The following is a 115,343-nucleotide window of genomic DNA, read 5'->3' on the forward strand; positions in this document are numbered from 1 at the left end:
AAATTGGATGAATTATTGCACCCCATTTTCGACCCTGAAGCCCTGGAGGATGCCGAAGTGGTCGCTCAAGGTTTGCCCGCTTCTCCAGGAGCTGCGACCGGACAGATTGTTTTCTTTGCCGATGAGGCCGAAAAATACAAAAACAGCATTCTTGTCCGTATCGAGACCTCTCCTGAAGATGTAGAAGGTATGAACATTGCCAAGGGTATCGTAACCGCTCGTGGTGGTATGACCTCACACGCTGCCGTTGTTGCCAGAGGTATTGGTAAATGTTGTGTTTCTGGGGCTGGCGCGTTAAAAATCAACTATAAAAACAGAACGCTTACCGTAGGCGGCCATGAATACCATGAAGGGGATTGGATTTCCATCAACGGTTCCACCGGAAATATCTTGGAAGGCAAAGTTGCCACCAAAGAGCCTGAGTTGAGTGGTGAATTCGCTGAGTTGATGAAACTCTCCGACGCTTATGCACAAATGGAAGTACGCACCAATGCAGATACCCCAAAAGATGCTGAGATTGCCCGAAGCTTTGGCGCCACCGGTATTGGACTCACCCGTACCGAGCACATGTTCTTTGAAGTGGATAGAATCAAAGCCATGCGCGAAATGATTCTAGCCGACACCATCAAGGGTAGAAAACAAGCCTTGAAGGAATTGCTTCCCATGCAGCGCAGCGATTTTGAGGGCATCTTCAGAGCTATGAAGGGATATCCCGTAACCGTTAGATTGCTTGACCCTCCATTGCATGAGTTTGTGCCCCACCAATTGGCAACACAAAAAGAGTTGGCCGAAGATTTGCATATCTCACTGTCCTCCGTAAAAACAAAAGTGGCTGAATTGGAAGAATTCAACCCTATGTTGGGACACCGTGGATGCCGTTTGGGAAATACCTATCCCGAAATCACCGAAATGCAGACCCAAGCGATTTTGGAAGCTGCGCTGAACTTGAAAAAAGAAGGCATCAATACCAAACCAGAGATAATGGTTCCTTTAGTGGGTACGGTAGAAGAATTTATCCAACAAAAGGCCGTGATTGACCAAACTGCGGAAGAGGTCTTCAAACGACGCAAAGATACCGTTGAGTACTCCGTAGGCACCATGATGGAGACCCCAAGGGCTACCTTGGTAGCCGATGAAATTGCAAAATATGCGGATTTCTTCTCCTTCGGAACCAACGATTTAACCCAAATGACCTTCGGTTATTCACGGGATGATTCAGGTAAATTTTTGCCCATCTATCTTCAAAAAGGAATTTTAAAAGCCGACCCTTTTGAAATTTTGGACCAAGAAGGTGTAGGGCAACTCATTGAAATAGGCACCCAAAGGGGTAGGGAAAGCCATCCAGGCCTTAAAGTAGGCATATGTGGGGAACATGGTGGTGAACCCAGCTCTGTAGGCTTCTGTCAAAAAGTAGGAATGAACTACGTAAGCTGTTCACCCTTTAGGGTGCCCATTGCCCGAGTAGCCGCTGCTCAGGCTGCCTTGAATGAAAATTGACCAATCGACTTTTACTTGGTTGAATCCCCCGTATTTTTAAAAACTAAAAATCCGGGGATTTTTTATATCCCTAGTTTTAATTTGTATTCACGAACTTAGCGCAGTCTCAACAAAACCAAATGAGCAACGAAAAAACAGCGATACGAACCACCTATTTTAGCCTTCTTGGAAATATAAGTTTGGCTTTGATAAAAGGATTGGCCGGTTTTTTCGGAAATTCCTATGCGCTGATTGCGGATGCCATAGAATCCACCACGGATATTTTTTCTTCCTTTTTGGTCTTGTTGGGTTTTAAATACGCGGAAAAGCCACCAGATGAGAACCATCCGTATGGCCACGGAAAAATTGAACCGCTGATTACCTTCATTGTTGTAGCCTTTTTGGTAACATCGGCCACCATTATAGCTTACGAAAGCATTCAACATATACAAACGCCACATAAAGTTCCTGAATCATGGACCTTATTTGTGCTGGGTGGAATAATCCTTTGGAAAGAAATTTCATATCAAGTCGTCATCAGGAAAAGTAAGCAGACGCAAAGTTCCTCCCTTCGGGCAGATGCTTGGCATCACCGAAGTGATGCAATAACCTCGGTGATGGCATTTTTGGGGATTTCCATTGCCCTCATTTTTGGTGAAGGCTACGAAACCGCTGATGATTGGGCTGCCCTTTTAGCCTCGGTTTTTATTCTCTACAACAGCTATTTGATTTTTCGCCCTGCGCTGGGTGAAATCATGGACGAACACCTTTATGATGATTTGATTCTGGAAATCAGAAAAAAATCCTCCGAAGTGGAAGGAATCTTAGGTACTGAGAAGTGTTTTATCCGTAAATCTGGCATGAAATACCACGTTGACCTTCATGCCATTGTGGATGCCAAGATTACGGTGGAAAAGAGCCACTGGATTGCCCATCAACTCAAAGACCATTTAAGGGAAGAAATTCCTGAACTGGGGCATGTTCTCATTCATATAGAACCCAACGAGTATACGTATAAATAAGGCTTTTATGGTTTGGGTTAGTTGATAAAATGAACTATCTTTTTCGTCTAAACCCGCCAGCATGACCAAGATTCATTTTTTCCTCAGCAGTTGTATCCTTTTATTGATTTCCTGCAGTCCAACTGAAAAATCAAAATATAATATCGCCGTAAGTTTCAACGATACTGCAAGTACCGAAAATAAAGATGGTCGATTGCTGTTGATGCTCTCAACGGACGATAGCAAAGAACCCCGTTTTCAAATCAATGATGGATTAAACACGCAACTCATCTTCGGAATGAACGTGGATGGGATGGCTCCCGGTCAATCCATCGTTTTTGATGAATCCATTTTTGGCTACCCCTACCCTAGTTTGGAAGACGTTCCTCCCGGTGAATATAATGCCCAGGCCCTTTTACATGTGTATGAAACTTTCAACCTATCCACAGGGCATACGGTAAAACTGCCTATGGACAATGGTGAGGGACAACATTGGAACACATCCCCAGGTAATTTATACAGCAAACCCTTCAAGATAACAGTAGGTGAAAATGGAATCGAAAATGTTTCCTTGGTCATGGATCAGGAAATTCCACCGATTCCAGAACCAGAGGATACGGAATGGATAAAACACATCAAGGTAAAGTCCGAAAAACTATCGGAATTCTATGGAAGGGATATCTTTCTTGGTGCCCATGTTTTGCTTCCCAAAGGATTTGATGAACATCCCGAAGCGAAATATCCGCTGATGGTATTTCACGGACATTTTCCAAGTGATTTTAGTGGTTTCCGAACCACACCGCCCGACCCTAATTTAGAACCTGAATATTCGGCACGATTCGATTTGGAAGGCTACAACCTCATCCAACAACAAGAAGCCTACGACTTTTATCAGCGTTGGAACGAACCCGATTTCCCTCGCTTTCTTATTATCGAAATTCAACATCCCACTCCCTATTATGATGATTCCTATGCGGTAAATTCGGCCAGTCAAGGGCCTTATGGGGATGCCATTACCTACGAACTCATTCCAGAAATTGAAAAACAATTCCGCGGCATGGGCGAAGGTTGGTCCCGTTTCTTGTACGGTGGGTCAACCGGAGGTTGGGAAGCATTGGCGGTGCAAGTAAAATACCCTGAAGAATACAATGGATGCTTTGCCGCCTGCCCAGACCCCATCGATTTCAGAGCCTATTGCCTCACCAATATTTATGAGGATGAAAACGCCTATTATTACGATTCTGACCATAAAAAGTTGGAGGTTCCTGCCCATCGAAACTATCTGGGCGACATTCAATCCACCCTACGACAAGGGAATCATTTAGAATTGGTTTTGGGGGATAAATCCCGATCGGGACAACAATGGGATATTTGGGAGGCCACCTATTCACCTCAAGGTGATGATGGCTACCCTGTCCGCATCTGGGACAAAATGACGGGAGATATTGACCATGAGGTGGCGGAATATTGGAAGGAAAACTTCGATTTACGGCATATTCTGGAACGCGACTGGGACAAACTTGGTCCACAATTGAAAGGGAAAATCCATATTTATTGCGGTGATATGGACAACTACTACCTCAACAATGCCGTCTACTTGATGGAAGATTTTCTGGAAAGTACCACAGAGCCCTATTATGAAGGCGAAGTGTTGTATGGCGACCGCGCGGAGCATTGCTGGAATGGTGACCCGGAACAACCCAATGCCATTAGTCGTCTAGGGTACAACTCCATGTATGTTCCCAAAATCATGAAACGAATAGCCGAAAGTGCACCACAAGGCGCCGATTTGACCAGTTGGAGATACAAGTAAACTTCCATCTTGTTAGGACAAATTTCAACTTGAATCAATCTGATTTATCTCAGGGATCCCTTTATATAAGTAGGTTATCTTTGTTTAAGGAGATTTTGTTAGTGCTTTATGCTGCTCACCATACTCATAATTGCGTATATCATCATAGGGCTGGCCATCGTGGCGAGTCTTCTCATCAATGGTGTTCGTCCCAGTAAAACCTTGGCATGGCTTTTAGCCATATTCACCATTCCCGTAGGCGGTGTTTTGCTCTACCTGCTATTCGGAAGAAACCGAAGGAAGAACAAACTTTTTTCATTAAAAAATGAGTTCAGTGCGAGACATCAGCTTTCGATTGACTCAGAAAAAATTACGATTTCGGATAAGCACAAAAAGATTTCCAGCCTTATTTATAAAACGGTTGAATGTCCGGTTACCGAGCATAATGACCTTACCCTTCTGAAGGATGGTAAAAATACATTTGAAAGTATTTTTGAAGCCTTGGAAAGTGCCCAAGAGCATATTCATCTGCAATACTACATTTTTGAAGAAGGGAGTTTAGCGGATAAATTATTGGAAATTTTTGAACGAAAAGTGGCCCAAAATGTAAAGGTTCGGCTGTTGTATGATGGTATTGGCAGCTACTCGCTGAGTAGAAAATACCTGCAAAGACTCAAAAAGTGTGGTGTGGAGGTGGCCCAATTCCTACCCTTCCGGTTTGGACGGTTCCTTTCTTCCCTGAACTATAGAAATCATAGAAAAATCATTGTGGTGGACAATGCGATCGGTTTTACGGGAGGTATCAATATTTCGGATAAATACTACCGCGGCGATCCTCATTTGGGCAGGTGGCACGATACCCATTTAAAAATTGAAGGGGAAGCCGTTGATTTTTTAAATCGATTTTTCATCACCGATTGGTATTTGGCCAGCAAGAAAAAAGTAGATGTATCCCAATTTAATATTACAAAGACACCGAATGTGGGTACTCCCATTCAGATTGTGCCCAGCAGTCCAGATGATGATTTCGCTGTGATGGAGCAAGTGTATTTTTCCATCATGAACCATGCTAAAAAATACGTTTATATCATCAACCCTTACATCATTCCCAACCATGCCATCCTTCAAAGTTTGCAAACAGCAGCCTTGAGTGGGGTCGATGTACGACTGCTGATGTCTTCCAGTACAGATATTAAATGGGTGGATTGGTGTGTTCGATCGTATTTTGAGTCGTATCTAAAAGCGGGCATCAAGGTGTACCTCTATCCCGATGGATTCTTGCACAGCAAGGTAATGATTTCTGATGATGACATTGTGAGCATCGGTACTGCCAATCTAGACAACAGGAGCCTTCAACAGAACTATGAGGCGAATGCTATTGTTTACGACGCTCATTTGTGCCAGCAGATGAAGAAAGATTTTTTGGAGGATTGTTCCAAGTCCATCATGCTGAACGACTACCATACCTTTAGTAAACGCCCTTGGATCAATAAATTGATTGAAGGCATTGCTAAACTGCTCAGTCCTGTTTTATGAGACAAAGGTTTCGTATCCCAACTCGTTTTTGCAACTTTTACCCTCTGCCCAGCAATCTAAGTTATAAATAGTGGTGAGTGCAATACGGGTCAAGGCCTCCTTAGTGGCAAAGGCTTGGTGTGGGGTCAAAAGCACGTTGGGCAATGCAAGAAGCTCCAACAACTGCTCATCTTTGATGCCGGTTGTACTGTTGTCCCGAAAAAATATGCCTTCCTCCCCTTCGTACACATCTGTGGCATACCCGGCCAAATTGCCCTTCTTAAGGGCTTGAATAACGTCTTTGGTCTTTACAATGGCTCCTCGGGCAGTGTTGATAAGAATGGCATCCTTCTTCATGTTCTTGAGTAAGGAATTCCTAAAAATATGATGGGTATCGTAGGTAAGCGGCGCATTGATACTTATTACATCCGATTGTGCACACAATTCATCCAATGTAACATATTCCAAGTTGTAATGATTCTCCAAGTATTGATTCTTATTGATATCATTGGCCAGTAGCTTACAGCCAAATCCATGAAGAATCTTTACCACAATTGACCCAATATGACCTGTTCCAAATACTCCAACCGTTTTACCATTAAGGTCAAAACCAACCAAATTATCCAATAAAAAATTATGCTGATGAACCTGTGCATTTGCCAACACCAGTTTTCGGTTCAATGCCAGCAAAAGAGCAACGGTGTGCTCTGCAATGGCATGTGGCGAGTACTCAGGGGCGTAGGCCACCTTTAGCCCAATTCTTTTGGCGGATTTTACACTTACATTGTTGTAACCTGTTGCTCGCAAGGTGATGTACTTCACACCCAATTCCTTTAAAATTTCGAGAACCACCAGCGAGGCGTCATCATTGGAAAAGATGGAAACAGCCTCATATCCTGCCGCCATTACCGCTGTATTTGCATTTAATGGCTCTTTTTCAAAAGTCAATTTGTGCTTACCCTCATTGGCTTTTTTAAGGTTGTCAATCTCAAAATCTTTGGCACTGAATACAAGTACTTTCATTGTCTACGTGTTACAAAACATTCAATTGCATTTTATAAACTATAGCCTACTCCCATTTAGGAGAAGGCTATGATTTTTCCAATGGAAATTTGCTCAATTAAGAAGCCTTTTTTGCTTTTTTCTTTTGATGACCTTGGATACGATATCAAAAATCTTGGTCTTGGAGTCCTGATATTTGGAAAAATATCCTTCGACTTCCTTGGCCAATTCTGAATGCGTATCCAAATAGGCATTTTCCATCTTGTTTTGATCTACATCATCTACCATGATCTGCAATTGGTTTTCATGCAATTGAACTTTTTTGAAGATGTTGACCAACTCTGATTCGGACTTTTCCAATGATGCCACCACCGACTGAATGGTATTGAACATATCAGAATCCAATATATCCAAGGTATAGTCCTTGATCATATGGTTGAGAAATTTTTGCTCATCGCGGGCAAATTTGAGTTCAGAACACCATTTTTTGGATTCTTCATGCAACTCCTCCGCGCTGAACCACTCCCTGAATGTTCCTTTTTGGGTTTTGGATTTCATAGCTTTTGCTTTTGTTGCGGCAAATGGAGTTCCATTTGCCGCATGTGTTACCTAAACAACCTCAATGACCTTTTTATGATTCTGTTTGGCTTCCTCCATCTTAAGAAGGTTGAGCTTTAGAATTCCATCTTTGTAGGTTGCTTTTACTTCTTTTGAACGGTCCACCGAATTGGGCAACTGCATGGTTCTGGTGAACGCACTGTAGTTGAACTCCCTTCGGGTGTACTCCTCATCTTTTTTAGTTTCCTCATTGCTTTTTTTGGCGGAAACTTCCAAGATGTCATCCTTCATGGTGATTTCAAAATCTTTCTTGTTGAACCCTGGGGCCGCAATTTCAATTTCAAAATCATCATCATGCTCCTTTACGTTCATTGAGGGATGTGATTTTTCCAAATTGAAAAAATCATCATCGACAAACGTGTCTCGATTAAAGAAATCGACCAAGCTTTCATTCCATGGAAATCGTTTTCCATTAAATTTTACAAGTGACATAATTCTTGATTTTTAAGATTAATGAATCTAGTTTTTAAGGCAACTGAACCTTGATGATCATCGCTGGGTGAACATCATCACTCCGCGGGCTTCCTTCGCTTCAATACGGACCCTGCATAGTTGTATACCTTGGCTTTTAGCTTCACATATTCTTCCAAATACTGCAAAATCCTATTCTCTAGCTTGCTGTGTTTTTCGTAGTAGCTGATATCGCAAACCTCAGAAGTACATTCAAAAATGCCCCCTAAACGGCTTTCGTGACCGCGAATCAACTTTGTGAGTTTCTCCTTTTCCTTTTTGGATGCCATGAACTCCAGTTTAAACTGTTGCAACCGTTCAAACAAATTGGGAGTCCTTGGTTCAAAGAGGTAGGAATTCAATAACTTTTGAATGAAGGACATTTCATCTTCAATGAACTCTAGATGGGATTTCCACCGCTGTAGTTCATTGTGAATGGCGTCTATTTTCTTATCTGCTACCATGATGAAATGCCCTTCATTTGTTTTAGGCGAGCATGAAGTTAAAACTTGGTCACCTTCTACGAAATGATATAAATCAATTTGGTGAATTAGTTCTGGAGAAGCTATAATGACTCATCAATCTTAAAAAATTCCCGCACCATAGCCTTGAACTGATTTTGGGTCATACTGTCTGTTCTTTCCCTAATCTTTACCTTCTTTGCCAACCGTGTATGGTTCTCATGTAGTTCTTTCTCAAATTTTCCTGAAGCTTCCGCGGGGCCATAGAGTGCCAATTGATCGGCATCTTCAACGGCTTCCACAATCTTTTGAAAGTAACGCCTCATCTGGTGCTTTTCTGTTTCTAAATACTTACTGTCCTGCACCACATCTTGGGGGCCCCATTTTGTCTTGGATCGTGCGCCACCTTTGGGATTGAAAAAATCCATTTCTGAAAGAACACGAAAATCACTTTCCTTTCCATTTTCAAAGACCACTCCCAGGGCCTCTTGCTTGTCCATCCAAATTCCAATACGTTTCATGCTATCATTTTTTCAATTATCATTCAAATTACTCTGCAAGGACTGCAGGTTTCCTTTAAAACTAGATCAGCCCATTAACCTATGCCATGATTTAGGTCAATTTGTCTGGCCGGGTAAGATCAAAAATGGAACCGAAAGTTTGGTGTTCAACTCCTTGATAATCCCATTTCCGATGAACTCCAAGAAAAAATGATGGGGATAATAGACCATGCAGAGCATATCAATACTCCATAAATCAACAAATTCTAAAATGGTCTGTGTTTTGTCCTTAAAAACCGGGAGCACCACCTCTTTGAAAATACTTTCGGAGAACACCTTCAAAAATCGGTCTTTGTGCATTGTTATTGTGTTGTCTAGATTACCATCATCAATACTCATTGGTACCATGGCGCTATCTGTCATCGATTGGAAAAATTGTAGGGCTCTATAATTTTCATCGGATAATGGATGTGTATAATTGGAGATGAATCCAATTTTCTTGATGCTCCTAAAATCTATTTCCAAAGGAACAATGAGAATGGGACACATAGTGACCTCCCGAACCAATTGCATGGCATTAGTGCCAAAAAGGATGTGCTTTACCTCCTCTTTAGCCTTGTTCCCAATGACCACAAGGTCAGCCTTATGGTCTATTACGTATTCAGAAACACCCTTGGGCACATTGGAACATAATGAGACCTTTTTTAGCTTATGATTTTTGTTGGTTCCAGCATCCCGAATCAATCTGTGGCAAATGGCATCAAGACCCAATTCAGATTCTATTTGAACCTCTTTGCGAACTGAATCACTTCCGTTGCCACATACATTCACCACATGAAAAACGCATTTTTCATTTTTGAACAACTTAATGGCATAGAACAGCGCATTATATGAATTGTTGGAAAAGTCGGTGGGCACAACTATTTGTAACATGGCGCTCAATTTTATGGGTTATATGGGAGTACCAAAAAAGGGACTTTGCTATGCAATCCTATATTTTTGACAACGGGCTCAATAAACAGGCGTTCCAAAAATGAATGCTTGTTTTTTACCATGGCCAAAAGCTCTATGGGGACTTCTTCCTGAAATCCATTGATGGCCTCAATCAGTTCTTGGTCTGGAAGGTCGTGGATGGTGTGTGCAGAACCTTTCATCAGTTTTTCAAGAACCATTTTATTCTTTTTTTGTTGGGATGAAAGTCCAGCAGGAGGTGTAACATGCATCACATGAATTTTGGATTCCCATAGCTTCGACAACATCAATAAAAATTCAACCGCTGCCTTATTGAAATCCACCTCATAATCTGTTGGGAACAATATTTTTTTGGGAGGAATGAATCCAAAGTCGGACGGAATGGCCAAAACGGGAACAATGGCCTTATTAAAAACATGAACGGTATTGGAACCAAACAAAATTTCACGGGCACCGGTTGCTCCCTGCGTTCCCATGATGACCAAATCTATGTTTTCCTTATTGACAAAGCTCTTTAATTCATCCTCCAGCGTGTTGAAGGCCGCGTGGGACACATATTCATGCTTGGGAATATCAAACTTGGACCGAATTCTGGTAATGGTCTTGTCCAAAGCCTGCTCTGCTGCATATTTATGGTCATCCGGAAGGCCCAACTGCCCTGGACTTCCCAAGGCATAGTCCACCCGATAAATGGGCGGTGTATAGGCATGCAACACATAAAAAATACAGGTAGTATCCTTAAACAATCGAGCCGCATAGGCAATGGCATTAAAGGCATTTTCCGAAAAATCGGTAGGCAATACAATCCGTAACATGACGTGTTAATTTTATCAAATCTACAGCAGGGAAGCGTCTTAAACCATGATATCCATCAACTCCCATAAAAATCGGATTTCATAAATTGCATATACTAATTTTGGTGTGATGAAAGGAAATTTTAATGCCCTGATAGATTCTGACCAACTGGTCTTGATTGATTTTTCCGCTGAATGGTGTGGTCCCTGCAAAATGTTGGCACCCATCCTAAAGGATGTGAAACATGAACTCGGTGACTCCATCAAAATTGTAAAAATTGATGTGGATAAAAACCAACCCTTGGCCAATAGATTTCAAGTGAGGGGTGTACCCACCATGATGCTGTTCAAAAAGGGAGAACAGTTGTGGCGTCAATCTGGAGTATTGCAAAAATCCCAAATTGTGCAGGTTGTAAAGTCCTTTATGTAAGCTACTCAAACATGTGCAGTACCAGAAAAGGTACTTGTGTATTGAAGGATATTTTTTTGATAATGGCTTCATGGGTGAGCTTTTCAAAAAATCCATGACCATAATTGATCATGGCCACCATATCCACTTCTTTACTTTCTTCCACAATTTTTTGGATAGCCCCATGAATTGAGGTTTCTTTTGGCACCTCAATAAATTTATGTTTCGCGCCTTTTAATTTCTTGCCCATTGCCTTTTTGGAGGCCATTTGTTCGGGGGTCAGCTCATCGGTATTACCGGCATACGTCACCCAAATCTCAGCATCGAAAAGCGCAGCGAGTTTTAAAAGTGGATTGAGCTCATAGGTTTCCACCTCGTGTTCGTATCCTGTTGCCAGTACAATTGCATTGATGGAGTCCCGAACCTGGTATTCATCCGGGACAGCAATAATGGGACAAAAATCTATCTCATTGATGACCTTGTAGGTGTTGCTCCCCATAAAAACTTCTTTAAGACCTGATGCGCCCTTCGTGCCCATTACAACGTAATCAATTTCTTTGTTGTACACCGTTTTGCCAATGGCATTCACCAGATTGTCCACCACGGGAAGGGGCTTAAAACTATGCTTTGGATTTTTATCAAATTCTTGTATCTGTTCCAAGGTTCTTCCGAGATCTCTTTCGGACTGTTCCTTCATCAATCGAAACAAACGGGTGTCATTGGCCCTACCCATTTTTGTGGCCAGCCCCGAACTCCCTACTTGATACGCGTTAACAATGAAGAATTCGCATTCCACATCCTTAAATATGGTAAGTGCATAGCTAATGGCATTCCATGCATTCTTGGAAAAATCGGTGGGCAAAACTATTCGTCTCATTGCTTAGTGGTTAGTGGTCATCCTGAAAAATCTGGAAATACCATCAGCGGTACTTCGGTCCTAAAAGTTACGTTTTTTACGACCGGCTCTTGAGTCAATTTGTCAAAAAAATCGTGGGAATAATTGGTCATTACAATCATATCAGGCTTTTCTTCTTCCGCAAATTGGCGAATGGCAGCGGCTACGGTGGTTTTAATAGCTACTTTATGAAACGAGGTAGGATGACCTTCAAAACGCTTTTTCAATATTTCTTTGTTGGCCTTTTGAAATTCTGATAGGCCAAAGGTCTGTGCCACATGGAAAATCTTGATTTTGGAATTCCATTGAGCCATCAATTTCAATAATGGTCGAAGCACATTCTTTGGAAAAAAATGAGCATACTCGGTTGGAAACACAACCGCTTCCAATTTTTGGAAATCATACCACTCGGGAACTACCACTAAAGCACAGTTTTTAATTCTTTTCAGCACCTTTACGGCATTACTTCCCATAAAAACTGCCTTGGCCCCAGTTGCTCCTTTGGTCCCCAGGACAACGGTATCGATGTCGTATTTTGGTACAAGCTCTTGTATGGTTTCCACAAGCTCTCCCGCACTGGACAGTTTTTCAAAATGATGCTTTGGATTCTTATGGTTTTTCTCCAAATAGTTCAATACTTCCATCAGCTGTTTCTCAGATGCCTCAGATAATGATTGATATACTACTCCTGCCCTGGTGCTACTCTTAAAACCAGCTATATTCTCCTTTTTGGGTTCATAAGTGTTCAAAACATAGAAGTTGCATTCCATGTCTACATAAAGCTTTACAGCCATAAAAATGGCATTCCAAGCGTTCTTGGAAAAATCAGTGGGCAACAGAATATTTTTCATCTTTTCCAATTTTTGATATTTCCGCAGTGTCTGGCAACACCAAAAAGGGCACTGCACTATGATAGCCCACGGCATCAACGTTTTGTTTTAGTATCAACCGCTCCAAGAATGAATGTTTTCTGTTCATCATAGCAATGAGGCCAATAGCATTCTTTTCCATATAGGTATGGACCTCATTGGGCATGTATGCGTCCGTAATATCTTGGAATTCGGTTGGGACATCAGCCAATAGATGTACCAAATGTTCTTTGTTTTTTAACTGTGGTGGGGTTAAATCATGGTCTTCCCCTACGTGGACCACATGCAAAGTGGCGTTAAATTGTTTGACCAAATCAATTAGAGGCCCTATTTCATTGGGTTTATATTTGGACCAATAATCCGTTGGTAAGAGAATTTTGTTCACCTCCTTAAAACGATATTCCGTAGGAACCGCCAAAACCGGAATTGGTGCTTTTCGAAGCACATGAACCGTATTGGAACCAAGGAAAAATTCCTTGGCGCCTGAAGCACCCTGGGTTCCCATTACCACCATATCAATATTTTTATCCTTGCATACCTCGTGGACCTCATCGGTAAGGGTGTTGAAAGCAGAGATCATCTTAAACTGATGGTTGGGGTTTTTGTATTCTTTCTTGATACGTTTTAAGGCATATTCCAACCCCTCAATGGACAGATTGATACCATTATCAGGAATGGCACTTTGCGCAGGACCCCCGAACATGTAATCCACCCTGTAGAAAGATGGGGTGTACGCATTCAATAAGTAAAATGTACATTTTTCATTACTGAAAAAATGGAGTGCGTAATCAATGGCATTCCAAGCGTTCTTGGAAAAATCAGTGGGCAACAATATCTTTTTCATCATCGTATTCTTTATAATTCATCGATTGAGATTTTGCATGACCAAAAATGGAATTTTCACTTTCAATCCGAGCAAATCAACAGTGGAGCGGTACAGCATATCCTCAAAAAAGGAATGCCTGGAGTTCACCATGACCAACATTCCTACTTCGTTGGCCTCTATGTATTCCATAATTCCCTCGGACTTGTTCTTTACCGAGGTGGTCTCAAAAGACAGATAAGCCTTTGAAAGGGCATCTTCCAAAAATTGCTTGTTATCTGCCTGTCTGGGGCTCAGGTCCTCAAAATCGGTGAAGTACAGACAATGCACTTCCGATTTAAACTTTCCTGCCAAATCTCCCAAAAGTTTAAGTTCCCTACGTTTGAAGGGCAACATATAATCTGTTGGAAAGAGAATGGCTTTGGGTTGTCTATATTCAAAATCCTCGGGAATGGCCAACACCGGACATTTTACATATTTGAAGACCTCAATGGTATAACTACCAAAGGTAGACTGATGGTCACTGGTGCTTCCCTTGGTCCCCATGATCACCATGTCTATGTTCATCTCGTTGACAAAATCGTTGATGCCATCCACCAGACTATCAAAAGATGCGACCGTTTCAAAATTATGGAGCGGATTGGCAGGATTTCCCATGACAGACTGAATCAATTCATCCAACTTTTGCTCAGATTCCTTCCTCTTTTCCTCCTTTTGCACCTCAATGGCCTCTGCAGATGTTGTTTTGTATTTTCCATAGACCTCGTCCATATACGTATGGAGCACAAAAAAGCAAGTGCGCTCGCATTTATAGAGCTCTTGGGCATATTGCAGCGCATGAAGCGCATTCGTAGAAAAATCCGTGGGAATGAGAATAGTTCGCATGGTGACCTCTTTTCCCAAAGATAGCCGTGCTTGAAATGGTAAAAAATGATATTGGTCAATCCCCGAGAAAGTGGGAACTATTCGTGGACCACATAGAATGGAATTTTGGTGTGAAAGCTGATTTTCTCCACAATAGAATCAAACAAAATTTGCTGAATGAAGTTCAGGTTTTTGGCCACCATAATGATCATTTCAATATCCCGGCTCTCCACAAAACACTGAATGGCCGATTTCACATTTTTATTGGTAATTATATGAAAGCTATACTTGTTCGGAAAGGTCTCTTCCAAATAATCAAAAAGATACTCCCGGTTCTTTTTCTGCTCCACAGTGAGCCAATCCCCGTCTTTCACGGCATTCATCACCCTAAATTTGCTATCCCCCAACTGTAAGATTTCCGCCATGGAACTCAATATTCCGTGGGAATAAAAAATATTGAAATCGGTTGGAAAAGCAACCTCCTTAGGCTTTGAAAAAACCACTTCCTCTGGAATGACCAAGGTGTTGCACTGCACTTTTGTGATGACATCCCCCGCATTGCTCCCCACTACTTTTTCCTTAAGTCCCGATGCTCCTTTGGTGCCCATGACTATCAAATCAATGTGATGTTCCTCCAAGCTCTTTTTGATGCTCTGGATAAAAAACCCGTACTCTGGAACAGCAAAAAAATGGTGTTTTTTATTGATGCTTTGGCTTTTGAATTCATCAACCAAATCGAACAGTTGTTCCTTGGTATTTTCTTTGGATGAATCTTTATCCATGTCAGCCGAAACCCCAAAAGGTTCCACTTTAGTGTCCAAGAGCGTACCCACATTTAGGACAAAAAAGTTGCATTCCATCGAGCTAAAAAGTACTTGGGCATACTGCAGCGCATTCTTGGAATTTTCTGAAAAATCGGTTGGGATTAAAATGTTTTTCATAATCCACTAAAATGACCCTGCAAGTTTGTCATTCCCCATAAAAGATGGAATGATAAATGTCATTCCAGACTAGTGGACATGATGAAGGGCCTCTTGGTCGAGAACCCATATATCTCTGTTTTTTATAGCGATGAGACCTTCATTCTTAAAATCTGATAAGGTTCTGATCAAACTTTCGGTGGCAATGCCGGCCACTCCGGCCAAGTCACTTCTCGCTATTTTCAAAGGGGTTTCTTTTCCCTTATGCATCGCTTTGGAATATAATAACAGGGTTTGCGCAGTTTTTTTACGCACTGAACTGTATGCCATCTGTAGCAACTGCCTTTTAATGTGCACCAAATCTTCGGCCATAACATTGAGCAATTCCAAGGAAACCTGCTGGTTTTCTTCCAATATATGCTTGACCTGGGTCTTAGAAATTCCGGCGAGCTCCACATCTTCCAAGGCAATGGCATATTCGCGGTATGGGAGGTTTTCGGTCAAGGATGTAAATCCCAAAAAATCATCTTCCGCATATACCGAAGTAATGAGCTCCTTGCCTTCTTCGTCCAAACCACAGCATTTTACCACACCTTTTAGAATAAGGTACACCATGTTGGAATGCTCGCCAATGGTAAAGATGGTCTCGTCCTTTTTAAAGGATGACAGCTCTCCATGATCATCAAAAAAGTTCTTTAATTCGTGTAACGACCTAATGTCATGTTCTTTCTTGTGCTCATTGCGCTTCACGAAAATAGTTTCAAGCTGCTCGGCTTTCTCCAAACGGGTTTGGATGGCATTCAATAGCTCGTCTTCCTCAAAAGGTTTGGTCAAATAGTCATCGGCACCGAGGTCCATGCCTCTTCGCACATCTTGTCGCTCGGTTTTGGCAGAAACAAAAATAAATGGAATATGTTTGGTGCTTTCACAGGAAGAAAACTGCGCGAGCACTTCGTAGCCATCAACTTCGGGCATCATAATATCACACAGAACAATATCAGGGTTTTCCTTTTTCGCAATTTCAATCGCCATTCGTCCATCTGGGGTGGAAAACACCTGAAATCCGGACAAATCCAGTAGTTCCTCAATATTTTCCCGTAATGAGGTATCATCCTCAACCAATAGAATCTTTTTCATCTGCGCTGTTCTTTATTGGTATGGTCAATGTAAATGTTGAGCCTTTGCCCAACGTGCTTTTAAAACTGATATCTGCTCCTAGGTTGTGCATGTGCTGTTTTACAATGTTGAGCCCAATCCCCGTTCCTTGATTGGTCAAAACGTTGCTTGCCCTAAAATAACGTTCAAAAATAAAGGGCTGGTCTTCCTTCGGGATCCCGACTCCCTCATCAATAATAGCAATCTGAAGGTTTTTATTGCTCTCCTTGACCCGGAGTTCAATATTGGTATCCTCCAGAGAATATTTAATGGCATTGTGCAACAAATTGGAAAGGGCCAATGCCATGATTTTCTCATCAAAAGTTACAAATATGCCATCAATATTCTGTGGATACTGGATACGTTGCCCCTCTTTGAGCAGCGTGTTGGAATTATACACCACTTCATTGATGATCTTGCTCAACGGAAATGTGGTCTGGTTATACTTTACCTTGCCCGTATCCAGTCGCTCAATGGAAAGAAAATCGGTAAGGATGTTATCCAAATACTTCACTTTCTCCTTGATGGTATTGATATGTTTATCTCGCTTTTCCTGCTGTTCCGTTTCCGTATATTTTGATAGCAGGGAGGTAGACGTTAATATACTGGTCAGAGGGGTTTTAAACTCGTGGGAAACCAAGGAAAGGAACTTGGTTTTCAACTCGTTCAATTGCTGTTCCGCCTTTAGTGCTTCACGAAGCTGATGTGTCCGCTCCTCCACTTTGTTTTCCAAGTGTTGGGTGTAGTTTTTTCGTTCCGTAATGTCCAGCACAATGGCCAGACACACCTCTTTTTTGCCGATGGAAGACAATTGAAGATGCACCTCCACAGGATAGATGGAACCGTCCTTTCTTTTGTGTATGGTCTCAAAATCCACCTTTTCCTTTGTCTTATGAATCAAGGGAGCGATTAACCGTCGTAAACTCTTTTCAGTTAAGTCTGCTTTGATGTCGAGCACGGTCCGTTGCTTCAATTCATCCATAGTGTAGCCTAAATTGAGCTGTGCTCCTCGATTTACATTGATAAATACAAAGGATTCCACATCAAACACATAAATCTCGTTGAGCGATTCATTGAAAATCTGGAACCAGTGATCTATGGTCTGCTCCGTTTTCTTTCGTTCCGAAATGTCCACTATAATGGCCATTACATATCTTTTCTGCAACAGCGTAAATGGATTCAGCCCTATTTCCAAGGGAAACTCACTGCCATCCTTAAGAACACCAACAAGGTCCAACCCCTGCCCCATTTGTCGATTCTTGCTTTTTTTAAAAAAAGCATCGGCATCAACACGGTGGCGTTCCCTTTTTTCGGGAGGAATCAAAACTTCCAAGGGTATACCACTGAGTTCTCCCTTTTCATAACCAAACATACGGTTGGCCACCTCATTGCTAGCCACGATTACCTGTTGATCATTAACGATGAGGATACCTTCCGAAATTACTTCCGTTAAAATCCTGAAGACATCATTTTTCTCGAACAGTTTCACACCCTAAAGTTAATCAATAACTGATTTAGATCATGGCAGAAAGCGGGTGGTATTTCTACATTTATTCAAGGTTAAAAAATGAGAAATGATGGATTCAAAAAAGAAAATTGGGAATGAATTTTACCAAAACTTAGGGAAACTCTTCTATGCCGTGGCCATGGCCGACCATAGTATCCATGTCAAGGAAGTGGACCGATTAAAAGAGGTGGTCCATGAACATTGGTTGAATGTGGATGACATCGAAGACGAATATGGAACCGATGCGGCTTTTCAAATCGAGACCGTCTTTGACTGGTTTCTGGAATACGGAAAAGACAGCGAAGAACTGTTCGAAGCGTTTGCGGAATTCTATACTGACCACAAAATCCTTTTTCCCAAAAACATAAAACAGCTCATCATGTCCACTGCAAGGGCCATCACATCAGCTTTTGCTGGCAGCAATAAGTCTGAATTGGTTCTTTTGGGACGTGTTGAGCTGTTGTTCCGTACCTAATTACACTTTTAGTGTGAGGACTGGTATTTTGGCATGGTTGGAAACATTTTCGGCTGTACTTCCTGAAAAGAAATGGGCCAACCCCTTTTTGCCGTGGGTGGTTATGGCCAACAAATCAATCTTGTGCTCCAAACAGAAATTGAAAATACCTTTTTCAACACTGTGGTGGTTATAGACCCTAATAGGCACATCTTCACCAAGCGCTTTGGTAAAATTCGCGATCTTCTTCTCAATATCAGCATATCCCATATAGTTGGCTCCCGAGGTATTCACGTAAACGGTTTCCAGTTTTGCAGAGAAAAGCTTGGCAAAGGCCATAACTTTTTCATAGGCAGCTGTGTTCTCTGTTTGCAAATCGCATGCAAATGCAATTTTTTTAATTTTAAAGTCCTTATGTGGCTGTTTGATCACCAAAACGGGTACTTCGGAAGTCCGAACCACCTTTTCGGTATTGGAGCCCACAAAAAGATGGCTTAGACCACTTGCGCCGTGAGATCCCATGACAACGAGGTCGCAATGATGTTCCTTGGCCACCTCATCCACCTCATCAAAAATTTTATAATTCTGGATGATAGCCTCCACAGGGATATCAGCAAGATATTCCTTGTCCGTAAAATCCATAATCTTTTCCTTGGCCAAATTCATGTAATATTTTGCTTCCTTCTCTTCCTCCTCCTCAGAATTTGCCTGAACGAATTCGGACAATCCCAACATGTGCAGAATAATGATTCCCGCATCATGCTGCTTGGCTATTTGCGAAGCAACTTGCAAAGCGTACTCGGAATGTTCCGAAAAATCGACCGGCACCAATATCTTTTTCATTAGAGAAATTTCTGCTGTTAGTAAAACTTCACTTTTCCAGTGATAGGAGAAAGTGGAATCCAAAGTGTTGACACCTGTGTTCATGATTGCTTTATTTTGAATTTGACATCAAAATTAGAGGGTGTCCACTACTTTTTCCATGACCTAAGTCATTTCAGGAACTGGAATTGGGAGCGATCTTTATGAGAATCAAAAAAAAACGCCATGAAAACACTACCTATCATATTCGCAGCTTTTATCTCAATAGGAATAAATGCCCAGCTTCCAAAAGATTTAGATTTTGTGGCACCATTCAGTGAAGGGCTTGCCGCCGTGAAAAAAGGAAACGATTGGGCCTTCATTGATGATGTGGGCAACACGGTCATTAATTTTAGGAACGACTTCTATTGGAACCAAGATGCTTCCACTCCTTATGACGATGTGAGGACGGTGCATTACCCCAAATTTTCAGATGGACGCTGTATTGTTCAAAAAATGGTGGATGAAATTCCCGTTTTTGGATTCATAGATACCCATGGAAAAATGGTGATTGAACCACAATTCTTAAATGTTCGGCCCTTTGAAAATGGAATGACAACAGGTATCATTTTTGAAAAGGTGCTCAGAGGTAAAAACGAGTTCAATCTTGATATTTATGAATACAAGTTTCATGAAGTGCTCATGGATGTGGACGGCAACATCCTCGAGTTCTTGAACAGACGCTACAACATTCAAATGACCAAAAAACGGTATAAAATACCCCCCATTTGGTCCAAAGTGCTCAACAATAGGCTGATTGCGGTAAAGTTGGACGACAACTGGGAAATTAAAAAACTGGAACTTTAATCTGCTAGTACCGAAAATTGCTCAAGAGCTTCCAATGCCTCACATCCATATACCACTGAGGGCCCGCCGCCCATAAGTACGGCTACTCCAATAGTTTCTGATATTTCTTCGGAGGTTGCCCCAGAATCTAGGGCATCATGCACATGAAAAGCAATGCAACCATCACATCGTACCGTAATGGCAATACCCAAGGCAATAAGCTCTTTGATTTTTCTGCTGAGTGTACCATCTTCGGTACTTGAAATATGGAGCCGTTCAAAAGCTTCCATAGTATTAGGAATTTTACCTCCCAGTTGCCCCATTAGTTCAGTGATTTCTTGATATTTTTTTGGATGATCAGTTAACATGACAACCTTATTTAAATTAAACTTTTTCAAAGCTATTACCAAGCCAAGTCCTGTGTAATGACCTGGGTCATTTTTTCAAAAACACGGGGATACTACCTTGTTATACTAAAATTTTCGCCATGAAAAAGTATATTCATTATCCAGTTTTATTTCTTGCTTTTCTAATATTTCAAGCCTGTGGTCCCGTGATTGTATCCCACAGATTGGCCGACCCTCCTCCACCGTGGTTTTATCCCCATCGAGTGGAAGCCGTGCGCTATATTTTCTTCCCTGAATTGACTATGTATTACGATCTATCCTCAAGAACCTATCTGTATTTGGATGGCGGTGTTTGGGTAAGACGAAACGTTCTTCCAGTCCGATATAAATCTTATAACTTGAGTCGAACAAGGTACGAACGTGTTCGAAACTATTATGATGATGACATTCAACGGTACCATCAAGAGAACAACACCAATAGAGGAAGAAGCAACCGCAGCGTACAACGAAGAGTCAATTAACGATGCAATGATGGTTGTCATAAAAAACAATGGGGATTGCTGTTATCTTTAATAGAAATTAAAACCCTTTTGTGATGCTTAATTCCGAAAAAATAGGGAATGAATTCTATCAAAATCTAGGCATGCTTTTTTATGCCGTTGCCATGGTCGACAAACATGTGAGACCTGCAGAAGTGACTCGGCTACGGAAGTATGTTCGGCAACATTGGTTGGATTTGGATGGATTTGAGGACGAGTTCCATACCGATGCGGCCTACCAGATAGAAATCGTTTTTGATTGGTTGGATGGCGAGGAAAAGGATGGCGAAGCTTACTTTAATGAGTTCAAGGAATTTTATAAGGATCATCCCGAAAAGTTTCCACCAAAAGTTAAGGATTTGATTGTTGAAACAGCAGAGAGCATTGCCAAATCCTACGCAGGTAAAAACAAATCAGAGATGTTGATTATCTTTAGGTTGAAACAGCTCTTTACCCACTGATATGTTTTTACCGGATTTTATAGATCATACCAACCTGAAGCCTACGGCCCTACCATCAGACATAAAAAAACTATGTGAGGAAGCCAAGACCTACGGTTTTTATGCCGTTTGTGTCAATGGGTGCCATGTTTCCGTGGCCAAGGAAGCGCTGAAAGACACAAAAGTAAAAATTGCCGCTGTGGTCGGGTTTCCTTTAGGGGCCATGTCCACCAAAGCCAAAGTATTCGAAGCCAAGGACTGCGTGGAAAACGGTGCGGACGAAATAGATATGGTCATCAATATCGGGTGGTTAAAGTCCAATCAATTTGACTTGGTGCGCAATGATATCAAATCCATTAAACAAGCCATCGGAAACATCACTTTAAAAGTAATCTTGGAAACCTGTTACCTTACCCCTTCTGAAAAAGAAAAAGCTTGCATCTTGGCTGTTGAGGCCGGAGCGGATTTTGTAAAAACATCCACAGGATTTGGCAACGGCGGAGCAACTTTTGATGACGTTATTCTAATGAAAAAAATGGTAGGTGATAAAGCAAAGATCAAAGCTTCGGGAGGAATCAAAGACCGAGAGACGGCCTTAAAATATATTGACCTTGGGGTTTCCCGCATTGGAACCTCCTCTGGACCATCATTATTGAATTAATCCATATCCATGAGCATACATATTGAAGCCAAAAAAGGAGAGATAGCAGAAACGGTCTTGATGCCAGGAGACCCTTTACGGGCCAAATGGATTGCAGAAACCTTTTTGGAGAATCCCATCTGCTACAACAAGATTCGTGGTATGTTGGGCTATACGGGCACCTTTAACGGCCAAAGAATCTCTGTGCAAGGAAGCGGTATGGGCATGCCTTCATCCATGATTTATTTTCATGAACTTATTAAGGATTACGGCGTGCAGAATATTATCCGGGTAGGGTCCGCTGGGTCGTATCAAGAAGATGTAAAGTTGAACGATGTTGTTTTGGCCATGGCTGCCTCCACTACCTCAGGAATCAACAATTCAAGGTTCATCAATTCGGATTACTCCCCCACTGCCAATTTTGAACTCTTCCAAAAAGCGGTGGACTACGCTCAAAAAAACCAAATTCCCATAAAAGCAGGAAACATACTTTCGTCGGATGAATTTTATGTGGATGACCCAGAGGAATACAAGCTTTGGGCCCAATATGGGATTCTTTGCGTTGAGATGGAAACTGCGGGACTGTACACTATTGCAGCTAAATATAATATTCGTGCGCTGACCATTTTAACCATCTCAGATTCCTTGGTAACGGATGAGCGACTTTCCGCCCATGAGCGCGAAACTTCGTTTCGGGATATGGTGGAGATTGCGTTGGCGGCCGCGCTTCCTTAATGCAAAATACGCTTTTCGGTTATTGACAAAGGTCATTTCAGCAGTGACCCTCATCGGCTACATTTATAGCCTGTTTGCGAGGTAATGCAAACTTTCAATCAAAAATTCACACCGATGAAAATTTTAATCGTTTACGCCACAAGTGAGGGACAAACCCGAAAAATTTCCCGCTTTATGGAAGAGGTCCTTCAAGCCGAGAATCATAAAGTGGTCATTGCCGATGCCACTGAAGAGCCCCCCTCACCAGAAAATTTTGATGCCGTGCTTATCGGGAGCTCCATTCATATCCAAAAATACCATTCCTCTGTCCGGGATTATATCATGAAAAATGTGGATGAACTCAACAAAAAACATACCGCATTCTTTTCGGTATGCATGGCGATAGCTTCCGACATAGAGGAAGAACATGAAGAAGTTAAAAGGATAGCCACGGAGTTTGTGGAAAAAACAGGATGGAAACCCGATGCAATCAATCACATGGCCGGAGCTTTAAAGTATACCCAATACGATTATTTTAAAAAACTCATTATGCGGATGATCGCCAAAAAAGAAGGGGGTTCCACAGATACCTCAAAAGACCACGAGTACACCGATTGGGATGCAGTGAAAGCCTTTGTGCTGGATTTTGTTAAAACAGCCCGATTCCAAGAGATGATCTGAGTATTCAATATTCTGATTATTTTTAGGGCTATCGTTCAATTTCAAATTGACCTAAAAACCACCGCTGCATGATAATCCATCGTTTCGACCATAAAAATTCCATCTTAAATACGTTCATGGCCGAAATCCGTGACAAAAACATTCAGAAAGATGGCATGCGGTTCCGAAGAAACATTGAACGGATTGGTGAGGTATTGGGTTATGAACTTAGTAAGACCTTGGACTATGAAGACCTTGTGATAGAAACGCCTTTTGGTCCAAAGGAAAGTGCAAAAACTTCGGATTCGCTGGTGCTCTGCTCTGTGCTTCGTGCGGGGTTGCCGCTTCATCATGGCCTTTTGAACTATTTTGATGGTGCAGAAAATGCTTTTATCTCCGCCTACAGACATCATCCAGATGGTGGAGATGCATTTGATGTCATCGTCAAATATTTTGCTGCTCCTTCGTTGGAAGGCAAAACGTTAATTCTAACCGACCCCATGCTGGCGACGGGCAAAACCCTGGAAAATGTGCTGAAAGCGCTCAGGAATCATGGTACCCCCAAGAAAATCCATATTATTTCAGTGATTGGGTCAAATGAGGGGGTAGACCACGTTGCGAATGTTTTTCCTAAGGAAACCCAACTTTGGATAGCCTCCATTGATGAGGGCCTGACCAGCAAAGGGTACATTTTTCCCGGTCTTGGTGATGCCGGGGATTTGTCCTATGGTGAAAAGTTATAGCATGATTTCCAGTACTTCATGAAGCTGGGGAATATGGCACTGCCAACCTTGTTGTTCCTCTATTTTGTTTTTGAAAGTATGCAGGGCTTCATTTTCTCCGTGAATTAAAAACACTTTTTCTGGAATGTTCTTAATGTTCCCCATCCAATGCAACAGCTCGCTTTGATCCGCATGGGCCGATAAACTTTCCAAATGTTCCACTTGTGCTTTTACCGGGATGTGCTTTCCGAACATTTTTAATTCTTGGGCACCCTCCAATAACTTCCTTCCCCGGGTTTCCTCTGCCTGATATCCTACAAGCAATACGGTAGTGGATTTCTTGTCCATCAATTGTTTCAAATATGTAAGTACCCTACCTCCTGTGACCATCCCGCTTCCCGCAATCACAATTTTGGGTCTTGGGTCATCAATGGTCTCCCAAGTTTCTCGATACGAACTCACCAATGTCACATGATTCCGCATATTGTTATACTCACTCATGGAAAGCTTGTGCCATTCTGGGAAACGACCAAAAACATTAAGAACATTGGTACCCATAGGACTGTCCACAAAAATGGGAATATTGGGAATTTTGTTCTTATTGTAAAGTTTCCAGAGCAGATACATCAGGGACTGTAACCGTTCCACCGCAAAGGAGGGGATGATTAAGCTGCCTCGATTTTGTAAGGTTCGGGCGACTAAGTCTTGTAAAATGCCCTCCACGTCTTCCACAGGATGGTTTTTGTCCCCATAGGTGCTCTCCACAAAAAGATAATCTGCCCATTCTGGTTGTAAGGGTGCATCCAATAAATCATCATTCAATCGCCCCACATCTCCAGAAAAGACAAATTGCTTTCCAAAGAGATTCAGCTCAATAAAGGTTGAGCCGATAATGTGTCCGTTGTACCTGAATTTGGCACTGCATTCTGGAGCAAGTTCAATCTGCTTCCCCTCCTCTACACTTTTAAAGTGAGGAAGGGTTCGTTTTACATCCTCCTGATCATACAACGGTAATGCAGGATGGTGTTTGCTGTATCCTTCCTCGTTTGCTCTTTCGGCTTCTTCCTCTTGAATTTTTGCACTGTCCATCAATATGATTTCGGCAATGGCCAAGGTAGGTGCCGTGCCCAAAATAGTTCCTTGAAAACCCTGTTTTACCAAAAGTGGAAGGTATCCACAGTGGTCTAAATGGCCATGCGTCAACAATACCACATCAATTTGGGAGACATCTATGGGAAGTGGCAACCAGTTTTGCTGGCGAAGTTCTTTTGTTCCTTGAAAAAATCCACAGTCCACCAAGATATTGATGCCCTCTGACTCCAAATAAAACTTGGAGCCCGTTACGGTACCGGAACCTCCTAAAAAATGAATTTTCAGTTTTCTCATGGCTTTATGAAATGCATAGGGATTTCATTTCTTTGATAATGTTTTCCTTTCTTCCGTTGGAAATTCCCAAGTGGTCCAGATAAAATAAATCCTGCCGCAATTGCCTGCAAAGCACCACATCTCTATCCAATAAAAATTGTTTTTCCCGGTTGGTAAGCAATGTGGAAACGGTAATGGGGTAGAGTCCCAAACGGTCAATTCGGTCTTTCAGACCATCACCAGTGGGATAGTCCCAACTCAGCAAATACAACCCAACACATTTTCCATATTGGAGGGCATCCCCAGTGAATCGGGTATTGGTAACGACCCATCCCAAAGTATCCTCAAAATCTTTGTTCTTTTGGGATTGAAGCGGGCCTTTTACATCATTGTACCGGGAGTGAATGTACAGAGGCACTTTTATATTGCAGTTGAGCCCGTCCTCACTATGGAATTTACACTCAATGATATTCAGGGTTCCATTCTTCATGGCCAGCACATCAATTTCATGGGAGACACATTCGCCTTGCACTGCTTCACTCACCTTGGTTTCGTATCCTGAATAATGAAGCACTCCAGCAATAAAACGCTCAAACGGAAAACCTGTTGGTCCCAACTCGTAGATGGCCTTTTTCAGCTTGTATTTGGAAGCATAAACGGATTTGGCCTTTTTCAACAAGGCATACGCCCTATTATAAATCTCACGGGTGGTAATCTCGGGATATAGTTCATCCATCACCTGATCTACAATTTGATTGACCAAGTTATGGGTGGCGCCGCTGGATTTCAAGGAGTTTCGTAATTTTTCAACAGAAAAACGGGTCCTCTCCCCTGTGGATTTAATGATATTGAATTCCTTTTTTTCCATACTACTAAAATACGCTCAAATCTAACGAGCGACTATAATCAATCTCATATTTTAAACCCAAAATGATGTAGCTCATGAAAGCCAAGATAAAACCAATATGTTAAAATTTGGTCACGTGGACCCAGCTGTAGTTAAAGGCAGTGATTTGGTCGTTGACCCAGAATACTAAGCTGTTCGCCAAATTTTGGGAGTTTAATAACATTTCGTTTTTTAAGAAAATAATAGGTAAGAATTATATTTGCCAAAAACCCCATTATTGCCCCAATGGTGTTTGTTTTTTTTCAATTCACATGAAGATAAAACATATTGTTTATGCCCTATTGGGTATTGGAATTGTAGCTCTTGTTGCCTATCGGATTAAATCCAACTCAGAAATAGGAAAGGTAGGAAATGTTGGACCCAGCATACCCACCGTGACAGGAATCATCCTAAAACCACAAATTTTTAAGGATAACATATCGCTTTCAGGTACGCTGGAGGCTGATGAACAAATTGATATCCGAAGTGAGGTTTCCGGGGTTGTTGAAAGCATCAATTTTAAGGAAGGTTCCAAGGTTTCACAAGGGCAGGTGCTGTTGAAAGTGAATGATATTGAACTGCAGGCGCAGCTTTCCAAGGCAGTGACCGCAAAAAAATTGGCTTCGGAAAATGAAAGAAGGGCCAAATTGCTTCTCGAAAAACAAGCCATTAGCCAAGAGGAATACGATATTGCCAGTGCAGACTTTCAATCTGCTTCGGCCGAATCGGAATTGATTGGTGCCCAATTATCCAAAACATCAGTACGTGCGCCTTTTTCTGGAACCATCGGGTTACGGGCCATTTCCAAAGGAACCTATGTGACTCCGACAACCACCATAGCTAAATTGGTAAATACGGATGAATTGAAAATCACCTTTTCAGTTCCTGAAAAATATGCATCGCAAATAAGCGTCGGTACCGTTTTAACGTTTACCACTTCAGATTCCAATGAAGTGTATGAAGCTACCATATATGCGATTGACCCCGAGGTGGACATCGCAACGCGTACCCTTAGGATGCGTGCTGTAATGGACAATCGAGACAAAGGACTTTATCCTGGGGCGTATGCCAACGTGCAACTGCCTTTGGAAACCGTTAACGATGCCCTCTTGGTACCCACTGAAGCACTGATTCCCGTACAAAACGGAAAGAAAATATTTGTGTATCGTGATGGGGTGGCCAAAGAAATTGATGTGGAAATTGGTGCACGTACCGGCAGTGTAGTTCGGGTACTTACCAATCTGAAACCCGGAGATACCGTGTTAACCTATGGTGTTATGGCGCTCAAGGATGGCGCACCTGTGGATGTGGTACTTGAAGAACTTGAACCTTTGACGGCAGTACAATGAATCTCTCAAGCATTTGCATTAAACGACCCGTTCTTACTATTGTAATGAACATTTCCATTATTCTCTTCGGAATAATTGGGTATACATTTTTGGGCGTACGGGAATTTCCTTCTATTGACCCTGCCATAGTTTCGGTCCGTACCAGCTATTCTGGAGCCAATGCCGATATTATTGAATCCCAGATTACGGAACCGCTCGAAAAAGCCATCAATTCCATTGATGGTATTCGAAACATCACCTCGAACAGTGTTCAGGGGTCGAGTTCCATCAATATTGAATTTAATCTGGACAAGAATTTGGAGGATGCCGCCAACGATGTCCGTGATAAGGTTTCGCAAGCGGTACGAAGCCTACCTGACGATTTGGATGCCCCTCCTGTGGTATCAAAGGCCGATGCCGATGCCCAGCGGATTATCTCCATGACCGTTCAAAGTGATAACAAAAACATTTTGGAGCTCTCTGATTATGCAGAGAATGTTATCGCACAACGCATCGAGACCATACCCGGCGTTAGTGGAGTTCAAATTTGGGGACAACGGAGATATGCCATGCGACTATGGATAGACCCATTAAAATTAGCTTCCTACGGACTTACCGTTGCCGATGTGCGTGCCGCTCTTTTGGCCCAGAATGTGGAACTTCCGTCTGGTAAACTTACCGGTGATAATACCGAGCTGTCTGTAAAAACTATTGGAAACCTGAATACCGAAGAGGAATTCAATAACATTATTATTCTCGCGGATGGGGAAAAACTGGTTCAGCTACGCGATATTGGTAAAGCCACACTTGAAGGCGAAAACATGGAGACCAAAATGAGTGACTCAGGTCAACCCATGATCGCCGTAGCCGTGGTTCCGCAACCCGGGACCAACTACCTTGAAATTGCTGATGCCTTTTACGAAGAATACGAAAACCTTCAAAAAGACCTTCCCGAAGACTTTAAATTGAATGTGGTTATCGATGACACCGTTTTTGTAAAAAGAGCGGTCACCGAAGTAGCCGAAACCATATTGATATCCATCATTCTGGTAATTTTGGTCATATACCTTTTCTTTAGAAACTGGTCTATGGCACTTCGTCCCCTATTGGACATCCCTGTTTCGCTGATTGCCACCTTCTTTTTTATGTGGTTGTTTGGATTTTCCATCAATGTATTGACGCTTTTGGCAATTGTTTTGGCCACGGGATTGGTGGTGGATGATGGTATTGTGGTTACGGAGAACATCTATAAAAAAGTGGAGGAAGGGATGAATCCCATTGAAGCGGCCATTAAAGGTTCCCAAGAAATCTTCTTTGCGGTTATCTCCATATCCGTCACCTTGGCGGCTGTATTTCTTCCAGTGATTTTCTTGGAAGGCTTTGTGGGTCGACTTTTCCGTGAATTTGGTGTGGTTCTTGGCGCAGCTGTAATGGTTTCTGCTTTTGTATCACTTACGCTAACCCCTATGCTTAATGCATATTTGACCAAACCCGGAAAACAAAGTAGATCCCGTTTCTATCAGGTTACCGAAAAATATTTTGTGGCCATGAACCAAGCCTACTCAAATTCCTTGGAAAGGTTCATGCAGAAGAAATGGCTGAGTTTACCCATCCTTTTTGGCTGTATCGGTCTAATTGTGCTATTCTATACCCTACTTCAGAAAGAAACAGCACCTTACGATGACCGAAGTTTTGTTCGCCTGAACGTTACAGCACCCGAAGGAGCTTCGTATGAATACATGGACCACTTGATGACCGGCATTACCGAACTCATCAACGACTCCGTCCCTGAAAAGAAGGTTAGCTTGGTTTTGACGTCACCAGGATTTGGTTCTTCCTCAGTTAATAGTGGAAGGGCGAATATTGCCCTGGTAGAGCCTCATGAAAGAGAACGTTCCCAACGTGAAATTGCCGAAGACTTAGGCAGATGGGCCAAAGTATTTGTGGGTGGAAAATCCAACGTTTCAGAAAGACCAACCATTTCGGTGAACCGAAGAGGTGGCCCTCCGATTCAATTTATCATTCAGGCCAAGAACTTCCAGAAATTGGAAGAAAAGATTCCAGAATTTATGGCCGAAGCGGAAAAAGACCCCACTTTTTCCTTTACCGATGTGAATTTAAAATTCGACAAGCCTGAAATTTATGTCACCATTGATCGGGAAAAAGCGGAAAGTTTGGGTGTTTCGGTTCGTGATGTGGCCCAAACCCTTCAATTATCATTGAGTGGTCAGCGTTTTGGATACTTCTTAATGAACGGAAAACAATATCAGGTCATTGGTCAATTTGACAAACAGGACCGAAATGAGCCTATGGATTTGACCTCCATTTTTGTGAAGAACAAGGACGGCCTTCTCATTCAATTGGACAACTTGGTGACCACAAGTGAGCACAGTAGTCCGCCACAATTGTTCCATAACAACAGATATATGTCCGCCACCGTATCGGCGAATTTAGCCCCCGGTAAGAGTATTGGCGACGGTATTGAGGCCATGAACGCGATTAAGGACAGAGTTTTGGATGATACCTTCACTACAGATTTAGGTGGTGAATCACGGGATTTTGTGGAAAGTAGTTCTAACACAGCGTTTGCCTTCGGTTTGGCTTTCTTGCTTATCTTTTTGATTTTGGCCGCGCAGTTTGAAAGTTTCATTGACCCATTCATTATTATTCTAACCGTGCCAATGGCGGTTGCTGGAGCCATGTTTTCGCTCTGGTTATTTGGTGAAACATGGAATATCTTCAGTCAAATTGGAACAATCATGCTGATCGGACTGGTGACGAAAAACGGTATTTTGATTGTGGAATTTGCCAATCAGTTACAGGAGGAAAATGAGGATATCTCAAAAATGGATGCCATTATGAAAGCATCCGTATCAAGGTTACGTCCTATCCTAATGACCAGTCTTACCGTTGCATTGGGGGCATTGCCCATTGCCTTGTCGCTTGGCGCAGCCTCTGCAAGTAGAACAGGTATGGGTGTGGTTATCATTGGAGGAACACTATTTTCCTTGGTATTGACCCTTTTTGTGATTCCAGCGCTTTATTTTATGTGGTCAAGGAAAAAAGTACAACGACCAGAATTCAAAAATCTTGAACTTTCCTCACATGGTCATTAAGCAAAGAATAGGCATTTTTTTATGTGTAATGGGAGGTGTTTTTTGGGCAAATGCACAAGAAATCTTAACCGTACAGGACGCCGTAAAAATAGCTCTTGAGAACAATTATCAGATAAAAACTGCTCAAAACGAACTGAAGATTGATGAACTGGGAGTCTCCCCAGGGCAAGCAGGAATACTTCCAAGGCTGGATGCCAATCTAACGGACAACAACAGTATTCAGAATTTATCCCAGTTACGTAACGATGGTACGCTTCAGGAACGAGATAATGTAAAGAATAGTAGTCTAAATTATGGTGTAGCACTCGAATGGACCGTGTTTGATGGCCTACGCATGTTTGCCAACTTTGAACAATTAAAAGAAACCAAGAAATTGGGAGAGGCCGAACTAAAGCAGGCTATTTTAACCACAGTGGGCGAAGTAATGATCACCTACTACGACCTTGTTCAACAGCAACAGCAATTATTGGCCTTGGACAGCACCTTGATTATTTCAAATCAGCGGGTGGAACTTGCGCAGAACCGATTTACAATTGGAAAAGCTTCTAAACTGGAGGTGTTGAATGCACAGGTGGATTTGAACACTGACCAAACCCTGATGCAGCGGCAGCAGGAACTGTACAAAAACACCAAAATCCAACTGAACGAGCAACTGGCACGTGACCTTAAGATTGATTTTAAAGTAATTCCAGAAATCTTTGTGAACCAAGAACTGGTTTTGGACGAGTTGGAAGCCAAGATAGCTTCAGAAAATCCGCAGTTACAGGCTGAAAAAATCAACAAGCGTATCAGTGAACTGGAGCTCAAACAAATAAAAGCAGCACGTTACCCATCCTTATTTGTGACTTCTGGATACAACATAGGTAGTTCCAAATCCGAGTTGGGATTTGCCGTAAGCTCAGATTCACGAGGTTTTAATTATGGATTTGGGGCCACGCTCAACCTATTTGATGGTTTCAATCAGAACCGGAGGGAAAAAATCGGTAAAGTAGCCTTGGAAAATGCGGAAATAGCGATTGCCCAACAGGAACAAGAGTTGACAAGCCTTGTAAATTCAACCTATCAAACCTACTTGACCAATATTAGTTTGATAGAATTGGAGGATAAAAATGAGTCCATTGCCAAGGAAAACTTGGACATCACCGTTGAAAAATATAGAATTGGAATCATCCCGACCATCGAATTTAGAACTGCACAGCTTAACTATATCAATGCCAAGGTTCGCCATAGCAATGCAAAGTTTCAGGCCAAACTCTCCGAGATCATTCTAAAACAGTTGGCAGGCAATTTGGAACTCTAACTTCCGGCCCAACAAAATATCGCTTAACCACTCATTTGTACCTTTAAGATTACAACAAAACCTTCAACTTTTGTTTTTTTTTGTTAAATTTTGAGTTACTCAAACGTTATAGTTGGTCCTATTTTGGGTGTAGTAAGCTCGGCCCTCATATCTCCCGACTCGAACTAGTTTCACCCAAGTTCCCACCATCATCCATAAATTAACCTAGAAAATACAAACCTATTGAATAACAGTTTTTTAGATGTTACCAATAGCGCTAATTTCTTCCAATATGGTAAGGAAACTTAAGGTTATAAACCTCCTTAAACCAAGTTACATTCAACATCCGAAAAGTATCCTTTTTGCGAAACTTACCCTTGGATTTTCACCAATTTCTCGCTTTGAAAAAAAATCAGTCAAATCAGTTTGTTTTGCATTATCTACAAAATATTGTATAATTGATGACGATTTGCTAAAAAAACCCGCTAATATTTGTGCAGTTAAAATTCCTCAACAAGAATCAATCTGAAATCCTGGGCAAAGATGCTTTAGGAGGTCTTTCTAAAGAAGATAGCCAATTAATCTGGCAAGACTTTAAAGCTGGTGATGAGAAAGCGTTCATTCTATTGTATGAACAACACGCCAATTTGCTTTATGGGTATGGCTGCAGATTTACTTCGGACAATGAATTGGTGAAAGACTGCCTACAAGATTTTTTTGTATACCTCCGTGAAAAAAGGGAGGGGTTGGGAAATCCGGCTTCAGTGAAGTTTTATCTTCTAAAAGCATTCAAAAGACGTGTTTTGGATTATTTGCGCAAAGGCAAAAAAGAAAAGGAAAAAAGCCAAGAGGTGATTTTGGATGGCTTTTATAGCAATCGAATGCATGAAACTGTTTTCATTCAACAACAAGAGGAAACCAAACTCCTTAATCTGGAAAAGGCATTAAAATCGCTCAACGCAAAGGAAAGAGAAGCGATTTACTACTTCTACTATCAAAATCTTTCCTACGAACAAATCGCCGAGATTTTGGATTTCTCCTATATTTCTTCAGCTCGAAGGCTTATTTACAGATCCTTGAAAAAAATGAAGGCCATTCTCTAGATCTAGCTTCTTCAATCACACTTCTTTTTAAAAAATCATATTCAAGTTTCAACTTGAATATTCCATTTGTCCCATTTATGGCCACCTAAAACCCACTACAAAAAGGCCATTTTGAGAAATTGATAATTTTTTCTGTTAAAAAATAACATTGTCGGTATCATTTGCGGCTTTTTTCCCTATTTATATATAAAAGGCTTTACGTGGCAGAGCAAGAACAGAACATTTTTAACCATTTAATTCTCAATAAAGGCTTTATTGAGTGGGTAAGAAACCCCAATGAGGCTAGTGATTTCTTTTGGGAAAAGTGGCTTAAAGAAAAACCCGCACACTCCCAAGAGTTTTACAGGGCCAAGGCATTTGTGGAAAAAATGTGGCATGAAGACAATCAAATGTCCAATAGCGAATTGGACGATCTTCTCGGGAAAATCATCCAAAAGGAGAACACTACCGATGGTAATAGAGGTAGTTCCCGAAAAATTTTTAGCGCCAATGTTACCCCGGCGATTAAAAAGCTGGCCAACTACGCAGCCGTTTTTGCAATTGTGATCACCACTTTGTTGATATACGACACCTTGACCGCTGAAAAAACAGCCACCGAGGCAATGGAAGTAGTTGAGTGGGAGATCATATCCAATCCAAAAGGAAAACGCTCCAAGATTACCTTGCCTGATGGCACGTTGGTGGATTTGAATTATGAAAGCACCTTAAAGTATCCGAAAAAATTTGACTCCAAAACCCGACTGGTGGAACTCCATGGCGAGGCATTTTTTGATGTGGTCCACATAGATGACTATCCCTTTATCGTAAAAACGGACATGTTGGAAACAGAGGTCTTTGGTACATCCTTTAATATTAATTCCTTTTCCTATCTGGATGATCTAGACATTTCACTGGTCACGGGAAAGGTCAAAGTGAGGAAAACCGCTGAGGATGCTATAGCCACAGACAGTATTTTTCTTAGTCCCGGAGAGCAAGTTCAGTTCAATAAAGTTTCACGGGAAATGGTCAAAAACGAATTTGATGTAGAAACTGCCATTGCGTGGAAAAATGGAACCCTAATCTTTAAAGAAGTTGGGTTTGATGATTTTATCGTAAAGCTGGAAAGATGGTACGGTGTAAACTTTCATATCAAGGGGACACCACCAAAAAATTGGAGCCTTAATGGTACCTACCAAAACGAAAAAATAGAAGACATTTTAAGAGGTATAAAATTTATATATGGAATGAATTACAATTACGATCATCAAGGGAAGAACATCACAATCACCTTTTGATCAAATGACAAACGGCCAGCAATAAAAATTGCCAGCCGCTATAGTTAAATCAAAACCAAATTTCTGAATATATGATGTGACGGTCAATATCCAGATTTAGTATTAATCAAAATCAACTCAAAATTATGAAAAAAAAATCAGTACTACGCCAATCTAGCATGCGTAGGTGGTTACTTTTGCTCATGGCATTTGTGTCCGTAACGCAAATGGCCTCGGGGCAAGACGATCTTACAGCATTCAATGAGACTGATGTAACCATCCAAAATGATGATGACAGGCTGAATATCAGTCAGAAAAACATCACTACCCAAGAACTCTTGGAAAAATTGGAAGCCATTTCAGGCTACAAGTTTGTTTTTGACAAATCAATCCTAGAGTACAACAAACGCTTTACCTTAAAAGAAAAAGGAATCTCCTTTGAAGCATTGCTAAACAAAGTATCCGATCAATCCAGATTACGATTCAAAAAAGTCAACAATAATATCAATGTACGGTTGGCTGCCCCATCCGTTCAAGAATCATCCATAGATGATCAGTTTGCCGATGTGGTCATTACCGGTCAAGTCACTGGGACCGACGGAGTACCTTTATTGGGTGTTTCGGTAGTGGTTCAAGGTGGTGATATTGGTACCGTAACGGATTTCGATGGAAATTACACCCTTACCGTTCCTGAAGGTTCAGTGCTGGTTTTTTCTTTTATCGGTCTGGCCACCCAAAACATTCCAATTGGAAACAGAACCGTAATCAATGTGGTTATGCAGGAAGATGTAGCCGCCTTGAACGAGGTTGTTGTAGTGGGATATGGTAGCCAAAAAAGAAGTGACATTACGGGTGCCGTAGGCGTTGTATCCGCGGAAGAATTTGAAGATGAGCCCGTTTTACAAGTAGGTCAGGCTTTGCAAGGTAAAGTTGCAGGTCTTCAAGTTTCCCAAAACTCAGGTGCTCCTGGGTCTGGACTTTTGATCAGGGTACGTGGAACAGGAACGGTGAACAATTCGGAACCTTTATATGTAGTTGATGGAAACCCAAACGTGGACCCCATCGATTTGATTCCAGAACAGATTGAGAGTATCCAAGTGCTTAAAAGTGCGAGTGCCGCAGCTATTTATGGTGCCCAAGGTGCGAACGGTGTTATTCTGATTACTACTAAGCAAGGTAGGGCTGGTAAATCCACGTTGAACATTAACTTTTCACAAGGATTTCAGCAGTTGCAACGAAACATTCCAATGACGAACGCCACCCAATATGCCACCTTGTACAATGAGGGTTTGGTGAATGCTGGGGATGCGCCCATCTATCCTAATCCTGAAGCTTTGGGTGAAGGAACCGATTGGCAAAAAGCGGTGTTTAGAATGGCTCCCATGACCAATATTTCAGTTTCGGCCAGTGGTGGAAGCGAATCCAGCCGCTATTTTTTCTCCGGAGGTTATGTAGATCAAGAAGGTATTGTAAAAGGTTCCTCGTTTGATCGGGTGAACTTAAGGATCAATTCTTCCCATGACATCACTCCTAATATAAAAGTCGGTCAGAATCTATCGGCAAGCGTTTCTAAATACAATAACATTTCTGAATTTAATTTTGGTTCGATTTTAGGAACTACCCTAACGGCCAACCCTGAAATTCCTGTGAAATTTCCCGATGGCTCATGGGGGTATTCGGAAACTTCGCTGAACTCGACAAACCCAGCGGCTACGATACATTTTACCAACAACGACACCAAAAGGTCAATAGTTAACGGTAATGCATATGCTGAAATTAAATTCTTGCGGGATTTTGTGTTTCGCTCGCAGTATAACTTCAACATAGGATATTCTGAAAACGTAGTCTTTTTGCCAGAATTCTTTATTTCTTCAAGAAACTTTAGAGATCTTTCCGATTTAACCGAAAACTCTACTCGTTTTAACGATAACAGTTTTGCCAATACATTGACCTACGCCAAAACATTTGGCAAGCATAGTGTAGATGCGCTTGCTGGTTTCACAACCCAGGAGTCCAACACTAAATTTGTACGTGCTTATGCTGCTGGTTTACCGGCCAATGCCACGGACAATGAGAGTCTTCGGTATTTAGATCTTGCGACACAATCGGACAATGCTTCCGGTAATGCAGGTTCCTTCGGAATTCTTTCATATTTGGGGCGTGTTAATTACAACTACGCTGGCAAATATTTTACCACCATCAATTTTAGGGTGGATGGTTCATCTCGATTTGGGGAAAACAACAAGTGGGGGTATTTCCCTTCATTCTCCTTGGGATGGAAACTTTCCGAAGAAAACTTTTTGGTCGACGAAGATTGGATCAATAATTTAATGATTAGAGGAGGCTGGGGTTCTTTGGGTAACCAAGGCTCGTTGCCCAACTATGCATTCGCCAATTTGGTTACACCCAACATCAATTACGTTTTTGGGGATACACAAGTGGTGTATAATGGACAGGCTCCTACAGGGAAGGGTAACCCAGATTTGAAGTGGGAATCCACCGAAGAAATCAACTTTGGATTCGATTTCACTGGTTTTGACAGTAAAATCACCGCTTCATTCGATTGGTACCGCAAAGAAACCTCAGATATGTTATTGCAAGTACCATTAGCCGGATACTCTGGAATTCAGCAATCCCCATTCGTAAACGGTGGTAGCGTTCTAAACAAAGGTTTTGAGGTAATGTTGGGCTACAAAGACACAACCCCAGGTGGTCTTACCTATAGCTTCTCTGGAAACTTGGCAAGAAACACCAATGAGGTATTGGATTTGAGTAATGCCGGCTCTGCGTTGAATCAGTTCATCTCCTTTGTCGGATTGGTGAACACAACCCAAGTAGGTGCTCCTATTGCCTCTTTTTGGGGATGGAAAACCGATGGCCTTTTTCAAACACAGGAAGAAGTGGATGCCCATGCGTTCCAGAGTTCAGGAACTGCACCGGGTGATATCCGATTCAAAGACCTTAATGATGACGGTGTAATCGATGCCAATGACCAGACCATCATTGGAAATCCTTGGCCTAAGTTCACCTATGGTTTTAACGGGTCATTGTCCTACAAGAATCTTGATTTCAGCTTTCAGTTACAAGGGGTAGCGGGTAGCGATATCTTTATGGGGTTGAAGTTTAGAACAGAAGGCTCTAACTTCTTCAACTACACCAAGAATGTTTGGGACAACAGATGGACCGGACCAGGAACTAGTAACACTGTTCCAAGAGTCAACACCAATGACCCCAACAACAACATGAGATCTTCTGAATACTATGTGGAGAGTGGCGATTACCTAAGGGTTAGAAATATTCAATTGGCCTATCGCTTTCCAGATGAGATATTTAAAGATGTTAACGTGAGCATTTATGGTTCTGTGCAAAATGCCTTTACCATTACGAACTATCCTGGTTTCGACCCGGAAATTGGTACCAACAATGCCAACAACCCATTGTATATCGGTATTGACGAAACCAATTATCCCGTTCCAAGAATTTATACCATTGGTTTAAAAGTAGGTTTATAAAAGTCCAATTATTAAAAGTAAATCATGAAAAATATATTGTCAATAGTAACAGTTTTGTTAAGTCTGTTAATGATGGGCTGTTCAGACATTCTTGAAAAAGAACCTCTGGCAGCATTAAGTACGAGCAGTGCCTACGTGACAGCCGAAGATGCTGAAAAGGCGGTAACTGCAGCATATCATCCCTTGACCGGTAACAACTGGTGTTGTGGTAACTATGGAAACGGTGGTTACATGCACTGGGTTTTGGGAAATGTGGCATCTGATGACACCGAAAAAGGAGGTGAATCAGGTTCTGACCAGTTATATGCACAACAAGTTTCCCTTTTCAATATTCCATCCGATAACGATGCCACACGTTTTGCATGGCAAAACCAATATATAGGTGTGCACAGGGCCAATATGGTGCTGGACAACATCGTGGATATAGAGATGGATGAAGCTTTGAAGAATAGATTCCTTGCCGAGGCCAAATTCTTAAGGGCTTGGTATTACTTCAACCTCGTAAAAACCTTTGGGGACGTACCCTTGATTCTGGACGCTGATTTGGAAACCTATGATTTGGCGAGAACCCCCAAAGCCGAAGTATATGCCCAGATCATTCAAGATTTGGAGGAAGCCAGCCAAGTATTGCCGAATAGAAGTGCCTATAGCGACGCAGACGGAGGAAGAGCCACAAAAGGAGCCGCATTGGCCTATTTGGGCAAGGTGTACCTTTATTTAAATGATTTTGTAAATGCTGAAACCTATTTTAAACAAGTCATTGATTCTGGAGAATATTCCTTGGACCCTGATTACTTGGGCATGTTCTTGAGAGATGGGGAAAACAGTGTAGAGCATATTTTCAAAACGCAGTTTCTGCACGATCAAGGTGCCACCCCGGTTAGGAATATCCTGACCACGGTTTTTGGAAGTAGAGCACGTAACGGATGGGGCTTTAACCTTCCCACCCAAGATTTTGTGGATGCATTTGAACCAGGTGACCCAAGATTGGGGCATACCGTTTATAAAAACGGAGACATCATGCCCGATGGCGAAACGGCCAACGTTGGAAACAGTACTACCGGTTATTTGAACAAGAAATATTATGTTCCCGATTATGAGCGCGTAGGTGGTTCCATCCAAATTGGTCGTGATGACATTTACATGCGATATGGGAAAGTATTGCTTTGGTATGCCGAAGCCGCAAATGAAAACAACCATACAGATGAAGCACTATGGGCTTTGGAAGAAATCCGTGCCCGTGCAAGAGGTGCAGAAGCTGTGCTTCCAGAGATTACAGAAACAGACCAAACGGCTCTAAGACAAATCATTTGGCATGAGCAACGCGTTGAGTTTGGTCAAGAATTTGAACGATTCTGGGAGCTTGTTCGCCAAGGAAGAGCCGGACAGGTGATGCGAAACTATGCTGAAACCTACGACACTGCCAAAGGTGCAGGTTTCCGGGATGGTGTCAATGAAATTTACCCAGTACCTCAAACAGAAATCAATTTGAGCGACGGTAAGATTACTCAAAATCCAGGTTATTAATAAACTAAAAAGGGTATGGAGGTCCATCTTTCATACCCTTTTAATTTCACACAATACAAAACAAGTTTCCCTTTTTACTTTACAAAGCCCATCCATGGATAGGTCAAAGTAAGAGTCAAAAAAACAAAGAGTCATTCCTTAACCGGACCACAACCATGAAGAAAAATTTCACTTCCTTTTCATTTTCTGTAGGAGCTCGAAACACCTCTCCCTCCTACCTATTTGGGCCATTCCTTACAATGGTCCTTTTTAGTCTTCTAGCGGCATGCACCAATAAAGAGCAAACGATTGATGCAGCTGACCAACACAAAACATGGAGCAATTATGGTGGTGGAAATGACCAATCAAAATATACGGAGCTAAGTCAAATCAATAAATCCAATGTAAAGGATTTAGAAGTTGCTTGGTTCTACCCCAGTGGGGATAACAAAATATATCAATTCAACCCCATTGTGGTTGATACTGTAATGTATGTGCTTGCCAAAAACAATTCCTTGGTGGCTCTAAATGCCAAAACTGGGGAAGAAATTTGGATTCATGCCAATTTATCCAGAATTGCCCGAAGAGGCATCAACTATTGGGAAAGTGAGGATGGCACGGACAAAAGACTCTTATTTCAAATTAACAATTACTTGCAAGCCATTGACGCCACCACCGGAAAGTCTATTTTAACCTTTGGCGACAACGGTTTGGTGGATTTAAGACAGGGACTGGACAGGGACCCCAAAACCCTCAGCAGGGCCCAATCAGGCACTCCCGGCCAAATCTTTGAAGATTTAATCCTCCTAGGTACCGGAACCGGGGAATCCTATCTTTCCACTCCGGGATTTTTGCGGGCATACAATGTGAAAACAGGTGAATTGGCTTGGACGTTTCATACCATTCCAAGACCTGGAGAATATGGCTATGACACCTGGCCAAAAGATGCCTACAAATACGTTGGCGGTGTAAATGTTTGGGGGGAAATTACAGTGGATGCAAAAAATGGCATCGCGTTTTACCCACTAGGTTCCCCAACTTTTGATTACTACGGAGCAGACCGAATCGGAAGTAACCTTTTTGGGAATTCCCTGTTGGCGTTGGATGCCAAAACAGGAAAACGAATTTGGCACTTTCAAACCGTGCACCATGATATTTGGGATTATGACCTAACCTCTGCTCCACAGCTGCTTACCGTGAATCATGAAGGTCAAGAAATTGAAGCAGTGGCTGTTGTTGGCAAAAATGGATTGGTCTATGTGTTCAATCGGCATACCGGAGAGCCTTTATTCCCGATTGAAGAAAAGCCGGTACCTCCCAGTCATGTTGAAGGGGAAGAGGCTTGGCCTACACAACCCATACCTACGGTAATTCCACCAACCACAAGACAAGAAGTCACTGAAGCTGACCTAAGCGAAATTTTCCTTACCGAAGAAGAACGCGCCGATTGGGCCAGAAGACTAAAGGACAGCATACAAACGGGAATGTTCACCCCACTTTCAGATAAATTTGAAACCTTGGCCATGCCTGGGGCCGTTGGAGGCGTTAACTGGGGTAATACGGCTGCTGACCCAGATAAGGGGATTCTTTATATCATATCATTGGATTATCCATCGGTTTATGACAAATTATTGACCTTGGAACAAATCGAGGCGAAAACAGCCAACATTGGTAGCTTCTTTGGTAATGCGAGGTCATACATTCAAAATTGCGCCGCCTGCCACGGACAACAGGCCGAAGGATTGGTAGGTCCCGCTCTTAGCAATATCAGCGAACGAATGAGCATCAAGGATTTTACAAATATTATTGTTTCTGGTCAGGGCGACATGCCTGCGTTTACCGATTTAACTACAAAACAAATAGAAGATTTGTTTGAATTTTTATCGGAAGATGGAGCAAGTAGGTTTAGTTCACAGTTTGGCGGTGGCGATGATGGTACACCCGAAGGACCTGTTGTGGCTTCCGGTGGAGCTCCAGGAGGTCTTGAGGACCGGGAAGTAGTTGGCGGTTCAGGACGATATGGTGGACCCTATCCAGAAGGTATTGAAGTGGACCATGAACGACTATATCTATACCAGTGGGGCTTGGAGTTCCCATACATTATCAGCCCACCATGGTCAGAAATCATGGCCTATGACCTTAATGAAGGTACCGTAAAATGGAAGCGACCTTTAGGTGAAGATTTAGAAGCCTTAAAAATGGGCTACAAAAATACAGGGGTGCTTCGGGCCCAAAGAAATGGAATGATCATTACCGCAACCGGGCTGGTTTTTTCAACCTCAAAAGATGGACGGGTTTATGCTTTTGATGCAGATAATGGAGAGGAATTATGGAAATCCAAACTCCCAAAAGGCAGCGAAGGTTTACCAGCCATGTATGAAGTTGATGGGAAACAGTATTTGGCGGTTCCCGCGGCCACCCCAATTAAATTTGGTCGGGACGGTATCCCTGAAGAAGGGGAAGACCCAAATGCACAGGGAGGTTACGTAATTTATACCTTACCTGATTAACTTTAAGAAGCATTAAAAACAATGAAGATGAAAAAATATAGTGTTCTTGGACTGTTTCTGTTCCTGATAACGTTGGGACATGCTCAGGATTTGGACAAACTGCAAGATGTAAAGGCCATTACCTTTCTTCCAGATTACCTTTTTGCTGGTTCAGAACTGGACCAATGGAAACCTTTTAGGGAAAATAAATGGTCGGCGAACAATGGTGTGATCACTGGAAATGTCAACACCTCCAAACCCGGAATTTTGCTGTTTGACCAATCTTTTCAAGATGTGGCTTTGCAGGCATCCATTAAGCGGGAAAGTTCCGTGGAAACCGGATTTTTATTTCGATTTGAAAAGAAAGGAGATACCATCGATGCGGTTTTGGTCAGCATTGCTGCGGATGGTTCTGTGACACCATACAACATCAGTTTTGATGCTCAGGGCAATGAAACAAATCGTACCAAACTGGCCCGGGCCGGTGGCATCTGGTATCGGGTTGCTCCGCCCATCAAAGAAGAGGAAGGCAATCCTTTTGCCGGCTATAAACGGCCAGAACCACCAAAAGACCTTCCCGTGACTCAACCCAATACTGATTTTGTGGAAGGTCAATGGAATCAGCTGGAAGGTTATATGGACGTCAATGTTATCCGCTCCTTTTTGAATGATGGCGGAGAAGTGGGCGGCACCACCGGAGAAGAAACCAACAATGATGGTTTTGGTCCCGTTGCGCTTTACATTGGTGGAAAGGGAAAAGTCCAGTTTAAAAACATAATGCTCAAAGATGCATACGTAAAAAACACACCTTCAGAAAAGGTTTCAGACCGATTCAAAATCCAACCCATAAGTGATATGTATTATTCCTGGGGAACGGATACGGCTGATTTCAACAAGGATGGTGAAATCGACATCGTGGCCGGACCCTACATTTATTATGGGCCAGATTTCACTAATCGTATTGAAATCTTTCCAGCTATCGCTGCTGGTCCTTCCAAGGAATTCGCCTACAATCGGGTTCAGGATGCATACGATTTCAACAATGATGGGTGGCCAGATGTGTTATCCAGTGCTTTCGCCACTACCCTATACATCAATCCAAAAGGAGAACACAAGCGCTGGAAAAGCTACGATGTTTTGCCCGATGGCGGACAGAGTGAGATTACAAAATTTACCGATATCGACAACGACGGCAAACCCGAATTGGTGTATGGTGCCAAAGGCTTCGTTCGCTATGCCAAACCTGATGCCAATGACCCAACCCAACCTTGGACCGTGTACAATGTTTCCGAAGCAGGGCACGCCCTTGCGCATGGAATTGGCACTGGTGATATCAACGGTGATGGTAGAATCGATATTCTCAATGCGCTGGGTTGGTGGGAACAGCCCCAAGTATTGGACAGCACCAAAACATGGAAATATCACCCCGTAGCTTTTGGAAGATATGGTAAGCGAAGCACCAATATTGGAAGCAGTCACATGGCCGTTTATGATGTGAATGGAAATGGGCTTTTGGATGTGGTTGCCAATTTAAATTCCCATGGATTCGGATTGGCGTGGTATGAACAAAAAAGAACCAATGGAGAAATAACCTTTGTCCGCCACATGATTGCCGACGACTATGGTTTCAATAATGCTGGCGGAGTTACCTTCTCCCAGCTTCATGGGGCCACCTCAGCCGATGTGGATAATGATGGTCTTCTAGATTTTATTGTTGGAAAGCGTTTGTTCACCCATTTGGACAATTATTATGACCCGGACACCTATGGCCCACCCGTACTATATTGGTACAAAACCGTAAGAGATACCAATGCTCCGGGAGGGGCAAAATTTGTCCCCGAATTGATTCATAATCGGTCTGGAGTAGGTTCTGAATTAGATGCTGTTGACTTGGACAACAATGGAACCGTTGACATACTCACATCAACCAATACTGGAACCTATATCTATTGGAACAAGAAATAGAAAAGTAAGATTAACCCCGTAGGAGTTAATTGTGTTAGTAGTTTTTTTAGTTCAAGAGAAAAAGAGAGGCAAAAACCTCTCTTTTTTTATGTGATGAACTATGTATTTGGATAATTGACTATTCCGGAAATTCAATATCCTCGAACATTTTATAATTGTCAATAGTCGTAGCGGGAGCAAAAAAACAAATCACCTTCATTTCAATATCACTGGTATTTTTGAGCATATGAACCTTTCCTTGTTCAAAAAGAATGGCCGAACCTGCTCTTACCTCCCCTACTTCATTTTCAATCATCACCTTTCCCGAACCTGTAATAATGTAAATCAATTCCTCACTTTTTGGGTGGGAATGTGCCGGTCTAACGGCCTCTCCCGGCATTACGCGAATCACACAAACCGAAAGGTTATTGGCCTGCAAAGAGTCTTCATTGGCAAGCCAACGCATAAACCGCCCAGGGTGCCTAACTTCTTCTACGTCACTTTCATGCAATATGGTCATGGTGTCTATTTTAAAGTTTTTGATATCGTTTCACTGAGACTGGCAGCATCCAATCCAAAATGTGCCGCCAATTGATTATATGTTCCAGAATGGATGTAGTGTATCTCTCCATTTTTAGAAAGATTGATAGGATACAGATTTGCCGTATCTATGGTAGTTCTTGTCGAGAAAAGTACCCTTCTGAAATGCGTCCAAATAAAACCGTTGTTCTGCTCAGCAATGAACACAGGCTTGCCTGATTCGTACATCGTATGGATGGCATCTGAATCAATGGAGGGCATATCGACGACTTCAATACTTAATCCGTTTCTGGCAAGTAATTTACTTGCCTCCAGGGCTTCAGAAACTCCTCTCCCACTACTCACAATATAAGCGTCAATGGTTTTCTTGGGTTCGATGGTATATGCTTTTCCAAACTCGAATGTGAAATCCGTGTCGTACAATACATTTGAAGGTGCCCGAAGGATTCGCAGGTAGATAATGCCTTTATTACCTTCCATAATCCACCTCATGATGCCCAACAATTGCTGTGGACAGGACACATTGATGATTTTGACCTGGGCGGTTTCATTCATGACGAGGATATCATCATTCCCCATGTGCGTAGCACCGTTGGATTGGGTTTCCAAGTCGGCCGCAGTGGCCAACATAGTATAGTCAATGCCGTGCCCTTCGGAGAGCCAGCCTTTTTCTTGAATGATTTCCAATCGTTCTTGATGACCAACAGCGATTCTTCTGAGGACTTTCCAATCAAAGAAAGGACAGAACGTACTCACCCAAACATTGGAACCTAAAATACCAAGGGCTTCGCCTATTAACATCATATTAGCTTCGGCAACTCCTGCATTGTGGGCTCTTGCCTTATCCACAAATCCAATACCAGCTTGAAGCCCGCTGGTGGATGCCAAATCTGAATCCACGGAGAAAACCCTGGAATCCTTGGCAAAAACCTTCATGGCACTTTCAATGACCTTATGGGCAGAATGTGAACTTCCCTTTTCCAAAACAGGAAGCGAAGCAGCATCATAAGCGATTTTTTTATCTCTTTCCGCTGCTTTTTTCGTTTTGACTTTGGAAGGATTGGATTTCACGGATTTTATGGCCTTACCACCAACCAACTCCAATCCCATAGATGCAGCATGTTTTTTTATGGTGGCTTGAATTCCATCTAAACCTTCCTCAGTTCCCAATGCATTAAAAAAGTTACAGAAATAAGCTTCCCGCTCTCTTCTTACCCTTTCATGTTGAGCATTCTCTTGATCTAGGATAGCATTATCAATTTTGGCCTTGTGGTTGTTCATTTGGTCTGAAAAACCACCATGCCCTTTTGTCGATTTACAGATAATCGCTGTGGGGCGACCATCCCTGGCGCCATATTTAAACGAATGCAAAGAATCATAAACTGCATGATAACGTGTTGCATCCACCTCAATGACCCTCCAGCCAAAACTTTCAAAACTGGCCCCAAGTCCGTGATAGGGATAGTGCAGTCGCGCTACGGAATCCAATTGCCCACCATTATTGTCGACCATTACACACAAGTTCTCCAACTTTTGGGCACCAGCATACATTACCGCTTCCCAAATGGGACCTTCCTGAAGTTCACCATCACCAGTAAGGGCAAACACATCAAATTTTTGGGCATGCTGCCCAGCGATGGCCATCCCTTGGGCCACACCCATGCCTTGACCCATGGGTCCGGTAGCCAAATGTACTCCCGGCAATAAAGGCCCAGGATGTCCATTCAAAATACTTTCAATAGATCTGGAATTCTCCAATATTTTTTTGTCGAAATACCCCAAATCGGAATAAATGGAAGCCAAGGTGGCCACCGCATGCCCCTTGCTCAGAACAAATTGGTCTTGTTGAATTGAGGTAGGATTCTCAATATCAATATCGATAATGCCGCCATAAAAAAGACTCACCATGGGAATGGTGGCCGAAAAGGCCCCGCCAATATGAATGGCATTGTCTATGGCATGTCTACATTGATGCAGACTGAGCATCCGGATATCGGCATCTTTGATTTCCAGTAATTGGGTTATCCCCTTTCTAACAAGGGAATCTTTATCATCTAAATACACCACGTGTTTCTCTTCTTTTAATCTTTAGTATATCCTATTCGGATTTGGTCAATTTCTATAGCATGGACCATCCACCGTCCACAAAGTAGGTTGCTCCCGTAACAAAGGAAGCCTCATCCGATGCCAAGAAATACATGACATTCGCCACTTCTCTTGAAGTACCCAATCTGTGGAACACACTCTTTGCCCCCAGTACTTTTTCGGTTTCTTCTGGGTCGGGAGAATCATTGATGGAACCTCTCAACAATGGGGTGTCAATGGCACCCGGGGCCACACAATTCACCCGAATATTATTTTCGGCCAAGTCCAAGGCCATACTGCGGGTTAACGTATCAATGGCTCCTTTGGAAGAGGAATAGGCAGCACGTTCTCCAACGGCTCTATACCCAAGAATGGAACCCGTATTCACAATGGCACCACCACCTTGCGCCACCATCATAGGAACAAAAGCATTCGACATATAATAAATTCCCTTAAGGTTGATGTTGTACAATTTTACCCAGTCGTCCTCGGTGCATTGCAGAATGCTTCCACGTACTTCCAATCCTGCGTTATTAATCAAAACATCAGCCCTACCAAATTTTTCTTTAGTCCTTTTGGCTGCATCCTGCACTTGTTCCTTGTTGGAAATGTCGCAGTAACAAAAGATGGCCTCTTTACCCAATGCCTCTATTTTTCCTACGGCTGTTTTTCCCTTTTCTTGATCAATATCAACAATGACAATATTGTATCCGTTCTCGGCGAATTTCTCAGCAGCGGCCAATCCCAGTCCGGATGCTCCACCGCTTACAATCATTACTTTACTATCCATGTGTATTATTTTTTTTATTACTATTTATCCGTTTGGTTTTGTGGCAATTTTGATGGCACCATCTTTTCGGTTTTCAAAAGTGTCCAATGCCGTTGCAAAGTCTTTTAAATCGAAGCGATGGGTCATCAAAGGTGTAAGGTCGATTCTGTTGTTCAATAACATTTCAATGGTAGGTTGTGCTGTGTTTGGATTGGCTCTATTTCCGACCAATTCCACCTCTTCCAAAACCATTCGTTTAATGGGAAGCGAAGGGTCGGAATGTGGAATACCAATCATAGAGACCACACCTCCTTTACTCGCTGCCAAACAAGCTGTATGAATTGATTTTGCGGTTCCTGCACATTCCAATACCGCAGGAACACCCCTTCCATTCGTCATATCTTTCACTTTGGATACCACATCTTCGGTTCGGTAATCGATGGGAATAGCACCCAATTCCTCTGCTTTTTTGAGTCGTTCACCACTTCCTGCAGCAATAATCCGACCAGCTCCCAAAGCTTTGGCACAAAGAATGGCCATGAGACCTTGAGGTCCGGTTCCCAAAATGAGGATATCGTCACCAGGTTTCAACCTTGACCTTTCAACTGTGTAGAGCGCAATACTCAATGGGTCCACACAAGCTGCATATTCCAAATCCATCCCGTCAGGAACTTTAAAAATACTCTTTACCGAAGTCCGCATATACTGTGCATACGCTCCAGGGGTATAGTGGCCATACTGGCGATGGCCTTTTTCTTCATGACCGTAATTGAGGCAGATGTTATATCGTCCTTTTTGACACATTTCGCAGTAGCCACAACCGCAGTGCGAGATACCGCAGACCCTGTCCCCTTCTTTCCATCCAAGTTGAGCTGCTTTGTTTCCAGTCTGAACTATAGTTCCTGACCATTCATGACCGGGGATAAATGGAAATCCGGTTGGCCAAAAGCCTGGGAAATCACCATTAATGATATGGGGGTCTGTTCCACAGATGAAAGTGGTGTCCACCTTACAAATCACCTCATCAGCATCTGGTGAAGGTACCGGAACAGTCTCTATTGAAAAATCTCTTACCCCTTTTAGGACAAGAGCGTTCATTTCTTTTGGTAGTTGCATAAATTTTCTTTTGTTTTTTATTTTTTCCAATGCACCATGGGTAACCCAGGTACCGGAGATTTGAAATACGGAATGTTCTTGCCCTTCAAGGAACCAATATAAACGGTGCTTAAATCTGGCCCACCGAACGTAACACTGGCCATCCAAGGCGCTATTCCCTGACCTGTGGCAAAGAGCACATCTTCGGTAACATTATTGCTGAAAAATGCCTTTTCCAATGCATCAACTTTTGCGGGGTCACCTTCATCGAGGAGGGTCTTCATATCACCTTCCGGGGTCAGCACAAATAGCTTATCTGAATACACCGTTGTTCCCCATAAATTCCCATAGGCGTCAAACGCGATGCCATCTGGCCAAGCGCCTTTACCCAATTTGGAGGGGCCAAAAACTTCCCTGTCAACCAAATCTCCATTTTCGGTAAGGCGCATTCTAGTAATACAGCCTCCCGTGGTTTCAACGATATAAAGGAATTCCTCGTTCTTGTCAAACCGGATTTCATTGGTAAAACCAAACCCATCGGCCATGATTCGGAAAGCACCATCCTCATAGCGGGCCACATAGCCATCTTTAAGGTCATGTTTTAGGGCATGCATCCAATTTTTTGTTTTGGTGGAAATGGTTATCCAAATCCTATTTTTTGAATCCCGCAACACAAAATTCACCTTGCCGATTTCTTCACCTTCAATGGTATCGGCCAAAACAATGGTTTCCCCAGTTCGGGTCATACGTTCTAGACGGTCGGTTCCAAAATTTGAAATTAAGATGTCCCCATTATCCGCAAATGCAAGACCGTTGGGCAGCGTTCCTTCCAAATATCTTGTAGCCTCACTATCAGCAGCTTCAAAAAAGTCAGAACCCGTTTGGGTAATCAATTTCTGTGATCCATTAGGTGAAATTTTCATAACACCGCCTCGTGCATCAGCGGCCCATAGCGAACCATCGGGCTCCGCCAAAATGCATTCGGGTCGTTGTAAATCCGTCCCAATGGTTTTGATATCAGATTTCAGTAATTCAAAATCGTGAATGGGGTTTTCTTTGAATTTTGCCATGTAATTGATTTAAAATTTTCTGGACCATTCTCTCGGCCATCTCTCGATGACAATTTTGGTCTGGGTGAAAAACTCAATGGCATGTCTACCTTGTCCATGAAGGTCGCCGAAAAAACTCTCATTCCATCCACTAAAAGGGAACGGTGCCATAGGCGCAGCTACCCCAATATTGATTCCAATGTTCCCTGCGTTGGCCTGATTCCTGAACTTGCGGGCATTGGCTCCACTGCTTGTGAAAATACAGGCCATGTTACCATATCTTCCGCTATTGATGAAATCTAGAGCTGCATCCACAGTATCCAATTCCACCAAACTCATTACAGGTCCAAAAATTTCGGTTTTAATGACCTCTCCACCCAAAGGAACATTCTCTAAGATAGTGGGTTTTATGAAGTTACCTTTTTCAAAGCCGGAAATTTTTGCATCGCGGCCATCCAATAAAAGCTTGGCACCTTCCTTTACCCCTTGATCAATCAACCCTGAGATACGCGCTTTGCTTTCTGCTGTGATTACAGGACCCATCTCCACACTTTCATCCAGTCCGTATCCTGTTGAACGGGATTTTGCCGCTTCATACAATGCTTCTTTTACTTTTCCGTTATCACCCACAGTGATGATGTTGGAGGCTGCCAAACAGCGTTGTCCAGCACATCCATAAACACTATCCGCGATAATTTTTACGGACATGTCCAAATCGGCATCAGGAAGAATAATAACCGGATTCTTGGCACCACCTTGGGCTTGAACACGCTTTCCATTCGCTGCACCTTTGGAATAAATATATTTGGCGATATGGGTCGAGCCCACAAAACTGATGGCTTTTACTTTTGGATGCTCTAAAAGTTCATCTACTGTCTCCTTGCCACCATGCACCAGATTGACCACACCTTCGGGCAGGTCCAATTGATCTATAAGTTCAAAGACCTTCATCATGGTCAACGGCACTTTTTCGGATGGTTTTAAAATGAAGGTATTTCCGCAGGCAATGGCATAGGGAAGAAACCAAAACGGAATCATTCCAGGAAAATTAAAGGGTGAAATACAGGCACAAACCCCCAATGGCTGACGAATCATAAATTCATCGATGCCCCTTGCTATATTCTCGGAAAACTCGCTTTGACCTAACGTTGGAATTCCACAGGCCACCTCCACATTTTCGATGGCACGTTGCAGCTCTCCGCGAGATTCGCCAATGGTCTTACCGCATTCTTTGGTAATGGTCTGGGCCATTTCCTCTCGGTGCTCCTCCAACAAGGCCTTAAGTTTGTATAGTGGCTGCACTCGTGTCATCACGGGGACTTCCCGCCACTCTTTATATGCCTTTTCAGCAATCTCCACGGCTGTATTTACATCTTTGGCCGTAGCCGCTCCGGAAGGCACCTTTCCGAGTACCTCCTGAGATGCCGGGTTAATTACATCCGTGGTGTTTTTCTCCGCACTATCTACCCAAGAGCCACCTACATAATTTTTTAGTATTTCCATAAAGCATTAATTAATAAGGTTTCTAAATGCATATCTAGAAACCTTATATTTTCTATTGATTTTGATTTTGATTTATTCTACTATCACTGATTTTTGGTCTTTACAACCTATTTTTTAGCTAAAACTATAACCAAGGTCTTTTAAATAATCCCTTGATATTTTTGCAGCTTCAAAGGTGGAATAGGCGGGTTTTATCTTGTTGTCATAATCCAACTCGAACATGATGTCACCTACCATCTTGTCTCTACCTCTTTCCAGCATTTTTAATAATTTCTTGATTTTAACATGGCCTTCTCCCAATGGGGCATATCCTAAATAGCCATTGTCACCCCCTTCATAATCTTTCAGGTGAACATGTTCTATTAGAGGCATAAAGTCCCGGAAAATCTTGACGGGGTCGGCACCCCCTTTTTCCAATTGTCCGGCATCAGGGCCAAACTTCATGTAAGTAGTGTCCACATTTTCCATTATGAAATAAACTTCCTCTTCAGTTTCGATGGGAGTTCCCGTGTGCGGATGCAATGCACAGGTGAGTCCAAGGTCCGTCACTGCCTTGGCATAATCGTTCATGGACTCCACCATGGTTTTCTTATGCTCCTTATAATCGAACCCTTTTCTGTCTATGGAGGCTGGGCAGTACTCCACCAAGGTGCCTCCTGCTCTTTTTAAAAGCTTGGCCCAACTGGTCAATTTTGCAAGCTCTTCCTTCCGTTTTGATGGTGATGGGTCAAGCACATCAGTCATACAAAATGCGGAACGGATGGGAATATTATGTTTGGCTATCATCTCTTCCAACCGAATTCCTTTGTCCTCCATTTCCTGAATGGTCCAACCGAACGTTTCAAAACAATGGTATCCCAACTGCTTCATTTCTTTTAAGGCAGGTTCCAAATTATCCAAGCCATACCCCCAAAGAATAAAGGTGGCCCCAATCTGGAACTTTTCATTTATTTCCAAGCTGTTGATGAAATCCATATTGGGCAATGTCACTGCCGCAAGTCCCGCCGCGCTACTTTTCTTTATAAAATCCCGTCTGGAATATTCATTCATTTTACGCATAACATTTTTATTTGATAGTTCTTCTATTTGGAGAAGGTCACCAGTCCTGCACCTCCAATCAACATGAGTGCTCCCAAAATCTTGGTGATTGAGATAGGTTCTACCGGTGCTCCCAAAAATCCAAAATGGGACATCACCATTCCGGCAATAACTTGTCCGGCTATCATTAGCAGAAATGCCGGTGCTGCACCAATTTGTGGAATGATCCAAGCGATTCCAAAAACCAAAGCGGCTCCAATGGCACCAGCGGTCAGCAACCATACGGGAACATCTTTTAATCGGGCAAACACTTCGGGATCCCAATTGGTAAGGCCAATAATTACAGCGGTGACCGCTCCAATACACCAAAAGATGGCATTTCCCATCTGTGGGTTATTAAGGGTCAACCCTACTTGTGAGTTCATTGAAAGATGAACTGCCAGCACAACGCCTAGTAACAGCATTAAAACATATAGGTACATTTTAGCTTTCATTTTAGATTAATATTATTTGGTATCGATTCTAACTCGTGTTCGTAAAGGGTCTCTGTTTTGGCAAGTCACAATAAGCCTAAACCGCCTTTATTATATATAAGGGCCAAATCGTTAAAATGATACCGAGATTCCCATTTTTTTTGGGCAATAATTATCAACTTTTTGATTTTGTGCCTCAAATACTGAAACAATAGCATACTAGGCTGAGAGAGATGGCTATTTTTGGCCGTATAAAATGAAGACTTTGGAGTACTATAAAATAGTAAGCCTTACCAAAGTTTTTTCAAACTATGATAAGGCTATCCAACCATCCACAACCTCTACGTTGTGGCAACCAACTAAGTTTTATACTTGCTTTTTAGAAAGTATATATCTTCTATTGTACGATTTTCTACGCTGCACAAATTTGGTTACTTGCAGCTTGGAATAATCATACAGTAATACCGTACCCAAAACCATCCCAACGATAACGAAGGTGACATTCTGGACTTCGTAATAAAGCACCCCAGAAAGAATTCCTCCAGCCATATAAGAGAACATTATGGCCAGTAGCAACTTGGCTTTTTGTGTAAGGTTTTTGTCGTTTCTAAATTCCTTTTTGGTGAACATGGAGAACAGAATACCCAAATCCGTGGTCAATCCAGTAAGGTGTGTGGTCTTTACTTTTGCATTGGAGATACTGGCCGTAAGTCCATTCTGAAGTCCCATGGCAAATAGCATGGCAGCCACCAAAATCTCAGTTTCCTGAAGGCTTTCCGTGTAAAAGTATTGGAGATAAATCCCAACGAACATCAAACACGCCATTTCTAAAAAAACCGGGATGGCGTGGGCTACGTACCTACCCTTAGGGGTATTATTATGGATAATGAGGCAGTTAGAAGTGAAATTGCCGGCAAAAAACAAGAAAATCCATATTAATACTACTGCTCCTTGGTACCAATTTCCCTTGGCTATTTCTTGGGCGAGTATGGCGTAATGACCGGTTACGTTACTGGTAAAAGAAAAGAAGACTATTACGGAAATAACGTTGACCATACCCGCCGAAAATGCAGTTAATACGCCCAGTCCAACATTGTCTGCAAAACTTCTATAATTGCTATATTTTCTGAGCATATTCCTTTTTCGGTATTCTTTTAAAGGTCATCTTAACGATTCCCTTTACTTGTAAATCAAAATTAAATTGGACCACCAGTTCGTTGTCTGAAATGCCCACCACTTGGTAGTCCTCAACAACGGCATTGTTATGCTTTAGTTCTAAAATATGTCCACGGCCCTTGATACTCCATTTTAAATCTTCCCGAACTTTGCCATCTTCCAGAAAAGTCAACCTTTTGTTTGGACTGAATTGCCAGGTCTCTGCCTTGTGGATAATCAAGTTCTTGCAGATTTCCTGTTTTTGGAGATCATTGATACTGAAGTCCAATTCATTGTTATGGTCAAGCTTTTCAAACTTCCAGGATACTTCTTCCCAGTCACCTAAAATCAATACCTCTGGACTATCCTTATCAATAAGGGACCAGCTGCTGAACACAAGAAGCAGTGCAAAAAAGAGGTATATCGGCCAGACTTTCATGGTATGTTTTATTTAAGCCCTGAAAAGAAAACGTTGGCTAATTGTTGTTTTTCAATGGCTTGTGCATCTATTCCTTCCGACAAGCTCACATATGTGCAAGGAACGTCGCAGGTTTTGAACAAAGGCAAGGTGTTTATACCGCCTACCTTCTTAAAATTCAAAAATCCATTATGGGGTACGATGATTTCTTCAATTTGTGAAGCATCCACATAATTCTTGAAATAAGCATTGCTGTTTGAGGTAATTACATCAACATATAGTGCATGTATTTTGGAAGGATACTTGTTCCTTAAAACCGTACATGCCTCTACAAACTCTTTGGTCTGGAGTTTCTGAATAAGTTTTGATTTTGAAAAAAACAACAAGTCGGTGATTGAATTGGAAAGATAGGTTCCATGAAGCAAAACCACTTCCAACGATTCTGTGGATGAACCTTCCAAAGCTTTACGAACCAACTCCAAGGAATTTACCGAAAAGTCGGTCGGAACAAGAACTTTTTTTATACCCATGATTTCTTTTTTTTCAAAGGTATCACGGCTAAAATTAGACGGGTTTTAGAAAAAGATTAGAAAAGTCTTAGAATTTAACCTCAATATTAAAATGAGATTAAAGCGGCCCGCTCCAGATGGGAAGATTGATTTTTACAGCCGTTCCCCGATTCTCAATGGAGGTGACTTCAATCTCGCCATTATGCATGCGTATGATATTTCTACTCAATGGAAGTCCAATTCCATAACCCACATAATCCGATGTGTTGGACGCCCTAAAATAGGGATCATAGATGTACGGCATGTCCCGCTCAGGAATTCCAATACCAGAATCGCGCACTACAATGACCACATGGGTATCCGATGCACCCAACGCAATGTACACTGGCTCGCAGTTGGAATACTTGCAACCATTTACCACAATGTTGGTCAAGGCCAAATGAAGCAGATAAAAATTACCTTTCACCTTTAGCATCTCATGATTTTCGGGAAGAAGACTAAAGTCCAAGTATATTTTAAACTTGGCATTGAGCTTTTGCACGGTCTCCTTTACATCCAATATTAATTGGTCCGTTCGCAAACGTATCTGTTTTTGCGATTTTCCATCGAAGCCAGTCTGTGCCAATAAAAGCAGAGCCTTGGTTTTTTGCTCCAGTTTTTCGGCTTCGGCCATAACATTGGAAAGTGATTTTTTATACTGTTCAGCATCCCGCTCTTTGGACAGTGCGTAGTCTGTCTCCCCAATGATGCTCGTTAAAGGTGTGTTGAGCTCATGGGACGCATTGCTGATGAAATTCTTTTGGGTCTCAAAAGTGGTTTCAAGCCGGTTTAACATATCATTGAAGGTATTGGCCAACTTTTGAATTGAATCCCGAGTCTTGGGAATCTCCAATCTTAAATGCAGGTTTTCGGAACTTATCTTCTCCACTTCTTTTATAATCTGCTGTACCGGTCTAATCAAGGTTCTGGAGATAAGCATGGAAACCAAAACAATCAGTAGCAAAGCATATAACAATGAGGTGATGAGTAGATTCCTCAAATAAGCAATATGGTGCGAAAAGAAATAATTCTCCGCGGACACTACCACAATATACTCGCTTCCATTTCTGGAAGTATACCGAATACCTGAATAAAAGATGTTACCCTTTCTGTAGCTTCCAGTTCCATCTTCCAGCAGATTGTCGATAAACTTTTCGTTTAGGGTTTCCTGTCCTTCCTCAACAACAACAACACTATCACCCTGTATTTGATAAATGTATTCTTCCTGATTGGGCAGCTTTTCCAAAAACTCTTGTCGCATCTCCCGAATGACCGATACATTTTTGGGGTTATCCAGTTGAATGGTCGCTGTTGTGGCCGCCCGTATTTCGAGACGTTTGTAAAAATCGGTAAAGGAATAATTGGAAATTGAGTAATAAATGAAACCACAGAAGAGCAGGGTATAAATGAAAAATACCGAAATCAGCAGGTATATGATTCGGTAATGTATTTTCATTTGCTCTCTTTTAGGGCATAACCCATTCCCACTACGGTATGAATCACACGGTCTTGACCATTTCTTTCCAACTTTTTTCGGATATAGTTTACATAAACATCTACCACGTTGGTGCCAATGTCAAAGTTGATGCCCCAAACCTCATCCAACAAATCGGTGCGGGACAATACTTTGTTGGGATTCTTCAAAAACATCAATAAGAGTCTATATTCAGTGGATGTAAAATTGACCTCTTCTTCATTTATGGTCACCGTTTTGGAATAGTCATCAATATGAATCCCTGCGAACGAATAATGATTTCCATTTTTGAATTTGGCATTGTCCATAACGTCTGCCCGTCTGAGCAAAGTGCGCAATCTGGCTTTAAGCTCAATCAACTTAAAGGGTTTGGTCAAATAGTCATCGGCCCCATTATCCAGACCAAGCACCACATTTTCAACACTTCCCAATGCTGTCAACATTAAGATGGGCAATTCATCATAACCCAACTCACGAATTCGTTTACAAACTTCCAGACCATTGATACCGGGTAAAAGAATATCTAAAATAACGAGGTTAATGGATGATTTTCCTAAAGCTTCTATACCACTGGTACCTTCTTTTTTATGGATTACCGAGTACCCGTCCTCCTCCAGACCCTTCTTTATGATATCTGCCACATTCTGCTCATCTTCAACCAATAAAATTGTACTCATAGATGCGAGGTCTCAAACTCACAAAAATAAATGGTAGTTGTTGATTTACTGCACTTAAAAAGATTAAAATCCTATTAAAATTCGCAGGTTGAAAAAGAGAAAACTGAAAAGATTCCAGAAAAAAAATGTTCCACTTTGAGGTGGAACATTTTTAGTACGATTACAAAACCGTACAGGTTATGGCACTAAACTGTACGTGAAGGTAATGTCGGTATTAACTACGTTACCATCTATATCGGTAACATTGAAGTTGTTTGAAAATGAAAATGCAGTATCGCTTCCGTTAAGGGTGATGACCAAATTCTGAATGTCACATGAAAAGATGATGCTCAACGTGCTGGACGAAAACTGCCAAGAACCAGAAATTGATGCTCTATTTGGACAGTCCGTTCCATTTATCCCCTGCTGATACGTATACGATCTGTCTTCATCAAAGGTATAGGCCGCTTCTTTTTGGCATTCATCATACTGGACAAAAAGGTCTGTGCTTGGGTTATCCTGGTCATCATCCGTAATATCAACAGCTTCATCGGCCATGATGCCGCTAAGCACCCATTCCCCTACCAATTTTTCTTCAGTGGCCTGTAACGCCCCAGTATAATCTTCAGGGCAACTGGAGCCATCATCCGGGCTGCATGAAACCACAAGTCCGCCTATCATGAACAATGCACCAATATTAAAAATTATTCGCTTCATAGTTAAAATAAAGATTTTAAGGTTTATTGATTGATGGGATAATTGCCAGATGGTTGCATCGATAAAGCCATTTTTTTTCTTGAGCGAATGAATATGAAGCTCTTTTGAGGAAATCAATCGGGTAAAACGGCAATGTAATGACCGTATCCTTGAACTGCTTCTATGATGGGAATCACCTCCACGCTATGCTTTACGGATTCAACCCGAAGAATATTGTCGCAATCCTCCAAATCAAAGTTCATTCGATACTCAGGAAAAAGGTGGCTTAACTGCTCCAAAAGCTTTTGTGCAGCCCTCCCGTTCGTAAGGTTTGTTTGGAATATTTCTACCATTTCCCCTGAATTCTTTAATAGTCTTTCGTTCTACCCATCAAGGTTTTCCACGTACTTTTTAAAGTTGTCCAGAATGGCCTGCCATCCTCCTTTTTGCATCTCAATTGGATTTTGGTCTTCCGGGTCAAATTGGGTAGTCACCTTTGTTACGTTACCTTCATTCTCAAAGGTTGTAATGGCTTGGCGCCCATCGATCATGGTGCATGAAATCTTCTCCATGGGAAGAACTTCATCATAAATAGCCTCAAAATCGAAACCAAAACTGCCATCTTTGGCTTCCATTCTGGCACTATATTTTCCCCCAACCCGTAAATCGTTTTCAGCCTTTGGGCAACACCAGTCATCCGCCGCAAAATTCCATTGGGTTATGTGGGCTGGTTTAACCCAAGATTCCCAAACTTTTTCTACTGGGGCCTTTATGGTATTGCTTATCTCAATTTTATTGGTCTTCATGAAATTTGTCTTTCAGTTTATTCAAAAATGGGTTTGTATTTACCCCAGTTTTCATACATAATCCAACCTAAAATAGCGGCCAAAATAAAGGCAAATACAGCTCCACCAGCATATACCACGGTATTTACCAACAGTATACCCACCATAACAGGTAAGATGACAAGAGCACCCAATGCTCTAGTTTTGGGAATAATAATTAGAATGCCTCCTACCAGTTCAGCGATGGCAATCAATGGATATAACCACGCAATTTCCATCATGGCCTCATAATCTTTTACCGTCTCAATAGGCATTTCTTCTGGCATGGGCATGTAATGCAAAAACTTGTCCAGTCCTGCGTTGATGAACAGTAACCCAAATAGTAGGGTAAGTACGAATAGAATCTTTTTCTTCATTATGATTGGTTTTAGGTGTTAATTATTCTTTTGATGCATCCAACTTTTCTTTGTATCGATAAGCCGCCATTCGTTTAATTAAATCCAAAGGCAGGGGTTCATCATTGGGGAATTGTACAGAACCTTTTCCCGCTTTGTAGTTGGAAAGTTCTTCTTTAAACGTCTCATGGGTAGATGGAACGGCATAAAACCCAATATGCTTTTCGTAAGCCGCATAATACATCAAGATGCCATGGTATTTTAGAGCTGGCATGTTGTAGCTGATGACCTCTTCGGCCAATGATGCCGTTTCTTTCAATGCTTTCCGAATGATTTCCATCCGTTCCAAAGTATGCCTCGGTATGTTTTGAAAATATTCATCCACGGTTTTAAACTTCTTCTTATCCATGCTTAAATCTGAATTTGTTATCGCTTGCAATGAAACAACCATTGATGCCCATATTTATCAATCAACCCACCAAAAAGGTGACCTAAAAATGTATTGTCCAAGGGGTAAATGCTAGTTCCCCCCTCTTTTAGTTTCTCATAGTAATTCTGCACCTGCCCTTCATCCTCGCTATCCACAAGAATGGAAATGGCATTACCGCTGATCAATTTCTCGTTGGCCATATCCGTTCCCATCAAGAGCATGTTTTCCTTTTTGAGCACAGCCTGTACCACATATTTTTTAAGGTTGGAAGGAAAGCTCAGTTCATCTGGGGTATTTTCCAAAGTTTGAATTTTCAGTTCTCCCCCCAAACATTCCCTGTAAAACTCCATGGCTTCCCTACAATTACCATTAAATGTAAGATATGTTATGATTTGATTCATACTTTTTTATATCTGGCACACTACAAATTTGGTGATCATAATGCAGAACAACAGGGTGTGAAAACGGCGATTGCACGGGTTGATTCCGCCATGGTATTTTAGTACATTTACAATGTGAAAACAATATCCATCCTAGTTCCAGAAACGGCCGTGGCCTCCGGTGTCACTGGCCCACGGTATCTTTTTACCACAGCGAACCAATTTTTACAGGCGGCTGGCAAAGACCCATTGTTTAAAGTACAGATGGTAGGACAAACCAAAGAAGTCCGAATTCAGGATGGGGCCTATTCCATTACTACGGATGTTCTTTTGAAGGATGCCGAGCAAGCCGATTTACTCATTATTCCACCTTTATTTGGCAATATGGACGCAGCAATCGCCTTGAACAAGACAACATTACCTTGGATTATTGAGCAGCATTCCAATGGCGCTGAATTGGCTTCGTTATGCGTTGGAGCTTTTTTGTTGGCTTCAACTGGATTGTTGGATGGCAAAAAATGTTCCACCCACTGGGCTTTTTACACAGAGTTCAAAGAACAATTTCCAAAGGTTGAAGTGGTTGATGGTGGTGTCATTACCGAAGAAAATGGCATTTATTCCAGTGGCGGCGCCCATTCCTTTTGGAATTTGTTACTCTATATTTTAGAAAAATATACGGACCGCGATACCGCCATTTTAGCCTCAAAATATTTTGCAATCGACATTGACCGAAACAGTCAGGCCGCCTTTATGATGTTCCGCGGACAAAAGGACCACAATGACGAAGCGGTAAAAAAAGCCCAAGACTACATCGAGAAAAATTATCAAGAAAAAATAACCGTTGATGACCTTGCCCAACGAGTTGCCGTAAGTCGAAGAAGCTTTGAGCGAAGGTTTAAACTAGCTACGGACAATACGGTGATTGAATACCTGCAACGGGTAAAAGTGGAAGCCGCAAAACGTAGTTTTGAGTCGACCCGGATGAACATTTCAGAGGTGATGTTCGACGTGGGCTATACCGATTCCAAAGCCTTTAGAAATGTATTCAAGAAGATTACGGGCCTTACACCGGTTGAGTATCGGAATAAATATAACAAAGACGTGGCTTTGGCGTAATTTCTGGAACAGAAATTCGCGTAATATCTCCGTATATTTATAGGAAAATAAATCCAATCAAAACCCCGAAAAGCCCAACATCCATTGTGCCCATAACCAAGGTTTCCATTTTGGATATCCGGGAATTCACAACCCTTTATCATTCATGAAATATTGCAAAATCGTGACCTTGCTGTTCACCAGTTTTCTTGCTTGTTCAGCACTAGCCCAACAAATCCAATATAAAGGTCAACCCGCAGAACTTACCATCACCCAAGTGAGCGACCAAACGCTTGAAATTCAATTGGCATCCCTAGATGAAAATGGAAAGGCAACGCCCGTTCCTTCATCGGAAATCCTGATTGACTATCCCAAAAAACAGCTGTGGAAAGGAAAATCCATTTCAGGAGCTAAAAAGTTTACGGCTGGAAATTTGACCGTGGAACTTAAATCCAAACCACTGACTATTTCGATTCGGGACAAAAATGGGAAACGGATCCAAGAGTTTTCATGGGAAAATGATAGTCCCGACATGTCTTTTAAAACCGATGCGCCGGTTTACGGACTTGGAGAAGGTGGTGCTCAAAATCACTTGGACCGAAGGGGATTTTTGCACCCCATGAAAGATGGCAATGCTTCTTTTGAGCGTGCCACCCACGGAGCCTATATCGCAGTGCCCATGTTGGTGGGTGCTGATGGTTGGTCTCTTTTTGTTCAGCATCCCATGAGCCGAAGGAACATGATTGACCTCCGAAATGGAAAAGGCCTTTTTCAACCAGATCAGGAGAACTCGGACATTTTTAAAATAATAATCACCGCTTGGGATGATCCCAAGGATATTTTTACGGAGTACCAGAAAATATCGGGTACAACTCCAATGCCGCCCAAATGGGCATGGGGGTATATGCAATCCCATCGGACACTTTCCGGGGTGGATGAAATTGAATGGGTGGCCCGAAATTTCAGGGAACGAAACCTACCTGTTGATGCCCTTATTTATCTAGGCACTGGTTTTACCCCAACAGGCTGGAATACCGGTCATGGCTCGTTTGAATTCAATTCGGTGATTTTTGACAAGCCGAACGAAATCGTTGATAATTTAAAGAAACAGGATTTTAAAGTAGTGTTGCACACCTATGGCCCTCCACGGGGTCTGCATGGGTCAACGTTGGATTATAATCCTACGGATTCCACCCATATTGGAGCGTATTGGAATCAACATGTGCCTATTTTGGATTCGGGAATTGATGGGTGGTGGCCCGATGGTGGTGAGGGTCTTTCATCAGAATCCAGACTCGCCAGACACCGCATGTACTGGTTGGGCTCACTCGACCAAAAACCAAATACAAGACCTTGGAGCCTACATCGAACCGGATACAGCGGTGCCCATCGTTATGGTGGATGGATATGGTCCGGGGACCCTGACTGTACCTGGGAGACACTCAAAACCCATATCGGTATAGGTCTCAACCATTCCCTAAGTTTATCTCCGTATTGGGGTTCCGACATTGCTGGATTTGTGCCCACGGATGAGCTTACTGGCGAATTGTATGTGCGATGGTTCCAGTTTGCTGCCTTTACGCCTTCGTTTCGCGGACATGGACGGGCATGGCATTTGCGTTTGCCATGGGGTTGGAACCAAGGCGATATTGGGCCTCCTGAATCTTCCATATTTGATAGTGAAGACAAACAAAGCGTTGGAAAGGGTGGATATCCTTATCCTGATGAACTCAGAAATGGCCTTGTGGAACCCATCACCCGACAGTTTTTACAGTTGCGTTATCAACTTTTATCCTATAACTACAATCTTTCCTGGGAAGCGCACGAAACCAACATCCCTCCCATGCGGGCCATGTGGCTGCAGTACCCAAATGACCCCAATACGGCTGGCTTGAGTGAACAATATATGTGGGGAAAAGATATGCTTGTGGCCCCAGTCTACACCAAGGGTGCCACTGAACGGAAACTTTACTTGCCTGAGGGCATTTGGTATGATTTCTGGACCAGTGAGTTGCAGACGGGCGGCAAGGAAATCAGCAGGCAGGTAGACTTGGCGACACTTCCACTTTACGTTCGTGCCGGGGCTATAATTCCGTTTGACCCGATTCGTCAGTTTACGGCCCAAGTTGTGGATGAACCCATGACCCTAAAAATTTACAAAGGAGCAGACGGAAACTATACATTATATGAGGATGACGGTATCAGTTTGGACTACACCAAAGGTGAAATCAAACAAACACAATTGCATTGGAACGATTCGGAAAAGACATTGGTTATAGAACCAGACACTACTTCAAAGCAATTGGATTCCCCACGAACATTCGAAGTACAATTGTTACCTGATGATGTTACCAAAATGGTTACCTATACCGGTAAAAAAATTGAGGTGAAGTTTTAATCAACTTCACCTCATTCAATTTAAATATGGAATACTTTTTTAGAATGTCACCGAAACGGCTTCACCTGAGTAGGATACATTCTTTTGTTCGCCTGACGGCATCAACTCAATGATAAATTCCTTTTCAATGGATTTTCCACCTTCACCAGCTTCAATGGTCATGGTTTTATCGGCATCATTCCATTGAAATTTGTTGAGGCTATATTCCCCATCCAAATAATCCAATGTTTTACCATCGTCACTATACAATTCGAAAGTACCGTCAGCACCCGACCAAACTTTAATCGTTGTAGGGCCATCAATTTCTTCATCCGTATATTGTCTGATGGGGTCCATGGGGATGATGGCACCAGCACCTACATACATCGGCATAATTGTAAGGTCAACTTCTTTTTGAACCGTCTTTCCACCTTCGTGTGATTCACCTGTCCACCAATCGTACCAAGTACCTTCTGGAAGATAAACACTTCTACCTGTGGCACCCTTCTCAAAAATTGGGGCAATCAACATTTTTTCACCCCAGAGATACTCATCCCCAATTGATTTGGCTTTGCTATCTTCAGGATAATGTAACCAAAGTGCCCTCATCATGGGCAAGCCCTCTTCCCTAGCCTCCCAGGTCAAGGTATAATTATAGGGCAACAATTGGTACCGAAGTTCCGCATAGGCCTTTGTGATAGGTTCTATGGAATTGTTGTTCATTTCCGATTCCAAAGGAGGTGTTCTGGTTTCCAATGGCCCTCGTTCGCTCAGTCCCCAACCCCATGGAAGGTGGGTCCACCACGTTCTTCCGTGAGATCTAAAGGATGGGCAGAAAGCACTAAATTGAAACCATCGGGCGAACAACTCTCCGGTGTATTCATCATTGGGGTAGAACCCTCCGATATCTGACCCCCAGTAGGGCGATAGACTTAAGGATGAATTGATACCTACTGCAATTTGACCTTCCAAGGTTTTCCATGAAGAATCAGTATCCCCAGACCAAATCCAACCGCCCCATTGGGCAATTCCTAAGTAACCATTTCGATGTAAACTCCAAGGTCTTTCATTCGGTTTTGTGGACAACGGCCCTTGATAGTACATTTTGTGTCGTTCCAATCGTTCAAATAAATTGAACCAATCCCCTTCATCTGGCCAAAAGGCATCGACCCCAATGTTCATTAGCGATTCGTGCTCTTTCCAATGGGTCAAAATATGGGAACTATCCACTGTTTCACCTTCTTTTGGAGGGATTGAACCATGGAGCGTAGCCAATCTATCCCTATCCCAAGGCACCACGTGCATAACCACTTTGGTATTCTTGCTGTGCATTTCGTCGATCACATCTTGGGGTGACCTTTTAAATACTTCAGGGTTGAACTCAAATGAAGGCTGTTCCGTGTTCCATCCAACAGGTGTAAAACCGGTTCCTAAATAGATAACTGCATCCATAGGAATTTCCTTCTCACGGAAATTATCCACAACCTCCATCATTTCCTTGTCCGTTTCCAAAGTTCTGTGGGATTGCATATATCCCATTGTCCATTTTGGCGGCATTACCGCGGGACCACTAATGGTGCTGATGTCTTTCATCAGTGCTTTTGGATCATGGCCATCAAACACATAGACATCATAAAGCCCTGGAATATACTTTGGGGGTATTCCTTTTCCTGTATTCTCTTGCTGATTTTTTTGGTTTTGCTGTATATAAAAGCCCTCATCTGGAGTGATTGGGGTATAAACTCCAGTACTGTCCGAAGATAAATCAACCTGCCCCCATGGTGTGACCATCCAAAGTCCCCAACCTCCTGTGCCAACAAGCATGGAAACCGGGTTTCTGGAACCATAGGCTGTGGCTTGCCAACGGGGAAGCATCTTGTGCAAACGGCCTTTTCGGTCGAATTCAATGTCATCTTCCCTCCAGTTGGCTCCTTTTTCAGGTTTTGGTCCACCTTCACCCAAACCAAGGATGGGAGATTCATCAATGGCAAATTCAACATTTCCATCGGCATCAAAAACCAATTGCTGTACCATTTCACCTGCTTCGTTGGTTACCGTAATGGTCAATGGATTTGGAGAAATTTTGATCTCAAGTCCATTTATGGATTCAGTTAAATCGCCCCGAAGTTCAGTTACATCAATAGTATAGGCTGTTTTCTCGTGGTCTTCAAAAACGATATGTCCGTAGGAGTCCATATCATAATCCTGCGGCTTAAGGGTAATTCGCAATGCGTGGTCACCTGCCGCTCCAATTTGAAGCTGGCCAGGTTGCCCCATTGTTGTAATAGGCTGGGGCTCGGTACACGAACCAAGGCCTAAACATAGAAGGATGCCCAATGTCATCGAAATAGTACTCTTCCGAAAGGGCAAAAAAATCGTAACCATATTAGTCATTTTTATGTGTTGGTATATATTAAATATATGTGATTAAACAAGACCATGAACAGCTACCATCTAAACAAAGCAATATAGGTTCAGAGTTCGGTAATATTGTACAAGAAAACCTTTATTCACAAATATTTATGAACAAATCCAATACTTAGCACCTCAAAACTATGCTGGATTTTTGCTGTCCTTCAATGGCAAACAATACGAAGTCTGACCCGACCAACCTTGGATTTGTAAGAAAAAGTTTCATATTTTTAAGTACCTTTAAAGTGCAATTGTTCCCCAACATTGTGCAAATCAACCTAACAAAGAATGTTAAGCAAGGAACCGAATAAACACAATTTGTTCAAGTACCTTGAGGATGTTTTTACCGATTTGGAGCAGCAAAAAATTGCATTGGATAAATCCGCAATAGTTGCCTTCACGGACACCAAAGGGGATATAACCTATGTGAACGACAAATTTTGTGAGATTTCCAAATATTCCCGGGAAGAGCTTATCGGACAAAATCATCGCATTATTAATTCTGGCTACCATGAGCCCGAATTTTTCCGAAATCTTTGGAGAACCATTGCACGGGGAAATGTTTGGAGCGGTGATATTAGAAATAGAGCTAAGGATGGTTCTCATTATTGGGTTTCCACTACCATTGTTCCCTATTTGAACGCCAAGGGAAAGCCGTATCAATACGTCTCAATTCGGTTTGATATCACCAAGCAGAAAAAGCAAGAATTAGAGTTAAAGCATAGGTCCCAACAACTGGAAGATTTTTGTTTTATCGTTTCCCATAATCTTAGGGCACCATTATCTAATCTTCTTTTACTAACCTCAATGATTGAGGAGAGTGAAAATTTTGATGAGCAAAAAGTTTTAATCCAAAAGCTTGGAAAACCTGTCAACCTACTCAACGAGATTTTTAATGAGCTCGTAGAGTCCTTACAAATACGGCAGGACAGTGAAGTAAAGAGACATACTCTGAAATTTCAGGATTGCCTTGAAAGGGCGACCGAAATACTCAATATTGCCGTAGTCCACCCAGATATCAAAATAGAATCCAATTTTGAAAAGGCCCCAACAATCACCTACCCTAAAAAATATTTGATGAGTATTCTGCATAATCTTCTTAGCAATGCTATTCGCTATCAATCTCCTCAAAGAAAATTAAGAATTGAAGTAAAGAGTTATATGAAAGAAGGCTCTATATGCCTGGCCGTTAAGGACAACGGTATTGGAATTGATATGAAAGCGCATGGCAATAAACTGTTCGGTTTAAGAAAAACCTTCCATAATAACCCTGATGCCAAAGGTTTCGGTCTATTTATCACCAAAACACAAATAGAGACAATGGGAGGTACCATCCATGCAGAAAGCGAATTTGGAAAAGGCAGTACATTTCATATCCAATTTTAAAAAACTAATCCTTATGAAAGATATTGACACACTGTATTTGGTAGATGACGACGACACCTACCAATTCATTATTGAGCGCACTATTTCCTCTATAAATTTGGTTAAATCAATCCGAATTTTCTCAAATGGTAGGGAAGCCATTGATTTCTTGGAATCTTCTTTGAATGATCCAAGTTCAATACCTGATGTTATTTTACTAGACCTAACTATGCCTGTAATGGATGGATGGGAATTTTTGGAAAATTATCTCCTTCTAAAACCAAGAATTGGTAAAAAGATTTACATCTACATTGTTTCCTCTTCAGTGAACCCTTCTGATGTGGAAAAGGCTAAAAGCATAAGTGAAGTAACAGATTATATGGTTAAGCCTTTAACCAAGGAAAAATTAATCTCAATGCTCAGCAACCTTGTTTAAGTAAAATAGTTCTTTCGGCAAGCAAAAAAAAATGGCAATTATTAAATTGCCATTTCTTGAAATTCTGAAATATCATAAATTGTATTTCCTTCCATGCCCATAATTAGTTGGGGGAATGAAAAATTTCGGTATCAGTCATTGATCCACACCTTGGAATTATTATTTTCCCTGGCGTATTCCTGAGCATCTTCGTTTGTTCTATCACTCTCACTCAATGGAGTCTCATCCCTGTTGTGTCTGGCATAATTTGGGATGGCCAACAAAGGAGTACCATCTGCCCATTCCCCTTTTATGACCATAACGCCATGCAATAAATCATCTCTCCACTCCAGCTCAAAATCTTTTGATCCCAAAGATTTGTCCAAATCCTTCTGGTCTGCCTGCTCCACATTATAAATAAGCGGTCCGTAACGCAAAGCGATTTTTCCGCGGTCGGCTTCAATTTGGTCATCGGCGGTGATTACCTGAATCTTCATCGGAAGTTCAAATTCAATCTTGTCACCCTTTTTCCATTTGCGGGTGACCACGGCATAGCCTTCTTCCATTTTTGGGGTGATGGATTTTCCATTCACTTTGAAGGATTCAAATCCATTTATAGCAGGACTAAGGGTATACAGCTCACTAGTTTTGCGGTTTGGAATACGCACATAAACCGAAAATTCCTTGGATTCCTCCGGATTCACGGTGATGGCCACCTTACCATCCCATGGGTAATTGGTCTTTTGTACCATTTCCACATCGGTGCCAGCCACTTTCTCCACTTTGATGGTGCTACCAATAAATAGGTTTACATAGATGCCGTCATTACTTTTAACATACGTCCAAGTTGGAATCATCAAAAGGGTTCTTGGAATATTACCCACACAACATGGGCAACCATGCCATGCGTTTCTTCCCCGGAAAGAATCCAAAGGATTGGTATAGTAAAAATTCTCACCAGGAAGGTCCAACGAACCTAAAAGTGCATTGTACATGGTCTCCTCATACAGGTCTGCATACTTTGCATCATGATAGGCCAGGTTCATTTTATACTGAAAAAAGATAAGGCCAGCACTGGAACAAGATTCAGCGTAGGCATTGTTTCGTAACGAGTAGTTGGGTCCAAATCCTTCTGAGGTTTCACCACTACCGATACCCCCGGTTACATAATACTTTTTGTTGACCATGTTGTTCCAAAGGGACATTACGGCACTTTGGTAGTCCACATCACCGGTTTCAGCTGCTACATCGGCCATCCCAGAATAGTTGTAGGTAGCTCTTACCGCATGACCCACGGCTTCATACTGTTGCTGCACCGGCACATGGCTTTGGTCATACTCACTGCCACCTCCTCTGTTATCCAAAAGGAACTTGGCTAAATCGATATAATCATCCCCTCTTCCATTGCCTTCCATATCGTTTACGAACCGCCCGAAGCGAACAAGAGCTTGCTCCATTTCTTGATGGCCATCATACCACGCTTGTTTACCCGGTTCTGGACCAATATTTCGTACCCAACAATCCGCCAATTTCTTGGCCGCATCATAGAGTCTGGTGTCCTTTCCTTCCGTAAGGGTATAGTGGTTTATTGCTGATTCTATAAAGTAACCCGCCACGTAGCCTTCATGGGTGCTTCTGTGGTTTTCGGACCAACGGTCTTCCCAATCCCCGTCAGAATCACGTAGTGTGTATGCCGTTTGAAGGTATCCATCTGGTTCTTGTGCTGCCAATATTTTAGGAATCCAGTCTTCCAAGGTTTCCCGCATTTTGGCTTGGGCCGCAATGATTTCTTTATCTCCTTGTGGGTCCACCATCAATGCAATGCTCATTGCTTCGACGGTTTGGTGCACCCAAGCATTGGAGAATACATATCCCAAGTGTTTGCCGTGTGGTTCTCCCCGCAATGCTTTGGCCGCTTCAATAAAGTTATCCAGTCCACCAGCTCCCCTTTCAAGGTCGGTGCGGTTACATTGATCAATACAATATGGAATCCAACTGGTGATCAAGGCCTTGGCGCGATCGTTCCAAAGTGGATTATCGATTTTGTATCGCTTGGTGTAAACTACGTCTAGTCGTTCTTTTTTCAAAGGAGGGTGAACCTTAACTTTTAGGGTTGATGAAGAATGAACTCCTTTTTCAGAAGCATCCAACTGTAAAACATAGTCCCCAACTGTTGAGAACGTGGCAGAACCTTCCAATGAATTGGCATCACTAAAGCTCACTTCTCCTGGGCCCGAAACTTTCTGCCACTGATATTGGTCTGCTTTGGTAACGGCCTTCACCTCACCGGACAAATAGGTTTTTCCATTCAACATAACATCCCTGTCTCCATTTGTGGTAACAATTGGGGGATGATTTGGCGACCCCGGGGTTTGATACACTACCCACTCCGTTATATTAAGAGGTAATAGCAAAGCTTTGGTTTCCACCCGCAATTTTGTGGTCTGAATTTCATCAAAAGTGACCAAGGAATACATTCCGTTGGATGGAGCCGTGGTAGACTGATTCTTCACTGGAACGAAATCGTCACCATTCCAATAGGTTAGCGTAAAAGTCTCAGGAAGCGGAATTACACCGTAATAATCCCAAAAAAAGAGGGCTACCTCTTTGGTGGTTACTGGAGCGGCCCATTCATATTCGGTCCACTGGTCCGTTGGAGGATTTTCCAAGTTTCTGGGCCTCCATCGAATTGAGTCCGTTGGAGTTTCCCCATCATTGATGCCCTGCATCCATCTATCATAATGCAACGAAGTTGATGCTGAGGCCACCTTGGCCAAATTATTTCCCGGTTTGGGAAGATTGGCATCCTGTCCAAAAGCAGTACTGGGTAGTAATACCCCAATGATTGTCAAAATACCAAAATAGAAATAGTTGCTAATTTTCATTGTGCTTAGTTTGGTTCACAAGTGTACAATTTACATTTTTTTATTCGGACAGTGCTGTCCAAAATGGGAAAAATCCTATAGCCATCTCTTAAAAATCACAAATCCGCCTAACTATTATAGATTTGTTACATGCCAATTTTCAACAAGCACTTGCAATCCTCACTTTTTAATAAAAAAATAGCCCTCGACTTCGAGGGCTATCTTACTCATCAGGATCACATGGTTTCTACCACGTTTCTATTTCCTTTTTCAACTCTTGTTTTGCTTTTCCTGTTTTCTGTTGCAGTCTACCCAACATTTCATCAAACTTTCCCTCGGAATATGTCAGGTCATTATCGGTAAGCTGTCCATATTTTTGTTTGAACTTACCTTTTACTTCTTTCCATTTTCCTTCTAACTGATCATTATTCATACTATTTATTTTAAGGGTTAATAACTCAATTACACCATCCAATTTACTTTCATTCTGTACGATTGGTTGACGGGAAGAATCAAAATATTGACGCTAAAGAACAATCGCTGGATTTACATGATGTAAATAACCTCAAAATCAATTGGGTTAAAATATTTCCGCATAGAGACAAGCACCATTTGACCTATTTTTTATACTAGCATTAATAACAAAAAAAATGATGATGATGACTGAACAAGAACAAGTGCTTTTAGGAAACATAGCTGACACAGACCATGAAATTTTTGCATTGTTGAAACAGCGGTATAGTCCAAGAACTTTTCGGAATGAAGCTGTGGAAGCAGGACACATGAAACAACTGTTTGAAGCGGTCCGCTGGTCGGCCAGTTCTTACAACCTGCAACCTTGGCGCTTTATTTATGCCGAAAAAGGTACTGAGGCTTATGATAAAATAATAGATTGCTTGAGTGACTTCAATAAAAAATGGGCCAGCATGGCACCCGTTTTAATGTTGAGCGCCTACAAAGAAAAAAATGATGACGGCAAGGAGAATTTTCATGCATCGCATGATTTGGGGCTGTCTTTGGGAAGTATGACAGTTCAAGCCCAATATTTAGGTATTGCCCTGCACCACATGGCCGGGGTAGATTGGAAAAAAGCCCAAGAAATATTTAATGTACCGATAGGATACCATGTCACTACAGCCATTGCACTTGGATATTATGGAGGTGTGCTGGAAAAATTGCCTGAAGATTTACAGGAAGCGGAAACAGCAGACCGCACTAGGATGCCTCAAGAGGATTTTGCCTTTAAGGATACCTGGGGAGGGTAAACCCTATAAAACTGAAGCTGCCCCAAAGGGGCAGTTTTCAATCTATTCCATTTAAAGTGTCTCCATGGATGTTTCAAAATACAGACCTGAGAGGACCACTCCTACCACAACAAGTATTAAGATTACCAAAACGATTAAAAATCCAACTTTGGTAATCTTACTTTTTCTAAAGATGTAGTTGCTTTTGGAGTCTCCTTTTTCTTTCACGAACTCCATGTTTTCCTCTGGCTGTTTTTGGTCTTTCTTTTCCATATCATTTCTATCATTAATCGCGGAGAAATTATTTTAAATCGCTCATTCGCTTTAACCTTTTTAAAAAAAATGTTGACGCATTTGAAAAACTCTTTTCATATTCTATTTATAAGCTCCAAAAAAAGGAATAGCATCAACAATTGAATCTATTGAACCAACCAACTTATGGGATTACCCCTATTTTTTAGGAAAGGATGTGTAAACGGTGAGCATCGCAAAATCACCGGCCAATAAATTCAAATCATGATGGAAAATGAATATGCTAAACACGAAAAAGACTATATAAAAGAGTATCAGCAAAAAGGATATGATGTTAATTTCAGATTCGAAAATGATACGTTGATTGCCTCGGAATCCAAAAAATCCTATAAACCTAATGAGGTGCATATTGTTGCCGAACACCGATATGAGGGAATGAGCAATCCATCGGATATGTCCATTTTGTATGTATTGGAAACCAATGCAGGTGAAAAAGGAACCTATTTGATGGGATATGGCCCCAATACCAATATGGAGGCCGCTGAGTTCTTTAAATCCGTACCCGAGGAAAATTCTTCAAACAGTCAACGTATTGAGGTTGAGGAGTAATCCAAAATCGATGATTTAAAGCTTTAAATGCAATTTCAAGTATAATGCAATCGTGTAAAAAAAATAACTACTTTTAATCCACACCAGCAGAGATTCCCCCATTATTCTTTTGCTCCCTTTATTTGTTTATGAACTTATGGTAATCAATGTAAAATACGATGCAACTGTCACTTTAAGAACGGTCTTACAGGAACAATTGGAGCGTTTGGACATTCCCCATACGATTCATAGTGCCGGTGAGGTGGAGCTGGACAGAACACTGTCACCAGAAGAAATGGAGGAATTAACAGGCAATCTCGGTAAATATGGTATTCAAATTTTGAGTGACCAAAAAACCGCCCTGGTTCAACGCATAAAAAATGCCATAAATGAAATGTTGCAAAATGACATGGCTAGATCGCACAAGGTATCTGCATATCTGGCGGATAATTTAAATTATTCCTATACCTATCTGTCCAATCTTTTTTCCGAGGCGACCTATACATCCATTGAGAATTTTGTGATTCTCAGAAAGGTTGACCATGCCAAAGAGCTCATGACCAACACAGACCTAACCTTAACAGAAATTGCCTATCGTTTAAACTACAGTAGTGTGGCACATCTTTCGAGCCAGTTTAAAAAAACAACGGGATTGACGCCTACCAAGTTTCAAAAGATTTTGGAAAAACGAAGGGAAAATAGAATACAACAAACCTTATGAATATAAACCCTTCTAATGTGGGCAAGCAAATACTAAACATTGCTTTAGCTGATGATGATGAAGATGACCGCCTATTTTTTCAAGAAGCGATAGATGATATTTCCATCCGAACCAAATTATCGTTGTTCAATGACGGACAAGAGTTGATGGATTATCTCAACCTTCCCAATATTATCCTTCCAAATCTGGTTTTTTTGGATTTGAACATGCCCATTAAAAATGGAATGCAGTGCTTAAAGGAAATCCGAAGCAACGGTTCGTTGAGTAAAGTATGCGTTGCCATTTATTCCACTTCGTGTTCTGAAAAGGATATTGAGGACACTTTTGTGAACGGGGCCAACATTTATCTGAACAAGCCCAATAACTTTAGTAAATTACGGGAATCCATAGAGAAGGTGTTGCAAATCAACTGGCAATACCACACCTCTAATCTCAATCGGGATAATTTTTTATTGCGATTGTAACAACGATTGTGAAGCATAATTTTTAACTATGCCATATCATTAGATGTTAATTGATAGAACCAACTCATAGATTTGGTTGTATACCTTATAAATGTACCTTAAAAGACTAATTCACCGCATAGCCCATTCGCCTATATTGGACAAAATTGCTTTGGCCATAGTCATTGTTTTGCTTTTGTTCATCACAGCAGTTTTATTTGGACAAATCAAGACTTTGGAGACTTCAATGGAAGATGTATCCAACTCTTTAATGGTGGATAAGGAAATCAACACCCTTTTTTCGCAGTATGATTTAATGGAGTCAGCAGAGTTTAGGTCTGTGATTTTAAAGGACTCAACTTTTGAGGAATCTTATATAGATCGCAAATTGGAGAGTGACCGAACGCTCAGGACACTCTACGATTTGGCAAAGGATACCCCATACCAGAATGCCAGTTTGGATTCTATCACCCAATTAAAGGATAGCCTTCATGTTACCTTGACCGCCTTGCACGGAAAAATTAGACCTTCCCAAGCAGACTCAACAGCCATGATTTATGTTGAGAAAGCTGCTGCAATTTTAAAAAATCTTCGAGGCATCAAAACAAACATGCTCGATCATAATGAGCGTTTGCTTCAAGAACATTTGGGCACCTACAGAAGGCTAACATTTCTTACCCCGTTAACCACCTTAATACTGGCCCTTTTCTCCATAGTGGTGTTCACGGTGGCCTATTTTAGGTTGCGTCGTCACAAGAATCAGATTGAGTCCTCAGAGGCTTTACTGCAGAATATTGTACAGAGTACGGACAATATCATGAATTATTATGAGCCCATCTATGACTCCAATGAAACTGTGGTGGACTTCAGAATCATGTTTGCCAATATATGCAATCGGGATTACCTAAATCTGGAGCCGGAAGATATTATTGGAAAACCAATATCCGAAGTTTATCCATTTGTATTGGAGAACAATGAGTTGGAACGAATGATCAACTGCTATCTGAATGATGAAACCATTGATTTTGAGCGGGAGGTCTTTGTGGACGGAGAGCCTTATTGGTTCCACACATTTGTTCGGGGAATGGACAATGGGTTATTGGAAGTCGTTCGTAACAAAACAGATGAGTACAACGCAAAAGAAGACCTTTTGCAGTTGAATGAACAGTTGGAGGTTCAAAACTTCATCATGTCCGAAGCCAAAAAAATGGCCAAAATTGGAAGTTATACCTGGGATATGGAAAACGACAAGGCTGAGCTTTCCGAAAATTTTTACCGAATACTGGATTGCGAACCAGGGGAGTTTGAAGGTTCATCAACAACCTATCAATCGTTTGTGCATCCGGAGGACATTCAGCAATACGAGGAATTTTCGAGTTGGCTCAACGAAATAAAAAAGCCCAAAGAACATGTTTATAGAATTATTACCAAAAAAGGGGTAGTAAAATATTTAAGGTCCAAGGGACAATTTGTGGAACGGGACGGACAAACCGTTAAAATCGGAGTGGTGCAAGACGTCACAGATCAGATCAAGTACGAGAACGATCTGAAAATCAAAAATCTTGAGCTTGAAAGGAGTAATGAAGAGTTGGAATCCTTTAATCGTGTAGCCAGTCACGACCTTCAGGAACCATTGCGTAAAATCCAGATGTTCATTTCCCGACTGGATGAAACGGACAAGAATACGCTTACCACAAAAGGCAGGGAGTATTTTGATAAAATCAGTTTCGTGGCCGCACGCATGCAATCGCTCATTCGCAATCTGTTGACGTATTCAAGAATTGGCAGTGGCTCCAACGATTTTGAGAAGATTGATTTAAATGAAGTCCTTAAAAAGGTCCATGAAGATTTTTTGGAACGGATTGGAGATGTTGATGCCAAAATCACTTCTGAAAAGCTACCCACTGTTCCCGGCGTGTTCTTTCAATTGGAGCAATTGTTCAGCAACCTGATTTCCAATGCGCTGAAATATCGCAATCCAATAGTGACCCCAAAAATTGAGCTTACATCCGAAAAAGTGTCCCACAAAGAAGTCCCAGTAAAATTTATAAAGCCCGCCAAAGAATATTATAAGATTACTGTTTCGGACAACGGAATTGGTTTTGACAACGAAAATGCTGAAACCATCTTTGAGGTGTTCCAACGCTTGCATGCCAAAAACAAATATTCCGGAAATGGAATAGGTTTGGCCATTTGTAAGAAAATTGTGGAAAACCATCATGGATACATTCATGCTACCAGCGAATTGGGCCATGGCTCCTCCTTTATCATGTACCTCCCCGCGTAGCATAAACAACATTTCTATTTATGACCTAAAGGACCCTTTAAAAAGGATGCTCAGAGGTTCTTCACTTTGTTCCCATCATCAATTTAAGAGCATTTTAACGCTGTTTTGGGGCAAATCCAATAATTGTATAACAGAAACAAAAAATTGTGTAAGAAGAAAGGGGTCTTCGCTTGCGATCTTTACATTATTGAATTGGATATCTGATTCAAGAGCATCAAAAGCAACCTTAAAACCTAAAAATCATGAAGACATTATCCATAAAAACAGCCCAGGTAAAAACCATTTTTGAACAGTTTCATAAAGATATGGGTGGAGACCTCCAAATTGATACCAAGGAACACATCTTAGAGATTGACAGCCCTTTGGGTCAAGGAATCATTAAAGGAATTGATTTTAAAGGTGGTATTTCCTATTTGGAGTTTGATATGGAGTTTTCAGAGGATATAACATTGGTTGCCAAATCGCCAAAAAATCCACCAATCTGTTTTGCCTATTGTTCCAATGGACAAATGGCACACAGTTTTGGGGAGGATGGAGAGAAACATGAATTGGAGAATTTCCAAACAGCAATTCTTACAAGCAAAAAATTGCAGGACAATATCCTTTATTTTGAGAAGGATGTTAGACTAAAGATGATTTTAATTTTGGTAAACCCAGTTCAAAATCTTGAAAAAGGAAAACATTTAAACCAAAAGTTGCAAAAATTATTCTTTAAAAATAATGTGGCCGATAACTTGGCTTATATAGGCTCTTACAATCTAAAAGTGGCCGATAAAGTTCAGCAATTGAATGCCATTAGCGAAAAAGGAATCGCAAGAAGACTGATGATTGAAGGTTTGGTTCATATGATTTTGGCGCTTGAGATACAACAACACGCTGATGACCTTAAAAATTCGGAATATAAAGATTCTTCCCTTACCTCAAGAGAACGGGAAGTGGTACAAGAACTTTCATTGTTCGTGAACAATTACCCAGAAAAACAACTATCTGTTTCCTATCTCTGCAAGAAAGGTGGATTATCCCCATCCAAACTGCAGACTGGATTTAAATTGATGCATGGGACCACTGTGACCGACTACATTCGTGATGTACGAATCAGAAAGGCCGAAGATCTTATCAAAAATACAGATTTGAACATCTCCGAGGTTGTGTACAGTATCGGTTTTATCAGCAGAAGTTATTTCTCAAAAATCTTTAAAGCAAAATACAATTGCAGCCCTAAAGAATATAAAGACAAACAAAATGCATATGCAATTTCCGCATAGTAAATCCAAGATTTATCATATTTTAAAAAATGGGAAATAATAGGATGTAACGAATTTCCCCTCTTTACATACTTTTCCCATAGCAATGCCCCACTAATGGGGCTTTGTTTTTTATAAAATGATTAACCTTCTTGCAAATTGGGGCAATTTTTCATTCTTCCTTCTCAACGTTCACTTAAGATTGAATTCATTCTCAGTTGCATCTGAAAAATAATTCTACCATCGGTCCATTTTAAATTCTTAGGAATGATACAACCCTATCCTAAGTTTCATATTGGGTAGTGCAATTGAGCTTTTTAACGATTAAAATTAGGTATTGACATATTTGCATATTTAAATTCGACAAAATAGCAATATCAGGGGTCCATATATGATATATTCTAATTTTAACCCCAATTATGCATCATATTTTTCATGATATGCTTCATTTCTTTTAGTGCCTACAGAACGCCACAAATATCTTTGCTATACAATGTTTATAATCCATTGACTAACTTAAACTTGAAGATTATGATTAAACTGAAACATGCGGTCATAACCCTATTAATAATGATTGGGCCTTTGGCGTATTCGCAATCATTGACCGTATCGGGAACTGTTACCGATGAAACGGGGTCTCCTCTTCCTGGTGCTACGGTAGTGGTAACCGGAACAACCAATGGGACCCAAACAGACTTTGATGGTAATTATACCTTATCCGATGTAGCTTCCAATGCCACTTTGGTGTTTAGTTATATAGGATATCTAAGGCAACAGGTCTCTGTAAATGGGAGAACTTCCATCAATATTAGCTTAGCAGAAGATTTACAAGCTTTGGACGAAGTCGTTGTGGTGGCCTATGGTTCACAATCACGATCTGAGGTAACGGGCGCCATTTCAACCGTTGGCTCAGAAGAGATCAGTGCATTGCCTGTTGCAACAGCTGATCAGGCGCTACAAGGTAGGGCTGCTGGTGTTACCGTAACCAATAGTGGGGCACCTGGTGTTGCACCTGTTGTTCGTATAAGGGGTGTGGGTTCACCGAATGGTGGTAATCCATTGGTTGTAATAGATGGTGTCATCTCCAGTGGACTTGGAGCTATCAACCCTAACGACATTGAAAGTATTAACGTACTAAAAGATGCTGCAACCGCAGCAGCTTATGGCTCGCAGGCGGCTAATGGTGTTATCGTTGTAACCACGAAGCAAGGTAAGGCAGGTAAAACTGAGGTTTCTTTCAATACTTACACCGGTGTTCAATTTGTTACAGAACGTTTTGACCTATTAAACGCCCAACAATACCTAACGTTTATTGAGGATGCTTTTGGTACGGTTCCTACAACTCCGTTAAGCTCTTCCGGTAACGATACTGATTGGCAAGATGCCATTTTCCAGACTGGTCTAATGCAGAATTATGACCTAAGTATGGCTGGCGGTAATGAAGATAGTAACTTCAGGGCTTCTGTTGGTATGTTAAAGCAAGAAGGTACGCTTATAGAGACCGAATATAATCGTTACAATGTTCGTTTGAACAGTAATTTCAATGTTTGGGACAAACTTAAAATTGGAGAAACTTTGGCGGTTACCTTTAGGGACAGTAAACCCGAAGTTGGTGGAAACAACACGAATAGATCGCTCTTGGAGCATGCCATAAAAATTCCACCATACCTTCCCATATACAACCCAAATAATCCAGGGGGGTTCCAAGGGCCTACGTCAGCTTTGGATGGCCAAGATGCCGAAAACCCTGTGAGAATCCAGAGAAATGGAAGCCGTGGAACCAAAGGCACCGAGATTTTTGGAAGCCTATTTGCAGAATATGAGCTGATAAAAGGCTTGAAATTTAGGTCTCAGTTTGGTTTGGAATACAGCTACAGTAACTTTGACCAATTTATTCCCTCCTTTGATGATGATAGTAATGGACAATCAACACATGCACAGGCCTTTGCTGCAATCACAAAAAACTCTTCAACCTTCAGAAGATTTTTGTATACCAATAGCCTAAACTATAATGTAAGTATCAATAACGTGCACAATTTTGATGTATTGGCCTTGATTGAAAAAAATGAGGCCCGCTTTAATGCAGTAAATACATCTTCCCAGAATTCAGTTACCAATGATATCACCCAACATGGCCCAGATCAGGTTGTGGCTACATCAAATACCGACGAGGTTGACAAAATTGGCTATTTGGCACGTCTAAACTATAATTATGACAACAAGTACCTTCTTTCGGGATCTATTCGTCGTGATGGTTCCTCAAGATTTGGACCCAATACCAAATGGGGTACCTTCCCTTCCGTTTCAGCAGGATGGAACATAGCCGGGGAAAGCTTCATGGAAAATTCGAACTTGAATATCTTTAAATTAAGAGGAAGTTGGGGTACAACCGGTTTTGATGGCATTCCTAATTACAGATTCGCGACTACATTAAATCCAAACTGGATTTATGTCATAAATGGAAATGCAGTTGGGGGAACTTCTCCCGCTGGTATTCCAAACCCCAATGTTGCTTGGGAAGAACGGGAAATGTTGAACATAGGTCTGGACATAGGATTGTTCGACAACAAATTCACAGGCGCCATTGAGTATTACAACAACAAGAGTAATGACTTATTGATTGATTTGCCATTACCAGGGTCTTTGGGTAGTTTGGCCTCTACCGTACCAACCAATATTGGTGATGCTGAGGTTAAAGGTTTTGAGGTTAGTTTGGGGTATAATGATTATGAGGGAGATTTTACTTGGTCCGCCAACTTTAATTTCTCAACCGCCAAAACCGAAATGCTAAGCAAAGGAACTGACGGTATTACCCAACAATCCACATTTGAAGGATCCATAGTAAACGGTCTTGAAGTAGGCGCTCCAATTTATGCCTTCTATGGGTACCAAACTGATGGTATCTACCAAACCCAAGCTGAGGTAGAAGCTGTTTTGGGTTCAACCCAAACCGCTATTCAACCAGGTGATATTCGATTTGTGGATCAAAATGGCGATGGTGTGATCAATAATGATGATATCGTACAGTTAGGGCAGCCCAACCCAGAATTCACCTACGGATTAAATTTGGATGCCAATTATAAAAATTGGGACTTCAACCTGTTTTTAAATGGAGCTGCAGGACATGAAATATACAACACCAATATTTATGATTTAGAGGGTATGCCAAGAACGTTCAACGCTGGTGTGGCCGTTTTGGATAGATGGACACCAACAAATCCATCCAATTCCGTTCCACGTGCATTCGACGGAAACAATGGAATCAATACTGCTTCATCTGACCGATACATTGAAAGTGGTGATTTTACAAGACTTAAAAATGTAACCTTAGGGTATACCATTGGACAAGATTCGAGACTTTCAGAGTATTTCTCTCGATTAAGGATATATATAAGTGGGCAAAACCTATTGACCTTTACGGAGTATTCAGGTCTTGACCCTGAAGTAGGTAACGCAACCAACAACAACTCAGAGTTCGGTGTTGATCGCGGAAAATATCCACAACCAAAATCAGTATTGCTAGGATTACAAGTAACGTTTTAAAAAAATTGACATGAAAAATAAAATATTAATAAGCTTAGTTTTTATCATAGCACTAATTGTTTCTTGCGATGAAGATGCTCTGTTCAAAAACAATCCCAATGAGCTTTCTCCAGAAACCTTTTTTGCCACTTCGGCACAGGTGGAGTCTGCCGTAAATTCAGCGTATGCCTCTTTGCAGGAAAGAGGGCTTTACTCTCGTCATATGTTTTTTATGATGGACAATATGTCGCAAGAGAATGGTCGTAACCAACAGCTGGAAGCTGATAAAGTAGAATATATCCAGTTCTCCTTCAATCCAAACCACGTTTCAATTCCATTATACTGGGATGCGTGCTATCGAGGTATAACCAATTGTAACTTTGTCATTAATAACGAAGAAAAAATAAACGAAATCGCTGAAACAGAACTTTCGGGTGCGATGAAGGCCAAATTTATTGGAGAGGCCAAGTTTATGAGGGCGATGTACTATTTCTTTTTAGTAACACGTTTTGGTGGTGTGCCAATCAATGATGGTACCAGTACCGAAGGACAACCTAGGGCTTCAGTTGATGACATCTACAATATTATCATCCAAGATCTAACGGATGCAACAACTACACTGCGTTCCAAGAATGTTGAAGATACAGGTAGAGCCACCAGAGAAGCGGCCATAGCCTTTCTCGGCAAAGTTTATTTGTTCAGAAACAATAAATCTGCCGCTTTGACCGAGTTTGAGAAGATATATGGTGCTTTTGAGTTGGAGGAAAACTTTTTTGACAACTTCACTGAGGCAAACGAATTCGGAAAAGAGTCAATTTTCGAAGTGGTATATGACGATGAAATTGGAGGGCAGCCATGGGGCATTCCTTCCACCGGAACTGCAGAGGCAGGTTTTAGAGGTCAAGAATATGGTCTTTTAAATTGGTTCAACGTTTACATTTCTGATGACCTTTTGGATGAATTTGAAGACGGCGATGGTCGAATTCAAGATAGTTTTTATCAAGCAGGAGATGATTATTGCTGTGGCACCATCCAAGAAAGTGATTTGGCCGATGCTAGTGGTACTGTACGCAGAGCCGGTTGGAAGAAATACCAAAACTATTATGCCGAAGCTTCAGAAGATCAACAATCGGGTATCAACTTTAAGTATTTGCGTTATGCTGATGTATTGCTTATGATGGCCGAATGCGTATATGAAAATGACCCTGCAAGAGCCGTTGGTTATATCAACGAAGTAAGAACAAGACCAAGTACCGGTTTGGCACCATTATCCACCTCGTTGAATTCAGGGCAGGTTTTCGATGCCATTGTACACGAACGCAAATGCGAATTAGCTGGTGAACAGGTACGTTTTAACGATATTTTACGATGGGGTATTGCCGATACAGAATTGGCAGGAAGCAACTTCCAAGCTGGAAAACATGAGCTATTGCCAATACCTCAAGGGGAAATCAATGCCAACGGCGCATTAACAGATGCTGATCAAAACCCTGGCTACTAAGACTTTAATTTTGAGTTAGTTTTTTTGAATTAATTTTAGTGAAACAGCGTGTACCATTGCACGCTGTTTTTTTCTGTAAAAATTTGAGTGTTGTTTGTAATGCGTATTAAAAAAGTTTTAAGAAGTTTATTTTCCTTAATTTTTAGTGTGGTGGTCTTGGCAATTTTTTTTAATTGCAATCAAAAAGACACATCTGTGCCAGCTGAAGATGCCAAGATCTTTTCGACATTGAGTCCAACAGAAACTGGAGTGGATTTTGCCAATCACCTAACGGAAAATGATTCCCTGAACTATTTCACATACTCCTATCTCTATATGGGCGGTGGCGTTGCTACTGGGGACATCAACAATGATGGTCTAATAGACATCTATTTTACGGGCAACCAAGTTTCAAATAAACTATATCTCAACAAGGGGGACCTTAAATTTGAAGATATCACCCAAACTGCTGGTGTTGCCGGTGATGACCGATGGTATACAGGCGTTGCCATGGCCGACATCAATGGAGATGGCTATTTGGATATTTATTGCTCCGTCAGTGGAAAATTTGGACCGCGAAACAACCAATTGTTCCTAAACAATGGCGATGGTACCTTCTCCGAAAAAGCAGCCGAATATGGTTTGGATGATCCAGGAAATAGCGTTCAAGCCACATTCTTCGATTATGACAAAGACGGCGACCTGGATTTATATGTGGCCAACTACCCTCCCACTTCTTTCAGTTCACCTACTTTTGTGTACACCTACCGAATGAACAATGTAACGGATATTGAATCCGACCATTTGTACCGAAACGATGGAGATCATTTCACCAACGTAACCGGTGATGCTGGTCTTATAGCCTTCGGTCTGTCGTTGAGTGCCACAGTAGGTGACTTGAACAACGACTCTTGGCCAGATCTCTATGTTTCAAGTGACTTCAATTCACCGGACCTCATGTACTTGAACAACCAAGATGGCACCTTTAGGGAAGTGGTCAAAGAAGCTACATCCCATACTGCCTTCTATGGAATGGGAGTGGATATTGCCGATTTCAACAATGATGGAAATCTTGACGTTTTTCAGGTTGATATGGATGCAAAGACCAATCGACGGAAAAAGGCCAATATGGCCAGCATGAATCCAAAATTGTTCTGGGATGTCGTCAATGCCGGATTCCATTACCAATATATGCACAATTGCCTACAACTGAATTCTGGTTTTTATGAAGATGGTGTGCCCCATTTCTCAAATGTTTCAAGAATTACCGGCACCTCATCAACCGATTGGAGTTGGGGTCCCCTGTTTGCCGATTTTGACAATGATGGACTCAAAGACCTTTTTGTATCCAATGGTACCCGACGGGAAATTAACAACAATGACTATTTCAACAAACTTGAGGAAATGGACAATAAGGGAGATAGTCTCCTCCAACTGAGTCTGCACATTCCCTCTGAAAAAATTGACAACTTCATTTTTCAAAACAAAGGGGACCTAAAATTTGAGCGCTCCAATGAAAAATGGGGCATCGAATACAAAGGATTTTCCAATGGCTGTGCCTACGCCGACTTAGATAATGATGGTGATTTGGAAATCATCACCAATAACTTGGATGATTTTGCTTCAATCTTTGAAAACAAAAGTTCAACGAAAAACGCTTACGTTAAAATTGCCTTTTCGGGTCAAAAAGGGAATGCTTTTGGGCTTGGAACGCGGGTTTATATTAGTACGGACGGCCATACCCAGATGCAAGAGCTTACCTCGACCCGAGGATTTCAATCCTCTGTGGCCCCTGAACTCCATTTTGGTTTAGGTGCCTTTGAAAATATAGATGAGATCAAGGTGGTTTGGCCCGATGGAAAAATGCAGCTTGTAAATGACATTGATGTCAATCAAAAATTGGTCTTCAATTATTCGGATGCCAACTTATCCACAAAAGATATTGCCGTTGACGCAAGACTGTTTCAAAAAGATACTACCCAACTTTTTCCAGAGTATACCCATCAAGAAAATGCGAACGATGATTTTGCAAAACAGGTGCTTTTACCCCACAAAATGTCTTCCTTTGGTCCAGCTTTAGCCGTCGGTGATGTAAACAGTGATGGGTTGAGCGATTATTTCGTAGGTGCATCCAAAGGCATGTCCGGAGCTATATTCATTCAATCAGCAACAGGTTTTGAAATGGGCAATTCCCAGTTTTTGGAACAAGACAAAGGCAGTGAGGACAACGGTGCCCTGTTTTTTGACGCGGATGGTGATGGTGACCAAGATCTATATGTGGTCAGTGGCGGTTACGAGTATGCTCCAGATGCGGAGCAACTTGCAGACCGACTTTACATCAATGATGGAATTGGAAATTTCACCAAGGCCGATACCAATGCAATGCCTGCTATCCCAGTGAGCGGTTCTATGGCGTACCATGGTGATTTTGATAAGGACGGAAGGGAAGATTTATTGGTATTGGGTAGGCAAGTACCCGGGAATTATCCAAGTCCGGCCCATAGCTATATTTTAATGAACAAAAGCACTCCTGAAAAAGTTGTCTTTCAATTGACCCAGAACATGCAGCCAGAAGCCTTTGAAGCACTGGGCATGGCAACCAGTGCCGTTCTGACCGACTATAACAATGATGATTGGCTGGATATTATTGTAGTTGGGGAATGGATGCCTATTCGGGTGTTCAAGAATACGGGGACTGGCTTTGTGGAAACTTCCGAAGAAATGGGTCTCAATATAGACACCACGGGTTGGTGGTGGAGCATTGAGCAGGGCGATTTTGATAATGACGGTGATATGGATTATATCGTTGGCAACAATGGCTTAAACTATAAATACAAAGCGTCTGAAGAGGAAACCTTCGACATTTTTGTCAATGACTTTGATCGTGATGAAAATGTGGATATTGTATTGAGCTACTACAACGAGGGAAAACAATATCCGGTGAGAGGTAGGGAATGCTCCTCTCAACAGATTCCTGGCATCAAAAAGAAATTTGAGAACTACGAAAGCTTCTCACAGGCAACCTTGGTTGATGTTTATGGAGAAAAGCCATTGGAATCGTCCTTGCATTATCAAGTTAAATCGTTTGCAAGCATTTATTTGGAAAACAAGGACGGTAAGTTCGAGATACATCAACTTCCAATAGAAGCCCAGCTGTCCAGCATCAATCAAATTTTGGTAGATGATTATGACAAAGATGGCGCTTTGGATTTTCTCATTGCCGGTAATCTTTATGTCTCTGAGGTAGAAACACCACGAAACGACGCAGGATATGGACTTCTGTTAAAAGGAAATGGCAAAGGCAATTTTAAGGCGATAAAGGCTTCAGAAAGTGGCTTCTTTGTGAATGGTGATGTCAAAAACATGGCTCCCATTGAAGCTAAAAACAAAAAGTACCTCCTTGTTGCCAAGAATAATGATGCCATGCAATACGAACGCATCAATTAGGGCCGAAGAAGGGTCTTATTTTAATTCCGTGGGCAAAACACCAAACTGTGCCTTAAAACATTTGGTAAAGTACGAAGGTGACGAAAACCCTACTTTGTAGCATACCTCGCTAATGGATTCTGTGCCACTTTCAATGAATCGTTTGGCGTGCTCCAGCCGTATTTTACGTAAAAACTCCGTTACAGTGAGCCCTGTCATCGCCTTTATTTTTCGATACAGCTGACTTCGGCTAAGATGTAACTCATCTGCCAGAGATTCAACATTAAGGTTTTCATCAGCAATATTCTTGGTGATGTAATTCAGCACTTGAGTCATAAAATTCTTGTCCAGTGAAGAAGTGTTGTCCGGAATCTTGAAGTTATCGGAATCACTCAGGTATTTATTGAACAAGATTTGTCGGCTCTGTATAATTTGTCTGAGTTGCGCCCGAAGCACTTTCATTTCAAAGGGCTTGCTTAGGTAGATATCAGCACCACAATCAATTCCTTTCACCCAATCGTCGGTCATTGCCTTGGCGGTCAACATCAAAACCGGAATATGGCTGGTTTTAATATCTTGTCTAATCCGTGTACAGAACTCAAACCCATCCATTTCTGACATCACCACATCGGTAAGAATCAAATCTGGGAGCCTTTTTAAGGCGATTTCCTGTCCTTGCACCCCATTTACGGCTTCAAATACAGTGTACTCACTCTCCAATTCATTCTTTAAATAGGCCCTTAATTCCGCATTGTCCTCCACAATGAGCAGCGTGCGGTTGGAAGCCGACAAATAGGTCGTTTCCAAAGAGTCTTCAGGTATGGGCTGGGAAGCAACAGTGTTTTCGCTTTTTGGAGCTGCCATTACCTCATCGCTTTCAAAATGATCTTTGCCTAAGGGCAGAAATATCCGGAACTTGGTTCCCACGCCTTCCTCACTCTCCACAATGACTTTGCCTTTTAAGAGATCCACAAAGCTTTTCACCATTTCCAATCCTATGCCCGTACCTCCATAATACTGACGGTTCATTTCTTTAACTTGATAAAAGCGCTCAAATATTTTTTCAAGTTCTTCCTTCTTGATCCCGTGGCCCGTATCCTCAATATAAATTTCCAATGCTTTCACTCCATCTGGGGCATCAATCAACGGGAAATGGACATTTTGACCACATTTAAAAACACCAATGGTGATAAAACCGTTATCCGGGGTTATCTTGAAAGCGTTGGACAGAATATTGAAAATCACTTTTTCCAATAGTGAAGGGTCACTCCAAAAAGGAATGGGGTCATCATCGGACTCCACCATGAGAATAATATTCCGCAAAGCGGCTTCTTCTTCAAAATGTCCTGACACCTCATTTACAAACTTGGTGGCTTCCAATTCCGAAATGCGAACGGAAAACTTATTGATTTCCAACTTTCTGAAATCCATAAGTTCATCGATAAGACGTTTTAGCCTAGAGGTATTTTTATGGATTACGCGGAGCTTTTCATGGGTAAGTCTGGATAACTTGTGTCTTGAATCGTGCAATATATCCTCCAAAGGATTCAGAATAAGTGTCAACGGAGTTCTAAATTCATGGGAAATATTGGTGAAGAACTGCAACTTTTTATCATTAAGGGCTTCTTCTTGCAGTCTTCTTTCTCTTTCTGCTTCGACCATTCTTTTTTCACGGATTCGTTGGGATATATAGCGGGCCAAAAAATAGGAAACCAAAAGTATCGCCAAGATATAAGAAGCCAATGCCACATTGGTGGCCCACCATGGGCGCAAAATTGTTATTTGAAGGGTTTTTGGAGTCTCGTTCCATACCCCATCGTTATTGGCTGCTTTAACTTTAAAGGTATAGTTCCCTGGGGAAATGTTGGTATAAGTGGCGCTTCGGGTCTGGCCTACGTAGTTCCATGCATCATCAAAACCTTCCAAAATGTAGGCGTATTGATTTTTTTTGGGGCGCGTAAAATTAATGGCGGCGTATTCTATGGTAAATACAGATTGACTATGTTTTAGTGTTAGTGCGTCTGTTTGGGCAATCACCTTATCCAATGGTGATTCCTCATCATTGGGACCTATCCGATTATTAAAAAGTCGCAAATCCGTAAAATAGACCTCGGGTTTGTTGGTGTTGGTCTTTACATGGTTCGGGTCGATGTAATTTATACCCCCATAGTTACCAAAATACAACATGCCATTTTGATCCTTGAACGCCGAATTAAAATTAAAATCGTTGGCCAGAAGACCATCATTGATGTCAAAATTCTTGAAGGCCTGCTCCTCAAAATCAAAATGGGATAATCCATTGTTACCGCCAATCCAAAGGTCTCCATTGTCATCTTCCAAAATGGAGGCGATAGTCTCTTGTTTAATTCCCTCATTGGTTCCGTACCATGTAAAACTATCCGCAACGGGGTTATATTTACAGAGACCGGCACCATCAGTTCCAATCCAAATGTCACCGCGACTATCTTCAAAAAGGGAAACTACGGCATCCACAACAAGCGGATTCCCCAAACTTTTGTACATAGGTCCTCTAAGCGATATTGCTTTTTGGTTTTGAGCCCCATTATCCAATAGCTTATAAAGCCCAGCAGTGGTTCCCATCCAAATTGTATTGTTTTTGTCGATCAGTACAATACGCATTGCTCCTTCACCAGGAGTTGGGTCACTGAATATTCGTTCATTGTGATACACAAATTCTTTTCGCTCTGGATGATAGGAATGCAGTCCCTCAACATAGGAACCTATCCAAATAGTGCCTTGTGGGTCTTCCGCAAAACTCATGACCCTATCCGATTTTAAACCTCCATTGGTATTTGAAGCGGTATAATTGATAAATCTTCTGGAACCATCGGGCAAATGGTAAATTCCCGAATTCCATGTTCCTACCCAAACATTATTGCGACTGTCAATAAAGAGTGCTGTTACATCTTCGGCACTCAAATTGGCACCCATGGTATTCCGCGGATTGTTAAGGTGCACTATATTTCCTGTTTTAGGATTGAAGACATCAACCCCACCACCGTCCAGTCCAATCCACATTTGACCATATTTATCCCCCGCAATGGCACTAACCGATGGAGATTGCAACGAATTGTTAACGTTGGCAAGGCTTCTAATGTCCATAAACTTATCGTACAATTTATCATAGACCCCCACCCCGTTATTGTAATATCCAATCCAAATACGGTCTTGTCTATCCACAAATATGGACCAGATGGAATTCGCTTTTATACTATTGACATCGAATTTATTATACCGATAGTGCTTAACGAGTTTTCCGTTCTTTTTCAATGCAAAAAGACCATCGTTCTCGGTGCCACATAGGATATTTCCGTCTGGGGCCTGGGCAATGGACAGGATTCGCTCACTACTTATCCTGTAATTGTGCGCTTTGAAGGAATTAAACGAATCAATTTCTATCTTGACCAAGCCATTCTCAAATGACCCTATCCAAATGGACCCGTCCTCGTCCTTTATCATGGATTCAATGTCATAAGGAACATTCTTATCATTTTTTAACCCCTGAAGATTCAAGGAAACTTGGACAACTTTTCCAGCTTCATAGGAAAAAAGACCTTGATTGGTTCCTATTAGAAGTTCCCTATCCTCATTTTTTATGATGCTGTTAATTTCCAGGGAAGAAACATCGTTATCTCCCATGGATACATTGTGTCCAGTGAGGGTTTCTGGATCAACTGCAAAGAGTCCATGGTAATGGGAACCTACGATAAGCTTTCCAGTTTCACATGCTTGAATGGCCCTAATCGGCACACTTTCCAGCGCAACGGAATCTTTATATAAAGTTACCTGATGAAAGGCGTCCGTATCACGGTCATATACATTCAACCCAGCCTCTGTTCCCACCCACAATCGATTGCGTACATCCACAAAAGCTTTATAAATCAATGAGCTGTTCAGAGAAGTGCAATCTGTAAAATCTTGCTTATAGGAAACAAAGTCCAAACCATTGTATTTCTGCAAGCCGACTCCGTTGGTACCCATCCAAATTAGGCCAAGGCTATCCTGAACAATGGTAGAAACCGCACGCTGGGAGCTTCTTTGGTCAATGTTCACAAAGTTGTATTCGTAGTCTGAAATTTGGGCAGTTACCCCAAAGCATTTCAGGAACATAACAACAAGTACAATGTTTATTAGTCTAGTTGCTTTTAGGTTTTTCAATGAAAAATCGATTTTAAATGGGTTGAAATCGCAATAAAATTTACAGATAAAATTTGCAAAAAATGGTATTCGATATCATCAATTTATAATTTGACAGCGGATAACATGCATGAAAACAAGCTTTTGAAAAGACGGCTTGTCTTCCTTAATTCAGAAAAAGCCATTGGTTTTTTCACAAATCATCCCTAGAAATTGTTGACGACAAACGCTAAAGTTCACATGTATCAAGTCGTCTATCGGCGAACACCATGCCATCATTTTTTGAATACATTCATCTACAAAAAACAACGGACGTAAAGGTCTTTCCCTAAAATAAATGTCAGAAAGTTGAGTCTGAAAGCGTGACTGGATATGCCTTACGTCATACCCGTACCGAAGCACAGCAATAGCAATGCGTGTCTTGTTGAATTGAATTTCATTTTGAGTTTGTTTTTAGTTAACGGATGTTTGAAATTAATCAATCATTTTTATTTGCTATCCTAAAATAGTCGAAATCTACATATCCTCCAATTTCCTTTGTGGCATAATTAAAGAGTCCAAATCGATATCCCATAAAATGGGGCAAGGTGTATGACATTTTCAGCTGAGCCCCCATTTTAATCCAATCTTCACCATCCATACTATAGTAGAAATCAGCGACATCCTTTAAATCGATGAAGTTGCATACGGCTTTTAAGTAGACTACCTCTTGTGCCAATGGCAAGCTTTCCATTACCTCAGGTTGGTCATTCTGGGCACTTACCATCACCAATTTCTTTTGTCCATTTTCGTATTTCACCCCAATCTGACCAAACTTCTTTTGGAGCAAAACCAGCCCGGCAAAATCGCCTTCTTTCATGTTTGAAACATCCAAAGCTGTTGTGCCTGAACAAACCGGACCAATGGTTCTTTGGGTCAACGTGTTTCTCGCTTGAACAAAGCCTTCATCCACCCGTCCCGTAATAAGTCTCAAATACCCCTTTCTATCTGTTACTGACCATAAACTATCCACTGGATTATGATTCCACTGCCATACCAAGGGAAGGTCAGGTTCTCCCTCCTGTCTGCTGAATTCATCACTATCCACAATATGGGGAATCAATCCTGAACTGGCGGGTAAGTCCAATGTCTCGGTCACTTTGCCTTCAACTCCTACTATTGGCCATCCGTCTTTCCAAGTGACCGGGGCTAGATAAGGTATTCTTCCTACCGAACCATAATCCCTGAAAAGATAGGTATACCAATCGCCATCAGGAGTGTCAATCAAACCGCCTTGCGCAATACCTCGGTCTTCTAATGCCACTCTCCCTTCGTAGGGTCCATAAATATTATCAGCCCTATGTATCAAAACAGTTCGCATCCCATTGCGAGGCCAGGCAATGTTGAACAGATAGTATTTTCCATTTACTTTAAACAGTTGAGAGCCTTCTGCCCCCAACATAATATTATCTCCTGCTGGAGCACTGGCATTTTCAATAAGCACCCGCTCCGTGCCTTCCTTTACTCCGGATAGATCATCTTCTAGCTCAGCAATCATTAGCTTTCCATTGCCCCAAATCATGTACACCTTGCCATCATCATCAAAATGTACGGTCAGGTCATGATAGGAAGGCTCAAAAGATTTCACTTCCCATGGGCCATTTTCAATATCTTTTGTAGAATACACATAGGTTTTTCCGGTAGTTCCGGCGAAAGTAAAAACATAAAAAACACCATTGTGGTATCGGATACAACTGGCCCAAGATCCTCTTCCGTAGGCATTTTTACCGTTTTCCAAAGTAAGCTCATCCATGTCCGCCAAGGTATCATAGGCGTAGCTGACCAGTTTCCAATTAGATAAATCTGTGGACTTCATGATGGGAACCCCTGGACTCATGTGCATGGTGGTACTACTCATATAATAGGCATCTCCAACACGTATCATCGACATGTCGGGTACATCCGCAAAGATGATGGGATTTTGTGCTTTTTGGTTTTGAGCATTTCCCACAAGAAGCGTAAAAATCATCAAGACAAGTACCACTCCCTTAACCACCGTAATTTTAGGGAATACGTTCTTTTTTGTCTTTACGAAATCAAAATCACCCTTGAGCCTTTTGGTCATCTGCATCATATCTTCTAATGAACCTCCAATATAAGTGTTTATTTAACACGCTGATGTTCAATATAAAACAAATAAGCAGAAATTGGTTTTGATTCCCTACTCCTTTTCTTTTCGTAGAACGACAAGGGGTGAATTTCTAACGATGGCCAAACTATTTCCTACACCCAGAACAAAAACCAGAAGGATAATCAACGGCATAATCACAAGGAAAGGAACAAAAGATGGCGTAAACGTGGTATCAAAAAGGGCATACGCCAACAAAGCATTGGCAATGACCGCCAGAATCACACCCATTAAAGCACCCAAAAATCCCAAAACAGCATATTCAATGGAAATTATGCTTAAAATTTGGGTTCCTTTAGCCCCTAGGGTCCGAAGCAATGCCCCTTGTTTCACACGCTGGTGTTTACTGCTATAAATGGCACCCATAAGGACTGCCACACCCACAAAAATGCTAAAGAAAGCCATAAAGTTGATAACCCAACTGATCTTCCCCAAAATGTCCTCTAAAAGGGTCAGCATGCGATTGAGATCCAAAATAGAAACATTGGGAAACTGCCGTACCAATTTCTGTTGCAGTTGTGCAGAGTTTTCATCATCGGTTGTTCTGGTGGTCATCACCTTAAATTGGGGTGCGTTTTCTAGAATTCCATTAGAAAATACCACAGAAAAATTAGGTTGTAGCCTACTCCAATCTACGGCCCTGATACCTACTACGTTCGTGTGCATAATCTTCCCTTGCACATTAAACTTAATTTTATCGCCCACAGAAACCTTAGCCATGTTGGCAAAATCCTCACTTACCGAAATTGGAATATAAGAGTACCGCCTTGAAGCTGGCCATTCCCCCTCTATTATTTGTTCAGAATTAATGAGGCTATCTCGATAGGTGACCCTAAACTCGTGGTTCAATATCCAACGGCTCACTTGGTAGGTAGTATCCTTTCGGATTTGCTCCACATGCCTTCCTTTTAAGGTTTCAACTCGCATGGTCACGATTGGGATTTCATCAATAACAGGCAACCCGGAAGATTCAATGGTGTTTGCTATGGCACCTGCTTGTTCTGTTTGGATGTCCATCAAAATCATATTGGCACTGTTGGCCCTATCTTCAATGGCTGCTTTTTGCAGAAGCATATCCTTGGTGAAATATAAAGTACTGATCAAAAACGTTCCAATACCAATGGCCAATACCAAAATAAGGGTCTGATTTTGTGGCCGGAACAGATTTCGAAGTCCTTGCCGGGCGGTGAAACTCCATGAATACGGGAAAAATCGTTTTAAAATCCCCATGAAAAATTGGGCGACTCCGGTCAGAATCAAAAAAACCACGATTAAGCCCAGCACAAAAAATAAAGATCGTTCAAAATCGCCCAAAAGCCAATAGGAAAAGCCTAGGACAAACAGAACTATCGCTGCTCCGACCGCAATGGTAGATTTTGAAGAACGGGACCTCTTCTCCTCCACTACGCGCAATGTTTGCAATGGAGAAACATATAAGGTCCTGATTAAAGGGTATAAAGCAAATAGAACCGACATGGTAATGCCTAGGGCAAGTCCTAAAACAATGCTCTGAAAAGAAAGGGATATCCCAACATCAACGGGAAGTAGGTCACCTAGCAATACTGGGAACAACCGTTGAATAAAATAGCCCACTAAACTTCCTAAAAGTCCCCCAATCAAACCCATGCAAGCGATTTGAACAAAAAATATGAGGTAACTCTGCCATTTGGTAGCACCCAAACATTTGAGCACAGCAATGGACTTTAACTTCATTCGGATATAAATGCTCATTCCGCTTGCAATGCCTACACAGCCCAACAAAAGTGAAATGAATCCTACCAAATTCAAGAATTTACCGAAGTTTTCGTACCGCCTCCCCATGCGTCTCGCTTCGGATACATGGGTGTCAATATCAGCATCTTCACTATCGAGAATAGGGTCCAATTCATCATTTAAAAGTTCCATATCCTGATTCTCATCCGCCGTAAAATAGTATTTGTAGTCGATACGGCTCCCTGTTTGAACAAGACCCGTGGCTTCGATATAGTTGTATGGAATCAGTACGGGAGGTGCAATGGCACCAAACACCGAATTACTCCCGGGAACTGTTTTCAAAGCTCCGGCAATGGGAAGTGTAATGGCACCCAACTTGATACTATCTCCCACTTGTAAATCAAATTGAATCATAGTGGTGGCATCTACCAAGGCACCATTTTCCCGAAAATCATCAATGGCTGAAGTTGGATTGGTTTCTAGACCTCCGTAAAATGGAAAACCACCTTCAACACCTCGGACTTCCATCAGTTTGGTGCCTTCATTCCCTGGGAATGCTCCCATGGAAAGAAAATTGATTTCCTTGGCATCGGCACCACCCAAAGAATCCATGATTCCGATGACACTCTCATTGACAGGTTTATCACTTTCAATCACAAAATCTGCTCCTAAAAGTGCTTTGGATTGTGATGAGATATTTTCTTTAAGTAATCCACTGAATGAATGTACACTGACAACAGCCGCTACGCCCAGTGTAATGGAAAAGATGAATAGCAAAAGCTTGCCATAGCTTGCTTTTCCGTCACGCCATGCCATCTTAAACAACCACCCTATGCCGGTTCCTTTTTTCTGTTCTTCCTGCATCAGCTATAACTTTCCTCAATTTTACCGGACCGCAACCGAATACTTTTATCGGTCTTTTGGGCCAATTCCAAATCATGGGTCACGATGACCAAAGCGGTTCCTTGTTCTTTATTGAGTTCAAACAGTAGTTTTTCTATTTTGGTGCCGGTTTCATCGTCCAAATTTCCGGTAGGTTCATCAGCAAATAATATAGAAGGTTTATTCGCAAAAGCGCGAGCCAAGGCCACACGTTGTTGCTCCCCTCCCGAAAGCTGCGAAGGATAATGACCAGCACGGTCCTCCAATCCAACTTTAGCCAACAGTTCTTTACCCTGCTCTGCTGCTTTTTTTATGCTCCGAAGTTCCAAAGGGACAATCACATTTTCCAACGCGGTTAGCGTAGGCAATAGTTGAAAGTCTTGGAACACAAAGCCAACATTCTCATTTCTTAACCTAGCTCTTCCATCCTCATCAAGGTCAGCCAAATTTTTACCGCACAGCCAAATATCCCCTTCATTGGTGATGTCCAGACCTGCACACAATCCCAACAAAGTGGTTTTTCCACTTCCAGATGGACCGACAATGGCAAATGTTTCGCCACGCTCCACTTCAAAGGAAACATCATTCAATACATTGAGGTCGTGTTCTCCACTCCGATAAGTTTTATGGAGGTTTTGAACTTTTAATATCTTTGACATATATGCTTTTGGTTAAAACTCTCAAAATACTAAAATTGACCTTCATCAAAAAAAATCCTCGGCACGGCAAGCAGTTAATGTTTTGTTATTTTTTGACCCTTCTACTTTTGGGGTGTGGGGGAAAAACCTCAGAGAAAAAAGTTCAGGCTGAATCGAATGATGAATCGGAGACGGTGGTCACCTCTAGCGATTCTGATAAGAAAATTCTTTTTTTTGGAGATAGTTTGACGGCTGGATATGGTCTTGAAATGGGACAGGCCTACCCAACCCTAATTCAACAAAGGATTGATTCTTTGGAGTTGGGTTATCGGGTCATCAATGCCGGTTTGAGCGGAGAGACCACAGCAAGTGGAAAAAATCGATTGGACTGGGTGTTGGAAGATGGCATTTCTGTGGTAATTATTGAATTGGGGGCGAACGATGGACTTCGAGGCGTTCCACTAAATGAAACCGAGTCGAATCTCCAAGCAATGGTGGATATGGTGCAAGAAAAGTTGCCCGAAGCGAAAATTATTTTGGCCGGAATGAAGATTCCACCAAACATGGGACCTGAATATACATCACGGTTTGAAACTATATTCCCAGAATTGGCCGAAAAAGAGAATGTTCAGCTGATTCCGTTCCTTCTCGAAAATGTTGCGGGAATACCTGACCTCAACCAAGGTGATGGCATACACCCCACCGTAGAAGGGCAAAAAATAGTGGCGGAAAATGTTTGGGAGGTTTTAGGTCCAATACTGTAATTGGCCTATATATTTTACCTATCCCAATATCTCATCAATATTTTTTGACTTGGTTTCCACGATGGTATTTTCATACATGGCATCCAATCCCATTTGAACGCAGAGTGCGGCCATGGCACCAGTTTTTGCATTGGAAATAGGTTTTGTATTGTTCATCAAACTGTCCCTAAAATCCATCAAAGCTTGCTTACTGGAGTCTTCATGGACAAAATTGACCGGAATGCCTCTGCCTTCATCCCAATTCAATGTGGCCCCGGAAACACCATCGACCTCCCCTATCTCTTTTTGATAACTTCCTTCCGGGTAGTACCATGCCTGCGCATAATCCAAGATATAGGCTCCTTTATCACCCATCACCTTTACCTTGTAATCGCCCATGGCATTACTGGTAAGGCAGGTAAATGACGCCCTTACCCCTTTGGGGTAACTGTATATCAAATGGATATTGTCATAGGTTTCCCTGCCGTCCTTCCAATAATCGATTCCGCCGACACCCATGACTTTTTCGGGCATGGCACCCAACACCCAATTGGCAAAATCCAGCTGGTGTGAGCACAACTCTGCCAAAAGGCCACTGGAATATTCCTTGTACATACGCCAATTGATCATGCGTTCCCATTTTGGGTCCGGTACAGGTCGACGCCAATTCCCATTTCTGTTCCACTGACATTCAAAAGCGGTTATCTTCCCGATTTTACCTTTATGGATTTCATCCACAATATGAGTATACAGTCTAGAGCTGTGGTATTGGTGCCCTGCTTGAAATGTTTTATCGGATGATTCCGCCGCATCTACCAGTTGTTTTATTCCCTTATAACCCTTAGCCATGGTCTTTTCGCCATAGACATGTTTACCTGCTTTTAGGGCATCAACTACTATCTGCGCATGTGTACTGAGCGGCGTTGCCACTAAAACGGCATCCACGTTCTTATCTTCCAACAGTTTTCTGTAATCTGAATAGCCTTTGGCTTTTCCATCGACTTTGGAAAGTCCAGACTCAAGTCTGAACGGAATAATATCACTACAAGCCACCACTCGCATATTTGGAATTTCATTGAGGAATGGAATAAGTCCTCCGCCGCGATCTCCTGTCCCAATAACTCCAATATTGATGGTGTCATTAGCACTTGGGGCGTTGTAGCCCAAAACGGTTGGAGCATAGAGTGCCGCTGAACTGGCCAAACTCCCTTTTACAATAAAATCCCGACGTTTCATAGTATATTACAATTTAGGTTCCCACCCCTTTTCGTAGTCTCGTTTCCAGCTTTGCATGGCCTTTTCACTGTTCAGGACTTTACCTGTTTTGGCATCTACCTGAAGTGTATGACCGGCATCATGAGCCATATTTCCCAAATGACAAAGCATAGTGGAAACACTGGCATCCCTGATTTCAGAATTTAAGAAGGTATCCTTGCGGATGGCACTGAAAAAGTTCGCCACATGATCTACATCCAATGCACCTATGCCTTGGGTGTTTGTGGTGGCACTCAACTCCTTTTCATATTCTATTTTGATGGGATTACCCCCTAGATCATACAATTTATAAAAGTTTCTGCTCAGCTCAATGGTCCCTTCACTGCCATAAATGGTAATCCCCCTTCCAGGCCGTTCAGGTTTCATAATACCACGACTGTGGGATGTCCAAGTAATGAATTTATTTCCCGGAAAAGTATAAGTCACCTGCTGATTATCCGGAAATTCCCAATCGTCATTATAGGCAAATTTACCACCGAAGGCAGTCACTGTATCAGGCAAATCAACACCTAAGGCCCATCTACAAATGTCAATTTCATGGGTACCATTGTTGTGGATTTCCCCCGTGCCCCAATTTCGGAACCAGTGCCAGTTGTAGGGGTGGATATTATCTCGATAACGTTCTCTTGGGGCCGGACCTTGCCACAGTTCCCAATCCAAGGTTTGTGGTACGTCAATCATTTTTCCATTGCCTATGGAACCCCGATTATTGGAATAGTAGGCTTCACCCTTAAAAACTTCTCCAATGATTCCCTTTTTGATGTCCTCCACAGCGGATTGCGAGGTTTTTGCCGACCGCTGTTGGTTCCCCATCTGCACTTTTTTTCCATACTTGTTTCGTGCAGCGACCAAAAGGTCGTTTTCATAGGGGTTATGGCTACAGGGCTTCTCCACATAAACATGCTTTCCAGCTTGGAGACCCATTATGGCCATGGGTGCATGCCAGTGCTCCGGAGTAGCGATAAAAATGGCATCAACGTCTTCGTCTTCCAACACTTTTCGAAAATCCTTCTCCACTTTGGGCACATATCCGATGTGTTCCTGACACCAAGCATTGTGTTCTTCGATTATGGTATCGTCCACATCACAACTGTACAAAATCTTGGCATTGGCATCTTGGTGGATGGCCAGAACATGCGCTTTGGCCCTGCTTCTCACTCCGATTACCGCACAATTTATTTGATCATTGGCCCCTAAAATATGGGCATTGGCCCAAGAAGGGAGAACCATACTTCCCAAAGTAACAGCAGCTGTTCCCGTGGTCGTTTTTTTGATGAAATCTCGTCTAGTGGTCATGTGATTAAGGTTTGTTGATGGATTTTATCTTGATATTTTTAAAGCTTACCCGGTCCCCATGATCTTGCAATAAGATTGGACCGGTAGATGCTTCTCCAAAATTTGGCCATACTTTATACTTGCTTTCGGATACCAATTTTTTGTATTCATCATTGCCGCGTTCGTATTCCAATACCTTCATGCCATTGAGCCAGTGCTCCACGTAATTATCCTTGGAAATAATATGCGCCGTGTTCCATTCCCCAATGGGATTCGCGGGTTTATCAGGGTCCGCTTTAATGAGGTCGTACAGTGATGCCAAAGTACGGCTGCCTTCATGGTTGCCCAGTTTGGCATCAGGATGCACTGCATCATCCAAGATTTGGTATTCCAACCCAATGGAAGACCCAGGCCCCTTGTTCAAATCCGTGTTTACGTAGTATTTGATTCCACTATTGGCCCCTTCGGTCAGTTTAAAGTCCACCATAAGTTCAAAATCGCCATATTGCTCGGTGGTGACAATATCACCGCCTGCAGCAGATTCTTCACCTCCTGTGGAGAGAACGGTGAGCACACCATCCTCCATCACCCATCCTTTATCTGGGAATTCATCCAAACGAGCACCACGCCACCCATCTGCGGTTTTACCATCCCAAAGTAGTTTCCACCCATTTTTGGCCTCATCTACATTAATATGGTTTTTGGTGATCAGGGGAGGCAATGGTATTTCTTTTGTGTATTTTGATAGACTATCCGTCAAAATCTTGACATTCTTCCAAGCGATTTCAGTGCCTGCTTTTTGTTCCTTTCCAATGCTGTGCACTTGAAGCGCAATGAATCCACTGGCAGTTTTCTCATCAATAAGATGGGCAGCGGGTACACCATTGATCCAAGTTCTTAAAGTATCACCAATGGCTTCAATGCGATAATGGTTCCATTCATTTTGTTTGAAGGCTTTTTGCGCCTCAGGATTATCGTCCAAGGTAACCAGCCAGCCTCTACGACCTTCGTCATAAATTCCGGCACTCCACGCCCTGTCCGAAGGGTCAATCTCAATCTGGTAGCCATGCACCCTTCCATTTTGGTAGTATGGAAAGCTATTGCTCCGAATCTGGATGCCAGAGTTCATTGTGGAATCCACTTTATACTCCAACTCCAAAATAAAATCATCATACATTTTATCCGTGGTCAAAAAGGAATTTGGGGTGTCGTGTACCGTTGAGCCCACAATCATATCCTCTTTGATTTCATAATCGGCCTCCCCGCCTTTTTGGGTCCATCCATTCAAGGTGCCATCAAATAAATCAACCCATGGAGTGTCATCCTTCGGAGCATCGGTACAGGCCCATCCAAAAAGAAGTGCCACAATGCCATATTTTAAGTTTTTCATTTTATGTGTCATTGGTTAATTTTTATCATTTTATCTCGATTATAATCCGAACACTCTTGGCAGCCAAAGGGCCAATTCGGGTATATAGGTGATCAGAAACAAAGCCACGATCATCGCCACGAAAAGTGGCAATAATGGTTTAATGACTTTTTCGATGGATGTCTTGGCAATTCCCACTCCAACGAAAAGTACCGAACCCACCGGAGGTGTACATAACCCAATACACAGATTCAAGATCATGATGATTCCAAAATGTACAGGATCTATACCCAATTTTGTGACAATCGGTAAAAATATGGGCGTGAATATGAGCACGGCCGGCGTGATATCCATAAAGATACCCACAAATAACAATATCAGATTTATGATGAGCAGCAAGGCTATTTTATTATCGGTGATGGACAAAAGTCCAGAACTGATTTCTTGCGGAATATGCTCAAAAGACAGCACCCAGGACATGCTCATTGAGGCCCCGATCAACAACATTACAATGGCCGTAGTGGCCGAGGCATTCAAAAAGATTTCAGGAAGCTTGCCAAAGGTTATCTGTTTATATACAAAGCCCAATAGCAAGCTGTAAAGAACTGCAATGGCCGAGGCTTCGGTGGCAGTAAAAATGCCAGCGACAATCCCGCCAATGACCAACACCAATAAAAATAGGCTAGGAACGGCATCAACAAAGGTTTTGAAAACTTGTTTCAGGGAGCTTCGTTCTCCTTTACCGTAGCCTTTTTTCTTGGCCCATAGCATGGCGACAATCATAAGCAACAGTCCAGTGATCAATCCAGGAATATATCCCGCCAAAAAAAGCGCTGCTATGGAAGCCCCTCCGCTTGCCAAGGAATACACAATCAAAATATTACTGGGGGGAATGACCAGCCCTGTCGTTGCCGAAGTGATATTGACGGCTGCACCAAACTCTTTGCTATAGCCCTCTTTTTCCATTTCGGGACCAAGAATGCTTCCCATGGCCGATGCGGATGCCAAAGCAGAACCTGCAATGGCCCCCATAAGCATGGCGGATATTACATTGATCAATGCAAGACCTCCTGGAAGTGCGCCCACCAAGGTCTTTGCAAAGGCAATCAATCGATGGGCTATACCGCCTTGGTTCATCAATTCTCCAGACAATACGAAGAATGGTATGGCCAAGAGGGCAAAACTATCCAATCCTGTGGCCATTCGTTGTGAAATTGTGGCAAATGCAGGCAACATAGGAACGCTCACCAATAAAGTCAACAGTGATGAAATGGCGATACTCCAAGCTACTGGTGTTCCCATTGCCAAGAGCCCCACAAAACTGATGATCAAAACAAGGAGTGGTATGTATTCCATTATGCTCATGCTTCCCATATTTCCCAAGTCTTGTTGTACATTACCAAAAGACCGCTGATCGGAATCACCATGTACACATATGCCAAAGGCAGTCCCAAAGCCGGTGAAAGTTGTTTCAATTCATAAGTGGTATAGACCAACCAACTACCTCCGATGACCATTGCCGTAAGGCAAAAAAAGATGATAGCGCTACAAACTATTCTTTTTAGGAGCTTCTGCTTTTTGTGGCTGGAGCGTTTGGCCAGAATATCAATGGCAACATGGCCACTTTTTCCTGACACGTAGGCCGCTCCAAGCAGCCCCAACCATATCATAAGGTATCTGGCCAACTCATCTGTGAATGCACTTGGCTGTCCCACAACATATCTGCTAAACACTTGCCATAACACATTCAAGACCATAAGACTCATCAACACGACAAGGATGTGCCCCAAAATATTATCCACTTTTTTCTTGAATTCCATTAGTTTGCAAGGGATTTGATTTGTTGTATCATTTTGTTCAACTCGGGTTCATCTTCAAACTCTTTGTACATACCCTTCGTCAACTCTTTAAAAGGTTCTTTGTCTGGATATGAAATTTCCACACCTGCCTTCTTCACCTCTTCCAAAGCTTGCGCCTCCGACTCGGCCCATAAAACCCGCTGATGTTGCAGTGATTTTTTAACCGCATCATCTACCCAACCTTGTTCTTGTTCGGATAGTTTGTCCCAGAACAGGGTGCCTACAATTAAGACATCGGGTGAAAATGTATGCTCATCCAGCGAGTAGTATGGACAAACCTCATAATGTCTTGAAAGGTAAAAACTGGGTGGATTGTTCTCTGCCCCGTCCACGACGCCTTGTTGAAGCGACGTATACAGCTCTCCCCACGAAATGGGTGTTGGTGACCCGCCCAAACTTTTTACCATGTCCATTGCCGTTATGCTTTCCATCACCCTGACTTTAAGCCCTTTTAAATCGTCAGGGGTTTTTATAGGTTCATGTTCGGTGTAAAAACTTCGGAAACCAGCATCATAATACCCAAGTCCTTTCAGTCGAAATTGTGTTGCATTGTCCAAAAGCGATTGACCTATAGGGCCATCCAACACCTCAAAGGCATGTTCTCGGCTTTCAAACAGATACGGAAGTCCCAAAATCTTGGTCTTGGGGGCAAAATTCTCCAACGTGGCCACCGATACTTTGGTCATGTCCAAACTTCCCAATTGAATCAACTCCAAAATCTCTCGTTCGGTACCCAATTGTTGATTGGGATAAATTTCAATTTTTAGTTTTCCATGGGAAAGCTCTTGCAAATCCTCTCCCATTTTTACCATGGCCTTATGTACGGAGTGATTCACATCCAGCCCATGGGCCAATCGGATTGTCTTCGCGGTATCTTCCTGTACACAGCTTGTAAGTTGCGCAACAAGGATAGATAAAAAAACAATCTTGATTAGTTTCATTCTACTATTTATTGAGGTAAAGCAACGATTCAATTCTGCACTAAACCCATAATTCAAATTTTAAACACCACTAAAAGCACTGAACCCACCATCGATGGGAATAATGGTTCCGGTTACAAAACTTGCTGCATCACTAATGAGCCAGTGTACAGCTCCATGCAGCTCTTCTGCCCTACCGAAGCGTTGCATTGGGGTATTTTTGATTATCGTCTGCCCCCGCTCGGTATAGCTCCCATCTTCTTTTACTAATAAATTTCTATTTTGATTACTGATGAAAAAACCAGGGGCAATGGCATTGACACGAAGACCTTCACCAAATTTAAGGGCGAGTTCTGTGGCCATCCACTTGGTAAAATTATCGATGGCTGCTTTTGATGCTGAATAGCCCACTACCCTGGTCAGGGTCCGATCCGCCGCCATGGAAGATACATTTAAAATACAACCATAACCTTGCTTGGCCATCTGTTCACCAAATACCAAAGATGGAAGTACTGAACCGTCCAAGTTTAATTCCGATACTTTTCTGAAGTCCTCCATTTTTAAATCGAAAATAGTCTGATTCTCACCAATTACTGCACCGGGCATGTTTCCTCCAGCGGCATTGATGAGCACATCAATTTTTCCCCAAGCATTTACAATACTTTTCTTTACATCTTCCAAAAAATTCCTTTCCAGAACGCTTCCTGAAAAACCTAGGATATGGGTAGAGTTCTTTTCAAATGATTGGACTTTGTCCTCCACCTTTTTTTGGGTTTGACCCAAAATGGCGACCCGTGCTCCTTCGGAAAATAGATAATCGGCCATACTTGATCCCAACACCCCTGTTCCTCCGGTTATAAGAACGACTTTATCGGAAATATTGAAAAGCTTATTATTCATTCAAATGATTTTCTTTAAAATATTTTATGCAATTTTATAAAGAGAATGTTATTTCTGTGTACATTTGACGCATTTGCTAATTTAGATGTTTTAAAGTAATAAAAAAATCAAATGGGCAATAAAAAAGAGGTTGATTTACCGATTCTTCAAAATTTTCAAGTAAACCTTGATTCATTTGAGTGCTCAATAACCACGGATATTGCGGTTTTTGGATATGTGGATAATCGGTTAAAACTTCTGTTGACCAAAAGGTCTGTGGGGCAATTTACCCACCATTGGATGTTGCCCGGAGGTGCCATGGAGGCGCATGAAACACTTCAGGAATGTGCCCATAAAGTCCTGTATGCCCTTACGGGTGTAAAGGATATCCATATTGAACAGGTGAAAGTGTACGCTGCCATTGACAGACATCCCATTAAACGGGTAATCACGGTTTCATTCCATGCCCTGGTTCGTCCAGAAAACCATCCTCTTTTTTTAAAAGGAAACGTAGAACAGATTGCTTGGTTCGATATGAATGAGCTTCCCCATAATCTGGGGTTTGATCATGCCCAAATTATCCACGATGCCCATTTGTACTTGAAAAATAATTTAAAAGATAGGTTGGTCATTGGAGAATTGCTTCCCAAGCAATTTACACTCTCTGAACTACAACAACTTTATGAGGATATTCTTGGTCTTCAATTGGATAGACGGAATTTTAGAAAGCGGATTTTTCAGATGGATATTCTAAAAAGCACAGGAAAAGTAAAGGCAGGTGTACAAGGAGGCCCCATGCTGTATGAATGCGTAAGTGAGCAAACTCCTTGATGTCACTGTTAAGTCAACCCACTCCGTCACTAACAATGGAAACTCAATCCATGGGTTCCACGGTAGGCCACCCATCGAACCAAGTGATTTCTTTTACCACCAACTTTGGCGCTCCATTATTTTTAGCATCATAGGCATGACTGAAATAGTAATCCTTTCCATCAAACGAATAGGCACTGTTATGTCCTACCCCCGACCAGTTCTTGTTTCCCTCTATCACTAGAGTTCCTCCACCTTGGTTTAGTGCTTTTCCTTGGGCATCAACAAATGGGCCTGTTGCAGATTTTGAACGACCCACCACGACTTTGTAAGTACTATTCTCTCCCCGACAGCAGTAATCCCAAGACAAGAACAGGTAGAAATAGTCTCCTTTCTTAAAAATAAAAGGGGCCTCCAAGGCTGCATCGCCCGGGTCACTATCGACCAAATTAAAGCTGCGCTCCCTTTTGGCAATGGTTTGCCATTCTTCCGGATGGGCAATCGACTTCAAATCCGTGCTAAGCTTCACCATTTTTAAGCCGTTCCAGAAGGAACCAAATGCCATCCAGGGAGTTCCATTTTCATCAAAAATGATATTGGGGTCTATGGCATTCCACATGTCTCTATCGGGTACAGATTGCACAATGATGCCCTGATCCTCCCATTTGTAGTTTTCATCCGATGGATTCAAGGTGGTGTTTGTAACCAAACCGATGGCCGATGTGTTTTTTCCAAAAGCTGAAATGGAATAAAATAGATAATAGGTTCCATTTTGTTGAAGGACATCCGGAGCCCATATGTAGTTTTTAAAATCTGGCACCACCTCATCTGTCCAAATCGGTTTTTCTTTGAACACTGGGTCCAACTTCTCCCAACTCTTTAAATCGGTGGAAACAAAATGGGAAATACCCCGTCCTGTACAAAAGAGATGATAGGTATTGTCTTGCTTGATTACAACAGGATCATGAACAATAGGCATTTCTTGTGCCCATGAAAGGGTAGCTAAACCAACAGCTAAAAGTGTCAACAATTTCTTCATGCGCATGGTTATTTATTTTTGAATCCCTTCCGAAGTCATTACCACCCGTTTTAGGGTTCCATCTGCATTATAAAACAGCTCGTCAATACAAACAGAGCGTCTAAAACTGCCTCCATTGGGCTGTATTCCACCGGTGTGATAGATGAAATAATCTTTTCCTTTGTATTCCAAAATGGCCTGATGGTTGGTATTGGTATTTCCGGCCAATTCATTCAATATGCCTTTATATTCCCATGGTCCATCCAAAGATTTGCTCATGGCATAGGCCGTTTTTTCTGGAAATTGATAGGCGTACGACAAATAATACCAATCTCCCTTTTTATGAATGTAGGGCGCCTCCGTGAAATTGGGCAGATCAATCGTTTTGATTTCACCATCCAGTTCCAACATATTGTCTTTCAACTTGGCATAATAGCAGGCCGTGTTACCCCAAAACAGGTAAGCCTGACCATTATCGTCAATAAAAACGGTCGGGTCAATATCATCCCATGAAATATCTGTTTTCTTGGTCATGTCGTTGGTAATCAAAGCCTTTCCAAGGGCATCTTTAAAAGGGCCAAGAGGGCTATCCGAAACGGCTATTCCGATGGATTTTCCGAGAATAGTACCGTGTTCCACTGTGACGTACCAATAAAATTTACCATTCCGTTCAATGACCTGAGCGGCCCATGCATCTGCTTTGGCCCATTCAAAATCAGAAACTTTCAAAGGAACTGAATGCGGTTCCCAATCGACCATATTGGTAGATGAAAAAACCAACCATTCATTCATCCGGTAAAAATTGAAATCATTGGGAGCCTCGTCATGTCCGGCATACAGGTAAACCGTGTCATTGTGCACTAGAGCTGCAGGATCGGCGGTAAAGACATCGGTAATTACAGGGTTGTTTATTTCCTTTGGTTCGATTGTAGTGGTTTGTGCCTGATTTTTAGTCCTTGTTGCATCTTTCTCTTGCTCACAGGCCACTAACATACATGCTAGCCCAATTAGAATTCCATACTTCATTTTTACACGTGTTGATTTTACATTTCTAAAATAACGAAAGTTTTTCCTATAAACCAAGGAATTACCTAAATAGACAAAATAAATGTTGGCTACTTCAGGCAAATGGCCCTTGCATCTCTGTAATTAGAAATTGAGAATCTTAAGGATTCAATTTGTAGAACTGGAGTTTTCTATCATTGAGCGCTACTAAAAGTCCCTTTTGACTTCCAACGGTGATTAAACTTGCGGCATTGGCATTTCCAATACTGTGAAGTCCTGATTTTTTTGAGGTACTTGGCGTGTAAACTCCCTTTTCATCACCCAACAACACTCCTCCCAAAGAAGCATTAATGCGTCCGATTGAAGGTGCAAAACCAGAAAAATTCCCCACGTACACAACGTCTTTGATACCATCGCCATTGACATCTTGCAGGACAAAATCATTGACAGGAGCAATTTGAGCTGTATTGGGCAGCGGTTTCAGGGAATAGGTGCCATCCGGATTACTGTACCCAATTTGGGATGAAAGGGTTACGGCATTTTTGATCACTGCATTTTCAAACACTTCATCGGGAAAGATTTCCTTGGCGCTTTTGTCGGCAAAGACTGTGTATCTTCTAAAAATCCGCGACATGAATGGCATTTGCTTTTTTAGTTCATCCAAACTGGCAAATATTCTGTCCTTACCATCTTTATATTGCACCAAAATGGGGTCGATTTGACCGTTGTTGTCCCAATCCTTCACCCAAAGTTTCAAGGGTTTTTCTGGGGACGCATCCAATCCTAAATTTTCGCCAACATTCCCCAATAGCAGGTCATTTATTCCATCGCCATTTACATCATCCAACGCTATGCTGTTCCACCAACCGCTTGAATCGGGTAGTTCACTTATTTGTACGTTTCCTTCGGAGAATTGAATTCTTGTCACTGGCATCCATTCCCCGACTACCCACAATACGCTTTCTTTCTCATCCCATTTGGCATCCGTTACCATTCCCAATTCGGAAAGTTCTTCTCTTTCTTCCAGTTTAAATCCATTTTCACCTTGGTTCCACACCACATGACTTTTGGGCGACAATCCATAACTTCCCGGAACGGAACGTGAACCCACAAACAGGTCAACAAACCCGTTGCCATCAAAATCTTCTGCGACTACTACCGACCCGTTATCCCGGATTTTAGGAAAGGTATCATCCTTTTGAAAAGTACCATTGGAATATCGGTACAACCTGTCATGGTTTTTTTCAACAACATCAGATTCTCCGCTACCCGACACAACATATAAATCCAAATCTCCATCATTGTCAACATCAAAAAATAGCGCATCAACATCCTCTGCCGTTTTATCTTGTTCGAAAGCTGGAACCTCTATTTTTTCAAAATGAATTTGATTGCCTGGTTGTTGAAGATAAAGTTGCGAAGCTTGGCCACTTGCACCTCCGATGAAAATATCATCCAACCCATCCTGGTTCACATCACCCACACACAAGGCCGGGCCTTCGGCAGAAAGTTTATGTGGAATAAGGCTTTCGACATTAAAATCGATAAACATATTCTCTTGGTGCACAAAATCCAGCCCGATGCTATCCATGGCAATAAAATAGGTAGGGTTTTCGTCCTTCACCTGATTTGTATGTGCAGCATTTTTATAGTCCAATTCCAGTGTCTCATTGACCTTGACATCATGAAGTTCCTGTATTTTTCCATCTGGCCACCGCACATGGACAGTTTCAATTTGGCTACTATTTCCCAAACCGAAATTCAAATTATAATCTGAAGAGGATAACCAACCCCGCACTGGGAACAATTCCTGGACCAACGTCTTATCCCCTATTTCAACCCTGACTTTGGCTCCAATTCCAAATGGATTGACCGCATTACCGTTCAGTTTTATCTTTAGATAATTGGTTTGGTCGGTTTCAGTATTGTTTCGGTAGAGCGTAGCAGGTGCATTAAGATTGTTGATGGCCAAATCCAAATCGCCATCATTATCAAAATCAGCATAAACAGCTCCCATGGAACAGCCTACCAAGTCCAATCCCCATTCTTGCGAGACATTTGCAAACTGAAGGTCACCTACATTTTTGTAAGCGTAGTTATGCACTTTTCCCTCTGGCATTTTTTGGGTGAGTTCCATACTGGGTATCCTTCCCTTTCCAATTGGAAAATCGTAGTTGATGTAGTCCAAATCGTTGGGTCTTCGCAAAATACCGTTGGTCACAAAAATGTCCTTATTGCCATCGTTGTCATAATCCGCCAATAGTACAGACCAGCTCCAGTCGGTTGCCTCAATACCGGAGTACCGTGCCAACTCACTAAAAGTCACCCCTTCTGATGGTTGTCCTCCTTGGTTAAGTTGTAACATATTTCGCGGTCCCTGTTCCCCGAAGCCAAAGCTTTTTTTATACTCATAAATATAGTACGGGTCCTCCCCTGCGCTGCTTTTCCGAACAACTTCATTTTCTGGTTTCATGTCCAAGGTCATGATATCGATAAGGCCATCATTATTGATGTCGGCCGCATCACTACCCATAGAAAAATTACTGCTCAAGTCCATACTGCTTTCAATACCTTCTTTGAAAGTTCCATCACATTGATTGTAGTAGAGGTAATCGTTGTCGTGGAAATCGTTGGAAACGTAAATATCTGGGCAGCCATTGTTGTCAATGTCGGTAACCATTACGGAAAGTCCATAACCTGTTGCCCCGCCATAAATGCCGGCTTCATCACTTACATCAACAAAAAGTCCGTCATCATTGCGGAGCATTCTATCCCCTGAAAGACTATCCCTAATGGCCCTTTTTTCCGATTTTACGTAAACATCAAGTTCGTGTACGGAGTGGTTCAGTTGAAATAAATCCAAATCGCCGTCGCCATCATAATCAAAAAACACACCTTGTTGGCAATACCCTTTTAAATCGAGGCCAAATTCAGATGCTCTCTCAGAAAATGTACCATCTTGATCGTTGACGAAAAGTAGGTTGTGTCCTTCAAACCGTTTTCCATCAGAAACTTGGGAAACATAAATATCCAACCACCCATCATTATTGATGTCCACCACCGTTACCCCAGTGGTCCAATTTTTTTCACCCACCAAACCCGCGACACCGGCGTTCTTAGTTTCATCCGAAAACTTAAAATTTCCCTTATTGATATACAATTTGTTGCTTACCTGATTGGCTGTAAAATAAAGGTCGGGCAGGCCGTCATTATTAAAATCACCGACACCTATGCCTCCACCATTGTAGGCGTATAAATATTCGTTGATGTTGATGGAATCCGTTTCGGTGAGCTGATTGGTGAATGCAATATTTGATGTAGCACTTGGAATTTCACTGAACAGGGTACTGCTCTTTTTTCCGCAACCCACAATCAGTAGCAGAAGAAAAAAACAAGTCCAAAAGCTCATTTTATGCATACCGAGCGAATTATTTATGCCCCACAGACAATGCTTCAACCTTATCATTGTTCTTGGCCACCAAAAGAATGTCTTGTCCGTTTAGCTTGATTGATTTGATGTCCCTGACCTGACCTTCCAATTTTAAGTCAATCTCCCGGTTTGGCACTGTTTTGAAGCCTTTTCCCCCTTGATTGAGCAAACAGACCCCATAGCTAGCATCATAGCGACCCACTTCGGGTTTCACCTCAAAAAGATTACCTCCCAAGAGTAGGTCCACAAAACCATCGCCATTAAAATCGGATGCGTGGATTGCATAAACGGGAGCCACTTGCGCTTCAATGGGAAGTGCTTGAAATTGAAACCCATCTTCGGTATTCCAGAGCACGGCACTTTCCAGATAGGTGACTTGTTGGTGCAGGGCATCATCCAACTGTTCTTCGGTAAAAATATCTTCCACAGTCTTGAGCTGGTAATCCTCATACTTCAAAAACCGTTTGTTCAAGTAAGGCATCTGTTTGGTCAAATCATGTCGGAGGGCAAGCGGATACGCAGTATCACCATTATAGGTGCAAATAATTTGATCCTGAATCCCATTTTTATCAAAATCCTTGATATAACAACTTATGGGCTGCTGTTGGCTCGCTTTAAAACGGCTGTTTAATCCATGATTGCCCAGAACATAGTCCATATCGCCGTCATTGTCCAAATCAACGGCTTCAATGGTGTTCCACCAGCCCGTTTGATTTTCCAAGCCATAGTCTTCGGTTACATTTTTAAACCTTCCATTTTGATTCTTGAACATCTGGATGGGCATCCATTCTCCCACCACGATCAAGTCGATGGCTCCATCAGCATCAAAATCGGTCCAAATGGCATCCTTTATCATTCCAATGTTCTCCAATACTTTTGCCAATTGAGCGGTTTGATTGGTAAAGCGGCCTTTTCCGTTGTTCACCAAAATGTACCCATTCTGGGGAATACCGTAAGAGCGGTCCTTAAGTCGAACCCCCACAAAGAGGTCCATGTCGCCATCTCCATCAAAATCAGCAGCCGAAACGCAGGAAGTGCTCTCTCCTGTTTGGGTGGGAAACAAATCCGTGGATTTGCTAAAGTATCCCTTACCATTGCCAAAATAAAGTCGGTCTGCCAAGGGTGCTGAATTGTATGGGTATTCATTTCCCCCACTGACCACATAAAGGTCAAGGTCGCCATCCATGTCAGCATCAAAAAACAGGGCATCCACATCTTCAGCGTTTCGATCATAGGCAAAATCGGGCACGCTCAACAACTTCATTTCGCCATTGGCCTGCTGCACAAAGAGTTTTCCAGGGCTTCCCGCAGCTCCACAGAGGTACATATCCTCCAATCCGTCGCCATTGACATCGCCAATGGCCATTTTTGGACCTTCAGTGGAATTCATATGAAACAGCAATGCATCTTTATCAAAATCACTAAATGGATTTTCCTGATGTGCCATATCTTGGGGAAGCACACTGTCATTCTTGACAAAATCAAAATTGACCTGAATACGTTTGTTCCAAAACTTATTGTCGAAAGTTAAAGTATCCGCTTCTGTTTCCTTGATTGTTACTTTTTGATTGGGAGCCACATCGGTAAGGATTGATGTTTTACCCGAAGGCCATTGAACCAACAACGTGTCCAGCGGATGACCATTTTGCAACCCAAAATTTAAAACATAGTCCATGGAGGATTGAAACCCGCGTGTTGGCATCTGTTCCTGTACCTGTGCAAGTCCACCTTGAAGCAAACTCACTTTGGCTCCAATTCCATGAGTGTTTTTTTGCTCTCCCTCCAAATCAATCTGAAGATAATTTCGGTTTGGATTGGCAGTTTCGGAAACATTCTTGTATACAAAAGCTTGCATATTCACATTGTTGACCACTAAATCCAAGTCGCCATCATTGTCCAAATCACCATAGGCCATACCATTAGAAAATCCAGGCTCATACAGGCCCCATTCTTTGGTTTTATCCTGAAAAGTGGTTTGATCTCCACCTTTATACATGAAATTGGAAATGGGAACGGAGGGAATAATATCGATGAGCTTCTTAAAGTTTACCCCATTTTCGGTGATAACGCTCCGCATAACCACTTCGTTGGAGAGATAATTGAGATAATCTTGGTTTAAAATATCCTGATAGACACCGTTGGTAACATAGATATCCTTATAGCCGTCCAAATCAAAATCGTTCATTAATACGGCCCAACTCCAATCGGTGGCCTCAACACCTTTTAGCCTCCCGTTTTCGGTGAAACTGATCTCGCCTTGGGCTAATTGCCCATTGTTCATCTGCAGCATGTTACGCGTAAACTGATTGAAATAACCATAACGTCTATTGTGCTGGTATTTGTCCCAGTTTTCGAAGGACATGGAGGTCTTGAGTCTAGCTTCATCCTTAGGCAACATTTCGGTGACGAACATATCCGGATAACCATCATTGTTCAAATCGGTGGCATCCACACCCATGGAAGCCATACCAATGGAATTCATCTGTTGGGTAAGGGTTTCCCTAAAGGTGCCATCGCCATTATTCATGTAGATGTAATCCCGCTCAAAAAAATCATTACAGATATAAAGATCTTCCCATCCATCTAAATCCAAATCCGTGACCATGATACCCAATCCGAAGCCTATAATGCTGCCAAAAATGCCCACTTCTTCGCTAGCATCCCTAAAAACACCATTATCATTGATATAAAATCGGTCTCCATTGATGGAATCCCGCTGATCACGTTCATTCTGCTGAAGATTGAAGGACCCGATGGCTCGAAACGAGTTGTTGAGCACATAGGCATCCAAGTCTCCATCATGATCAAAATCAAAAAAGGCTGCATGTGTTGATAGCCCCTTATCGGCCAATCCCATGGTTTCCGCCATTTCTTTGAAGGTGCCATCCTTTTGGTTGATAAAAAGCTCATTCTGTTTGTTGTCTCCTTCAATATCGCCTGAATTACAGACATAAATATCCAACCAACCATCACCGTCAACATCTACCATCGTAACTCCAGTTGACCATGATTTTGCACCGCCCACTCCCGCTTTTTCGGTAATGTCCTCAAAGGTAAAATTGCCTTTATTTCGATATAATTTATTCTTACCAAGGTTGGAGGTCATGTACACATCGGGAAGGCCGTCTTTATCTATATCGCCAATGGCCACACCGCCACCATTATAATAGTTGCGATAGGTAAACACATTGAAATCCTTATCATAAGTAAGGGTATTTGTAAAGTCGATGCCTGTTTGTTCCGGTGTCATTTTTTCAAACATCGGCGCCTCTTCTTTTTCTGGTTTCCCACAGGAAGCCACCAGAACCAAAAGCATAATTATATATATCCTATTTTTCTCCATACTAGCTTTTATGCTTTTGGCCTCGCTTAAGGTCGTAAAACCAAAGGTTGACCAATTGCCCGCCCAAATCTGGGGTAACGGTAATTCTACAATTCCCTTTGAGATGAACCTGGACATCATTCTTATAAAAAACAGGACTATTGACTTTAAACGTTTTTCCACCATACCATTTGTCCAGAAGGTCCAACACATCCAGTAGTAGATGATCACTATCAAAATTACCATCAATATACGATGTATAATAAATTGCCGCGTTCATTTCGGTAATGGTGTCATTGGTGAATTCTGGATAAAAATTAATGGCCGCTGGATACTGCATTCCATCCAATTTGGACTCGACCCAACTCATATTCTTGAGCCCGCCCTGCCAAAATTTCTTTTCAAGGTTTTTATCGAAACAATACTCCCTAAACTCTTTTTTGGGCATCCCAAAATACAATCCCAAAAAAAGGGAATCCTGAACCACTCCATTTTGCAATTGTTCCTTTTCATAGGCCATGTAGCGTTCAGCCTCACTCTTTTTACAGGATGCCAAACCAACCATTGCGGTAAAGGTTACCAAAACAAGTTTTGTCTTGATGTTTTTCATTGTAATGCATTCTTTTCTAATACCACTAGACTATCATTGAGTCGTGAAATCACCAAAAATTTTCCCGTTCCAATTTGAAGGGGCCGGATTTCTCGGATTTCCCCTTCAATCTGCAATCCAGATTTTGCCATGGGGATGTTTTTAAAGTTGCCATCTCCCAATCCCTTCAATAATACACCTCTAGAACCATCGTTGATTCCAACTTCGGGCTTGGCCCAATAAAAGTTTCCACCAGCGATAATGTCCAGAATTCCATCATCATCAAAATCTTCTACACGTAAGCCAAAAATTCTGGAAAACTGTGCTTCAGCTGGAAGGTCCATACGTTTAAAGGTTTTCTTTTGATTCAGAAAAACAGAAGAAGCGGTTGTAAAGACCTGCAACTTTTGAGCTTCTGCTATGGTTTGTTCCCCGAAGATGTCTTCCACGGTCTGCTCTTTATAGGAATGGTATTTTAGGTATTTTTTCTTTAAATAGGGTAATTGTTCCACAAGGTCCGAACGACCAATCAAAGGATAATCCTCCTCGCCATTATAAATGGTCAGGATATGTTCTGGCTTTCCATTTTTGTCAAAATCATGGACATACATGCTCACTGGTTTATCCTTGGTTGCCCTTAACCTGGTATTTTCACCCAAGTTCCCAGCGATTAAGTCGGGTAATCCATCTTGGTTTACATCGGCAACTTCCAAAGTGTTCCAAAAACCATTGGTGTTGGCCAATCCCAGTTCTTCTGTTTTGTTCACCAACTGTCCATTGGTGTTTTCAAATACGGTCAGGGGCATCCAATCCCCTACCAATGCCAAGTCCAAGTCTCCATCTTGGTTATAATCGAACCACTGCGCATCGGTAATCATTCCCAAATCACGTAATGCTGGAGCGATGTCCTCTCCTACTTCTTTAAAATTGCCTTTACCATCATTCTGCAACAAATAACCATTACAAGCTTCACCGTAATTGAATGGCTTTGCCCTAACCCCCACAAAAAGGTCAATGTCTCCATCGCCGTCATAATCTGCAGGAGCTACGCAGGAGCTATTTTCATATCGATTTATGGGCAACCATTGCTTGGATTCGGAAAATTGCCCACTTCCATTGTTCATATATAAACGGTCCTTGAGCGAAGAAGAACTGTTTGGAAACTCATTTCCCCCGCTGCATACGTACAAATCCAAATCGCCGTCGTTATCCGCATCAAAAAAGGCGGAGTTCGAATCCAAACTTGATTTATCTGCTTCAAAACTGGGTTGTTCCATTTTATGGAACTGCCCATCCCTGTCTTGGAGAAAGCACATGGCCGGTTCGCCTTTGTTGCCTCCCAGATATATATCCATCCTTCCGTCCCCATTAATATCAGCCGTATTGACGTGGGCAGAACCCGCAGAAATCATATCAAAAAGTAACAAATCTCTATCAAAGTCATTGAAGGATGATTTTTTGTGTAGGTATGGAATGGAGGTGGTTTTGGACGCATCCTCAAACCAAGGCTGGTCTTCTACGCTGGTAAAGCCTTTGTTTCCTTCGTCTAAATTCTTGGAATCGGAATAGGAAATGGTCAAAAATTGGTCCACATCCACATTTTGCAATGTGTTGATACGGCCATCGGACCATCTCACCTGAATGGAATCTATTCGATTTGTATTTCCCAGACCAAAATGCAATCTGTCATCCACCGTGGATTGATAGCCACGCATGGGTGCCAATTCTTGGTAAAAGGTGTTCCCTCCCGAATATACCGTTGCCTGCGTACCTAATCCCGATGTATTTATATGATGTATTTGCCCTTCAAATTTAAGGTTGATGAAATGGTTTTCCGCTTTTTTGGATTCTGCGTTATTCCTGTACACAAAGGCAGGCATGTTTACATTGCTCAACACGAGGTCCAAATCGCCATCGTTGTCCAAATCACCATAAGCAGACCCGTTGGAAAAGCTAGGGCAGTTTAAACCCCACGCTTCGGATGTGTTTGAAAAGGTAAGGTCGCCATTGTTGGCGAAAGCAAAATTGGGCATGGGATTGGATGGAATACTATCAATCAACTGCTTAAGATAACTACCTTTTTCTTTGAAAAGTCGGGCC

At 42.0% G+C, this 115,343-nt stretch carries 95 protein-coding genes (2 of these 95 only partly in view); 37 read left to right on the forward strand and 58 right to left on the reverse strand.

The window, feature by feature from the left end:
- The 4 genes from ppdK to cls all read left to right on the forward strand — a co-directional run.
- Positions 1–1,497: the 3' portion of a pyruvate, phosphate dikinase gene (ppdK, locus tag ACFSJE_RS04110; RefSeq protein WP_379829710.1), read on the forward strand. 1,230 nt of this gene lie to the left of the window's left edge; the window shows 1,497 of its 2,727 coding nt (coding positions 1,231–2,727); its start codon lies beyond the left edge, outside the window; the stop codon is at positions 1,495–1,497.
- A gap of 119 nt (positions 1,498–1,616) precedes the next feature.
- Positions 1,617–2,498 carry a cation diffusion facilitator family transporter gene (locus ACFSJE_RS04115; RefSeq protein ID WP_379829711.1) on the forward strand — a complete coding sequence of 294 codons (882 nt, stop codon included), beginning with the start codon at positions 1,617–1,619 and terminating at the stop codon, positions 2,496–2,498.
- Between the two features lie 61 nt (positions 2,499–2,559).
- A complete protein-coding gene (locus tag ACFSJE_RS04120; RefSeq protein WP_379829712.1) occupies positions 2,560–4,290 on the forward strand; it encodes an alpha/beta hydrolase-fold protein in 1,731 nt (576 codons plus the stop codon).
- 108 nt (positions 4,291–4,398) lie between these two features.
- Positions 4,399–5,805 (forward strand): cardiolipin synthase, encoded by a 1,407-nt coding sequence (cls, locus tag ACFSJE_RS04125; protein ID WP_379829713.1) that lies wholly within the window; start codon positions 4,399–4,401, stop codon positions 5,803–5,805.
- Here the strand turns inward: cls and ACFSJE_RS04130 are convergent.
- From ACFSJE_RS04130 to ACFSJE_RS04160, 7 genes are all read right to left on the reverse strand, one after another.
- Positions 5,800–6,807: a 2-hydroxyacid dehydrogenase gene (locus tag ACFSJE_RS04130; protein ID WP_379829714.1), complete on the reverse strand. Its 1,008-nt coding sequence runs from the start codon at positions 6,805–6,807 to the stop codon at positions 5,800–5,802. The two genes, cls and ACFSJE_RS04130, sit on opposite strands and share 6 nt — an antisense overlap.
- Before the next feature lie 93 nt (positions 6,808–6,900).
- Positions 6,901–7,344, reverse strand: coding sequence for a hypothetical protein (locus ACFSJE_RS04135; protein WP_379829715.1), 444 nt, complete (start codon positions 7,342–7,344; stop codon positions 6,901–6,903).
- Between the two features lie 51 nt (positions 7,345–7,395).
- Entirely contained in the window at positions 7,396–7,836 is a 441-nt protein-coding gene (locus tag ACFSJE_RS04140; RefSeq protein WP_379829716.1) for an Hsp20/alpha crystallin family protein, read from the reverse strand.
- A gap of 77 nt (positions 7,837–7,913) precedes the next feature.
- Complete coding sequence (locus tag ACFSJE_RS04145; RefSeq protein WP_379829717.1) at positions 7,914–8,318, reverse strand: hypothetical protein; 405 nt, start codon at positions 8,316–8,318, stop codon at positions 7,914–7,916.
- Between the two features lie 101 nt (positions 8,319–8,419).
- Positions 8,420–8,836, reverse strand: a complete 417-nt coding sequence (locus tag ACFSJE_RS04150; protein WP_379829718.1) for a hypothetical protein — start codon at positions 8,834–8,836, stop codon at positions 8,420–8,422.
- A gap of 96 nt (positions 8,837–8,932) precedes the next feature.
- Positions 8,933–9,748 carry a universal stress protein gene (locus ACFSJE_RS04155; RefSeq protein ID WP_379829719.1) on the reverse strand — a complete coding sequence of 272 codons (816 nt, stop codon included), beginning with the start codon at positions 9,746–9,748 and terminating at the stop codon, positions 8,933–8,935.
- 11 nt (positions 9,749–9,759) lie between these two features.
- Positions 9,760–10,602 carry a universal stress protein gene (locus ACFSJE_RS04160; protein WP_379829720.1) on the reverse strand — a complete coding sequence of 281 codons (843 nt, stop codon included), beginning with the start codon at positions 10,600–10,602 and terminating at the stop codon, positions 9,760–9,762.
- A gap of 109 nt (positions 10,603–10,711) precedes the next feature.
- Between ACFSJE_RS04160 and trxA the strand changes: the two genes are divergently transcribed.
- Positions 10,712–11,011, forward strand: coding sequence for a thioredoxin (gene trxA / locus ACFSJE_RS04165; protein ID WP_379829721.1), 300 nt, complete (start codon positions 10,712–10,714; stop codon positions 11,009–11,011).
- Between the two features lies 1 nt (position 11,012).
- On the opposite strand, the gene ACFSJE_RS04170 is transcribed toward trxA, so the two are convergent.
- From ACFSJE_RS04170 to ACFSJE_RS04200, 7 genes are all read right to left on the reverse strand, one after another.
- Positions 11,013–11,867 (reverse strand): universal stress protein, encoded by an 855-nt coding sequence (locus ACFSJE_RS04170; RefSeq protein ID WP_379829722.1) that lies wholly within the window; start codon positions 11,865–11,867, stop codon positions 11,013–11,015.
- 17 nt (positions 11,868–11,884) lie between these two features.
- Entirely contained in the window at positions 11,885–12,736 is an 852-nt protein-coding gene (locus ACFSJE_RS04175; protein ID WP_379829723.1) for a universal stress protein, read from the reverse strand.
- A complete protein-coding gene (locus tag ACFSJE_RS04180; RefSeq protein WP_379829724.1) occupies positions 12,711–13,598 on the reverse strand; it encodes a universal stress protein in 888 nt (295 codons plus the stop codon). The genes ACFSJE_RS04175 and ACFSJE_RS04180 overlap by 26 nt, the downstream gene beginning before the upstream one ends.
- Before the next feature lie 18 nt (positions 13,599–13,616).
- Entirely contained in the window at positions 13,617–14,462 is an 846-nt protein-coding gene (locus ACFSJE_RS04185; protein WP_379829725.1) for a universal stress protein, read from the reverse strand.
- A 77-nt stretch (positions 14,463–14,539) separates the two neighbouring features.
- The gene (locus ACFSJE_RS04190) at positions 14,540–15,382 is read right to left on the reverse strand and encodes a universal stress protein (RefSeq protein ID WP_379829726.1); all 843 of its coding nucleotides are present in this window, start codon (positions 15,380–15,382) and stop codon (positions 14,540–14,542) included.
- Between the two features lie 69 nt (positions 15,383–15,451).
- On the reverse strand, positions 15,452–16,498 hold the full coding sequence (locus ACFSJE_RS04195) for a response regulator (RefSeq protein WP_379829727.1): 1,047 nt from the start codon (positions 16,496–16,498) through the stop codon (positions 15,452–15,454).
- Positions 16,476–18,005: a sensor histidine kinase gene (locus ACFSJE_RS04200; protein ID WP_379829728.1), complete on the reverse strand. Its 1,530-nt coding sequence runs from the start codon at positions 18,003–18,005 to the stop codon at positions 16,476–16,478. Before ACFSJE_RS04200 ends, ACFSJE_RS04195 begins: the two co-directional genes overlap by 23 nt.
- 85 nt (positions 18,006–18,090) lie before the next feature.
- Between ACFSJE_RS04200 and ACFSJE_RS04205 the strand changes: the two genes are divergently transcribed.
- Complete coding sequence (locus ACFSJE_RS04205) at positions 18,091–18,498, forward strand: hypothetical protein (RefSeq protein ID WP_379829729.1); 408 nt, start codon at positions 18,091–18,093, stop codon at positions 18,496–18,498.
- Here the strand turns inward: ACFSJE_RS04205 and ACFSJE_RS04210 are convergent, their stop codons facing one another.
- Positions 18,499–19,404 (reverse strand): universal stress protein, encoded by a 906-nt coding sequence (locus ACFSJE_RS04210; RefSeq protein ID WP_379829730.1) that lies wholly within the window; start codon positions 19,402–19,404, stop codon positions 18,499–18,501. It lies immediately after the preceding gene.
- A 120-nt stretch (positions 19,405–19,524) separates the two neighbouring features.
- Between ACFSJE_RS04210 and ACFSJE_RS04215 the strand changes: the two genes are divergently transcribed.
- Positions 19,525–20,145, forward strand: a complete 621-nt coding sequence (locus ACFSJE_RS04215; protein ID WP_379829731.1) for a WG repeat-containing protein — start codon at positions 19,525–19,527, stop codon at positions 20,143–20,145.
- On the opposite strand, the gene ACFSJE_RS04220 is transcribed toward ACFSJE_RS04215, so the two are convergent.
- Positions 20,142–20,492, reverse strand: coding sequence for a carboxymuconolactone decarboxylase family protein (locus ACFSJE_RS04220; protein WP_379829732.1), 351 nt, complete (start codon positions 20,490–20,492; stop codon positions 20,142–20,144). The genes ACFSJE_RS04215 and ACFSJE_RS04220 overlap by 4 nt on opposite strands.
- Positions 20,493–20,611: 119 nt before the next feature.
- Between ACFSJE_RS04220 and ACFSJE_RS04225 the strand changes: the two genes are divergently transcribed.
- The 6 genes from ACFSJE_RS04225 to upp all read left to right on the forward strand — a co-directional run bounded on the left by ACFSJE_RS04225 (position 20,612) and on the right by upp (position 24,207).
- Complete coding sequence (locus tag ACFSJE_RS04225; RefSeq protein ID WP_379829733.1) at positions 20,612–20,992, forward strand: hypothetical protein; 381 nt, start codon at positions 20,612–20,614, stop codon at positions 20,990–20,992.
- 74 nt (positions 20,993–21,066) lie between these two features.
- Entirely contained in the window at positions 21,067–21,471 is a 405-nt protein-coding gene (locus ACFSJE_RS04230; protein WP_379829734.1) for a hypothetical protein, read from the forward strand.
- A gap of 1 nt (position 21,472) precedes the next feature.
- A complete protein-coding gene (gene deoC / locus ACFSJE_RS04235) occupies positions 21,473–22,111 on the forward strand; it encodes a deoxyribose-phosphate aldolase (RefSeq protein ID WP_379829735.1) in 639 nt (212 codons plus the stop codon).
- A gap of 9 nt (positions 22,112–22,120) precedes the next feature.
- On the forward strand, positions 22,121–22,825 hold the full coding sequence (gene deoD / locus ACFSJE_RS04240; RefSeq protein ID WP_379829736.1) for a purine-nucleoside phosphorylase: 705 nt from the start codon (positions 22,121–22,123) through the stop codon (positions 22,823–22,825).
- Between the two features lie 114 nt (positions 22,826–22,939).
- Entirely contained in the window at positions 22,940–23,485 is a 546-nt protein-coding gene (locus ACFSJE_RS04245; RefSeq protein WP_379829737.1) for a flavodoxin domain-containing protein, read from the forward strand.
- Between the two features lie 68 nt (positions 23,486–23,553).
- A complete protein-coding gene (upp, locus tag ACFSJE_RS04250; protein WP_379829738.1) occupies positions 23,554–24,207 on the forward strand; it encodes a uracil phosphoribosyltransferase in 654 nt (217 codons plus the stop codon).
- Here upp and ACFSJE_RS04255 read toward each other — a convergent pair.
- Complete coding sequence (locus tag ACFSJE_RS04255) at positions 24,202–25,572, reverse strand: MBL fold metallo-hydrolase RNA specificity domain-containing protein (RefSeq protein WP_379829739.1); 1,371 nt, start codon at positions 25,570–25,572, stop codon at positions 24,202–24,204. The two genes, upp and ACFSJE_RS04255, sit on opposite strands and share 6 nt — an antisense overlap.
- Before the next feature lie 4 nt (positions 25,573–25,576).
- Positions 25,577–26,419 (reverse strand): ATP cone domain-containing protein, encoded by an 843-nt coding sequence (locus ACFSJE_RS04260; RefSeq protein WP_379829740.1) that lies wholly within the window; start codon positions 26,417–26,419, stop codon positions 25,577–25,579.
- Between the two features lie 290 nt (positions 26,420–26,709).
- Here ACFSJE_RS04260 and ACFSJE_RS04265 point away from each other — a divergent pair, with 290 nt between their 5' ends.
- The 9 genes from ACFSJE_RS04265 to ACFSJE_RS04305 all read left to right on the forward strand — a co-directional run bounded on the left by ACFSJE_RS04265 (position 26,710) and on the right by ACFSJE_RS04305 (position 43,988).
- Positions 26,710–27,786, forward strand: a complete 1,077-nt coding sequence (locus ACFSJE_RS04265; RefSeq protein WP_379829741.1) for an efflux RND transporter periplasmic adaptor subunit — start codon at positions 26,710–26,712, stop codon at positions 27,784–27,786.
- Positions 27,783–30,881, forward strand: coding sequence for an efflux RND transporter permease subunit (locus tag ACFSJE_RS04270; protein WP_379829742.1), 3,099 nt, complete (start codon positions 27,783–27,785; stop codon positions 30,879–30,881). Before ACFSJE_RS04265 ends, ACFSJE_RS04270 begins: the two co-directional genes overlap by 4 nt.
- Positions 30,871–32,181 (forward strand): TolC family protein, encoded by a 1,311-nt coding sequence (locus tag ACFSJE_RS04275; RefSeq protein ID WP_379829743.1) that lies wholly within the window; start codon positions 30,871–30,873, stop codon positions 32,179–32,181. The genes ACFSJE_RS04270 and ACFSJE_RS04275 overlap by 11 nt, the downstream gene beginning before the upstream one ends.
- A gap of 473 nt (positions 32,182–32,654) precedes the next feature.
- Entirely contained in the window at positions 32,655–33,263 is a 609-nt protein-coding gene (locus ACFSJE_RS04280) for an RNA polymerase sigma factor (RefSeq protein WP_379829744.1), read from the forward strand.
- A 200-nt stretch (positions 33,264–33,463) separates the two neighbouring features.
- Positions 33,464–34,537 (forward strand): FecR family protein, encoded by a 1,074-nt coding sequence (locus tag ACFSJE_RS04285; protein ID WP_379829745.1) that lies wholly within the window; start codon positions 33,464–33,466, stop codon positions 34,535–34,537.
- A gap of 125 nt (positions 34,538–34,662) precedes the next feature.
- Positions 34,663–38,028 carry a SusC/RagA family TonB-linked outer membrane protein gene (locus ACFSJE_RS04290; RefSeq protein WP_379829746.1) on the forward strand — a complete coding sequence of 1,122 codons (3,366 nt, stop codon included), beginning with the start codon at positions 34,663–34,665 and terminating at the stop codon, positions 38,026–38,028.
- A gap of 24 nt (positions 38,029–38,052) precedes the next feature.
- Positions 38,053–39,555: a RagB/SusD family nutrient uptake outer membrane protein gene (locus ACFSJE_RS04295; protein WP_379829747.1), complete on the forward strand. Its 1,503-nt coding sequence runs from the start codon at positions 38,053–38,055 to the stop codon at positions 39,553–39,555.
- A gap of 155 nt (positions 39,556–39,710) precedes the next feature.
- Positions 39,711–42,044, forward strand: a complete 2,334-nt coding sequence (locus ACFSJE_RS04300) for an outer membrane protein assembly factor BamB family protein (protein ID WP_379829748.1) — start codon at positions 39,711–39,713, stop codon at positions 42,042–42,044.
- Positions 42,045–42,071: 27 nt separating this feature from the next.
- Positions 42,072–43,988 carry an FG-GAP-like repeat-containing protein gene (locus tag ACFSJE_RS04305; RefSeq protein WP_379829749.1) on the forward strand — a complete coding sequence of 639 codons (1,917 nt, stop codon included), beginning with the start codon at positions 42,072–42,074 and terminating at the stop codon, positions 43,986–43,988.
- Between the two features lie 118 nt (positions 43,989–44,106).
- Here ACFSJE_RS04305 and ACFSJE_RS04310 read toward each other — a convergent pair whose 3' ends face one another.
- The 19 genes from ACFSJE_RS04310 to ACFSJE_RS04400 form a co-directional block, all read right to left on the reverse strand.
- The gene (locus ACFSJE_RS04310) at positions 44,107–44,487 is read right to left on the reverse strand and encodes a cupin domain-containing protein (protein WP_379829750.1); all 381 of its coding nucleotides are present in this window, start codon (positions 44,485–44,487) and stop codon (positions 44,107–44,109) included.
- Positions 44,488–44,492: 5 nt separating this feature from the next.
- Positions 44,493–46,574, reverse strand: coding sequence for a transketolase C-terminal domain-containing protein (locus ACFSJE_RS04315; protein ID WP_379829751.1), 2,082 nt, complete (start codon positions 46,572–46,574; stop codon positions 44,493–44,495).
- A gap of 52 nt (positions 46,575–46,626) precedes the next feature.
- The gene (locus tag ACFSJE_RS04320; protein WP_379829752.1) at positions 46,627–47,382 is read right to left on the reverse strand and encodes an SDR family NAD(P)-dependent oxidoreductase; all 756 of its coding nucleotides are present in this window, start codon (positions 47,380–47,382) and stop codon (positions 46,627–46,629) included.
- A gap of 24 nt (positions 47,383–47,406) precedes the next feature.
- Complete coding sequence (locus ACFSJE_RS04325; RefSeq protein ID WP_379829753.1) at positions 47,407–48,477, reverse strand: zinc-dependent alcohol dehydrogenase; 1,071 nt, start codon at positions 48,475–48,477, stop codon at positions 47,407–47,409.
- 17 nt (positions 48,478–48,494) lie between these two features.
- Positions 48,495–49,526: an SMP-30/gluconolactonase/LRE family protein gene (locus ACFSJE_RS04330; protein ID WP_379829754.1), complete on the reverse strand. Its 1,032-nt coding sequence runs from the start codon at positions 49,524–49,526 to the stop codon at positions 48,495–48,497.
- Between the two features lie 9 nt (positions 49,527–49,535).
- Positions 49,536–51,008: a CoA-acylating methylmalonate-semialdehyde dehydrogenase gene (locus ACFSJE_RS04335; RefSeq protein WP_379829755.1), complete on the reverse strand. Its 1,473-nt coding sequence runs from the start codon at positions 51,006–51,008 to the stop codon at positions 49,536–49,538.
- Positions 51,009–51,122: 114 nt separating this feature from the next.
- Positions 51,123–52,067: a sugar phosphate isomerase/epimerase family protein gene (locus ACFSJE_RS04340; protein WP_379829756.1), complete on the reverse strand. Its 945-nt coding sequence runs from the start codon at positions 52,065–52,067 to the stop codon at positions 51,123–51,125.
- Between the two features lie 23 nt (positions 52,068–52,090).
- Positions 52,091–52,540, reverse strand: coding sequence for a DMT family transporter (locus ACFSJE_RS04345; RefSeq protein ID WP_379829757.1), 450 nt, complete (start codon positions 52,538–52,540; stop codon positions 52,091–52,093).
- A gap of 345 nt (positions 52,541–52,885) precedes the next feature.
- The gene (locus tag ACFSJE_RS04350) at positions 52,886–53,653 is read right to left on the reverse strand and encodes a YoaK family protein (RefSeq protein ID WP_379829758.1); all 768 of its coding nucleotides are present in this window, start codon (positions 53,651–53,653) and stop codon (positions 52,886–52,888) included.
- Positions 53,637–54,113: a hypothetical protein gene (locus tag ACFSJE_RS04355; RefSeq protein ID WP_379829759.1), complete on the reverse strand. Its 477-nt coding sequence runs from the start codon at positions 54,111–54,113 to the stop codon at positions 53,637–53,639. Before ACFSJE_RS04355 ends, ACFSJE_RS04350 begins: the two co-directional genes overlap by 17 nt.
- 8 nt (positions 54,114–54,121) lie before the next feature.
- Complete coding sequence (locus ACFSJE_RS04360) at positions 54,122–54,622, reverse strand: hypothetical protein (RefSeq protein WP_379829760.1); 501 nt, start codon at positions 54,620–54,622, stop codon at positions 54,122–54,124.
- 97 nt (positions 54,623–54,719) lie between these two features.
- Positions 54,720–56,096 carry a sensor histidine kinase gene (locus ACFSJE_RS04365; RefSeq protein ID WP_379829761.1) on the reverse strand — a complete coding sequence of 459 codons (1,377 nt, stop codon included), beginning with the start codon at positions 56,094–56,096 and terminating at the stop codon, positions 54,720–54,722.
- Positions 56,093–56,791, reverse strand: coding sequence for a response regulator transcription factor (locus ACFSJE_RS04370; RefSeq protein ID WP_379829762.1), 699 nt, complete (start codon positions 56,789–56,791; stop codon positions 56,093–56,095). The genes ACFSJE_RS04365 and ACFSJE_RS04370 overlap by 4 nt, the downstream gene beginning before the upstream one ends.
- A gap of 177 nt (positions 56,792–56,968) precedes the next feature.
- Positions 56,969–57,487, reverse strand: coding sequence for a DUF5004 domain-containing protein (locus tag ACFSJE_RS04375; protein WP_379829763.1), 519 nt, complete (start codon positions 57,485–57,487; stop codon positions 56,969–56,971).
- A gap of 113 nt (positions 57,488–57,600) precedes the next feature.
- Positions 57,601–57,819, reverse strand: a complete 219-nt coding sequence (locus tag ACFSJE_RS04380) for a methyltransferase type 11 (protein WP_379829764.1) — start codon at positions 57,817–57,819, stop codon at positions 57,601–57,603.
- A gap of 30 nt (positions 57,820–57,849) precedes the next feature.
- Complete coding sequence (locus ACFSJE_RS04385) at positions 57,850–58,272, reverse strand: SRPBCC family protein (protein WP_379829765.1); 423 nt, start codon at positions 58,270–58,272, stop codon at positions 57,850–57,852.
- 17 nt (positions 58,273–58,289) lie between these two features.
- Positions 58,290–58,667: a MauE/DoxX family redox-associated membrane protein gene (locus ACFSJE_RS04390; protein WP_379829766.1), complete on the reverse strand. Its 378-nt coding sequence runs from the start codon at positions 58,665–58,667 to the stop codon at positions 58,290–58,292.
- Positions 58,668–58,689: 22 nt separating this feature from the next.
- Complete coding sequence (locus ACFSJE_RS04395) at positions 58,690–59,055, reverse strand: iron chaperone (protein ID WP_379829767.1); 366 nt, start codon at positions 59,053–59,055, stop codon at positions 58,690–58,692.
- A 17-nt stretch (positions 59,056–59,072) separates the two neighbouring features.
- Positions 59,073–59,477: a VOC family protein gene (locus ACFSJE_RS04400; protein WP_379829768.1), complete on the reverse strand. Its 405-nt coding sequence runs from the start codon at positions 59,475–59,477 to the stop codon at positions 59,073–59,075.
- A 114-nt stretch (positions 59,478–59,591) separates the two neighbouring features.
- Between ACFSJE_RS04400 and ACFSJE_RS04405 the strand changes: the two genes are divergently transcribed.
- Positions 59,592–60,572 (forward strand): GlxA family transcriptional regulator, encoded by a 981-nt coding sequence (locus tag ACFSJE_RS04405; protein WP_379829769.1) that lies wholly within the window; start codon positions 59,592–59,594, stop codon positions 60,570–60,572.
- Positions 60,573–60,717: 145 nt separating this feature from the next.
- Positions 60,718–62,949, forward strand: a complete 2,232-nt coding sequence (locus ACFSJE_RS04410) for a TIM-barrel domain-containing protein (RefSeq protein WP_379829770.1) — start codon at positions 60,718–60,720, stop codon at positions 62,947–62,949.
- Between the two features lie 39 nt (positions 62,950–62,988).
- Here ACFSJE_RS04410 and ACFSJE_RS04415 read toward each other — a convergent pair whose 3' ends face one another.
- Complete coding sequence (locus tag ACFSJE_RS04415; protein ID WP_379829771.1) at positions 62,989–65,313, reverse strand: glycoside hydrolase family 31 protein; 2,325 nt, start codon at positions 65,311–65,313, stop codon at positions 62,989–62,991.
- 315 nt (positions 65,314–65,628) lie between these two features.
- Here ACFSJE_RS04415 and ACFSJE_RS04420 point away from each other — a divergent pair, with 315 nt between their 5' ends.
- Both ACFSJE_RS04420 and ACFSJE_RS04425 read left to right on the forward strand, forming a co-directional pair.
- On the forward strand, positions 65,629–66,726 hold the full coding sequence (locus tag ACFSJE_RS04420) for a PAS domain-containing sensor histidine kinase (RefSeq protein ID WP_379829772.1): 1,098 nt from the start codon (positions 65,629–65,631) through the stop codon (positions 66,724–66,726).
- 13 nt (positions 66,727–66,739) lie between these two features.
- A complete protein-coding gene (locus ACFSJE_RS04425) occupies positions 66,740–67,141 on the forward strand; it encodes a response regulator (RefSeq protein ID WP_379829773.1) in 402 nt (133 codons plus the stop codon).
- A gap of 131 nt (positions 67,142–67,272) precedes the next feature.
- Here the strand turns inward: ACFSJE_RS04425 and ACFSJE_RS04430 are convergent, their stop codons facing one another.
- Together ACFSJE_RS04430 and ACFSJE_RS04435 are read right to left on the reverse strand one after the other, a co-directional pair.
- Entirely contained in the window at positions 67,273–70,005 is a 2,733-nt protein-coding gene (locus ACFSJE_RS04430) for a glycoside hydrolase family 127 protein (protein WP_379829774.1), read from the reverse strand.
- Between the two features lie 226 nt (positions 70,006–70,231).
- The gene (locus tag ACFSJE_RS04435; RefSeq protein WP_379829775.1) at positions 70,232–70,417 is read right to left on the reverse strand and encodes a CsbD family protein; all 186 of its coding nucleotides are present in this window, start codon (positions 70,415–70,417) and stop codon (positions 70,232–70,234) included.
- A gap of 226 nt (positions 70,418–70,643) precedes the next feature.
- On the opposite strand from ACFSJE_RS04435, the gene ACFSJE_RS04440 reads away from it, so the two are divergent.
- On the forward strand, positions 70,644–71,249 hold the full coding sequence (locus ACFSJE_RS04440; RefSeq protein ID WP_379829776.1) for a nitroreductase family protein: 606 nt from the start codon (positions 70,644–70,646) through the stop codon (positions 71,247–71,249).
- Positions 71,250–71,300: 51 nt separating this feature from the next.
- Here ACFSJE_RS04440 and ACFSJE_RS04445 read toward each other — a convergent pair whose 3' ends face one another.
- Complete coding sequence (locus ACFSJE_RS04445) at positions 71,301–71,501, reverse strand: hypothetical protein (protein WP_379829777.1); 201 nt, start codon at positions 71,499–71,501, stop codon at positions 71,301–71,303.
- A gap of 243 nt (positions 71,502–71,744) precedes the next feature.
- Between ACFSJE_RS04445 and ACFSJE_RS04450 the strand changes: the two genes are divergently transcribed.
- The 8 genes from ACFSJE_RS04450 (at position 71,745) to ACFSJE_RS04485 (ending at position 85,212) form a co-directional block, all read left to right on the forward strand.
- A complete protein-coding gene (locus ACFSJE_RS04450; RefSeq protein ID WP_379829778.1) occupies positions 71,745–72,089 on the forward strand; it encodes a hypothetical protein in 345 nt (114 codons plus the stop codon).
- 136 nt (positions 72,090–72,225) lie between these two features.
- Positions 72,226–72,789 carry a helix-turn-helix domain-containing protein gene (locus ACFSJE_RS04455; protein ID WP_379829779.1) on the forward strand — a complete coding sequence of 188 codons (564 nt, stop codon included), beginning with the start codon at positions 72,226–72,228 and terminating at the stop codon, positions 72,787–72,789.
- Between the two features lie 17 nt (positions 72,790–72,806).
- Positions 72,807–73,253 carry a response regulator gene (locus tag ACFSJE_RS04460; RefSeq protein ID WP_379829780.1) on the forward strand — a complete coding sequence of 149 codons (447 nt, stop codon included), beginning with the start codon at positions 72,807–72,809 and terminating at the stop codon, positions 73,251–73,253.
- 91 nt (positions 73,254–73,344) lie between these two features.
- Positions 73,345–75,519 carry an ATP-binding protein gene (locus ACFSJE_RS04465; protein WP_379829781.1) on the forward strand — a complete coding sequence of 725 codons (2,175 nt, stop codon included), beginning with the start codon at positions 73,345–73,347 and terminating at the stop codon, positions 75,517–75,519.
- A gap of 242 nt (positions 75,520–75,761) precedes the next feature.
- Positions 75,762–76,784, forward strand: a complete 1,023-nt coding sequence (locus ACFSJE_RS04470; protein ID WP_379829782.1) for a helix-turn-helix domain-containing protein — start codon at positions 75,762–75,764, stop codon at positions 76,782–76,784.
- A 510-nt stretch (positions 76,785–77,294) separates the two neighbouring features.
- Positions 77,295–80,306: a SusC/RagA family TonB-linked outer membrane protein gene (locus tag ACFSJE_RS04475; protein WP_379829783.1), complete on the forward strand. Its 3,012-nt coding sequence runs from the start codon at positions 77,295–77,297 to the stop codon at positions 80,304–80,306.
- Positions 80,307–80,316: 10 nt separating this feature from the next.
- A complete protein-coding gene (locus ACFSJE_RS04480) occupies positions 80,317–81,786 on the forward strand; it encodes a RagB/SusD family nutrient uptake outer membrane protein (RefSeq protein ID WP_379829784.1) in 1,470 nt (489 codons plus the stop codon).
- Between the two features lie 195 nt (positions 81,787–81,981).
- Entirely contained in the window at positions 81,982–85,212 is a 3,231-nt protein-coding gene (locus ACFSJE_RS04485) for a VCBS repeat-containing protein (protein WP_379829785.1), read from the forward strand.
- Positions 85,213–85,227: 15 nt separating this feature from the next.
- Here the strand turns inward: ACFSJE_RS04485 and ACFSJE_RS04490 are convergent, their stop codons facing one another.
- The 4 genes from ACFSJE_RS04490 to ACFSJE_RS04505 form a co-directional block, all read right to left on the reverse strand.
- Positions 85,228–89,322: a hybrid sensor histidine kinase/response regulator transcription factor gene (locus ACFSJE_RS04490; protein WP_379829786.1), complete on the reverse strand. Its 4,095-nt coding sequence runs from the start codon at positions 89,320–89,322 to the stop codon at positions 85,228–85,230.
- Positions 89,323–89,827: 505 nt separating this feature from the next.
- Complete coding sequence (locus tag ACFSJE_RS04495; protein WP_379829787.1) at positions 89,828–91,453, reverse strand: glycoside hydrolase family 43 protein; 1,626 nt, start codon at positions 91,451–91,453, stop codon at positions 89,828–89,830.
- A gap of 96 nt (positions 91,454–91,549) precedes the next feature.
- Positions 91,550–94,093 (reverse strand): ABC transporter permease, encoded by a 2,544-nt coding sequence (locus ACFSJE_RS04500; RefSeq protein ID WP_379829788.1) that lies wholly within the window; start codon positions 94,091–94,093, stop codon positions 91,550–91,552.
- Positions 94,093–94,770: an ABC transporter ATP-binding protein gene (locus ACFSJE_RS04505; RefSeq protein ID WP_379829789.1), complete on the reverse strand. Its 678-nt coding sequence runs from the start codon at positions 94,768–94,770 to the stop codon at positions 94,093–94,095. Before ACFSJE_RS04505 ends, ACFSJE_RS04500 begins: the two co-directional genes overlap by 1 nt.
- A gap of 77 nt (positions 94,771–94,847) precedes the next feature.
- Between ACFSJE_RS04505 and ACFSJE_RS04510 the strand changes: the two genes are divergently transcribed.
- On the forward strand, positions 94,848–95,513 hold the full coding sequence (locus tag ACFSJE_RS04510) for an arylesterase (RefSeq protein WP_379830039.1): 666 nt from the start codon (positions 94,848–94,850) through the stop codon (positions 95,511–95,513).
- Positions 95,514–95,531: 18 nt separating this feature from the next.
- Here the strand turns inward: ACFSJE_RS04510 and ACFSJE_RS04515 are convergent, their stop codons facing one another.
- Genes ACFSJE_RS04515 through ACFSJE_RS04545 form a run of 7 tightly spaced genes read right to left on the reverse strand, consistent with a single transcriptional unit; the run spans position 95,532 to position 103,090 of the window.
- Complete coding sequence (locus tag ACFSJE_RS04515) at positions 95,532–96,728, reverse strand: Gfo/Idh/MocA family protein (RefSeq protein ID WP_379829790.1); 1,197 nt, start codon at positions 96,726–96,728, stop codon at positions 95,532–95,534.
- Between the two features lie 6 nt (positions 96,729–96,734).
- Entirely contained in the window at positions 96,735–98,063 is a 1,329-nt protein-coding gene (locus tag ACFSJE_RS04520) for a Gfo/Idh/MocA family oxidoreductase (protein ID WP_379829791.1), read from the reverse strand.
- Positions 98,064–98,067: 4 nt separating this feature from the next.
- Entirely contained in the window at positions 98,068–99,432 is a 1,365-nt protein-coding gene (locus ACFSJE_RS04525) for a 3-keto-disaccharide hydrolase (protein ID WP_379829792.1), read from the reverse strand.
- A 39-nt stretch (positions 99,433–99,471) separates the two neighbouring features.
- Positions 99,472–100,767 (reverse strand): TRAP transporter large permease, encoded by a 1,296-nt coding sequence (locus ACFSJE_RS04530; RefSeq protein ID WP_379830040.1) that lies wholly within the window; start codon positions 100,765–100,767, stop codon positions 99,472–99,474.
- Positions 100,768–100,772: 5 nt separating this feature from the next.
- Positions 100,773–101,231 (reverse strand): TRAP transporter small permease, encoded by a 459-nt coding sequence (locus tag ACFSJE_RS04535; protein ID WP_379829793.1) that lies wholly within the window; start codon positions 101,229–101,231, stop codon positions 100,773–100,775.
- Complete coding sequence (locus ACFSJE_RS04540; protein ID WP_379829794.1) at positions 101,231–102,211, reverse strand: TRAP transporter substrate-binding protein; 981 nt, start codon at positions 102,209–102,211, stop codon at positions 101,231–101,233. The genes ACFSJE_RS04535 and ACFSJE_RS04540 overlap by 1 nt, the downstream gene beginning before the upstream one ends.
- 60 nt (positions 102,212–102,271) lie before the next feature.
- Complete coding sequence (locus ACFSJE_RS04545) at positions 102,272–103,090, reverse strand: SDR family oxidoreductase (protein WP_379829795.1); 819 nt, start codon at positions 103,088–103,090, stop codon at positions 102,272–102,274.
- Between the two features lie 111 nt (positions 103,091–103,201).
- Between ACFSJE_RS04545 and ACFSJE_RS04550 the strand changes: the two genes are divergently transcribed.
- Positions 103,202–103,900, forward strand: coding sequence for an NUDIX hydrolase (locus ACFSJE_RS04550; protein ID WP_379829796.1), 699 nt, complete (start codon positions 103,202–103,204; stop codon positions 103,898–103,900).
- A gap of 43 nt (positions 103,901–103,943) precedes the next feature.
- Here the strand turns inward: ACFSJE_RS04550 and ACFSJE_RS04555 are convergent, their stop codons facing one another.
- The 6 genes from ACFSJE_RS04555 to ACFSJE_RS04580 all read right to left on the reverse strand — a co-directional run.
- The gene (locus ACFSJE_RS04555) at positions 103,944–104,924 is read right to left on the reverse strand and encodes an arabinan endo-1,5-alpha-L-arabinosidase (protein ID WP_379829797.1); all 981 of its coding nucleotides are present in this window, start codon (positions 104,922–104,924) and stop codon (positions 103,944–103,946) included.
- Positions 104,925–104,930: 6 nt separating this feature from the next.
- Entirely contained in the window at positions 104,931–105,923 is a 993-nt protein-coding gene (locus ACFSJE_RS04560) for a glycoside hydrolase family 43 protein (RefSeq protein WP_379829798.1), read from the reverse strand.
- Positions 105,924–106,062: 139 nt separating this feature from the next.
- A complete protein-coding gene (locus ACFSJE_RS04565) occupies positions 106,063–109,320 on the reverse strand; it encodes a VCBS repeat-containing protein (protein WP_379829799.1) in 3,258 nt (1,085 codons plus the stop codon).
- 10 nt (positions 109,321–109,330) lie between these two features.
- Positions 109,331–112,648: a VCBS repeat-containing protein gene (locus ACFSJE_RS04570; RefSeq protein WP_379829800.1), complete on the reverse strand. Its 3,318-nt coding sequence runs from the start codon at positions 112,646–112,648 to the stop codon at positions 109,331–109,333.
- 28 nt (positions 112,649–112,676) lie between these two features.
- Positions 112,677–113,264: a hypothetical protein gene (locus ACFSJE_RS04575; RefSeq protein ID WP_379829801.1), complete on the reverse strand. Its 588-nt coding sequence runs from the start codon at positions 113,262–113,264 to the stop codon at positions 112,677–112,679.
- A protein-coding gene (locus ACFSJE_RS04580) for a VCBS repeat-containing protein (protein WP_379829802.1) crosses the window boundary here: on the reverse strand, positions 113,261–115,343 show its 3' portion. The gene runs 1,268 nt beyond the window's last position; the window shows 2,083 of its 3,351 coding nt (coding positions 1,269–3,351); the start codon falls outside the window, past its right edge; its stop codon occupies positions 113,261–113,263. Before ACFSJE_RS04580 ends, ACFSJE_RS04575 begins: the two co-directional genes overlap by 4 nt.

The organism is Flagellimonas iocasae (assembly GCF_042682725.1).
In the GTDB taxonomy this organism is placed as follows: Bacteria; Bacteroidota; Bacteroidia; order Flavobacteriales; family Flavobacteriaceae; genus Flagellimonas; species Flagellimonas iocasae.

Coding starts and splice junctions, on each gene's coding strand:
- ACFSJE_RS04115 (WP_379829711.1), top strand. CDS start 1,617: ATGAGCAACGAAAAAACAGCGATACGAACCACCTATTTTAGCCTTCTT.
- ACFSJE_RS04120 (WP_379829712.1), top strand. CDS start 2,560: ATGACCAAGATTCATTTTTTCCTCAGCAGTTGTATCCTTTTATTGATT.
- cls (WP_379829713.1), top strand. CDS start 4,399: ATGCTGCTCACCATACTCATAATTGCGTATATCATCATAGGGCTGGCC.
- ACFSJE_RS04130 (WP_379829714.1), bottom strand. CDS start 6,807: ATGAAAGTACTTGTATTCAGTGCCAAAGATTTTGAGATTGACAACCTT.
- ACFSJE_RS04135 (WP_379829715.1), bottom strand. CDS start 7,344: ATGAAATCCAAAACCCAAAAAGGAACATTCAGGGAGTGGTTCAGCGCG.
- ACFSJE_RS04140 (WP_379829716.1), bottom strand. CDS start 7,836: ATGTCACTTGTAAAATTTAATGGAAAACGATTTCCATGGAATGAAAGC.
- ACFSJE_RS04145 (WP_379829717.1), bottom strand. CDS start 8,318: ATGGTAGCAGATAAGAAAATAGACGCCATTCACAATGAACTACAGCGG.
- ACFSJE_RS04150 (WP_379829718.1), bottom strand. CDS start 8,836: ATGAAACGTATTGGAATTTGGATGGACAAGCAAGAGGCCCTGGGAGTG.
- ACFSJE_RS04155 (WP_379829719.1), bottom strand. CDS start 9,748: ATGTTACAAATAGTTGTGCCCACCGACTTTTCCAACAATTCATATAAT.
- ACFSJE_RS04160 (WP_379829720.1), bottom strand. CDS start 10,602: ATGTTACGGATTGTATTGCCTACCGATTTTTCGGAAAATGCCTTTAAT.
- trxA (WP_379829721.1), top strand. CDS start 10,712: ATGAAAGGAAATTTTAATGCCCTGATAGATTCTGACCAACTGGTCTTG.
- ACFSJE_RS04170 (WP_379829722.1), bottom strand. CDS start 11,867: ATGAGACGAATAGTTTTGCCCACCGATTTTTCCAAGAATGCATGGAAT.
- ACFSJE_RS04175 (WP_379829723.1), bottom strand. CDS start 12,736: ATGAAAAATATTCTGTTGCCCACTGATTTTTCCAAGAACGCTTGGAAT.
- ACFSJE_RS04180 (WP_379829724.1), bottom strand. CDS start 13,598: ATGAAAAAGATATTGTTGCCCACTGATTTTTCCAAGAACGCTTGGAAT.
- ACFSJE_RS04185 (WP_379829725.1), bottom strand. CDS start 14,462: ATGCGAACTATTCTCATTCCCACGGATTTTTCTACGAATGCGCTTCAT.
- ACFSJE_RS04190 (WP_379829726.1), bottom strand. CDS start 15,382: ATGAAAAACATTTTAATCCCAACCGATTTTTCAGAAAATTCCAAGAAT.
- ACFSJE_RS04195 (WP_379829727.1), bottom strand. CDS start 16,498: ATGAAAAAGATTCTATTGGTTGAGGATGATACCTCATTACGGGAAAAT.
- ACFSJE_RS04205 (WP_379829729.1), top strand. CDS start 18,091: ATGATGGATTCAAAAAAGAAAATTGGGAATGAATTTTACCAAAACTTA.
- ACFSJE_RS04210 (WP_379829730.1), bottom strand. CDS start 19,404: ATGAACACAGGTGTCAACACTTTGGATTCCACTTTCTCCTATCACTGG.
- ACFSJE_RS04215 (WP_379829731.1), top strand. CDS start 19,525: ATGAAAACACTACCTATCATATTCGCAGCTTTTATCTCAATAGGAATA.
- ACFSJE_RS04220 (WP_379829732.1), bottom strand. CDS start 20,492: ATGTTAACTGATCATCCAAAAAAATATCAAGAAATCACTGAACTAATG.
- ACFSJE_RS04225 (WP_379829733.1), top strand. CDS start 20,612: ATGAAAAAGTATATTCATTATCCAGTTTTATTTCTTGCTTTTCTAATA.
- ACFSJE_RS04230 (WP_379829734.1), top strand. CDS start 21,067: ATGCTTAATTCCGAAAAAATAGGGAATGAATTCTATCAAAATCTAGGC.
- deoC (WP_379829735.1), top strand. CDS start 21,473: ATGTTTTTACCGGATTTTATAGATCATACCAACCTGAAGCCTACGGCC.
- deoD (WP_379829736.1), top strand. CDS start 22,121: ATGAGCATACATATTGAAGCCAAAAAAGGAGAGATAGCAGAAACGGTC.
- ACFSJE_RS04245 (WP_379829737.1), top strand. CDS start 22,940: ATGAAAATTTTAATCGTTTACGCCACAAGTGAGGGACAAACCCGAAAA.
- upp (WP_379829738.1), top strand. CDS start 23,554: ATGATAATCCATCGTTTCGACCATAAAAATTCCATCTTAAATACGTTC.
- ACFSJE_RS04255 (WP_379829739.1), bottom strand. CDS start 25,572: ATGAGAAAACTGAAAATTCATTTTTTAGGAGGTTCCGGTACCGTAACG.
- ACFSJE_RS04260 (WP_379829740.1), bottom strand. CDS start 26,419: ATGGAAAAAAAGGAATTCAATATCATTAAATCCACAGGGGAGAGGACC.
- ACFSJE_RS04265 (WP_379829741.1), top strand. CDS start 26,710: ATGAAGATAAAACATATTGTTTATGCCCTATTGGGTATTGGAATTGTA.
- ACFSJE_RS04270 (WP_379829742.1), top strand. CDS start 27,783: ATGAATCTCTCAAGCATTTGCATTAAACGACCCGTTCTTACTATTGTA.
- ACFSJE_RS04275 (WP_379829743.1), top strand. CDS start 30,871: ATGGTCATTAAGCAAAGAATAGGCATTTTTTTATGTGTAATGGGAGGT.
- ACFSJE_RS04290 (WP_379829746.1), top strand. CDS start 34,663: ATGAAAAAAAAATCAGTACTACGCCAATCTAGCATGCGTAGGTGGTTA.
- ACFSJE_RS04295 (WP_379829747.1), top strand. CDS start 38,053: ATGAAAAATATATTGTCAATAGTAACAGTTTTGTTAAGTCTGTTAATG.
- ACFSJE_RS04300 (WP_379829748.1), top strand. CDS start 39,711: ATGAAGAAAAATTTCACTTCCTTTTCATTTTCTGTAGGAGCTCGAAAC.
- ACFSJE_RS04305 (WP_379829749.1), top strand. CDS start 42,072: ATGAAAAAATATAGTGTTCTTGGACTGTTTCTGTTCCTGATAACGTTG.
- ACFSJE_RS04310 (WP_379829750.1), bottom strand. CDS start 44,487: ATGACCATATTGCATGAAAGTGACGTAGAAGAAGTTAGGCACCCTGGG.
- ACFSJE_RS04320 (WP_379829752.1), bottom strand. CDS start 47,382: ATGGATAGTAAAGTAATGATTGTAAGCGGTGGAGCATCCGGACTGGGA.
- ACFSJE_RS04325 (WP_379829753.1), bottom strand. CDS start 48,477: ATGCAACTACCAAAAGAAATGAACGCTCTTGTCCTAAAAGGGGTAAGA.
- ACFSJE_RS04330 (WP_379829754.1), bottom strand. CDS start 49,526: ATGGCAAAATTCAAAGAAAACCCCATTCACGATTTTGAATTACTGAAA.
- ACFSJE_RS04335 (WP_379829755.1), bottom strand. CDS start 51,008: ATGGAAATACTAAAAAATTATGTAGGTGGCTCTTGGGTAGATAGTGCG.
- ACFSJE_RS04340 (WP_379829756.1), bottom strand. CDS start 52,067: ATGCGTAAAATGAATGAATATTCCAGACGGGATTTTATAAAGAAAAGT.
- ACFSJE_RS04345 (WP_379829757.1), bottom strand. CDS start 52,540: ATGAAAGCTAAAATGTACCTATATGTTTTAATGCTGTTACTAGGCGTT.
- ACFSJE_RS04350 (WP_379829758.1), bottom strand. CDS start 53,653: ATGCTCAGAAAATATAGCAATTATAGAAGTTTTGCAGACAATGTTGGA.
- ACFSJE_RS04355 (WP_379829759.1), bottom strand. CDS start 54,113: ATGAAAGTCTGGCCGATATACCTCTTTTTTGCACTGCTTCTTGTGTTC.
- ACFSJE_RS04360 (WP_379829760.1), bottom strand. CDS start 54,622: ATGGGTATAAAAAAAGTTCTTGTTCCGACCGACTTTTCGGTAAATTCC.
- ACFSJE_RS04365 (WP_379829761.1), bottom strand. CDS start 56,096: ATGAAAATACATTACCGAATCATATACCTGCTGATTTCGGTATTTTTC.
- ACFSJE_RS04370 (WP_379829762.1), bottom strand. CDS start 56,791: ATGAGTACAATTTTATTGGTTGAAGATGAGCAGAATGTGGCAGATATC.
- ACFSJE_RS04375 (WP_379829763.1), bottom strand. CDS start 57,487: ATGAAGCGAATAATTTTTAATATTGGTGCATTGTTCATGATAGGCGGA.
- ACFSJE_RS04380 (WP_379829764.1), bottom strand. CDS start 57,819: ATGGTAGAAATATTCCAAACAAACCTTACGAACGGGAGGGCTGCACAA.
- ACFSJE_RS04385 (WP_379829765.1), bottom strand. CDS start 58,272: ATGAAGACCAATAAAATTGAGATAAGCAATACCATAAAGGCCCCAGTA.
- ACFSJE_RS04390 (WP_379829766.1), bottom strand. CDS start 58,667: ATGAAGAAAAAGATTCTATTCGTACTTACCCTACTATTTGGGTTACTG.
- ACFSJE_RS04395 (WP_379829767.1), bottom strand. CDS start 59,055: ATGGATAAGAAGAAGTTTAAAACCGTGGATGAATATTTTCAAAACATA.
- ACFSJE_RS04400 (WP_379829768.1), bottom strand. CDS start 59,477: ATGAATCAAATCATAACATATCTTACATTTAATGGTAATTGTAGGGAA.
- ACFSJE_RS04410 (WP_379829770.1), top strand. CDS start 60,718: ATGAAATATTGCAAAATCGTGACCTTGCTGTTCACCAGTTTTCTTGCT.
- ACFSJE_RS04415 (WP_379829771.1), bottom strand. CDS start 65,313: ATGGTTACGATTTTTTTGCCCTTTCGGAAGAGTACTATTTCGATGACA.
- ACFSJE_RS04420 (WP_379829772.1), top strand. CDS start 65,629: ATGTTAAGCAAGGAACCGAATAAACACAATTTGTTCAAGTACCTTGAG.
- ACFSJE_RS04425 (WP_379829773.1), top strand. CDS start 66,740: ATGAAAGATATTGACACACTGTATTTGGTAGATGACGACGACACCTAC.
- ACFSJE_RS04430 (WP_379829774.1), bottom strand. CDS start 70,005: ATGAAAATTAGCAACTATTTCTATTTTGGTATTTTGACAATCATTGGG.
- ACFSJE_RS04435 (WP_379829775.1), bottom strand. CDS start 70,417: ATGAATAATGATCAGTTAGAAGGAAAATGGAAAGAAGTAAAAGGTAAG.
- ACFSJE_RS04440 (WP_379829776.1), top strand. CDS start 70,644: ATGACTGAACAAGAACAAGTGCTTTTAGGAAACATAGCTGACACAGAC.
- ACFSJE_RS04445 (WP_379829777.1), bottom strand. CDS start 71,501: ATGGAAAAGAAAGACCAAAAACAGCCAGAGGAAAACATGGAGTTCGTG.
- ACFSJE_RS04450 (WP_379829778.1), top strand. CDS start 71,745: ATGATGGAAAATGAATATGCTAAACACGAAAAAGACTATATAAAAGAG.
- ACFSJE_RS04455 (WP_379829779.1), top strand. CDS start 72,226: ATGGTAATCAATGTAAAATACGATGCAACTGTCACTTTAAGAACGGTC.
- ACFSJE_RS04465 (WP_379829781.1), top strand. CDS start 73,345: ATGTACCTTAAAAGACTAATTCACCGCATAGCCCATTCGCCTATATTG.
- ACFSJE_RS04470 (WP_379829782.1), top strand. CDS start 75,762: ATGAAGACATTATCCATAAAAACAGCCCAGGTAAAAACCATTTTTGAA.
- ACFSJE_RS04475 (WP_379829783.1), top strand. CDS start 77,295: ATGATTAAACTGAAACATGCGGTCATAACCCTATTAATAATGATTGGG.
- ACFSJE_RS04480 (WP_379829784.1), top strand. CDS start 80,317: ATGAAAAATAAAATATTAATAAGCTTAGTTTTTATCATAGCACTAATT.
- ACFSJE_RS04490 (WP_379829786.1), bottom strand. CDS start 89,322: ATGTTCCTGAAATGCTTTGGGGTAACTGCCCAAATTTCAGACTACGAA.
- ACFSJE_RS04495 (WP_379829787.1), bottom strand. CDS start 91,453: ATGACCAAAAGGCTCAAGGGTGATTTTGATTTCGTAAAGACAAAAAAG.
- ACFSJE_RS04500 (WP_379829788.1), bottom strand. CDS start 94,093: ATGCAGGAAGAACAGAAAAAAGGAACCGGCATAGGGTGGTTGTTTAAG.
- ACFSJE_RS04505 (WP_379829789.1), bottom strand. CDS start 94,770: ATGTCAAAGATATTAAAAGTTCAAAACCTCCATAAAACTTATCGGAGT.
- ACFSJE_RS04510 (WP_379830039.1), top strand. CDS start 94,848: ATGTTTTGTTATTTTTTGACCCTTCTACTTTTGGGGTGTGGGGGAAAA.
- ACFSJE_RS04515 (WP_379829790.1), bottom strand. CDS start 96,728: ATGAAACGTCGGGATTTTATTGTAAAAGGGAGTTTGGCCAGTTCAGCG.
- ACFSJE_RS04520 (WP_379829791.1), bottom strand. CDS start 98,063: ATGACCACTAGACGAGATTTCATCAAAAAAACGACCACGGGAACAGCT.
- ACFSJE_RS04525 (WP_379829792.1), bottom strand. CDS start 99,432: ATGAAAAACTTAAAATATGGCATTGTGGCACTTCTTTTTGGATGGGCC.
- ACFSJE_RS04530 (WP_379830040.1), bottom strand. CDS start 100,767: ATGGAATACATACCACTCCTTGTTTTGATCATCAGTTTTGTGGGGCTC.
- ACFSJE_RS04535 (WP_379829793.1), bottom strand. CDS start 101,231: ATGGAATTCAAGAAAAAAGTGGATAATATTTTGGGGCACATCCTTGTC.
- ACFSJE_RS04540 (WP_379829794.1), bottom strand. CDS start 102,211: ATGAAACTAATCAAGATTGTTTTTTTATCTATCCTTGTTGCGCAACTT.
- ACFSJE_RS04545 (WP_379829795.1), bottom strand. CDS start 103,090: ATGAATAATAAGCTTTTCAATATTTCCGATAAAGTCGTTCTTATAACC.
- ACFSJE_RS04550 (WP_379829796.1), top strand. CDS start 103,202: ATGGGCAATAAAAAAGAGGTTGATTTACCGATTCTTCAAAATTTTCAA.
- ACFSJE_RS04555 (WP_379829797.1), bottom strand. CDS start 104,924: ATGCGCATGAAGAAATTGTTGACACTTTTAGCTGTTGGTTTAGCTACC.
- ACFSJE_RS04560 (WP_379829798.1), bottom strand. CDS start 105,923: ATGAAGTATGGAATTCTAATTGGGCTAGCATGTATGTTAGTGGCCTGT.
- ACFSJE_RS04565 (WP_379829799.1), bottom strand. CDS start 109,320: ATGCATAAAATGAGCTTTTGGACTTGTTTTTTTCTTCTGCTACTGATT.
- ACFSJE_RS04570 (WP_379829800.1), bottom strand. CDS start 112,648: ATGCTTTTGGTTCTGGTGGCTTCCTGTGGGAAACCAGAAAAAGAAGAG.
- ACFSJE_RS04575 (WP_379829801.1), bottom strand. CDS start 113,264: ATGAAAAACATCAAGACAAAACTTGTTTTGGTAACCTTTACCGCAATG.